Here is a 115,343-nt window from a genome sequence, read left to right on the forward strand (position 1 = left end):
GTTGGAATGTAGGTGCCTCGAAGCGAGGTGCATCCAAGCTGCGCGGCGCGCCGACAGAGCTGTTCCAGCATCGTCGTCTCCACGGTCCGGCCGATGACCCGGCAGCTCATGAGCCACGTGTCGATATCGAGGATATCTCCCTGTTGTCGCGCGATCATCACGCTGACCAGTCCATGGTCGGTGTAGCGATCACGCAACCGCAGCGCCAAATGGACATAACTCGAGTCCAGGACGAAGGCTTTCAGTTGCGCCATGCCGTGACGTCGAGTGGTGAGATTGAATTGGTTGGTTTTGCCGATGAGTTGGGCAATGCGCGGCAACTGTGATGCATCGAACGGCACCACGATGGCCTGCATCCGAAGGCTGCGGTAAAAATCTTCAATGGAACCGGCAGCCGCTTCCAACTCCATGATCTGCGCTCTGGCCCGATATTGGTCGGTCCGCTCCGTGTCTTCGGCGGTCAATGAGCTCGTCTCGAGCAGGAGATAGTCCGACAGAGTTCTGAGGTAATAGGAGGGGTCTTCCGGCAGCGGGATGACATCGACTTCGGGTAAGAACTTGCGCACAATCTCGCGCTCGACAGGGTTATCATCGACGAAGACCAACGCATCCAAACCGATTTGCAGCGTCTTGGCGATGGTGCGGATGTTGTCGGGCTTGGACTCCCAATTGGCAAGGAAGAGGGCGATGTCCTGCAGCTTCAGTCGCATCTCCGGATGTTTTTCGAAGGGTTGTATGGCATCGGCGTGGTTATTCTTCGAGCAGACCGTCAGGATCACGCCTTTGCGTTTGAGCTTCAGCAGATACTCCTGAAACGCCACAAACGCCTCGCCGTCCGGCCCTTGCCCTAACTTGATGCCCGCCAATCCGTCTTCCGCAATGACACCGCCCCATAACGTATTGTCCAAATCCAGCACCAGACATTTACGGCTGAGCCCGAGATCCGCAGCAATCACAGCCGCCGTATGTCTTCCGAGCAGAGGCAGGGCCTCCAGTGCGACTGCTTGTTTCGACATATTCCAATAGCGCGGATCGCACCATCGCTGCTTTCCAATGAGCGCCGAAAGACGCTCGCAATCTACCAGGGAGACGGCGTTCGCAGCCGCTTCACCCAGCCTCGTATTGACGGCCTGCGTCATCATGTATCGAGAGCCGGAAAGCCTGGTGGTCAGATGGCCTGTGGGGATCTCGCAGGGCAATGCAAAGTTATGTTGAACGATTCGGGCGCGGGAGTGTTCAGTCACCATCTGCCAGAGGCCGGTCCAGCGACTCACTTCTTTGCGAACGTCTTCTTCAGGGCGCTGGCTGTATTCAGGAAGATGGAGGTCACCCTCGTGAACCGCAAGGACGACGATATTCGGGTTAAACGCATAGAGCCCGCTCTTGTGGTCGAGAATGTCCTGCTGGTATTGCCCGTATCGGCTTTCATACAGGTCGATGTGGATGCCGAGTTTCCCCGCCGCAAGGCACAACATCGGGCACAGTTGGGTTGTGGTATAGCTCCCGAGGAGCGCGACTTTGACCGACCTGACCGCCGGTCGCCGGGCTTTCTGTGCATTGCGTTGAAACAATGCCCAGCCTGCTTGCCAGGACGTAAAGTCATCGCCTGCATCGACGATGGAAAGAGCCCATCGACAGGCCTCCGCATAGTTCGCCATCTGCTCGTAACATCGCGCAAGTTTGAGGCACAGCGCAGCCGATGGGGGAGCCGCCACGCCCTCCAGATAGGCCTCGATCGCCTGTTCGACCTGACCCTTCTTGCGGAAGGCGTCGCCACGTGTCTCAGGCGTGAGAGATGAAGCGGCGCATTGTGCCCGGGCAATATTCATGAGGGACGGCCTGTCATTTCTATAAGCAGTACACTCACCGGATAAGAGGCGTCTGTGGTTGAGTCGATCCCTGGACGGTGAATAGCGCTAGGTTCCTTCGGAGCCATTCTCCGGCCGTAGGTCGTTAGTTCTTGCGAGCTGCCTGATGAGCGGTCGGCAACTGTATGACCCGAGGCGCCTCGGCAAACACTCTTGCGCCGGCCGGAACATCCGACATCACCACCGCATTCGGGCCGATGACCGCATCGTCGCCGATTTTGACTCCGGCAAAGATCACCGCGCCGGGGCCCACTTCCACTCGTTGTCCAAGTTTCGGACCCTTGTGCAACGTCTTTTGCCCGCCATATCCCGCCCCGATTGTGGCGCCGTGGCGAATCAGGCAGTCATCTCCAATCTCTGATTTCCAATGAAAGACGATCCCATGTTGGTGGACAAGCCAGAGTCTCCGGCCGATTGTGACCGTCAATGGAATTTCAATCCCGTAATGATTGCGCACATAGCGATACAGCACACGGTACACGGCGAGCAGGCCGGACTTGACAACGCCGCTGCGCCGGTTCGCGAGCCAGGTGCCGAGGCGATGCACGGCGATCGCTCGAAAGCCAGGCATCGTCCAGTCGCGGCTGTTCACGGTCCAGTCTTCAATGACCTGGTTTCGTAGTTCCTGTATGCCTCGATAGAGCCTGACGAGTGTCCCCAGCATCGGCACCTCGGTCACGTGTATGAGGATGGATCGAACGCTCATGTGGTGCTGTCTTGTCGCTGAGTCTTCGCAGGTGAGGAGTCCAACGAGATCTGAGCAACCGGCGAAGTGGCTGGGGCTCCAACCGCATGAGCCATGATCGGTGGGGCTTCGCGAGTTGTGGAGAATTTCCTGAGCAGGGCGCTAGGCGTCATGATCCGGTAGCTGTGCTAGCGAGTGGGCGCGGGCGGAGTCGCTCGGCATAGTTCCATTCGGCAAGAGCCTGGCTTCAGGCCTAATACTCCGTGTTGAAGACATGGACGTATCTTAGCATATGTCCAGTATTACTGGACAAGATAAAATCCGCGGTGCGGGCAAGGAATGTGATGTTTTTTGGTGTGCGATTGTTTTGCGGTCGGTTTCTGTGCCCGCTGTGAGCTTTGTGTCAGATTCAGTCGTCGTTCTTTTATGCCTGGTTGTCGATTGTGATGTGACAGTCAATCCTGGTCACAACGGCAGACCCGCACCTTAGTAGGCCTATTTCATGGCTTGTATGGTGGGGGGAGCCATGGTACTATCCCGCGTCTCCCGCTGGGGCCTGGTGAGAGATGCGTTGAAATAGTTCAGGCCTGACTCGATGTTGCCTTGCCCGGGAATCTAATCGAAAGCCAGACCCAAGTCGCCCCGTTGTCCAGCGTCTTCGGCCCGTCCTTTCCCTTTCTTTCCTTCGTTCAAGACAATGTCACTACCCAAGAGGAGGACCCACATGGGTTCTAAAATTTATGTTGGCGGGTTGCCCTATTCGGCAACCGAACAGCAGTTAAGCGATTTGTTCGCGGTGCACGGGGCGGTTGAATCGGCCCGTATCATCACGGACAAGTTTACCGGCCAATCGAGAGGTTTCGGATTCGTCGAAATGGCCTCTTCAGACGAGGCGCAGAAGGCGATTTCGGCTCTCAATGGGACGGACATGGGTGGCCGGACATTGACGGTCAATGAAGCGCGTCCTCAGGAGCCCCGATCTGGCGGTGGCCCTGGGCGGAGCGGCGGCGGGGGATTCAACGATCGCGGGGGCAAGCGCGATCGCTGGTAACGCCTAATTTCGTATCAGCTTGTGGGGCAGTCATCTTTGTGGTGGCTGCCCCTTTTTTGTGCCTGGAGGCAGATGGTGATGCGGTGGCTGCTCAGTGCGGGGGATGACCGCTCGGAAGGGGTGCATCGAGGAGTCGAAGGACCAGGTCGTCGAAATAGGTCACCGCATCGGCTTTCGTCCAGAGCCCAATCCGTCCGTTGGAAAACGTCTGGTCGCACACGCGAAAGAGCACGGCATCGTCATAGATGGCTTTGAGCTCGCAGCCACGTTGTACGATGCGCAATTTGTGCCACCCGTTTGCGGGGAGCGGGCGGTCGAGCTGCTTGACGATTTGCTGGACCCCCTTCACGACGCGATAGAGCCTGACCTTCTGTTCAACCAAGCTGGCCCTCAGGAGGTAGTAATTGCGGTCATCCGTGGCATGCCATACAAGTCCGCCGCCGAAATCGGCTTTTCCTGCCACGGCCAAATAGGAGACCTCGACATCAATGTTGCCGCTGTCGGTCCCCTCCATGAGCAGCAGCTTGTGCGCCTGATCTGTTCCTTTCGGTTGCAGTTGAGCGAGTACTTGGGAGGGGCTCTTCGCGCGGTCGGTGATGAGAATTTTCCACTCGCCGGCCGGGCGGCCGTCGAAGAGCGTGCCGATCACGAACGAACTGGGGAGCGTTCCCGGAGCGATGGAGTCAAAATCCCATTGCCTGGTGTGGGATGTCTCCGGATCTTCCTGCTCTGCCGGAAAGGATTGGCCGGGCCACAGAGGTATCCCGCACAGGACGGCCAGGATCCAGCCTCTCACGTGCGTGAATCTGCCGATGGTGGGCCCAGTGAAATGGTTGTGCATCAAAGTTTCCCGTCAGGACGGAAGCGTTGAGGACTGTACACCAAATGAGGTGGGATCGGCGAGAGGAGAGTGAGACCATTCAGTCGGATCGGCGATGACTCCCGGATTCGGATTCCGGCCTCGCTGGACCGGCCAGCGAGGCGCCGGTTACGGCATCTCCAGTTCACGGAGTTTGGCTTCGGCCTGTTCCAGCCACCGACGATTGGCGGGCGTATCGAGTTCAAGGCGAAGGTACTGTCTCAATTCCTGAGCCGCTTCCATCCGCTGTCCCATGCCTGCCAGGGCATTGCCGAGGTTGAGACGGATCTTCGCATCGTTGGGCCTCAGGTGCAGCGCGGTGCGGAACTCGCTGACGGCCGCTTCCGGCTGGCGTTTTTCCATCAGTCCCAGCCCTAAATTAAAGTGCGCGTTCACGTCGTTCGGTTGAAGGCTCGCAGCGGTGCGATACTCGGCGATGGCTCCATCGAGATCACCCATGGCTTTGAGCGTCACGCCGAGATTGTTGTGCGCGTTCACATCGCTGGGGTTATGGCGCAAGACCGTTCGAAACTCCGCAATGGCGCCTTCTAAGTTTCCCATTTCCTTGAGCGCGACTCCCAGATCATTGTGGGTTTTGGGGTCGTCGGGTTTGAGGCGCAGGGCTTCTTTGAATTCAACCATCGCTGCGTCGTTCCGCCCGACATCGAGCAGGGTATTAGCCAGGTTAAGGTGGGCGGCGAAGTAGTTGGGCTGGAGTCGGAGCGCATGTTTGAATTCATCGATGGCTTGCCCCAGGTCGCCCTTGAAGACAAAGGCCACGCCGAGATCGTTGTGGCGCATCGCTTCCGCGTCTGTGTCTACCGGTTGCGTGATTTTATCGGTAGTCGAAAGAATCTGTTCTTCTGCCAGCCCCGGCTTGTCGTCCATCCCGGGTTTGGAGACCGGCTTGTCGAGGGGCGCAGCCGACGTATACGTCGGGAAGAACGTCGTGAGCCCGAGTACCCACAGTATGAGGGCAGGAGAAACCCGGCGTGCCGGGGAATGGCCGCGGACACCGTCTTGCATGAAAGGCTCCTTCCGAGAAGTCGTACGAAGAATCTGACGAGAGCGCGCGACCGGTGCCTGGTCCGCAACTCTATTGAAGGATTCGGATTGCATTCCGTCAAATAGCCCTATCCGCGCGAAAAATTCAAGTTGAAAGTCCCTGCTGTGGTGACGATGCGAGTGTGAGGCAGCCGGCAATGCGATTGCTGACTGCGCCGGAGGAAGGACTAACACTGGCCGTGTGGATTACTTAATGCGTGGCGGAGCCGGCCGGGATCGCAGAGAGATTGTTGCCGGGCGTCTGCCATCCGCCGCCGAGGGCTTTGTAGAGGCCGACCATGTCGGTGAGGCGGGCGCGCTCGGTCTGCGCAAGCTGTGTTTCTGCGGCCAGCATCGTTCGTTGGGCATCGAGGACGTCAAGGTAGTTCACCAACCCCTTGCGATAGCGTACCTCCGCCAGCCCTACGGCCGCGGTGGCCGCCGTCGCCTGTTCACGCTGTCGTGCAAGTTGTTCCGTGCGTGAGTGTATCGACACCAGGAGGTCCGCTACTTCGCGGAAGGCGAGCAGGATCGTCTGTTGGTAACCTTCCAACATTTGTTGATATCGGGATTCGGCCGCCTCCAGTCTCGCGACGTTGGTCCCACCCAGGAAAATGGGGAGGGTGACCGATGGGCCGATACTGAAATTCGCGCTGTTTCCTGTGAACCAGTTCGCGAACTCGGCGCTTTGTAATCCTCCCTGGCCTGTGATGGACAACGTGGGGAAGAAATAGGCCCGCGCCTGACCGATCCGGGCGTTGGCGGCCACGAGCGACGCCTCAGCCTGAAGGATGTCGGGTCGCCGCTCCAACAATTGCGACGGGAGGCCGACGGGAATTTCCGGCTGTACGATGACCTTCCGCAAGGATGTCGGCGCCAAGACTACGCTGCCCGGCGCCGATCCCGTCAACACTTCCAAGCGGTGTAATTCGACGGCGCGTAGACGAGTCAGATCCGGGATCTGCCCCGCGCTTTCCGCGACGAGAACTTCCGTTCGTTTTACGTCCAGGTCGGAGGCCAGGCCCACTGATGCCCGCTTGGTAATGATGTCGAGCGAATCCCGTCTGAGGGTCAGGGCGCGTTGGGCGATTTCAATTTGCTCATCCAGTTCACGGATTCGAAAGTAGGACTGTCCCACATCCCCAATCAGGGTCAGCGCAATCGCGCGGGCGTCCTGCTCGATCGCCTGCGCGTCTGCCGAGGCGGCTTCCATCCCGCGACGGATGCGACCCCAGACATCCAGTTCCCATCGGAGATCCGCCGCCCCGTTCCAGAGATCGAAACTGCTTCCGGGCTTGGCAAAGACCTGCGGCCCCGGTTGTTGGCCGGTGGCTAAGCCCAATCCTGCTAGGGTGTTTTTTGACACCACGATATTGCTGTAGCTGCCCTGCACATTCAGTTGTGGATAGAGGCCGGCGCCGGCGGTGGTAACAGACGCCCGTCCTTCGAGCACGCGTGACACGGCGCGGCGGACGTCGTGGTTTTGTGCGAGCGCGCGTTCCACGAACTGGGTCAACTCCTGGTTGTGGAAGGCCTGCCACCAGTCCGCTTCCGGCATCGTATCGGTCGCTCCGGCAGCCAATGGGCCGGAAGCCATGCGTGTCCAGTCGGCCGGTGTTTCGACCGGTGGACGATGGTAATTCGAGCCCTGTAGGCACCCGCTGGCGGACAGCGACAACATAACGAGGACGGTGGAAATGGCGAGTTGTCGGCGGGACGTGACTCGTTTCATTTGCTCGGTTCCTCAGCGGAACGTGCGCTGCCCGGTGCTGGTGCCGGTGGTCCGTCCGGTGCGCGTTCGATGAACACATCGACCTGCTGTCCGGCATAGATCGGAAACGCCGGCCGTTCGAAGCGGTAGATGATCTGGAGGACCCGCGTATCGACCCGTTCGCTGTTGTCTCCGGTCAGGGATTTTTTGGGGACAATATAAGGCTCGATGCGCACGAATGTCAGCGGAATGGCCTGGGCAGTATTGCCCTTCAGGTAGGCGATCCCGGGTCGGTTGGGAGCCACCAATGGAGCATTGACCTCATCGACCTCTGCGCGGACTTGCAGTTGCTGCATGTCGCCCAGGAGCATGAGCGGCTCGGTCGCACCGGTGGTCAGGGCGAATTCACCGGCCCGGACATTGACCTGCAAAATCGTCGCAGCCCGCGGCGCACGGACTATCAGGCGGTCCAGGAGCATCTGTGTTTCGTCGCGCTGGGCGATGACTTGTTTGAGGGTGGCCTCGTAGCGGCTCAGCGCGCGTTTTGCCATTTCCGAGGCGTACCAGGTACGCTTCACGTCGTCTTCGCTGACCGCCCGGCTGTCCCGAACCGATTTCAGTCGCTTGAGCTGCGTGTCGAGATCGCCGATGCGATATTTCTGCTCTTCGACTTGGGCCTCCGCCGGTGGAATCGCGGCCTGGCGAGCCACCAGTTGCGCGCGAAGGTCTCGATCGTCCAATTGAAGCAAGGGATCGCCCTCACGAACCCGGTCACCGACCGCCACGAACACGTTCGTCACCAGTCCCGCCATCGGCGGCCCGATACGGACGTTTTCGTTGGCCGCTTCGATAATGCCGGTCGCGGCGACGGTCGTTTCATAGGGAGACCGGGGTGGCTCTACTATCGGCGTCGGCATAGGCTGGTTCTTGCCGGCGGTCAGGACGACCCAGGCAGCCAGCATCGCGCCTGCGACAGCGAGCCAGACACTAAAGCGATTGAGAATGGTCATGCGGTTGCCTCTCTCTGAATCGGGTGAATGCCGACAATGCGGCCGTCGGTCAATTCCGCCATGCGATCGCCGAACTGAAAAATCCGGCTGTCATGGGTGACGACGATGACGCAGCGATCGGGGGCACGCCCCACATCCCGAATCAATTCCATGATCTTCTGCCCATTGGGCCCGTCCAGCGCGGCGGTGGGTTCGTCGCACACCAGCAGTTGCGGCTCATTGACCAACGCCCGGGCAATGGCGACGCGCTGCTGCTGGCCGCCGGAGAGGTTGCGCGGCAGAAACTCGGTCCGGTCGCCGAGCCCGACACGTTCAAGCATCAGCCGCCCTCGTGAGATCGCCTCCTTCTTCCGAGTGCCTTGGATCAAGAGCGGAATGGCGACATTCTCCGCCGCCGTCAAGGCAGGCAGGAGATTGAATTGTTGGTAGATAAATCCCATGGTTTGCCCACGAAAACGGGTGCGCGTGCCTGGCGACATGTTGGTCAGTGAGGCTCCCAACACATCGAGCTCACCGGCATCGATATCCAGGATTCCGGCGATGGCCGACAGCAGCGTGGTCTTTCCTCCCCCCGATTCTCCGACGAGGAGCAGCAGCTCGCCGAAATACACGTCGAGGTCGATGCCCTTGAGCACCGTGACGGTGGTCTCGCCGGACCCGAACGACTTGACGAGTCCTCGGACCTGCACGGCGATGGCTTGCTCGGCTCCGTTGCCTTCCATTGTGCGGCCCTGTGACTGTGACAAACCATCCATGGCGGTCATCGAAACACAATTGCCGGTTCAAGCCGGGCCAGTTTGATGATGCTGATCAGCGCCGATAACGTGCAGATCATGAGCAGGGCAACAAAGACCAACAGGAGCAGCGGCCAGGTTTCCAGGAACGGGAGCTGACCCTCTTGTGCCGTCAGGAGACCGAAGACGGTGGCGAGTCCGATGCCGATCCCATACCCTGTGATCCCCACGGTAAACGCTTGCAGGAGAATCATGCGGGCCAGAGTCGCGGTGGAAGCGCCCATGGCTTTGAGCGCGCCGAACTGCCGCAGGTTTTCGACGGTAAAGAGGTAAAATGTTTGCCCTGCGATGGCCATCCCGACCACGAAGCCCAACAGAATCGTGGTGCCGAAATTGATTCCGATGCCGGTGTTCTTCAGGACCCAGCCGATCGTTTTCCATCCGAATGCATCGGCGGTGAAGGCGCCCAGTCCCGTGTGGTCGCGAATACGTTGGATCACCTCGTCCACCGGCGCGCTGTCTTTGGCCTTCGCGAGGACGTAGGAGAGGGTGCGCCGTTCTCGCGGGACATATCGCAAGGCCCGCTCGTAGGTGGTGTAGACGACAGGAATGTTGGTGAAGGTTTTTTGTGTCTTGGCAATGGCGACGACGCGGGCCAGCTTGTCGTTGAGTTCGAAGACCGTGCCGACCGTGATGACTGTTGGCCCACCCATGCGTTCGACGGCCCATTGATCGAGGGCCACGGCGTCAGGTTGCCGGAGGTCTTCGAATCGTCCCTCCAGCACTTCCGCCGGGCGGCCGATCAAGGTGGCAGCGTCCAGTCCGGTCAAGGTGATTTGGTGATACTCGCCGTTCGCAAGCCTGGCCCGTAAGAGCCCCTTATACAAGGGAACGGCCCATTCCACACCGGGGATGCTACGGACGCGATCGACCGTGGTGTCGGCAATCGGTTTGACTTCATCGACCTGCGCAATGCCGGGATCCGTGACCCAGATCGGCACGTTGAGATTACTGATACTCGATTGGGACCAGATCATGAGCCCCCAAAAAATCGAGCCTTGCTGGACGATCAACATGACCGCAAAGGTGAGACCGCACAGCAGCATGAGGTATTTCGCCCGATCGCCGAAGAGCATCCTGAGGGCGACGTAATTCATTCGTGCTCTTCCTGAGCCGGGCCGGTCGGGGCATAGGCCACCACGCGCGGCAATTGCGGAAGGCTCACTTGATCATGTCGATGAAAAAAATAGGTGCAGATCCTGGCGATGGGACAGCCATGGTGCAGGGCGACGGTCCAGAAACGCCGCACATGTTGGCCGTTCGGTTGTTGGTCTTCGTCCATGAGCCGTAAGGGGCCGGGAAAGGCATCGGTAAAAGTAATGCCTTTAGCGGCGAATCGCTCCGCAAGTCCTTCGGTCAGAAAGTCTAGAATTTCCCCGCACCAGGAGAACCGGCGCCCGTCTTTGCTTGCCTCGCCGGACGGGAGCAATTCGGCCTGTCGCGCGGCGACATAGGCCTCGATCTCATGGCTGACGGTGTCTGGTGTCAGTCTGGAACCGACGTTCTTCATGTAGGAATACCAGAGCAGGGGTGATGCCAGCGCGGAATGCGGAGTCACTTTTGCGAGCAAGTTACTAAAAGATAAGGAGAATAGAGAGTAATCGAGAAACGTGACCGGAGTAGATGATTGGGGCGAAGTGCCGAGAGTTGGGCAAGGCTTAGAGTGGCATGCCCACATGCGGGCACTCACGAGGCCTGTCGAGGCGGGCGGCTGATGTCCAGCTTTTTCATGCGGTGTTGGAGGGTGGACCGTTTCAGTCCCAATTTCTCCGCCGCTCCTTGCTTGCCCGCCAGGATCCAATTGGTTCGAGAGAGTGTCGCAACGATGTGCGCACGTTCAGCTTCTGCGAGCGTCCGCGGCTCGGGAGAGGGTGCTTCTCCGCGGCCCAATCCATCAAGTTCATCGACCGTGATCGCCGAGCCTTGGCTCACGATGACGGCACGCTCGATCACATGTTCCAATTCCCGGACATTCCCGGGCCAGTCATAGCCGGACAGGGCGTTCAGGGCCGCACTGTTGATTCGCGTGACCGGCTTTCTGTGGCGCTGGCTGTATTTCTTCACAAAGTGGCGGGCCAGTAGCGGGATGTCCTCGCGGCGTTCGCGCAAGGTCGGAAGGCGCAGCGGGAAAACGTTGAGGCGATAGAAGAGATCGGCGCGAAATGAGCCTCGTTTGATGGCCTGATCCAGATCGACGTTGGTGGCGGCAAGCACGCGTACATCGACTCGAATGGTGTGGCTTCCACCGACCCGGTCGAATTCCTGGGCCTCCAGCACGCGCAGGAGTTTCATTTGTAGGTCGATCGGAAGTTCTCCCACTTCGTCGAGGAAAATCGTGCCCCCGTGCGCCAATTCAAAGCGGCCCAATTTACGGACGGTTGCGTTGGTGAAGGCGCCCCGTTCGTGACCAAAGAGTTCGGATTCGATGAGCGTGGGCGGGAGCGCGGCGCAGTTTACGGTAATCAACGCCTTGTGTTGGCGCGGCGAGAGTCGATGAATGGCTTGAGCCACCAGTTCCTTGCCTGTCCCGGTTTCCCCGGTGATGAGAACGGTGGAATCGGTCGGCGCGACTTGCTCAATGGCCTTCAGCGATTTCTGCAGCGCGGCGCTGTTGCCGATCAGGCTTGTCAGGTCGAGAGAGGCACCCATCTCCTCACGCAGATAGACATTTTCCTGTTCCAGCTGATCCTTGAGCTGACGGATCTGGTCGTAGGCCGAGAGATTGGCGATCGCGTGCGACAAGTGAAAGCCGATCTGTTCGGCCAGCGCCAGGTCGCGTTCGGAGAAGGCGTTCCGCCGTCTGCTTCCGATCGCCAGAAAGCCGTACGGCGCTCCCCGGACGAGCAGCGGGCAGAGCATGGCAGAGAACACGCCGAGTGACTCGAAATACGTATGTTCCGCAAATCGTTCCTGGTTGTATCCGGTGAGCAGCAGGGGCTTTCCGGTGGCCAGGATTTCGGCCGGCGCCATCCGCTCGAAGGGAAATTGTTTCAGCGCCTCCTGATCGACGGCGACGCCTTCACAGGACAGGATCTCGAACCAGGGGCCGTGGGGGGCGCCGATGAACCTCACGAGGCCGGTCGTGTCGTGAGGGATGACCTCACGGAGAATGGGCTGTATCGAGCTCAGGAGATTATCCAGGGTCATGGTGCCCAGTACGACCTGGCTGTTGATGGCGACCAGGGTGTCGCGTTCTTCGGCCGCCAGGACCGCAGTCAGGACCGGCGCGATATGAAGGCCGAGCATGTCGAGAAACACCCGGTCCTCTTCAGAAAAGAGACCGGGTCGTCCAGGCGAGACGGCGACCATCACGGCCAAGGTTTTGGCGGTTGCGCAGGGCCGGGATTCAGCCGGTATCCTGATCGGGGACACCAGGACCGAGGTGGCTTGGCAGGTTGTGGGGTCGATGGCCTGCGCCTCGGCCCAGGGCGAGGCACTCAAGTCGTGTGTGAAGATGGCCTGCCCGGCCAGCACGGCTGCTTCTTTGATGGTGCCGGCGGCGGGCAACTGATCGATCGGATAGGCGGGCGACCCCGGTGTGCGGAGGCTTTCCGAGACGGGCGAGAAGGCCGCCGTGCTTTCACTATACAGGTAGAGGCCGATGATTTCGCAGCCCAGGAGGGGCGCGAGTTCCTGCTGGAGACGTTCATCGAACTGCCGAAGCGTTTTTGCTTGGAGCAGGGCACTCAGAATACGAAATCGATCTCGTCTGTCTGTGCCGGTGCCCATATGTGGGCACTCTACCATTTCTCGAACATTGAGGGAAAGGCGGCGCGGAGCAGGTTGAAGTGTTTCGTCTAGGGCCCTCCTTCGGTGTTTCTCGCTTTGAGCGCCGCGAGACGCGTTTTGTCGAGGGTGATGTAGATGGTTTTCTCTTGGGTGACGGTCACCGCGCCCGGTGCCTGGCCCTTGGCTTTCTTGACCCATTTGCGTCGAGTGTACATGACATCACCCTTCCCGCTTTTCTTTAGATCGCTGTACAGCAGGGCGAGTGTGGCTGCGTCCCGTATCGTCTCAGGCGGCGGATCAGTGCCCTTCTCCAGGCGCACAACGACATGCGAGCCCGGCGTGCCGCGCGCATGTAGCCAGAGGTCCTCGCTCTTGGCGAGGCCGAACGTGAGTTCGTCATTTTCGCGGGCGTTGCGCCCGACAAAGATCGGATGGCCGTCCGATGAGATGAAGCGTCGAAACGGTCCCCGGCGTTCCTCGTCGGCACCGCGCTTCCGGACCTGCCGAGACGGTGTTCCGGTCGTGGTTCGGTGTTCACCACTCGGCGCCCGCCAGGTTCCATTTTTGATGGTCTCTAATTCGGCCTGGAGTTGCTGGACGTCCGCGTCGATGGCCGCCACGCGCGGCGCAATTTCGCGCTGGGCAGAGACGAATTTTCGATATTTAGCGAAGTACGCATCCATGTTGGCCTGTGGCCCCTTGGTCGGATCGAGCGGAATCGACAATTCGGGTAGGCGCTCATCGTAATAGTCCACGACCGAGACGGCGGTCATGCCTTTCTTCAGTAAGCCGAGATTGGCTTTCAACAGTTCGCCGTATCGTGCGTAGGGCTCGTATCGTCCGGCCTGTTCGAGGTCACGGCGGAGCCCTTCCATCCGACGCAGCAGCTTTTTGAGGGCTTTTCGTAGTGCCGATTCGCGCTGTCGGACCTGGGCGAGGTGCGACAGCTCTGCTTCGCGCTCCCGATAGAGAATTTCCAGTCTGGATGAGAGCGGGAATGGATCAGCCTCCGTCGGAGGCTGAGGTTCCATCGCGGGAGTCGCTGTTTCTGAGGGCGATGATCGTAAGGGTACCGAGGCCGGTGCCTGGTAGACCTGGCCCACACGGTCTCTATTGTGACGAAGCGTCGCCAGCACACGTGTCTCTCCATCCAGAAATAACAGGTCTGTGTTTCGACCGAACAGTTCCGCGATCAAGGTCACCGGCCCATCCCGGCTTGTCAGGTCCAGCCGAACGATCCGATCGCCGGGGATGTGTGTGATGCCGTCGATACGCGCGCCTTGTATGCGTGCCCGCAGGAGTTGGCAGAACGAGGGCGGGGTCGGCGGGTTGGGAAGGCTCTCGCGCACGAGGTGTATCCGTGCCGTTCCGTCGCGTAAGGAACAGAGCAATCGGCGAGTGTGGCCGGGCACACGAATCTCCAGCAACAGGCCGTCAGGAAGCGGTTGGGAGATCTTCTGAATCCAGCCGTCGGCCAGGGCCGGCGCCAGTTCCTGAACAATGGAACCAATTTCTGTCGCGCTGAGCGCCATTTTCGGTACGTGACTCCCGGTCCGCAGGGATAGATCTAAACCCTGATTCAGCAAGGGTAGATAGGTTTTTCAGCGGAGTTAGTCGATTCTACCCATTTTTGTCCCATGAGACCAATTCGGTCACAGCCGAGTCAATTTGTCGCGAGAGGATCGGTTTTGGTGTGATCGCATCTTGCGGCCAGGTGAAGAAATGGCCCGGTGCGATCAGTGGCATCCACATTGCTTCTTTTCAGGCCTGAGGGTTGTTGAGTTGTTCACATGGGCACGAGATCTGTCCGGACAGGACGGGAGATCTCACCGGCTGTCCGAAGGGAGGCGACTCATGACGTGCACGCGCTGTGAAGGTTTGATGGTGACGGACGATTTGATCGATCTGCAGGAGAGTTATCACCCTATGCGGTTGAGCGGGTACCGGTGCTTGAGCTGCGGCAATGTGGTCGATACGCTGATCCAGCGTCATCGGATGGTGCAGAATTCTCATCTCCATCCTGTTCCGGTCTCGGCTCCCGAGAAGCCGTTCCTCTTTGATCTGATCAAGCTGACGGCGTAGGCCTTCCCCCGCGAAGCCGGCGCCGGTTTCGCGGGGTTGTTCCGCCGACAGAGCCGCCTCAGAGGTGGCTCCGGTTGGTTGGACAGCCTAGGCCATTCTTTAAGTGGCGCCTGGCGGGTCGCTGATTACGCGGCCGTGAGCCGTGTCGTCAGATTGTCATAGTACACCTGGTCAGGCGTCTGGCCGTCAAGCGCCTGATGCGGCCTGGTCTGATTGTAGAACGTCAGATAGCGCTCCACGCCCCTGGTGGGCCGCACTGACGGTGTCGTACGCGTGCACATAGACCTCCTCGTATTTGAGACTTTTCCAGAGTCGTTCCACGAACACGTTATCCCGCCAACAGCCTTTCCGTCCATGCTGATCTGAATGCCGTGGTGCGTGAGCAACCCCGTGAACTCTTGGCTCGTAAATTGGCACCCTTGATCGGTATTGAAGATGTCCGGCGTGCCATCGTGGGCCAGGGCGTCCCGGACGGCCTCCAGACAGAAATCGGTCGTGAGCGTGTTGGAGAGGCGCCAGGCCAACACCCGGCGACTCGCCCAGTCGAGGACCGCAAACAAATACACAAAGCCTCGCGCCAGCGGGATATAGGTAATATCGGCGGCCCAGACATGATTGGGGCGCGAGATCTTCAGGTCGCGCAGGAGATAGGGGTAGACCTGATGGGCCGGATGCCGGCAGCTGAGATGCGGCTTCCGATACAGGGCCTCAATACCCATGCGGCGCATCAGGGTCGCCACATGCCGCCGCCCGATGGTCTGGCCCTCTTGCCGCAAGAGATCACGCAGCATGCGGGCGCCGGCAAACGGATGGGCCAGATGTAGCTCGTCGATCCGCCGCATCAGCGCGAGCGCCGTCTCTGATACGGGCGTCGGGTGGTAATAGGCGGTCGAGCGGGCCAGTTTCAGCAGCTGGCATTGCCGCCGGACAGGCAGTTGATGGGTGCGATCAATCATGGCTTTGCGCTCCGCAAGCCCGCCTTGGTGAGCGCCCCGGCTAAAAAATCATTCTCCAGGGCCAGTTGGCCAATCTTGGCGTGGAGGGTCTTGAGATCCGGGGGGTCTGCCGGCGGCTTGGTTCCACCAAACACATCGGCCGCGCCCGCCAGCAATTGCTGCTTCCAGTCCGTGATCTGCGTGGGGTGGACCTGAAAGTGCTCCGCCAATTCGGCCAGCGTCTTGTCGCCTTTGACCGCCGCCAACGCCACTTGCGCCTTAAACGTCGCCCCGTGATTCCGTCGTGTTCTCTTCATCGCCTCGCTCCTCTGGTTCGCCACCACCTGGTGGCTTCGGCGAAGCCAGGCTACCACTTACCACACTGTCCGAATTTCCGGAGCCCCCTCTCTCGACGAATCGTCCTCCGCCAGGCTTGTCCGCTCTCTCGACCGTTCTGTCCCGCTGCTCCCATCGCTTTATCGCAGGTGACTTCATTTCCGCAGTCGGTTGCCACCCCGCTGGCTTGTCAGTCGGCGGGCACTCGCGTAGAGTGCCCGCGCGACACCCTATGTGATCCAGAAAGGCTGCAGCTGATGACGTTATTAGATGCGCGGGTACTCGAACAGCTGATATCGGAATTCCGGCGCTCGATGCGAGGGTTGCTCAAGGAAGTATGCCAGGATTTTGAACGGAATTATGCCGACGCTGCCTGCACGTTCGGGTTGCCGATCGATTGGTTTCGTACGTTGGGACAGTCGTTCACCTCGGAGGATTACAGCAATGGGAAGGTGGTCGGGTGGATCGAGTCGCTGAACGACTTGCTGTATTTCGTCGACATCCTGGTGCAGGTGCGGCAGGAGCGATCTCGCGGAGAGATTGCCGCGCAGCTCCGCGCGGAGTTTAGGGAAAAGTTCTACGAGCACGGGTATGCCGATGAGATTTTCCCTAACGGCAAGCCTGAGTCTCGCCTGCTTCTTTCCCGACTGACCGCCTTTTGCCAGCGATTGGCGCGGGAAATCACGCAAGAGTCTGTCTGCCTTGCTCCCCAGCTGGCTTGTGCGTGGGTAGCCGGGCAGGGTAAGGACGCGTGGCTGGTGCCCTGTGATTTGAATGCGAATGTGGAACGTGTCGAATTGCCCTGGGTCTGTGCGGTCGGCACGGCGGGCTTGTCCTATGTGGCTCCAGCCCCGGTTCGATCGGCGCTCAAACGGGCAGGAGGGCAGGGGGAATTTCTGATCAAGCCGTCCGGGATCGATCTGCTGGTCGGCGATCAAGATTATGCCCTGGTTGCATACGGCAAGAAGGCGCGGTGGCATTGGCGGCGTCTCGAGCCCCTGTGCCTCAGGGAGAGCCAATATGGCGCGCTTGTACTCGGGCCGACACTGGTCTATGGAAAGGACAAGACGCCGGTGGCGGTGCGGCCGACGAGGCCGGAGATTGCCGCACGCATGCGACGGGCACTGTCTGTTATTGCGTCGGCCTGGCCGGAGGGGGATCGGCTGCTGGCGTTATTGACCTCGCGTGTCGTACCGCTCAAAGCCTCCGGTGTGGTGAGCTTCAGCTACCGGCATCGTCCCGGGCTGTCTGCCATCAATTGTTTTGACCGTGACCGGCTCGATTTGATCGACGATCTGATCCATGAGAACAGCCACCATCACCTCAATTTGCTGCTGCGCAAAGACGCGATGTATCAACACGATCACAACCAGGAGATTTTTTATTCGCCCTGGCGGCGCAGTCTGCGGCCGCTGAGAGGGATTCTTCACGCGACCTTCACGTTCACCATGGGGGCGATGCTGTTCGAGAGGCTGTCTACGTGGGCATCCGGTCGGGCGGGGACTGCACGATGGAAAAGGGCTGGCCTCAGCCCGCGCGATCTTGAGCGGGCCCGCTATCGCTGTCTCGAAGAAATCGATTCGGTGCGGTACTCGTTGAAGGATCTCGATCTTGCGGGCGGCCATTTCAAATGGCTGACTCGCGGAGGCAAACAAGTGGTGAAGCAATTGGCCGATGCGCTGGCGCACATCGAACAACAGATGCTGACCCATGAAAAAGATGTGAGCCGGTCGTCGTTCGGTCCCGCCTTGCGCCGCCATCGAGCCGAGTTGGCCCGTGCGCGAGAGTTGTTTAGCCTGGTCTAAGCACTGTCATGTTGCCTGCCCGGCAGTGACTGCTAACGCCACGGCATTTCGTGTGGAGAATCATTTCTCTGGGTCCGGTAGCACGATGCGAATTTCCGCCGCCGCGTGATGCACGTGATTCGAGCAGATTGTCCCGTCATACTTCCAATCGTCGTATCCAGCAAGATACGATGAGTATCCAAGAAGATACGGTAGGCGGAGTCTTGGACTGAATGTCCTGGCCGCATGTCTCCTGTAGACCTTGCCAGGAGAGCGAGCCTTTCTCGCAGCGCCCGCCATCTTTGCAACGAAGGGTCGTTGATTTAATCGGTGGCGAGTGCCTCAGTTCGGATTCTGCCAGGTGTCTGCCTCTCGACGCACTTCAGAAATGTCTCCCAAGTTTCGCGAGGGCTCCTGCTGGACAACAGGTCTGGCATGTACTAACATTGTTCATACGTGAGGTGCGCCATGATTAAGACATTGAAAAGGCACGGAAATAGTATGGCCCTTGTCATCGAAAAGCCGATGATGGAAGCGCTCGGGATCACGGAGGAGACACCGCTTCAGGTGACGGTAAACGGGAATGCGTTGGTTGTCACCCCTGCGAACGTGGGCGTCGGTCCTGAGCGGATGAAAGCCATTACGAAAGAATTGCGCAAGCGATACGGGCCGATGCTGAAGCGGCTGGCGGATTAGTCTGTGAAAGAATTCATCTTTCTCGGTGTGGAGGATGTATTGCTGCTCCATACAGACACCATCGACATCGACGGCGGTTCACAGGGTGTCAGGGAACATGGCCTTCTGGATGCGGCCGTCGCGATGCCTCGCCAGCAATTCGACGGTGAGTATCTTCATGAAGATATCGCCGCGATGGCCGCGGCATATCTCTTCCACCTCGCCCAAAATCATCCCTTCGTAGACGGGAATAAACGGGCAGCAGTGATGGCCGCGCTATCTTTCCTCTACGTCAACGGCATTGAGAATTTGCCCGCTCCTCAAACGCTGGAAATCACGACGCGACAGGTTGCAGCAGGGGAGTTGAGCAAGGACGCCTTGACGCAGTGGCTACGAGCTCAGACAGGCAAGCGAAAGTAATCCCCTCGCCCGGTCGAGGAATTCTGCACCGTCCGCATGAATGGTGGACAGCGCGATTGGGTACAACATGAAGACGTTACCATTAGGGATCTACTGTTACTGCCCCCTCATTTACAAGTTGCTGGATGGTAATACTGTCACTCTCGCCTGCCTCAATTTCTAAAGAGAAGATCTCGTTGATACGTGAAATATAAAAATCATTCGTCCCATCAAAACCTGTAGAGTTTATTCCGAAGACTCTTCCCGAAGGGCCAGCCACCGGCCCACCGCTAGCTCCATGATGAATGACCATATCCGTGCGATAGCAGGGACCCGGGAGCATCACTCTGTCCCGTCCGTTCGATAGGTACTCAACGATTCGTCCTTCATAGAAGTCAGGATTAAAGGAGAGAATTTGTCCGCTCTCCGTTGCTTCAATGATCGTACTCGGATATGCGAAGGTAGCTATGACATCACCAGGTATATGTGGCCTTATTGTCAGACGCGTCCGGACGTCCACTAGTTCTTCTCCAGTTTCCTCATTAAGGGATGGGCAGGACAGGCCTATCGCTACATCCGCAGTATCGTGACAGTCAATCTGGAGAACGGGACGAATGTGCCATTGGTTTGGCGGGATGAGCTGCCAAGTAAAGATCGGACGGCCAGAGTCATGGGCTGATAATAATACATGCTTAGCAGTTGCAAATACTCCAGAGCTTGTTATGAAGAAGCCGGTTCCGATGTGCCGATACGTGTGACCTTCAATCAACTCAAGTAGTGGGATTATGGCTGCACCTCCTACAAGAGGAGTTCCCGTTTCATCTTCAAATCCATAGAGGTTTGGAGGAGCAGAGCCCGGGAGTGGTGGATGTTCTGGAGGAATGGGGGTTTGATTCGGCATGATAGCTCTGGTGCCGATGATATACCTTTAACAGACAGGCTGTTCAAAAAGGTCAACCAGCGAGGCCGTAGGCGAGAAGAAACCGGAGGCGTAGCCTCTGGCTAGGTTGAGGATTGATTCGAGCCGAGAACGCCGCCGGGGACCTTTTTCAGCAGCCTGCCTAGGGTTCGACGGTGACGTCCACATACGCCGGTACACTATCGGCACCCTTTTTATCCGTCACGCGCAGCTTGAAGCGAAAGGTGCGGGTTTCGGAGACATAGGGCGCGGTAAACGACGGTTCTGCCATGTTGACATCGAGCATTGCGACTTTGCTGCCGCGCACCTGGCTCCAAGCATAAAATAGGGCTTCGCCCTCAGGGTCGCGACTCTGCAATCCGTTCAAGCGCACCTTCGCGCCGGCCTTGACCGTTTTGGCGGCGCCGGCATCGGCAATCGGGGGTTCGTTTGCCTCGGGGTTGACCTCCACGCGTACGTCGAGCGTCGCTTGTTTGCCGCGATTGGTGACGGTGAGCGAGGTCTTGCCGTTGCCGACAATCTGCAGCAGGCCGTCCGGCAAGACTTTAAGAATATGGTCGTCGCCGGAGCTGTACTTCGTGCCGGTACTGGGCGATGAGAGGGGGCGCATCACCCCGTCGGCGAATTCGCCCACGACGGGGAGTTCGAAGATCTTGCCGAGGGAGTCGACGTGCCCGTAGGCGGAGGATTGTCCGGTACGACCAAGCTGCAGCGGTTTCTCTGTCTCAAAGTCGATGGACAGCAGGTCAACTGCAGGCTGGACGGTGACAAAGACTTCGTCAAACACGGTCTTGCGGCCAAGCCGGCCTTGTGAAATATCGGCGATGGCCAGGAGTCGCATGCGGCCGATGGCGTCTGGCGGGACAGGCAAGGCGCCACCATAAGGGGGTACGCGGTCGACGGTGGAGGTCAACGCGGGCAGGGCCACGACAGGCGCCCCGGTGATGCTGTCTTTCTGCCAATACTTCTCTGTGGCCATGCTTCCTTGGGAGGCCTTCCCTGCCCGGTCTTCTCCCTGTTCTACCAGGGCCTCGGTCTGCTCCGGATACCAGTAATAGCGGACTTCGACGAGGCCTGCCTCCCTCCCTGCTTCAACCTCGACAGGAACTGCCTGGCCGGAGGTCAAGACTGCACCGTCCGCCGGAGCGACAATCTTAAATGCCAATGCCGGCCCCACGGGCACGCATAGCAAAAGAGTGAGCGCAAGTAGGCACGCTCCGGTGTTCCGCCTGTTCACTGAGCCTCGGGATGGTGTTTGTCGCATGCTCACCTCGTGAGGTGGTAGGGCACGTCGGTTAGGATGACGCGATCCTTAAACAGGAGGGCGCCCTTCAGCATGAAGGCTCGTTGATTGTGCAGAATATTTTGCCACCAACGAGCGGGGAGAATTTCCGGGATCACCACCGTGACCCAACATTCCTGATCTTTCTGCAGCACCTGTTCGAGATAGTCGAGTAAGGAGCTCAGTACCGACCGGTAAGGAGAGGGCAGCACCGTGAGCGGGACGCCGCACCCCCACTGAGCCCACTGAATCTCCACCCGAGCGGTCTCCTCCGGATCGACATCGACGAGAACCGCACGAATGTCTCCGGAGCGGCTTCGCGCATAGTCTACGGCGCGAATGACGGCCCGGTTGACCCCGCCGATCGGGAGCACGACAATGTTGCGCCGGGGCATGGGTGGGCGGTGTCCCCGGGACAGGGCGACTTGTTCCGAGACGGCCTTGTAGTGGGAGCGGATCGCGCGAAAAAACGTAATGAGCAGCGGGATGAGTACGATGACGATCCACGCGCCATGGGCGAACTTGGTGCTGGCGATAATCAACGTGGCAATGGCGGTTGTGACGGCGCCGATGCCGTTGACCAGCAGTTTTTTCTCCCAATGCGGCCCTTTCTTGACGAGCCAGCGTTTCACCATCCCGGCCTGGGAGATCGTGAAGGATAGAAACACACCCACGGCATAGAGGGGGATCAACGCATGGGTGTCGCCGTTGAACAGGACGATCAGCAGGCAGGAGAAGACGCCGAGAATGATGACGCCATTCGAGAAGACGAGCCGGTCGCCCATCATGGACATTTGATGCGGCATGTAGCTGTCTCGGGCCAGGATCGATGCCAGGCGTGGGAATCCGTTGAAGCTGCTATTGGCGGCCAGAATCAAAATGACCATGGTCGATGCCTGTACAAGGAAGTAGAGCGGGCCTGTTCCGAATGTGGCGCGTGCGATTTGCGAGACCACAGTCTCATCGCCTTTGGGTACGATTCCGAAGTAGTAGGCCATGGCGCTGATGCCGATGAACATGGTCCCGAGAATCGCCGCCATGCCGATCATGGTAAATGCGGCGTTCTTCGGTTCAGGCTTCTTGAACGCGGAGACCCCGTTCGAGATCACCTCGACGCCGGTGAGCGCGGTACAGCCGGAAGAAAAGGCGCGAAGCAGGAGAAACAGCGTCAAAGGCTCTGTGGGCGCCATGCTGGGGAGCGGCTCGACACGTGCCGCATGGCCGAACAGAATCTGGAGGGCGCCGACGCCGAGCATGGCCGCGATGGTTGCGATGAAGATATAGGTCGGCACGGCGAAGAACTGCCCCGACTCGCGGACACCTCGCAAGTTGACGACGGTCACCAGAAGGATTGCGGCGACGCAGAGAGCTTCACGATGGGGAAGGAGCGCCGGAACGGCTGAGATGAGCGCGGCCATTCCGGCCGCTACGCTGACGGCGACGGTCAACACATAGTCGATCATTAAGGCCGCGGCCGCGACCAGTCCCGGCCATTCGCCGAGGTTCGACTTGCCCACGATGTAGGCGCCGCCACCCTCCGGATATTCAAAAATAATCTGCCGATAGGACATGGTCAGGATAATCAGCAGACCGATGATGGAGAGGCTGAGCGGGATGGAATAGCCGACCATGGCTGCGCCGGCCAGCGTCAGGACGAGCAGAATTTCCTCTGTGGCATAGGCCACCGAGGACAAGGCATCGGAGGAAAAGACGGCTAGGGCGAGTCGCTTAGAAAGGCGTTCGTGAGCGGCTTCCTTCGTCTTGAGTGGCAGGCCGACAAGCCAGCGTTTCAAGATCATGGGTCATTATGCCCCAAGTTGCGGAAGAGAGACAATGGACTGGGAAATGTTGTTGGCGGTGGTAAGCGGTAACCTCAGAGTTCGCCCCGGGGGAGAACGTGTATTGAAGTCGATCAAGTGAGCGCACGACCGCTTGGCAGCATATGCTGTACGAGCAGGTGAGGGGGTTGACAGAGACGGATCAGTTCAGTAATCTCCGGCACTTGTTCTCTAAAGGAGTGCCCTGCGTGCGTGATGTCGCAGGATTACAGCCAGAATGCGTATCTCCAGTGTTGAGGATGTCATGTTCTGATCGTAAGCGCTCATAACTTTTCATCTGTTTCTTTCCAAACTCTATCCAAGGAGGCCGGTCCATGGATTGTCATTGGTTCACTCGTGTCACATCGCGCGCCCTCAGCGTCATCGCTGGTGGTGCGCTTGTGTGTCTCCCGCTAGCCGCATCGGCTGAAACGCAGCCGCATGTGGACCATGCGGCGCCGCAACAAACAGCGATGTCCCATCAACTCCCGTCTTGGGCGGAGAAGTTGAAGGGGCAGACGATCGTCGAAGATGCGATGGCTGGAAAGCCGGAGCGTTCTGCGATGGTTGAGCAGCAGCACCAACGGATTATGGAGCATTTGACCCATGACCCGCAGGCGCAGCAGGTCAACACGGGTATGTTCAATACCCAGACCATGATGCACCAATATGGGGCAGGCGGTCAGGACCTCCTGTTGATGTCCGACCCACGAGTGGAGCCAGTGGCATTGTCGGGAGGCGGGAAGTGCCCGGCCTCGGCGCCGGTCAAGCAATACAACGTGTCGGCGATCAACATCGAGATCACGCTGAACCAGTGGCTCGATTTTTATCCCGGCTACATGTACACGCTGGACGAAAATCTCGACAAGGTTCGGGCGGAAGAAACGAAGAATCGGGAAGCCCGCGACAAGGAAGGTTTTGATCCAGGCGCGGTGATTCCCGGTGTGCAGGCCCAGTGGATTCAGCCGCTGACGATTCGCGGCAACCAGGGGGATTGCGTCAAGATCAAGTTGAGCAACAAGTTGGAAGGTGGCGAAGACGTCAGCCTTCACATCCATGGCTCCAGCATGGTGGTGAGCGCCACTGGTGCCGCAGCCGCCACCACGAACTCCGACAGCATCGTCCAGAAGGAGAAGAGCGGCGAGTTCGAGTGGTACATTCACCCGAGTACGCAGGAAGGTGTCCGGCAGTTCCATACATTCGCGAATGACCGTGAATTGACCGTCATGGGTCTCTTCGGATCCTTCGTTGTCGAGCCGCGCGGATCCGAGTACCTGGAAGCTTTGGGGTCCGGAGATGCGACTCCCGCCTCCAGCGGCTGGCAGGTCATGATCAAGAACGGGACCGGTCCGGACTTCCGCGAATTCGTCCTGTACTACCACGAGGTCGGCGACGAAGCCTTCCGCCCCGTCAATAAGAAAGGCGACTTTCTTCCTCAGCGCGACCCGCTGACCGACGCCTATCGCCCGGGCGGTCGTGCGATCAACTATCGCAGCGAGCCGTTCGGAATCAACAACATGCACGTGCAGCACGAATACTTCGGATTCGAAGACGAGTCGATGGGGTACAGCTCGTACACCTTCGGCGATCCGTCTCCCACGATCCCGCGCTCGTACATGGGCGACCCGGCGAAGTTCCGCCTGGTCCATGGCGGATCGGAAGTGTTCCATAGCCACCATCCGCATGGCGGCACTATCCGATGGCCGCGGAGTCCGCGCGCCATTGATGACATGAATCTGTGGACGACCGCTGGAAACGGACCGGTCAAGTATCCGGTGATCCGTGCCAAGACGGATCGTGTCGACGTCGAAGTCATCGGGCCGTCGGAAGCGTTGGACCTCGAGACGGAGTGCGGCTCCGGCCTGTGCCAGCAGTTGGCCGGCGATTTCCTGTTCCATTGCCACGTGGCGCACCATTATGTGGCGGGCATGTGGGGATACTGGCGGGTCTACAACACCCTTCAACAGGGCGACATGCGTAATGACGTCATGCCGGATCTGCTTGAGTTGCCCGATCGGAAAGGTCGCATCAAGGGGCCGATCACGTCGGACAAGTTAGTTGGTCAGACCGTGGATTGGTTCGGCAAGTCCTTCAAGATCGTCGAGAAGGGCAAGAGCGATTGGAAGTCCAATCCGGCCACCGTCACGATCAAGGACTGGGTCGAGATGCAGCTCCCGACGATGGGCAAGCCGGGACACAAGAACGATGAAAAGGGACAGACCGTGTCCTACGATGCCACGGTGTTGGATTGGGCCTGGGAAGGCACCCGTGCATTGAGCGAACCGGAAAGCGCGATCGACAATCCGAAGTATAAGTCGACCCATCCGGGCAAGCGGCACCCGATCACATTCGAGCCGTTGACCGGTAAAGTCGCCTGGCCTCACCTCACCCCGCATTTCGGGAGACGCGTCATGTTCTCCCCGAACCACGTGGGTGCGCCCTGGTTGGAGATGATCCGCCGGGATGCCAACGGCGAGGAAAGCGTCGATCAGGCCCTGCCTGGTGAAAACGGTAACTGGAGTCTCTGCCCGGAGAATGCGGGCCGGAAACACTACAACGTGCACTTCATCAAGCTCCCGATCACCATCGCCAAGAAAATCGGCAAGGAGCCGCCGGTCATCGATCCGAACGGCTTGATCTATGTCTTGCACGAAGAAGAGGCGGAGATTCGGAAGAACGATGACCTGAAGTATCCGTTGGTCGTCCGCGGCAACATTTACGATTGCGTGGACTGGACCCTGACCAGCGAGTGGGACGACGATGACTACACCAACTTCCAGTCGTCGAAGATCAACACCCACTGGCATTTCCTGCAGTTCGACAACCAGGCGTCCGACGGCGTGATCACCGGATTCTCCTATGAGCAATCCGTGCGTCCGTTCACGATGCTGGAGAAGAAGAATGCGAAGGGGCTTCCCGCCCCGATGAACACTGTCGTGACCGCTGCCGCTAAGAAGGGCGCGAACACGATCACGGTGAAGAATGCCAAGCAGTTCCATGTCGGCACGCTCCTTCTCGTCGGTGCCGACAATGTGAAGGGGAATGAAATTTCCCGCATCAAGGCTATCAATGGCAATACGATCACGTTGGCCAAAGGGCTGAAGAACGATCACCCGGCCAATGACATCGTCACGGTCGAGTTCGTGCGTCAGCGGTTCTGGGTCGATGCGGACGTGGGGACCGTGTTCTGGCACGATCACGCGTTTGGTGCGACCACCTGGCCGCACGGCGGCTTCGGCACCTTCATCGCCGAACCGGTTGGATCGACGTATCATGATCCAAAGACTGGAAAGTTGATCCGCAGCGGACCGATCGCGGACATTCACACGAACGAGCCCGTTGGTCATGGCGTGAACAACAGCTTCCGTGAATTGATGGTCCAAGTGCACGACACCGTGCCGCACACCGTCAACATCGTGACGGCGGGCAATCCTCCCGGGCAGCCGATTGAAGTAGCGCTTGAGGCAGGAAAGACCGTCTCGTTCATGATGCCCGAGAAGATCTATATGACGCCGATGCCGTTCTTGAACGGTGGTACGCATACCACCGGCAGCGGCTTGAATTTCAGGGCGGCGCCGGTTGCGCAGCGGTTGGCGACCAACCCTGATTCGTCACAGATTTTCAGCAGCCTGGTCCACGGTGATCCGTACACGCCGACCTTGCGTGCCTATGTCGGTGACACGATGGTCTTCCGTCTGTTGCACACCCTCATGAACGAGTCGATGGTCTGGACCCTGTCCGGCCACACGTTCTGGACCGAGCGGTATGCGTCGGATGCCAATCGGAAGAATTCCATCCATATCGGTATCGCCGAGCGGTATGACCTGGTGGTTCCTGAGGCGGGTGGATCACGACATCAAGCCGGCGATTACATTCACTTCAACGGTCGGTCCTCGAAGTTCTCCGAGGGTGGCTGGGGCATCATCCGGGTGTTGGATAAGGAGCAGGCTGATTTGAAGAAGTTGCCCGCGGGCTTCTCGATCAAAGGGGAGATTCCGAAGCCTCTGCCGGTCTGTCCTGCCGATGCTCCCGTGAAGCAGTTCAACGTCGTCGCGATGGACTACGCCGGCATGAAGTTCAATGCCAAGGCGCCGGAATCCATCGAAGTGGACTTTGAGCGGCGGATCCTCATGACCAACGCTGAAGCGAAAATCTATGCGTTGGAAGAAGACACCGCGAAAGTGGCCGGCGGGGCACACCCGATGCCGCTGACGCTGCGTGTGAACAGCGGTGATTGCGTCAAGGTGCATTTGAAGAACAAGATGAAGGACAGCAAGGCCTCCTTCTCTGCGATCGGCCTGGCCTTCGATCCGAAGGATTCCATGGGCGCGAACGTAGGGAACAATCCGGGTGACCAGACGGTTGCACCGGGAGCCGAGCGTGAGTACACGTACTACGCCGATCCGTTCAACGGCGAGACGACCTCGTTGGTGTGGGATTGGGGCAATGTGATGACCAATCCGCGGAACGGGTTGTTCGGTGCCGTCGTGGTCGGGCCAAAGGGATCGAAATATCGTGATCCCAAGACCGGTGCGGATTTGTCCAATAAGAATGCCTGGGCGGCCGATGTCATCATCGATCGCTCGGTGCCGGGCAATGAAATGCGGGCGAATTATCGTGACGTGGCTTTGTTCTTCCAGGATGAAGACAACATCATCGGTACGAGCTTTATGCCCTACGTTCAGAACGTGGCGGGTTTGACCGGCGTCAACTACCGGTCGGAACCGTACAAGTTCCGTGAAGAGCAGGGCTGCTCGCTCGGCAAGGTATTCCAACCTTGTAAGGCGGACAAGCCGGAAGATCCGGCGACCCCGCTCATCGAAGCGCATGCCGGCGATCCGGTGCGTATTCATGTGTTGGGTGTCAGCAACGAGCAGAACGGCATGTTCAGCGTTGAGAAGCACGAATGGCCGATCGAGCCGTTTATGCGGGGCGCTGACCTGATCAGTGTCGTGGAGTTCTCCGGCTCCGAGACGATCGACGCGTTCCTCCCCTCGGCGGGTGGAATGTATCGTTTGCCCGGGGATTATGTGTACAGCAACCAGCGCTTGCCGTACTCGCAGTCCGGACAGTGGGGCTATGTGCGGGTATTGCCGTCCGGTGATACGCGACTGCTGCCATTGGCTGGCGCGAGCGCCGGCACCAAGAGTGCCGAGGTTGAGCAGCCGGTTGCGCACGCGATTCCTGTCGCGGCCAAGTAGACTGATCGCATCTCTCAAGAGATGAGGTGAGGAGGGGGGAGCCTGAAAGGGCTCCCCCCTTTTGTTGTCCGCCGGGGATTGTGTATGATGAGCGGATACGTCTGACTTTCTGTCGATACTGCTTGCATCGATATCATATTTATTACTGAAGGGATGACATGCGATTAGTCGGCCTTGCCCTGCTCTGCGCTGTCAGTGTCTGCTGGTCTCCATCGTGGGCGTACGAGGAGATCGCGGTCACGGATGGCGGTACCATAAAAGGGACAGTCACCATGACCGGAGGAAAACCAACCCCGAAGGGATATAACCTGATCACATTTCCCGATCCGGTCTATTGCGGTCGCATATCGACCGGAACGGGGTGGCGAATTCTTGATGAGTTTTCAATGGCTTCCAGGCAAGGTCTGAAGGATGTCGTCGTCGTCTTGACTGATGTGACGAAGGGGAAACCGTTCAAGTTTGAACCGTTGACCATCGAGGCGCGTGATTGCCGGTTCCTTCCTTTTGTCACGGTTGTGAAAGATGGTTCTGAAGTGGCTGTTATGAACATGGATCCGGTCATGCACGACATCCAGGCCTATGAGACCTCGCAACTCGGTCCTCGGGTCCTGTTCAACACGCCTTTGCCGATGAATCCCCACCATAAACGTTTTGTGAGCGCGGAAAGTCACGAACATCTGGCGGGCGAGCCGGTTACGGAAGTGATTCATATGACTAAGGGGCGAAGGATTTTTCTGATGCAGTGCGGGTTCCATGCCTACATGGAGAGCTGGGGATTCGCCGTCGATAACCCCTACTTCGCGCTGACGGGTGATGATGGCACCTTCAGTTTGACGGATGTCCCGCCTGGCGACTATACGCTGATGGTCTGGCATCCCGGGGTCGGTACGATGTTGCAAAGGAAAGTGACTGTGACGGAAAAGGGACTATCGAACGTCGATTTTGACTTCAAGGCTCCGCAAGGACGGCGAAGCGTGCATGAAATCGAGCAGAATCCGCATTATGGCCCTGAGTCACTTGGAAAGGTCGTAGATATTCGTCCGACATTGCAGCGCCAGGTTCCCTAAGGTCTGTTCGAAGAGGAAAGAGGGAGATCATGAGATTGACTCGTTCCAGCCTGCTCTGTTGTCTTGCGCTCGTCGTCTGGTTGTGCCAGGTCGTGCCCTCCGTCTCTGCCTATGACATTGTCGACGTTCAGCATGGCGGGTCACTTGAAGGACGAGTGACCCTGTCGGGCGCCGTTCCGGACCCGAAAGCGTTCAATCTCATTACGTTCCCAGACCCGACCTATTGTGGGCGGATTTCGAACGGGAAGGGGTGGCGTCTCCTGCGCGACTTCATCGTGAACGCCGAGAGCGGTTTGAAAAATGCCGTAGTGCTGCTCGAAGGGGTCGAGTCGGGGAAGCCATTTGATCTCTCGGTGCCCCTGATCGAGGCGCGGGATTGCATGTTCGGCCCCTGGATGACGATCGTGCGCAATGGCCATGCGGTGGAAGTGGTGAATATGGATCCGGTGATGCACGACATTCAGGGCTATGAAACCTCCCCCGAGGCCGGGGCACGAGTGTTGTTCAATACGCCCTTGATTCTAAATCAACAGCATCAACGGGGAAATATGCATGCGATTCATAACCATGCACCGGGAAAGTCTCTGGTAGGACCGGTCTATCTGAACAAGGGACGGCGAACGTTTTACATGCAGTGCGGCTTTCACGCCTACATGGAAAGCTGGGCGATGGCCGTGAACAACCCCTATTACGCGGTGACGGATGACCAAGGCGCGTTCAGGATCGAGAATGTCCCGCCGGGGACGTACCAGATGGTGGTCTGGCATCCGCAGGCAGGGCCTGGGGTGACGCGGACGATTACGGTCGGTCCTGACGGGGCTACGGTGGAACAAGTGGCGCTTCCTGCTCCCAGGGGAACTCGGACTGCCTACAGGGTCATGGACAATCCTCGTTTCGGGCTGGAGTCCCTTGGTCATCCCGTGGAGATTGAGCCGTTGGTGGAGCATCAGCACTAAGCGCAGGTGGGGGGGCCTCCCACGGTGGTGCGTGGGAGCCGGATTCTCAGGGGTTCTCTGTTTGTCCGGTTTCGGGTATGCCTCTGCGGCGGACGGTCCATCTGCCATCGGTCCGACAGAGTTTTCTGCCTCGCTGGTGAAGCGAGTTGAAGGGCGTCGTTTCGAGGCTCAGGTTTTTGCAAAAGGCGATCGTATCCGACTGGAGTACAAGTACGCGGTCAAGACCGAGCTTGGCTATTCCAGTATAGAAATCATCCGATTGGATAAGCACGAGTCGTGGTTTTTGCTGGCTCAGCGCCGGCAAATTCTTCCGGTTCCCATCAAGCCCGAAGAAATCCTGCCGATTCAGCCCAGCCTTCCGGGGGAAAAGAGCCGGACGTTGGTGGGCGACGCTACGACCATCGGCCGTGCGTCCAAGCTCTACGAGGTGCGAGTGGACTATAACGGCCGGAATGAACGGTTTTACGAATGGGTGGATGTTGAGACCGGCGTGGTCTTGAAATTGGTGAGCCAGGATCGGGACTGGTCCATCGAGTATTCGCGAATCCGTCTCTCCCCTCAGCCGGACTACTATTTTGAGGAACCGACGGGATATCGACGCTGGGCTCCGGCATCCGCGACACAAGAAAGAGGATAGGCCTCGTGGTAGGACCAGGAAGGGATTTCATGGCATTGCATAATGAGTCGCGTTCGCTTCTGACAATGAGTGGATGGATGGCGGTGGCGATGGCGACCGGGGTGCTCTTGTGCCTCTGGCCGTCGGCCGCGTCCGCGCGTTCGTTGAAGGAGGCGCAGGCCGCGTTCGACAAGAAGCAGTATCAGGAAGCCCTGGATCTCGTCGAACAAGTGACCAAAGAGCAGGGGCCTCAACCGGAGGCCAGGCGGCTCAAGATTCATTCATTGATTCTTCTAGCAAAGCCCAAGGACGCATTAGTCGAGTACGAGCATCTCGAGCGGGACTTGAAGCAGGACGACCGGGCGCTGCTGAAAGAAGTGGCGTTGGGGTTTGTGTATGTGCTCCTGAAAGACATGCGAGAGCAGATGCGTGGCGCGGCCTACACGGCGCTGAAAGATGTGGATTCCCCGGAGATGATTCCCGCGCTGGAGGATGGACTAAGTGACGGATCCGGACTGGTGCGCGCCTTGGCGGCAGAAGCTCTGGGGAAGCTGGAGGCGGGGCGGCGTTCGCCGCGCTTGCGTAATGCCTTGGAAGATCAGGCCGGGCTGGTCAAGGCAACTGTCCTGAAGGTGTTGGGGAAGAGCGGTGACCGCTCGGTGATCCCGCTCCTTGAGAAAGCTTTGAAGGACGAGCAGCCGGCGGTGCGGCTTGCGGCGGCGGGAGCGTTGTACCATACGGGGCAGACGGCGATGTGGGACACGATACTGAAGGCCGCCTCCGCCCCGAATCCGGAAGAGCGCGCCACAGCGCTGCGGATGGTGGGGGAGCTAAAGGACGCGCGCGGGCTGTCGGTTCTGCTGGAGGCGATCACCAATACGCAGCCATCTGTGCGCGGGGCCGCCGCTTCAGCCTTGGGGGACCTTGGGAAGGTGCAGGGGATCCCCGCGTTGGAGCATGCGCTGGAGGATAAAATTCCAGCCGTGAAAACGTCGGCGGCGATCAGCCTGGGCGAATTAGGCGTGAAAGATTCACTGGTTGCCCTGAGGAAGGCGCTGGCTGATCAGAACCCGGTGGTCAAGGCGGCGGTTGTGTCGGCGCTGTTACGGGTCGAGGAACCGTTTGAATCCGTTGGAGAGGAACTGTACGAATTGGCGCAAAATCATGATCCCGGAACCCGCTCCGCAGCCGGTAAGGCAGCAGGGAGGGCGCATGGCGCCAATATGAAAGCTGCGATTGAGTTTCTTTCCGGCATGCTGAAAGATCCCATTCCGCGCCCTCGGATCGCTGCGGCCCGGGCGCTCGGGCAGATCGGAGGGGTGGACCTGTTGCCGATACTGAAGCTGGCCCTACATGACGAAGACGATGCGGTTCGGGCTACCGTGGGTGGGTCGATTGCGCGCATTCTCAATCATGCGAAGCCATCACCTAATCGCGCGAAATCGTAGGAGGCTTTGGCGGCTGGATTTCAAGTTGACAGTGTGAGTATGATTCCAGTATAGAGAAATGTTCAGAGGCCTAAGCGTAGTCGACGTGGAGCCACGTCAAGTTAATACGACTGTCTTATACAAGGGGTAAGGGTCACCAGCCCTTGTGATTGAGTGGTGACGGAGTAGGTGTCCAGTTTCGGTTAATTGTTCATTACTAAGGAGGCAGTGACATGAAGAAGGGTGCGATGAAAGTAGTATTCGGCGTTGCGGCCGCAGCGTTTTTGGCTGCGCCCCTCGCCTCGTTTGCCGGAGGCACGATTGCAGGGAAAGTGACTTATGCCGGGAAAGCCGAGCAGAAGGAGTTCTCCTTCTCCAAGTTCCCGAACCCGAAGTTTTGTCCGAAGAACCCGAACAAGAGCCTCATGGATGGCGACAAGCGTTTCCTCAAGACCATTGAAGTTGCCAAGGATGGTGGTCTGAAGGGTGCGGTCGTTTCCGTGGTCGATATCGAGGATCAGGCGTTCCAGGATGGATTCAAGGGCACGGACGTGACGGCGGAATTCTGCGAATTCTTGCCCTTCAGCGGCGTGGTTGTGAACAACAAGAACTTCCGTGCGGAGAATAAGGATGCCGACCCCGATGATCCCAAGTCGACCTTGGGTGTGTTGCACAACCCGCATAGCTTTGTGGTGAAGGGCTCCAGCTCTGCCACCGGCTTCAACATCGGTTTGGCGAAGAAGGGCGATAAGTTAGAGAAGCCCGTGGTATTCCGCGGTGGCGCGGAAAAGCAGGGCTATTATCGTTTGCAGTGTGACCAGCATGAGTTCATGCAGTCCTTCTTCCTCCCTGTCTGGAATCCGTACCATGCAGTGGTGAAGGATGACGGATCGTTCGAACTCCCTGGCGTGCCGGCCGGTAAGCACAAAGTGGTGGTTTGGCATCCCTTTGTCGGCAAGGGCAAGCTGAACGAGTTTGAAGTCGAAGTTGCAGAGGGTGGAACGGCTAACTTGAAGGCTGAAATCAAGTAGTCTCGTTTTTAACGGCGGGATAGCTCGCTGACTGAGGGGCAGTGGTTCACATCGGACCACTGCCTCTTTTGTTTGTGTCGCACCATGGGCGATCTTCCTCTTCATCACATCATGTGTTCCGGCCTCTGAGTCCATCGATTTCATCAGCATCATCCAGCCGGCCAATCCGCGTCGTTATTGGTTTTCAGGGGTTGTTCCCTGCCCGCCACTCGCCTTGCGTTTCCCTTTCTGAACTGGGTAAGATGCCAAATTTCAACACCACATTATCTGAGTGGGTGATCTGTGCCTCGTGAATTGTCTCTCGCCGAAGTGTTCCAGTTAGGGTACTACTGGGAAACAAAAATTCTTTTGACAGCCGTGAAGTTAGACGTCTTTTCGGTGCTGGATGGACGCGGCCGTACCGCCTCTGAAGCGGCCGAGAAACTCGGCGCCGATGTGCGGGCGCTGGAGTTACTTCTGAATGCGCTGGTGGCGATCAGGCTTTTGTCGAAGACCGGCGATCTCTATGCCAATACGCCGGTAGCCACGACGCATCTCGTCAAGCACGGGCCGCAATATATCGGGCACTTGCTGCTGTTGCATGATGCCGAATGGGGCAATTGGGGCAAGCTGGAGGAGGCCGTGAAAACAGGCCGATCGCCGGTTACGCAACATGTCTTCGAGACGGATCCCGCGCTTGGCGCCAATGTGTTGTCCGTCTTGCACCGGATCGGGCAACAAAGTGGCCCAGATTTGGCGAAACGCCTTGCGCTTGGCCAGGCACGGACGATGCTCGATCTCGGGGGCGGGGCCGGAACCAACGCCATTGCATTTTGTCAGGTGTACCCGCAACTTTCGGCGGCGGTCTTCGATCTGCAAACGACGCTCCCATTGACCGAACGGACCGTGAAGGACGCGGGGCTTGAAGGCAGGATTTCCCTGAAGGCCGGTGACTTCAACCGCGATTCGTTGGGTGGCCCCTATGACGTGGTGTTGATGTCCGATATCCTTCACTATCAGGATCTGGCAACCAATGCCGCGCTGGTGAAGAAAATCTATAGCCATCTGAATCCCGGTGGACGCTTGATCATCAAAGACCGGTTCTTGGATGCCTCGGGTACGAGCCCTGCCTGGACGGCGGCGTTTGCCGTCCATATTCTCGTCAATACTGAACAAGGCGCCTGCTACCGCACCGCAGAAGCCATGCAGTGGATGCACGATGGGGGATATGTCTCGGTTGAGGAAATCGAGCGGACGGCGGTGGTGCAAGGTGTTCGGCCAAGTGTCGGGTAAGATGTACCATGTTTGAATTTTTGCGTCAGCCGGGATTCTTCGGCACCCATGCGACGATGGGGGCCGATCTCAGTCAGTTGATGGCCACGCTGTTCACCGGCCTCTTCATCATCGGATGGTTGCAGGCCAAGCAGCATCGTGGACATCACCATCACTGGCTCATGTTGGGCGGGATGGTGACCATGGTCGGATTCTTCACCGCCTACTATCTGTTTCGGCAGTTGGGGGTGTTGGCGTTCGAAGGAAAAGAAGGGTTCGGGGGTTCCCAGGCCCTATACGACTACGTGTTCATCCCTGTGCTGACAATACATATCATTCTGGTGATCATCGGGTTGGTCATGGCCGTGTACATGATTGTGCTGGGGTTCCGTTCGCAGCAATTTCTGAGCGGCGCACGGGTGCTGAGTGCCGCTCGGCTGCTGACATCGTGGAAAAAGGTGAGCCTGATATTTGCGGCGCTCCTGGCGGTGGTGATGCTGTTATTCGGAACACGCGTCATGTCTGCCGGGTTTTCCATGCGAAAGCTGGAGGTCTATATCGGGTTTCTCACCCTGGTCGCGATCGTGTTTGCAGTGGAGATGGGCATTCAACGGATCTGGCCTGATGGCGGGCAGCGGCACCGCGCCCTCGGCCGTTTCACCATGATCGTCTACTGTATCCTCTTTCTGACCGGAACCTTTACCTATGCCATGTTGTACATCCTCTATCCCGGGAAAATCGGGTAGGAACGTCGAGCGGAGATGAAGAGCTGAGGGCCGATATGCTTGTGTGCGGGTGCGGCGGATGGATGCATACCGAGGGTGTTGAGGAGCGCATCTCCCGTGAGGGCGATCCCACGTGGTTTGTCCGTTCGGAGTGTCGGCCCTGCCAGTGGGTAGTGGGGGTCGATGTGCCGGTGGGACAGGTCGATGGGTTGGTCGATCGTCTGATGTGGACTGATGATGCCCGGCATCGGCTGGATCGTGTTCCTCCCTATGCCGTTCCAGTCCTGCGTGAACTGGTGGAAGGGTTTGCCCGGACCAGACGGCAGCGAGTGATTACCTACGAATTGATCGATCAGGCGAAAACGGGCGATATGGTCTCATGGGACCCGGATGCAGAGCAGCGCCTCGCCAATGTGCCGGCGCCGGTTCGGGCCATGGCGCGCGTTGAGTTGGAACGAACGGCGGTGGATCGTGGTGAACGCTCTGTGACCGTCGCGCTGATGGAAGAAGTGAAGGCGCGATATTTCGGCATGGCGGCTCAGCGCGATGACGCGTAAATGCTAAGGCGGCTCTTGCGCGGAGCCCACGGCGTCGCTCCCGCGCCCCACATCATTGTGCTTGGCGACTGACAACATGTTGCACCGATTGGCACTGCGAGTCCTTCCAAGTTTGACGCTGGCCGTCACCGAAGATTCGGTTCGAACAAGAAAGCGCCTGGTCATGTTTGTCCCGGGGCTGGTGGCGTTTGCGGTGTACCGGGCGGCGAAGCATGGCATGTCGCTGGCAGAGCCGGTGACGCTGCTGCTCTTGAGTGGCCTGGTGTCGCTGGTGACGGCGATCTGTGCCTATCGCGTCGGTCGAGGGGTGCCGTTTGCGCAACTAGTGAGCGCGGATGGAGCCAGACGTATCGGATGGATTCTTGCCTGGATCGGTTTTGTGTATGGAGTGCAGTTGTCGCTGCTCGTGCTGGCGCTACTCTGGCTCGTTGGATATGACTATGCCAAGCATCCCGATGGCCCGGCCATGATGGCGATGATTATTCCCAGTACGGCGGTCGCGCGCGATGCATTTGAGATCGGGTATGTGCGATGGCTTGAAGCCAGCGGGCGGCCGTTCGTCACGTTTCCTGATGGCGCGGGGCTTCGTGCCCTGCTGGCGCGAGTGACGCCGGCCCTGGCGGGGTGGGTGGCGGCAGGGGTTGCCGGTTGTGTGAGTCTCTCGCTGCTTCTGGCGGCGCTCGTTAGCGGTGACATGGCCGTGTTGGCGCAAGGCGCTGTCGTGACGATGGCGGCGGGAACGGTCGGTCTCTTGGCATTTTTCGCCGGGCAAGGAAATGGGGCAGCCTGGACGGCCGGATTGTCCTCGACCCGCTGGAATGAATTGGTGAAGTTTTGGTGGTGGCCCGGGCTGGCCTTCGCCTCGACCTACTATCTGGTGTTGGTCGGCGGTTGTCTGTATGTGTTGAAACAGCCGATGAGTTCACCCGGACTCTTCGCTGGCGTCGCCGGCCTCGTCGGTGGCGTGATGGCGCTGTACTGCTATTACCTGGGACATCGGCGGGATATCGAAAATCGTCAGCCTGGAGGAGTGCCCAGCGCCTTGTTGCGCTGCCCATTCGTCATGGGCATTCTCGGCAAGTCCCGCGAAGCCATTGCTGGTACGGCATTGAGTGGATCTGCGGCTGTCTTTGACAAGAACAGCCAGAGAGCGTCGTCATGATTAAACGCCTTCCGCTTCCGTCCGTGATCCTGTTGTTGCTGTCCGGGTTGCTGGTGGCCGCGAGTGTTCTGCTGCTGAGTCCGCCATCGCTGGTGGCCGCCGACCCCTCCGCAGATGTGTATTTCCATACGCCCGGAGTTCCGGACGGTCCTTCGGCGCCGACGGCGAATGAGAACCACTATCCGCAAGTCGGGTCACTCGATAGCCGGTTGTTGATGTGGTTTATCATCCAGCAGCATACCTACTTCGGTGGTTTTGTCCTGGCCCTACCGATCTTTTGCGTCCTCTTGGAATTTCTGGGGTTGGTCGCGAGGAATCCCGCGATGGCCGTGCGTTATGACGGGTTGGCGCAAGATCTGTTGAAGGTGGCGCTGCTCGCGCTTTCCGTGACCGCAGCGGTGGGGAGCGTGATGCTGACGATGTTCATCACGCTGTACCCCAGCTTCATGCAATACATGGGAGGCACCTTCAAGGTCATGATGCCTCTCTATGCGCTGGTGTTTGTCGGGACGACGTTTCTCACGATCGCGTACTACTACAGTTGGGATCGGATGGCAGCGCCGGGGTCGAAGTGGGTCCACCTGTCGATCGGCGTGCTTGCGGTGGTGTTCGGCACGTCGCTGCTGTTATTAGCCAATGCCTGGTCCGCCTTCATGATGGCGCCGTCCGGCGTCGACGGGCAGGGACGGTATTTGGGGAATCCCTGGCATTTACTTCGCTCGGCACTCTGGAATCCCCTGAACTTGCATCGATTCCTCGCGGACATCATGTCGGGTGGCGCGGTCGTCCTGGCCTATGCCTGTTATCGGTTCTTTTCCGGCAAGAGTCAGGAGGAGCGGGCTTATTACGATTGGGTCGGCTATGTGTTCTTGTTTGTGACGGTCTGCGCCTTGTTGCCGATGCCGTTCGCCGGTTATTGGTTGATGCGTTCCGTCTATGCGTACAGTCAAAGCATGGGCGTCACGATGATGGGCGGGTTGCTGACCTGGCTCTTCGTGGTGCAGGCGCTGTTGATCGGCGCCCTCTTTCTTGGCGTGAATTACTATCTCTGGCAGAGCATGGGACGGATTCGCGGCGGTGAGCGTTATCAGCCCTACTATCAATATCTCCTGCTCGCGCTGACGGGTTGTCTGTTTATCTGGTTGACGCCTCACACCATTTTGATGACCGGGACGGAAGTCAAAGCCATGGGCGGGGCGCAGCATCCGGTCATCGGAAACTACGGCGTCATGTCGTCGAAGAACGGCGCGGTCAACGTGATGATCTGCATCACCGCCTTGAGTTACATCTTTTATCGACGCGCAAATCGGACGATGACGATCTCATGGGCCAAAGCGGGAAATGTCATCCTGGGGGCCCTGTTCGGTTTCGGAACGGCGCACATCATCGGCTTATCGGTCTATGGATTTTATCTTCCCGCCAGTCTCCGCGTCGGGTTGTCCGGCCCGCAGGCCGTCACCACGTTGCTCGTGGTCACGCTGGGTTTGCTGCTGAACCGACGTATGTTGCGTGGTGCAACAATCCACGGTCCTGTACAGTGGGGCCAGATTTCGGTTCGCGGAATGGTTGGCTTGTTCGGGTTGGCGGCGGCGTTTACCTGGGTGATGGGGTTGATGGGGTATATCCGCTCTTCGGGCCGGTTGGCTTGGCACGTCAACGAGTTGATGCCGGATACGTCCCCCTGGGCGTTTACGCCATCGCTTGGATTCGCCGCAAAAATGGTCACGATCAACATGGCCCTGTTTTGGGGGGCGGTATTCTTCCTATTTTGGGTCTGTCAGCGCGGGCAGCAGCCGGTGATGCATGAAGATGTGAGCGCGGAGAAGGAGGCAGGCTTTCTGCCGTCTCCGTCTCATGAGGGATAAGGACGGTGATGAGGGAATGTGAGATGGCTATGAAGATGTTTGTCGCGGCAATAGGGCTGTTGGGTGTGGTGGGATTGTGCAGTGTGATGGGAGTTGGCGCTCCGGCCTATGCAAACGAAGCCGGAGTGTTGGTGCTGGAAGATTTTCAGTCGGCAGATCAGGACGGATTTCCGATCGATTGGCAGCATGAGAATCAGCGTAGTCAGGCCAAGGGGCGCGATGCCTACAAGATCCAATCGCAAGACGGGAAAAAATTTCTCGCGGCCAAGGATGCAGGACAGCGTGTGAAGAAACGCAAGATCGACTGGGACCCGAAGGTCTATCCGGTGCTGACCTGGCGCTGGCGTCTCCATAAGGCTCCCAGCGGTTCGGAGCCGATTGCGGCACTCTATGCTTCGCTGGATACGGATCTCATGTTTATTCCGGTGTTTACGAAATACATCTGGAGCGCCGGAAAGCCGGAAGGGACGTTCGTTGAGGGCGGGATGTTTAGCGGATCAGAATTGGTGGTGCAGAGCGGAGTGCTTCCGGTCGGGGAGTGGGTGGAAGAGCGGGTCAACGTGTACGAAGATTTTAAGCGTATTCATAAGCACGAGCCGGCTGAGAAGGCCTGGGGTATTTCGTTGTTTGCGGGGCCCGGTGTGGAAATCGATTTTGGGACAGTTACGGTGAGTTCGGGCAAGTGAGTGTTGGGGGAACTCCCTTTCGTAGAAGGTCATCATGGCAGGGATGAATCCACCATCGACCAGGGTGTTGCTTGAAGTGGCATTTGGTGCGGTGGTGATGGGCACGGTCGGTGCGTTGATCGGAGCAATTCTTGGCGGCTCGTCCATTCCATTGGCTTCGGGATTGGGATTGGCGTTGGGCGCGGTGGTTGGGTTTCTCGGCGGGCGCCGCTTCCTGGTCAGTATCCTGGTCGGTACGGTACTCGGTGGCCTGTTGGCGTGGTTTATTGCCGGAATTGAGAAGGTCTCGTTCGGGGCAGGGGCCGGCGCGGCGATGGGGGGATTTCTCGGCGTGCAGATTTCGATGTTGTTGGATGTGCGGGCAGCGAGAAAGGCTGCGGCACTGGAAGCGAGTAGTGACGAGGCTTCGGCTGACTCGGCGGTTATTAAATCCTGAGGTGCGAGTAACGAGATGGAAAATAGGGGTGTGCTGATCGGGTCGATCATCTTTGTGTTCGGGTCGTTTATTTTGATGATTGGCGGGCTGGTCTACGAATCCTATAAGGCGAAGCAGTTGCGCCAGCAGGTGCTTTCGATCACCACGGAGGTCAAGCCGGTCGCCGTGGCCGCCGCGCAGGACTTCTCGATGTATAAGACGCTTGTCGGCGATGACGGCCGTGACATGGTGCAGGTTTCTGAAGGGCCGTTTGTGATGGGTAGCCGTGACAACGATAGTGATCCGGATGAAAAGCCTGAGCACCAGGTATATCTGAAAGCATATTTTCTGGATAGGCACGAGGTCACGCAGGATGCCTATGATCGCTTTGCCAGGATGACGAAGCGAATCAAGCGAAAGATCGAAGTGTTCGAAGAGGATCCTGTCAAATTGCTGAAACCTGAATATCCGATGATTGCTGTGACGTGGGACGATGCAGAGGCCTATTGCAAATGGGCCGGCAAGCGGTTGCCGACGGAAGCGGAGTGGGAGAAGGCCGCTCGCGGAGAAGGGAAGCGTCGCTATGCCTGGGGTGATGAGTTTGTGGTGGGATACGCGAACATCGATGGAAATGAGGACGGATTTCGTTATCTGGCTCCCCCGGGGTCGTTCGAGTCGGGACGCAGTCCCTACGGAATCTACGATATGACGGGTAACGTCGGTGAGTGGGTCGCGGATTTTTACGACGAAAATTCGTATCGGGGCTCTCCGTATCGTGACCCGAAGGGGCCTGACCAGGGCGAGCAGCGTGTTATCCGTGGCGGTTCCTGGCGGGAAACCAAGCGAAATGTGCGTTCGTCAAAGCGATTTCAGGCAAAACCGTGGCGACATGACATAACGGTCGGCTTTCGCTGCGCGAAAGACATCGAGGCCGATGTGGTCGTTAAGTAGTCTGTATCGGCATGCTCGAAACGCGATTCAAAGTGATTTTTCTTCTGGTGGTGCTGTTTGCCGCCAGCTTGCCCGTCATTGCGATTCTTCGAGGGACGGTATCCACTCCGTTTGAAGCTGAGCCTCGGCCGGCCGAACAGGATCAGGGAGCCTCCAATCCTGAGCTGGCCTCCGCTGAGGAACCTCTTGAAGAAGAGCTCGTTGTGATTCCTGCGGGGCCGTTTATCTTCGGGACCAACCGGGGCGGGTTTGATGAGCAGCCTGAGCGGACGATTTATCTCGACCAGTTTCTGATTGATCGCTACGAGGTGACTAACGCGCAATATGCTGCGTTTGTGAAGGCAACGGGGCATCGAAAGTCCGGACCTCCCTCACGGTATGCGAAAAATACGCTGCGTATGCGAGGTGTGAATCAGCCTGCGGTCTATGTCTCCTGGGAGGACGCGAAAGCCTATTGCGAGTGGCGTGGAAGGCGGTTGCCTTCTGAGGCGGAGTGGGAGAAGGCCATGCGCGGGCCCGATGGTCGCCTGTGGCCATGGGGAAACGTTGAAGTGCCGAACGCGGCGAATTGGGCTCGCGTGGACGATGGGTTTGAGGTGGCGGCGCCGGTGGGGCGGGTGAAGAGTGACGCCAGTCCCTATGGGGTTATGGATGGTGCGGGCAATGTTATGGAATGGGTGAACGATTGGTACCTTGAGGGGGCCTATGCTGCGGCTTCAGAGCGCAATCCGGAAAGTCCTGAATACGGAACCTATAAGGTGTTGCGCGGGGCTGCCTATACCAGTTCGGGGTCTGATTTACGCATTACCGCGCGCAGCAAGATGATGCTGGATTTTCGGGATGAAACAATCGGCTTTCGTTGCGCTCAATCAAGTGCAGAGAATGGCCGGTCGTCTGGAGGCGTGGGGCCGGAGAAAATCATAGGAAATCGAAGTAGTAGAGGATCAGAAACACGGCCAAAATGATATTGACAACCATTCCAGCCAAAACTATAATGTCGAACACTTTTGAATTTTTAGCCATAAAAATCCCTTTAAAAATCATGTGCGTGAGGGATTTTGATTAACACAGCGTAGTTGGTGTGTCAATTCAAAATACGTACTTAAACCGTTGGGAGAATCAAGATGGAAGCTGCTCAGGATGACGTCCAAGTTAAGATCGGAAAAATGATTTTCTACATCACCCTGGCAGTGAGTCTTTGGTTTTTTTACTGGTTCGGCGGGATTCAGTGCCCTTGCTGATCCGGTATTCTGGCCTGGGAAATTGTTTATCAAGTTGAGGGGGGTTTGAGATGGGCCAAACAATTGTGTATGTCGTCGTATCCGTTTTGATCTGCGTCTCGTTTTTTGCAGCGGTTGATCATTTTCTGATGGACGCGCAGGGTTTGGACTTTTGGTATCTCCTTCGAAAGTAATCATTCGGAGGGTAGGGCTTTGAAGTTGTTGTTCACATACGCGATGTATCAAGGAGGTAACCCATGGGCTCTGTAACCCGCACGAAGTTGATGTCGATCATGGCGCTAGGCGCAATGATCGGCCTCCTCCTCTTGCCTATTCTGGTTGCGATCCCTGCCCTTGCTAGCGACGGTGGCGCTCCTGCTGCCGGCGTGAAGAAAGAGGGTGGTGACGCAAAGGTTGAGAAGGGTAAGGACGTTTATTACAAGACGGAAGGTATTGTCTCGGGCCCACCGGCTCCTAAGACAACGGACAGCGAGAAGGACTATCCTCGATACAATTTCGAGAGTCGCGTCCTGCTCTGGTTTGCCAACCAGCAGCACCTTTACTATGGTAGCTTCGTCTTGGCTGTTCCTATTTTCTGTATGGTCATCGAATTTATGGGGGTCGTGACCAAAGATAAGGCGATGGCTAAGCGGTATGATCAGCTGGCGTACGACTTTATTAAGATCAGTCTGACGGCCTACTCTCTGACGGCCATCTTGGGCGGAATTCTGATCTTTACCTTCCTGACTCTCTATCCAGCCTTCTTCCAGTATCTCTCGGGTATCTTTAGGCCGGTCATGCATATTTATGCATTGATGTTCGTGGCCGAAAGCGGAACTCTCTACATTTACTATTATGGCTGGGACAAGATGAAGGAGGGGTTCCTGAAATGGATTCACCTCAGCATGTCCGTCGTCCTGAACGTCATCGGTACGATCTTGATGTTCCTGGCGAATTCATGGATCGGCTTCATGATGTCTCCTGCCGGCGTTGACGAGCAGGGCCGGTATCTCGGTAATATCTGGCACGTGATCCACACCGCGTTGTGGAACCCGCTCAATCTCCATCGCATTCTCGGTAACATGGCCTTCGGTGGTGGTGTCGTGGCGGCCTATGCGGCCTATCGGTTCTTGTCGGCTAAGACCGATGAGGAGCGTGCTCACTACGATTGGATGGGTTACATCGCGATGGCTCTCGGTGTGGCGTTCCTGATTCCGTTGCCATTCGCGGGTTATTGGTTGATGCGTGAGGTCTATGCCTATCGGCAGCAGATGGGTATCACCTTGATGGGCGGATTGTTGGCTTGGTTGTTCATCATTCAGGCAACCATGATCGGAATTCTGTTCTTGAGCACCAACTACTATCTCTGGCAAGCGCTTGGCCGGATGCGTGGTGCGGAAAAATATCAGCGCTACATTAAGTATCTCGTGTTCCTGCTCACGTGCGGATACCTGGTCTTTATTACGCCGCATACCATCGTTATGACTCCCGCCGAGTTGAAGGCGATGGGTGGCCAGCAGCATCCAGTGCTGGGTAACTATGGCGTGATGTCGGCCAAAAACGGCGGCATCAATGTCATTATCACGACAACCGTGTTGAGCTTCGTGTGGTATATGCGAGGCAATAAGGTTTCGACGGTGTCGTGGTCGAAGTTCGGCAATATCTTCATGGGCTGTTTCTTCTTCTTTGCGTACCTCAACATCATTATGTTGGCTGTGTACGGCTACTATATTCCGGCGAACGTACGCGTCGGCTTGTCCGTTCCGCAGGTGGCTACTACGCTGTCGTGCCTGTTCTTCATGTTCGCGCTTAACAGCGTCATGATGAAGGGTGCCAAACAGATGGGACCGATTGAGTGGGGTAAGATTTCTGCCCGGTCTCAATACGCGCTCATCATGTTGGCCACGGCTTTCACGTGGATGATGGGTCTGATGGGATACATCCGATCCTCTGTCCGCCTGTTCTGGCACGTCAATGAAATTATGCGTGACAATTCACCTTGGGCCTACACCCATACGGTGGGCTTCGCTGCGAACATGATTTCGGCCAACGTGCTGTTCTTCTGGATTTCAATTATGTTCGTGTTTTGGTTAGGGGCCCTTGGTGCTAAGAAGGCACCGGCCGAGGCGAAGGCAGCTGTGCCTGGCAGGGCGGCAGCACCAGCAGTTGGTCACTAATCAAAGCGCAAGAAATGAATCAATGAGGGAGGGTGTCTGGCTATCGCGTAGCCAGAGCCTTCCCCTCCTGCAGGAGGTTTGAGCTGTGATTGAACTCATTAAAGCGGCCGTAGCGATGGGCTGGCCTGCATTAGGGATTCTTGTGGCCCTAATGTTTTATTTTAAGGCCTCCATTTCGGATCCTGTTGCCAATAAGCGTGCGGTATTCAAGACATTCATCGGCACTATTGGCGCCATGCTTCTTTTTATGGCTATCGCCAATTACAAGATGAATTTCTTCGAAGAGTCCAGGCTTTTGCCCGTGTCTTTGGTTCTGATTACGTCTATGACGTTCATGATGGCGCTCTATTTCACGAATATCAGCGCCTTGCTGAAAATCGGCGGATTCATGTTCTTCATCGCCGCCGCTCTCTCAGGATATGGGAACTGGTTGCCCCAGGTTGAGGGTGGATTTCCGCCCATCGAAGAAAAGAAAGACTTCAGCAACATGCCCCAGACGGAGCTTGCTGACGAGGGCGAGAAGATTATTTTCGGTGGAGTCGGTCAGAATAAGGTTCAGGGCGCAATTGGTAAGGGCCAGTGTCCGCTCTGCCATGCTTTCCACAAGGGTATGTTGGGCGAGCGTGCACCAAACTTAGATGGACTCCCAGAGCGTGCAGGGACACAGATCGAAGATCCTCGCTATCATAAGGGGAACGCTGCTGCTCGCGATTCCGATCAAAAGGAAGCATTTCCTGGGTCAGGAACGGCCGAGAATGGGCAGGAGTATATTGCTGAGTCGCATGCGTGTCCAAGCTGTTTCGTGGTTGCTGGTTATGGCGTGAAGGGAACCAATGACAAGGTTAGCCCGATGCCGTCTATCCATAAGCCACCGATCTCTTTGTCTTTGCCTGAGCTGGCCGCGGTAGACACCTGGTTATATATGAGGGAAGGGCGAGACGCCCCTGGTTTTGACGAGATTGTCAAATCCTATGAAAAGTTCATCCCGGAATCGGATCGTCCAAAACCACCAACAGAAGGTGATGCAAAGCCTGGCGCCAGCGCCTTGATGGCGGACGGAACCGAACCAGTCGATCAGATTTTTGCAAAGGGACAATGTGTCGCGTGCCATACGATTCCTGGAATCGCTGGAGCGACCGGCACGATTGGTCCGAAGTTGGTCGAGGGAACGAATGCTCCACTGCGCATTAAAGACAAGGATTACAAGGGGAAGGCGAAAAGCGTTCCTGACTACATCATGGAATCCATTGTCGAGCCTAGTGCTTACGTTGTGAAGGGATTCCCCGACAACACCATGCCTAAGGTGTTCGGGCAAAAGCTTAGCGCCGGCGCCCTCAAGAAACTTGTAGATTACCTCTCGCAGGTACAGGAAGGGAAAGAGCCACCCAAGGCCTCCTAACTGCGATGGGTATCTGGTTGCTACTGCGGAAGAAAGGGAGATGAGGACATGAAAGCATTAATGTCGGTCGTGGCATTGATCGGCGTCCTGGGGTTGCTCATGTTGATCGGAATGATCTTCGGAGTGGTGCCCTCGAACACCGTCAGGCTCGTTGAGGGCTACATGCCCATGCAGGTACTGAGTGAGCTGGCCATCTTCGTGGCTGGGTTCACCGGCCTGAGTTATCTAGCCAACTCAATGGGAATTGCCTTCCCCCGGTTTTGGCAGGGTGTGTTGTTTTGGGCTTTTATCCAAGCCTATCTCAAGTTCCGTATCTATCCACCGATTCCATTTAGCGTTCGTGCCATGTACGGAACCGTATCGTTCGTAGCCGTGTTCATGTGGGTGTCGGCCAACGAAGAGGATTGGAAGAAATTCCGTCAGCCGATTCTCAATGTTTTGGATGCCAACACTGGATTCCATAAGGCACTCAGGACGATGTATCTCATTCTCTTACCGATTCTTATCGGCGGATTCTCATTCATGACCATGAAGCCGAGTGTGGATGAGCCGATTGAGCTCCGGACGGTACATCCGGCACCTCCAGCTAGCACGAAGGTGCACGGCAAGACCTACACCCTGCAAACGTCACAGAATCCGTATCGGGTGAATCTCGAGGGCAAGTATGACCAGGCGTACAGCAATAAGCTGATCGTCGAACAGGGGATGGGACGACTGATGGCACCCAATGCCAACCCATGGGATGACAAGGCTGAAGGGTATCTGAAGTATGTTCGGGAAGGCGGCGAAATATTCTTCCAGAATTGTCACTTCTGTCACGGCGACAATTTGAACGGTCGCGGTCTCCATGCCTTTGCGTTCAATCCGATTCCCGCTAACTTCACAGACCCGGGAACGATTGCACAGTTACAGGAAACCTTCATTTTCTGGCGCGTAGCTAAGGGCGGAATTGGTTTGCCGAACGAAGGATTCCCGTGGGCCTCGGTTATGCCACCATGGGAACAGCACCTGACGACGGATGAAATTTGGAAGGTGATCCTGTTCGAGTATTGGCACACGGGATACTATCCTCGGACATGGGACTAATCCTGAATCTTACAAACAACCTGGGAGAACAGGTGGTGAGGTTAACAATGAGCAAACTTCGTATGAACGTAAAGGCGACGCCGATTTTCGGAGCAGCCTTAGGGGCCCTTATCCTCTCCGCGAGTGCGGTTGGGCTGGGCCATGCTGGAGATCTTCCGGAAGGCTTTTCAAAAGGGGAGTTGGCACCTGCTCCTCCCGCCGAGATGATCGAAGCTGGAAAGCGTGTCTATTTCACCAAGTGTGTCTGGTGTCACGGCGTGGATGGTGCTGGTGATGGGCCAGGTGCCGATCGTCTGTGGCCACGACCGAGAAATTTCAACCAGGGCACATTCAAAATCCGTCACACAGCGAGCGGAGAGTTGCCCCTGTTCAATTACAACGAGAAGACTCCTGATTCTGGGAAGAATGACCTGCTCGATACGGTTACGCATGGTCTCCCCGGTTCCGCCATGCCACCGTGGGAAGGTATCTTGACCGAGGAGCAGCGGCTTCAGGTTTTGTCGTTTGTCACGACTCAGTTGGTCAAGGATCGAAAGTTTACTGACAAGCAGTCTGAGACACAGACGATTCTTCAACTTGGAACCATCAAACCTGCTGAGCCGACTGAAGAGAGCATTAAGAAGGGCGCCCAGCTGATTGTCGATAAGAAATGTATTGAGTGCCATGGTGTGGAAGGGCGTGGGGATGGAAATGCTTTCAATTTGAAAGATGACTGGGGCTTTTCAATTCAACCGGCCGATTGGCACAAGTGTTGGAACTTCCGTGGGAGTCGCCAAGATCCTTATAATGTGCGGAATATTTTCCGTACCTTCTCCACGGGTGTAAACGGGACGCCAATGCCGTCATTCGCGGATAGCACGTCCGTTGAAGACCGTTGGAGCATTGCGAACTTCGTAAACTCGTTGTGTGAGCGCGATGCCGAGGGTAAGCCTCTTGGCATTGATCCTTTGACCGACAAGCCGAAGATCAACTTCGTTGTTCCTTCTGCTCCAGTCGAGGGTGAAATTTCGAACGATCCCGAGAATGAGATGTGGAAGAAGCAGGGCCGTCGTTATGTTGCGATGGGCGGTCAGATCACCCACAAGCCTCGTAACTTCGTCAATCGTATCGATGATATCTGGGTCAAGTCGTTGTACAACGAGAAAAACGTGGTGTATCTGATCCAGTGGGATGACCGGACGAAGAGTGTCGCCGAGGGGAAACTTCCTTGGGCGCCTACTCAAGTCAATGTTGAGAACTTTGGTGTGAAGGAGCAAGCGCCTAAGACCGGAGAAGAAGGGTCAATTGCTGCTGCTCAGAACAATTATGCCGTCTATAACGATGGCATCGCGTTCCAATTCCCGATCAAGTGGCAAGAGATTCCTGCCCCGTTCAAGCCACGATATTTGTGGGGGGATGCGAAGTTCAACGCCGACATTCTGAAGTGGGAGGCGGATGGTTCTCTCCGGTCCTTTAAGGGGACTGGTTGGGATCAGGACTTTGAAGAACGTGATGACTTCGAAGAAAAAGTTAAGTTGTTGAAGTCAGAGTGGAAGAACGGACAGTGGACTGTCATGATCTCCCGTCCGCTGAAGGGCGACAAGGATGATTATGATGAGTACACGCGGTTCGACATCGGTAAGTACATTCCGATGGTCTTCTTTGCCTGGGACGGACACAACGGAGATGCGGGACGGAAGATGGCCGTATCGGCCTTCTATTACACGATCTTGCAGCCTCCGATTCCACAGGAAGTGTATATTTACCCAGCGGTTATCGCAGTTGGCGTGGTGTTTTTGGAAGGCTGGATGCTGACCCGCCGAGCCAACAAGAAGAAGGGTAAGGTCCTCTAAGTCGATACTCGAGCTAGAGGTGGTGTCGCGAGGGGGTGGGGAAACTCACCCCCTCGTTTTTTATGTGACTAGGATTTGGGGACTACATTGGGATGAGCGAGCGCACCCTAGTCGATGTCACCGGGGTCCTCATTGCCGGTGGAAAGAGCCTGCGCATGGGGCGGGACAAACGCTTCCTGAAGGTGAACGGAGAGAGTGTCTTTGACCGGACGCTCTCTCTATTAATGGATACTTTCGTTGAGACGGTGGTTGTCCTCGCTGAACCAATCGAGTCACTGGAGGTTCGTGGCTGTCGAGTTGTCTATGATGTTATCCCGAACGCAGGTAGTTTGGGTGGTCTGTATACCGGGCTGTTAGCGGCCTCACAGCCGAGGATATTTGCCGTGGCCTGTGATATGCCATTTCTTCATGCCGAGGTGATTCGTTACATGGTCTCCTGTGATGAAACGGCCGATGTCGTTGTCGCGGAACTCGAGGGACAGTTCCAACCAATGCACGCAGTGTATTCCAAACGGTGCGCCGAATTTCTCAAGGCGATGGCTGAACGTCAAAACTTGAAGATCCAGACACTGTATCGAAGTGAAGCATTACGAGTTGCGGTGTTAGGAGCGAATGCCCTGTCATCTCTTGGGGTTGGTCTTCGTTCATTTCAGAATATCAATACGCCCGAAGATTTAGCACTCGCCAACGCACCGATATCTGACAAACCGTGACGAGCCAGGTTCCACAGGGCGGCAGCAAGCGTGGGGTGCTAGTCATTCACCCTGGGGCCCTAGGTGATGTGCTCTTGTCCCGCCCTGCTTTATGCGCAGTCCGGCACCAGTTTCCTCACCATGAGATTGCGTTTTTGGCCGGACAGTCCGTGGGAGCGCTCTTGTGTGGAGCTGGGGAAGTTGATCGAGTTTTCCCTCTTGAATCGTCATATTTGAGTGGACTATGGGCTGGGCCGGACAGCCTTTGTTCAGAATTTAGGGCATGGCTTGGCAATTGCGATATTGCAGTCGGATGGCTTCCGGACGCAGAAGGGGCCCTCTCGGCTACACTTCGGGCCTCGGGTGTTCAGTATGTCTGCCTGCAATCTGCTGCATCTACCGATCTGTGTGCCGAACACCAAGCGTCGCGGTATCTTGATGCCATTCAACTGAGCGGGACTAGTCAGCTAGTCGGTACTCCACTCGTTCTCTCTCCGGCTATTCGCGAACGCAGCAGGCTCGTTCTTCAGGCACTTATTCAAGAGAATCGGCACACGGTGGTGGTGATTCACCCGGGGAGCGGGAGCCCCCATAAGTGTTTAGATGCACGGCTTCTCGTGCCCGTGATTGAGTGGTTGTTCCAGGCCGACATGGCTCCCCTATTGCTGGAAGGCCCGTCTGATCGTGAGGCTGTGGAGCGCGTCCTCGCGACTATAAAGGTCGACGTGCCGGTCATCCGTGGGCTGGCTTTGTCCACAATGGCAGGGGTGCTGTCGCATGCGAAACTCTATGTGGGACACGATTCTGGCGTGACGCACCTCGCCGCTGCCTTGTCGGTTCCTACGATTGCTTGTTTTGGTCCTACTGATTCACGTCGTTGGGCTCCGCTTGGTCGCGCCGTGTCGATTGTATCTGGAGCGCCCTGTACCTGCCGGACTTGGAGTGCCGTGGCAGAGTGCCGTGAGCGCGTGTGTCTTCAGATCGCTCCGGAGCGCATCATTGAGGTCTGCCGACTGTTATTGTCAGAGCGACGGACGGTTCCTGCCACCTAACTCGCGATCTTGTCTCTCATGTCATGGTGTGTTAGATTCCCAGTTTGATTTTCGCTGTTTCCACGCAGACTTAGAGGGGTTTTTGTGACTCAGAGTGTGGTGCAAGACAAGGTTAGTCAGGCGTTGGTCGGGGCGCTTCGATCGGCGCAGCAACGAGGGGTGCTCAAGCTGGAGCAGATGCCGATGGTCAACCTCGAAGCCCCGAAGCGGCCCGAGTGGGGTGATGTGTCGTGCACCGTCGCCATGTCTTTATCTGCATCGGAGCGCCGCCCTCCGTTTGAAATCGCCCAAATTATTATCGATCACATCGAGCAGCGGGATGCATTGTTCAGTCGTGCGGAAATCGCACGACCGGGCTTTTTGAATCTGACGGTCAAGCGAGAGCTCTGGATGGATGTTCTGCGCGAGATTGAAGCGCAGGGCGAGCGGTATGGCCACAGCCAAGTGGGGCAGGGACGGCGAGTGCTCGTGGAGTATGTCAGCGCCAATCCGACCGGGCCGTTGCATGTCGGGCATGGCCGCGGTGCTGCTGTGGGGCAAGCGCTAGTCCGTCTCTTATGCGCTACCGGACATGATGTCGTCAGTGAGTACTACATTAACGATGCTGGCCGGCAGATGAAGTTGCTAGGCCTGTCGGTTCTGGCGCGGTACCGGGAGGCTTGTGGGCAGACGGTGTCCTTTCCTGAAGACGGGTATCATGGCGGGTACATTCGCACAGTCGCCGAGCATGTGAAGGCGGAACAGGGCGCGGCGCTGCTCTCCCTTCCCGCTGCTGATGCGGAACAACGGAGTAGGGAGTTCGCGTATCGTGAATTACTGGCACTCATTCGTCAGGATCTGGAGATGTTCGGGATCGCCTTTGAGTCCTGGTTAAGTGAAGCCTCGTTGTTGTCGTCCGGCGCCGTGGAGCAGGTACTGAGCGAGCTGAGAGCCAGGGACCTCTTGTTCGATCAGGAGGGCGCGCAATGGTTTCGATCGTCGGCGTTCGGTGATGAAAAGGATCGGGTGGTCCGCAAGCAGGAGGGGGACTATACCTATCTGGCGTCCGACATCGCCTACCATCGAGATAAGTTGCGACGGGGCTTTGATCTCCTGGTCGATGTGTGGGGCGCCGACCATCATGGGTATATTCCGAGGATGCAGGCGGTCGTGCAGGCCTATGGCCACCCGAAGGAGCGACTGAGGGTCGTGCTGGTGCAGATGGTGAATCTCCTTCGTGGAGGCCAGAAGGTCGAGATGTCCAAGCGGTCCGGAGAGTTCATCACGCTGCGTGAGGTGATGGACGAGGTCGGGGCGGATGCCGCCAAATTTTTCTTTCTCATGCGCGATTCCAGTACGCATCTGGATTTCGATTTGGAATTAGCCAAGCAGCAATCGCAAGAGAACCCGGTCTACTACGTGCAATATGTGCATGCGCGGATTGCCAGTCTCCGGCGTGTGGCGGCTTCGCGGGGCATTGCTTGTCCCCTTCCGAGTCAGGCCGATCTCAATGTATTGGAAGATCCTGATGAACTCGCGCTCATTCGGAAACTGTCGGCGTTCCCGGTGGTGTTGCAGGCGAGTGCCGTGGAGTTAGAGCCGCATCGAATGGCCTACTATCTTCGTGAGTTGGCCGGCATGGTGCACCCCTTTTATAACAAGCACCGGATTTTACCTCCGGCACCAGACAGCGAGGCAGCAGCCGCCTTATCCACTGAGCAGTCCGGCTCCTCAGGCCGGGCAACTGAGGTGATGACGCCGGGCCTGACGGGTGCCCGGCTGGCACTGATGTGGGCCGTGCAGCAGGTGGTCCGAAACGGGTTGAACGTGTTGGGCGTGTCAGCCCCAGAGCAGATGTAGGACTGCCGATCCCATGTTAACCTTCCGCATCACCCATGAAGAATCCGGCGGACGCGCGCGCGTCGGCGTGTTGACCACCGCCCGCAGTGAGATCGCGACACCGGCGTTTATGCCGGTCGGCTCGCTGGGCAATGTGCGCAGTGTCGATGGAGAGGAATTGCTCAAGATGGGGTATGGACTCATCTTGAATAACGCCTATCACCTGTACCTTCGTCCCGGACATAAAGTGGTGGAGGAGTTGGGCGGGGTGCATGGGTTTACGGCATGGCCCGGCGCTATTCTCACCGATAGCGGTGGGTTCCAGGTCTTTAGTTTGGCAAAGTTTTGCAAGATTTCCGATGAAGGCGTGATGTTTCAATCCCATATCGATGGGTCGTCGCGGTTTATCAGTCCGGAAACCTCCATTGAAATTCAGGAAGCCTTAGGCGCGGACATCATTATGGCGTTCGATCATGTCGTGGCATTGCCGTCCTCCCTGGATCAGGTTCGTGATGCCTCCAAGCGGACGTCGCTGTGGGCGCGACGGTGCGTCAGTGCCAAACGGCGGACGGATCAATCGTTGTTCGGGATCGTTCAGGGCGGCCTGGATGCCGGCTTGCGGGTGGAGTCGGCGCGTGATCTGGTCTCGGTGGGGTTTGACGGATATGCCGTCGGTGGGTTGTCGGTGGGCGAAGACAAAGCCGACATGTATGGCATGTTGGATGTCACGGTGCCCGAGTTGCCGTCGGCCAAGCCTCGTTATTTGATGGGCGTGGGCATGCCCGAGGATCTGGTTGAAGGGGTGGCGCGCGGGATCGATATGTTCGATTGCGTCGTGCCGTCGCGTCACGGCCGCACAGGCTGGTTGTTTACCTCGTTCGGGCGTGTGGTGATCAAGCAGGCTCGGTATGCGCGTGATGAGCAGCCTATCGATCCGGCTTGCCGGTGTCCGGTGTGCACGCGGTACACCAGGGCGTACTTGCACCACTTGTTCGGCGTAAAAGAAATGTTGGGCGCCCGGCTGAATACGATTCACAACTTATGGTTTTTCGCGAAGTTGATGGAGGAGATCCGGAGCGCCGTGCGAGGCGGAACCTTTCAGGAGTTTCGCCGTGAGTTTCATCGGACGTATGTTGTAGATCGGCCGGCAGATGATGGTCGATCGGACATTCAGAGTACGAACGGTTCTTAACGGCGGCACAGGCGGGGGACATTATGTGGGATTCGGTGGCATGGGCGCAGGGAACATCAGGGAGCACAGGCGCAGGAGGGGGTCTCCTCTCGCTGGTTCCGTTCGTCCTCATTTTCGTCATTTTCTATTTCATGCTGATTCTGCCGCAGCAAAAACGCAGGAAGCAGGCGGACACTATGCTGGCTGCTCTTAAGAAGGGCGACAAGGTGGTCACGGCCTCCGGAATCTGGGGGACCATTACCAATTTGGGGAAAGACACGGTGACGCTCCAGATCGCGGACACGACTAAAATCAAAATTCAGAAAGAGCATATCGCTCGGCTGCGCGGTGAAGAAGAAGACTGACGCACGCGACGGAGACGGGAAGGATTGGCGCACGTATGAAAAAAGTCGGCGGACGGTTGTTAGCCCTAGTGACGATGGTGGTCGCCTCGATCATCTTTTTCTTGCCCTCATACCAACCTCTGTACAAGGAACTGCCGCGGTGGGTGCGTGAGGTCCTGCCGGACAAGGGCATCACCCTGGGGTTGGATTTGCAGGGCGGCATTCACCTGGTGTTGGAGGTGGAGGAAGATCGGGCCGTCGAGATTGCCGTCGAGCGGACGGCGGCGGGGCTCCAGGATCTGTTAGTGGAAAAGAAAATCCCGGCGGAGTCGGTGAAACGTACCGGTTCGTCGCAGATCACCATCGGATTTCACAATGCCGAATTGAAGGCGCAGGTCCAGAAGCTGTTGGACGATTTCCCGACCTATGTGGAGGTGGAGTCGGCCGGGTCTGCAAACAAGGTCGTCTGGGAGTTGCGGGATGCGGAGATCAAGCGCATCAAGGACTCCGCCATCAATCAGGCGTTGGAGACAATCCGGAATCGCATCGACCAGTTCGGTGTGGCAGAGCCGTTGATTCAGCGACAGGGGCTCAAGCAGGTGGTCGTCCAGTTACCCGGTATCAAAGACGCCAAGCTTGCCAAGGACCTCATCAAACAGACCGCGCTGCTCGAGTTCAAATTGTTGGACGATGAGAATCAGCTCAAGCTGGATTTGCCCGGCCGAATTCAGAAGGGCAAGGAGCGCGAGGACGCCTTCCTGAAGCAGGTCGAGGGGAAAGTGCCGGAAGGCGACCAGATTCTGTTCGAGCGGATCGTCGAAAAGGACAGCGGGCAGGAATGGTTGGCGCCCTATCTGGTGAAAAAGCGGGTGATGCTGGCCGGCGACGTGTTGAGCGATGCGCGGGTCTCCATCGGCCAGTTCAATGAACCCTACGTGTCCGTGACGTTCGATGCGAAGGGCGCGCGGGAGTTCGACCGTATCACGGGCGAGAACGTGAAGAAGCGCATGGCGATCGTGCTCGACAATACCATCTATTCAGCACCGGTCATTCAGGAACGCATCAGCGGGGGGCGGGCTCAGATCACCGGGACGTTTTCGATGGAAGAAGCGAACAACCTGTCGATCGTGTTGCGCGCCGGGGCGTTGCCTGCACCGCTTAAGATCATCCAGGACCTGACCGTCGGTCCGTCTCTCGGGCAGGATTCCATCGAAAAAGGTGTGAAGGCTACCCTCTTTGCGGGCCTCCTTGTGATCGTGTTCATGGCCCTGTATTACCGCCTATCCGGCGTGATCGCAAACTTTGCGCTCTTGCTGAACCTGATCTGTCTGATCGGGGCTCTCGCGGGGCTGAACGCCACGCTGACCCTGCCGGGCATTGCCGGTATCATTCTGACCATCGGTATGGGTGTGGACTCGAACGTGTTGATTTTCGAGCGCATCCGCGAAGAACTTCGGCAGGGGAAGGCTGTTCGGGTGGCGATCGATGCGGGATACGACAAGGCGTTGCTGACGATTGTGGACTCGCACGTGACGACGTTGATCACCGGGTTCGCCCTGTTTCTCTTCGGTACCGGGCCGATCAAAGGCTTTGCCGTGACGCTCTGCCTCGGTATCGCGATCAACCTCTTTACGGCGCTGGTCGGGACCAAAGTGGTGTTCGACCTGTTCAATCAGCGCAGGAAAATTGAGCAGCTCAGTATCTAGGAAGGAGCCGGCATGTTCGAGATTTTGGGGAAGACGAATATCGATTTCATGGGGAAGCGGTCTATCACGTTTGCGATCTCCGGCATCCTTGCGTTTCTGGGTCTCATCGCGGTGCTTCAAATCGCGCGCGGCGCGGCGAATCTGGGAATCGACTTCGCCGGCGGGACGGCGGTGCAGTTGAAGTTCGAGCAAGCGATGAAGATCGACGAGGCGAGACGTGCTCTGGAAAATAACGGTCTGGGGTCGGCGGAGTTGCAGGAGTTCACTCAAGACAACAAGTTGCTCATCCGTGTGAAGGCGTCGACGACGATCGAGGAGAAGGTCGCCGAACGGGTCATGGCAGTGTTCAGCAAAGAATTCCCCGCCAACAAGTTTGTGGTGGATTCCAGCATGGAAATCGGTCCGACGATCGGGAAGAAACTCCAGGAAGATGCGATGATCGCGGTCCTCATTTCGTTCGTCGGAATCGTACTCTACATTGCGGTCCGGTTTGAGTTGCGATTCGGTGTGGCGGCCGCGTTGGCGACATTCCATGATGTGCTGGCTGTGCTGGGTGTCTTTTATCTGCTGGATAAAGAGATCACGCTGCTGGTGATTACGGCGTTGCTGACCTTGGCAGGGTATTCGTTGACGGATACCGTCGTCGTCTTCGATCGTATCCGTGAGAATTTGCGGACGCGTCGGCGTGAGGATGAAGCAACGATCATCAACCAGGCTATCAATCAGGTCCTAAGCCGCACCATCGTCACCAGTTTGACCGTGGTCATCGTGCTCATTCCGCTGGTGCTCGCAGGCGCCGAAGTGTTGCACGATTTCTCCCTGGCATTACTCGGGGGCGTGATGTTCGGAACCTATTCATCGGTCTTCGTGGCGAGCCCGTTGTTGCTGCTGTGGCCCGGCAGTGCCGGGGGGCTCATGAAGCGTCGCTAAGCTCGGGTCGTCCGAGCCTGGGCTGAGGCCTGTCTATTATCGTAAGAGGGCCGTTTGTCGGGGTAAGCCGCACCCATGCTGTTCTGGAGCCGGTCTCACAGTCTCCAGCGAAAGATCATCACGGCCATCGTGATGGTCGGCCTCCTGCCGTTGTGCCTCTCACTCGTCCTCACCTACATCGAAGAACGCCGAGCGCTTCGGGAAACGATCGGGGCCAACTTTAAAGAGGTGGCGGTCGAGGCTGCCCGGCGAATTGAGATGCAGGTGACGCGCGGCGTCAACGAGGCGCAGCAACTCGCCGCCACACCCTTCCTGCGCACCTCGGTGACCGAATCCAATCGCACCTACCTGGACAAGGACGAAAAAACCGTCCAGTCTATGATCAAAGCCTGGCAACAACGGTGGCGTCAACGGGACAAGCAGAGCGAGTTTCCGCTGTTCATCAACCGGATTGTGACCAACTATTTGATTCGATGGCACGATATCCGCAAGGCCGACTACGTGGGAATTTTTGTGACGGACAACCGCGGCGCCCTGGTGGTGAGTTCGATCCCGCAGGTCGAGTATTACCATGGCAAGGCGGCGTGGTGGCAGGCGGTCATGAAGCGCGGAACGGGCAAGGTGTTTGTCAGCGATATCTTCTTCGACCCTGCCTTCGGCACCCACGTGGTCAATGTGTCGGCCCCGATCATCGACGATGAACAACATGTGACGATCGGTGCGGTCACGGTCCTGTTACGGCGGGATACCCTGTTTCATTCCGTGTCGGAAGCCACAGTGGGGCACACTGGGCATGCCATGTTGTTCAATTCGGACGGTGTTCCATTGATCTGTCCGGTTCTGGCGCCGGAAGAACATGCGGTGAAGCCTGAGCTGGTGAGCGCCATCAGCGCGAGTCCTGCGGGATGGACCACGCTGGCCAATGATTCGCACGGGGGACAGAATTCGATCGTGGGGTTTGCGCCGGTTCGACTGGGGACTGAATTGACGCCGGATAGCCTGGGTGGCAAGCGCTGGGTGACATTTGTACGGCAGGACCCGGCCGAGTCCTATGCGCCGCTCTCGCGGCTCGTCGTGCAAGTGACGGTATATGGGCTGGGGGTGTTCGGTGTCCTGTTACTCACGGGCCTGACCGTCGCGCGACGCATCGCCCGTCCGATCGGACTGTTGCATGAAGGAGTGCAGCGGATCGGAAGCGGACGGTTGGATCAGCAGCTGGATCTCAAGACCGGCGATGAAATCGAACAACTGGCCGACGCCTTCAATAAGATGGCGGCGAACCTGCGCATCTCGTTCGAACAGATCGAGCAGCGGATGGAAGATGTCCGCCGGCTGGAGGCGCGGTATCGCGATCTCATCGAACATTCCCCGGAGATGATCTATCAGTTGAACAAGGCCGGCCAGTTTGTGCATGTCAATAAGACCGGTCTGGACAAGCTCGGCTATTCCCTGGAGGAGATGCTTCAGATGCGCCTTTGGGATCTCGTTCCCAAGGGCCGTGAGGCGGAGGTGTTGGCCTATCTGGAGCGGTTGGTCTCGCAGGGGCGCAGCACGATAGAGACCGTGTTTGTGGCCGGGGACGGCCACCCGATCGACGTGGAAATTCATGCGACGGCTCTATTCGAAAGCGGTGGCGGTCTGGTTCACTCGCGCGCGTTTGTCCGCGATGTCACGGAGCGGCGGCTGTTGGAGGCGCAAATCCATCAGTACACGACCAGACTGGAACAGGCGGTCAACGAGCGCACCCGGCAACTGGTGGCCTCGCAAGAACGGTATAAGGCATTGTTCGACCTGGTGGCGGATTCGGTGTTTATGGTGGGGGAGGACGGCGTGATTGTGGCCGTCAACAAACGGGAAGAGCAGGCGCTGGGCTACTCGGAGCAACAGGTCGTCGGAAGCAGTATTCTCAACGTGGTCGAACCGGTTCACCATGACGAGATGCGGGTGTTGTTGGAAAAGATCCGCGCGGGCGAGCGCCAGGTGCCGACCCAGGAAATCACCGTGCGCGATGCCACCGGCAGGGAAACGCCGGTGGAGATGGACCTGATTCTGGTGCGCGGCAGCGACCATACCTGGGTCATGGTCCAGTTGCGCGACATCACCGACCGGAAACGTCTTGAGCGGCAGATGCATACCTACCAGCAGGAGCTGGAAGCGAAGGTCAGCGAGCGAACCCGCGAGATCGAAGAAACCAAGCAGTATCTTGAGAACCTCCTGGAGAACGCCAATGACGTCATTTACACGCTCGATAGCGAGCAGTGTTTCACGTATGTGAACAGCAAGGTGCTGGCGTGGGGTTATGCCAAGGAAGATCTGTTGGGGCGGCCGTATCTGGGGTTACTGTCGAAACGGCATCGTGGGCGCCGGTTGAAATCGACGCTGGATATCGGTGTAAAACAGGTCTATGAGGTCGAAGTGTTGACGAAGGCCGGCGAGCCGCGTTCCGTGATGGTCAGCGTCTCCCCGCTTCATGGCGTGGAGGGGGAGATCCTAGGCGTGCTGGGAATTGCCCGCGATATGACGGACACGAAGAAGCTGGAGCAACAAATCAGAAACTCCGAGAAGCTGGCGTCGGTAGGAAAACTGGCTGCGGGTGTTGCGCACGAGATCAACAACCCACTCGGGGGCATTCTTAATTGTCTGTACAATATGCGGAAGGGAACCCTGTCGCCGTCCAGGCAGGAGGAGTACCTGGCGTCGATGGAGGATGGACTGCGGCGGGTGCAACGAATCGTCCGGCAACTGCTCGATTTCTCGCAGCAACACAATCCGGAACTCGCACTGGCTGATATCAATCAAGTTGTCAATCGGGTATTGCTGTTGACGGACCACCTGTTTGTCCCCCACCGTGTGCAGCTGGAGACGGCGCTGTCGCCCGACATCCCGGAGTTGATGATCGATCGGCATATGATGGAGCAGGTGTTGATGAATCTTGTGTTGAACGCCATTCAAGCGATGCGGACCGGTGGAGTCCTGACCATCCGTACGTCGATGGACGAGGCCCACTGCCTGGTTCGGATTCAGGATTCAGGCTGCGGCATTTCCTCCTCGGTGTTGCCGCGGATTTTCGATCCCTTCTTCACCACGAAGAATGAAGGAGAGGGCACCGGGCTTGGCCTGTCCGTCAGCCTGGGTATTGTGGAGCGGCATGGAGGAAGGATTTTTGTCGAGAGCGAAGTCGGCAAAGGGACCACCTTTACCGTCTCTATTCCGCTTGCGACGGAACGGCACGCCATCGGGAGGTTTTCGTGAAGGGCCTCAAAGTACTAATCGTTGATGATGAGCCGTTGATGCGGTTGTCCATGCTGGATGCTTTGGAGGGCATCGGCTGTGAGGTCATGGCGGCCGCCACTGGAACAGAAGGGCTGACGATCCTGGGCACGCGTCAGTTTGATATCGTGATTACCGACCTGCGCCTTCCCGGCGCCGACGGACTGACGATTTTGAAGGCCTGCAAGGAGCGGAGCCCGACGACGGAAGTGATCCTGATTACGGCCCATGGGTCGGTGGATACGGCGGTCGGTGCGATCAAGCTGGGTGCATACGACTACATCACCAAGCCGTTTCAAATGGACGAGCTGCTGCTGATTGTCGAGCGTGTCGGGAAAATTCTTGGATTGCGACGGGAAAATCTTGAATTGAAAGAGGTGCTGGAAGACCGGTTTAGTTTCGGCGGGATCCTCGGGTGCAATCATCAGATGCGGGCCCTGCTGGAGAAGATCAAGTTAGTGGCCGCAACCGATTCGCCGGTGTCGATTGTCGGGGAGCGCGGGACGGGTAAGGAGTTGGTAGCCCATGCCATTCATTTGAATAGTCCCCGGCGCGATCAGCCCCTGATCAAGGTCTGTTGCGCGGACCTTCCCGAGGCGCTCCTGGAGGCAGAGTTATTCGGGCATGAAAAGGGCGCGTTTCCCGGGGCGCTGCGCCAACGACGTGGACGGTTCGAATTGGCGCACAAGGGAACCCTGCTTATTGATGATATCGATGCGGTCTCTCCAAATGTGCAGGCAAGGGTGTGGCGCGTGCTTCAGAATCGGCGATTCGAGCGTGTCGGCGGGCGCGAACACATCGAGGTGGACGTCCGGATCGTGTGTGCGTCCAAGGATGATCTGAAGGGGATGGCTTACCAGGGACGGTTCCACAAAGAACTCTCCGATCAGCTCACGGCCGTGCAGATCGTTGTGCCGCCATTGCGCGAGCGGCGGGAAGATGTGCTGGTGATCGCCGAGTATATGCTGGAGGCGAGGTCGGCGGCTCTGGGCAAATCTCTCGACGGGTTTGCGCAGCCGAGTCGTGATCTGCTCCTGCACTATTCGTTTCCCGGCAATGTCGGTGAACTGGAGCAGATGGTGGACCGAGCCGCCGCCTTGGGGCGGGACGGGGAATCGTTACAGCCGTGGGACCTGTGTGGCTTCCAGACCTGTCCCTATCTCGGCGGGTCACCTCAAGCAGGTTGCGGTTTTTGTTCGGAAGGACTGACGGCGATGGGTGAGAAGCCGGAGTCCACGGCTCCTGCCACGCTCGCGACGGCACGGGAGGCATTCGAGCGGGACTATATTGCCGCAGTTTTGAAACAGGTAGACGGCAGCCGGACGAATGCCGCCACGATCCTGGGAGTATCCCGAAAAGCCTTGTGGGACAAATGTAAGCGGTACGGTCTCTCCTCCGCCAAGGGTGAGGCGGAGGAGAAGGATGAGTAGGTTACTCGGCGGGCTCCACGCCACCTTCCCAGAGCTTCACCGTGCGATCCCAGGAGGCGCTGGCCAGGCGTAGTCCGTCCGGCGAGAGGGCGATACCGCGTACCGCTCCGCCATGGGTCTTGTCGGTCCGGAAATTTCGGCCTGTGGCGATGTCCCAGAAGCGGATCGTGTTGTCATCCCCTGCACTGATGAGCACTTTTCCGTCTGGCGAGACCACTAACGACCGAACCCATCCATTATGCCCGCGCACGACGCGCAGTTCGTTCATCGTCGGCATCTCGAAAAAGCGGATTGTGTTGTCACGGCTGCCGGTGATCAGCATTTTGGCATCCGGCGTAAAGACCATCGCGCCGATCCAGTACTCCATCGGCTTCTGAAATCCTCCGTCGTCTTCGATGAAAAAGCCGCGGGTCTCCGTTGAGTCTTCGGCTGATTCTTCCCAATGGCCGTTATGGAGGATTTTTTCCTCTCCGCTCGGGAGCACCTCCCAGATTCTGATTTTGCCGATGTCGGACCCGCTGGCAAGGTGCACGCCATCCGGGGAAAATGCCACACAGACCGACCAGTGGTGATCGTATTGGTCTTTTCCCAGCAGGGTCATGAGGTCGGTGCCGGTCGTGACTTCCCAGATCTTGATGTCTTTATTGTGACTGCCGCGGGCCAGCATGAGGCCGTCAGGAGACAACGACAGGCTGCAGACATTGTGATCGTAGCGGGTAAATAAGAGTTTGGTCGGCTCGCCGGTTTTCGGGTTCCACAGGCGGATGGTTCGATCTTCGCTGCCTGAGGCCAGTGTGCGGCCGTCCGGCGTGAACACCAGGGCGCGAATGTCGGCGGTGTGGCCCCTCAGCGAACGCAGGAGTCGTCCAGTTTCAATGTCCCAGACGCGGACGTATCGATCGACGCCGCCACTGACAATCGTTTGGCCATCGGGAGCGTAGGCGACGGACCAGACGCCGTGGGAGTGTCCCCGAAACGTCTTGAGTTCCCGAAGCCCTGCTTTCCAATATTCTAAATGGTCGACGGGAGGGGGGGGCTGTGCGGTTCCGCTCTGGCTGCTTGGTTGTCCGGTTGAAGGCGCGGTCAGGGGGGCGGTCGTTTGATTGCTCATAAAAGTTTGTGCCTCGTCGCTGTGCTGAGCGGGGGCCATCGAGCCCCGGCCGGAACCCTCAACGGTTTGCAAAAATCGCTAAGGGGTTTGTATAATCGGCGGTCGTTTCGATGATCGTAAGAGAACGACTGGGAGCAAGTCAAGCACAGTACCCGTGCGGGTTTCATCCCTTCACCGAACCAGAACATGTGAGGTCTTATGGCAACCGGAGTAGAAGTTTCCAAGCCGTCGATGGAGATCCGTTTTCAGCCGGCCTTACTGCAGGAAGTCATCGACTCCTTTATTGAAAAGACGGAGCGGGAAGGAGATCCGACCTACTACAAAGAGTTTCATGAACTGGCCGACCCGATCTATGAAAAGTTCACGCTGGACGATCGCGAGGCCGAGTTCAAGAAGCTGTATCAGTATTTATTCGGTATCTGGGGGTTCTCCGATATCATCCGCGACGCGTTCAATGAATTCCCTGAGCTGAAGCAGCGAGTCGGAATCGTCCTGGTCAAGGGGGTGCTCAAGGAGGATCAGGAAGGGGTGGATGTCCTGCGCAAATGGGGCTCCGTCGAGCACGACCTGGCGAAGCAATTCGAGGAGAAGGGACTGAAGGGAGTCGGTATCAAGTTGATTCCGCGGCGGTTCTACGATCCGGCGTTGACGCGGTACTGTCGTCACGAACTCCTGCATATCCATGACATGCTCGACCCGGCGTTCGGGTACGATCCGGATACGCGAGTCGGACAGAATCCCGGCGAAGAAACGCTCATCCTGCACCGCTATCGTATTCTTTGGAATATCAGCGTCGATAGCCGCTTGATCGCTTCCGGGAAGGAGCCGATGCTCCAGAAGGAAGATCGTTTCAAGGAATTCCGGTCGTGGTATCGAAAGATTCCCCCGGCTCAGTTGAAATCCGTATTTGAGGGGTTGTGGCAGACGAGCTATTTTACCCATTCCGAATTGGTGGAAATGGCCACTGACACCCTGCGCATCCTGGATCGCGCGGTGGATGTCGAGGGCGGAGAAATTCCGGAGACCACCAATAAGGTGATGCTCATGCCGGGGTTTCCTTGTCCGCTCTGCCGGTTCCCGACGTACACCTGGGTGGAAGATATGGAAACCAAGCTGGAAAAATATATCTTGGACTTCATCCGCGAGAACCATCCAGGCTGGGATGTCGAGTACGGGGCCTGTGATCGTTGTGTAGAAGTGTACAAGTTACGGGCCGACGGTGTGATGTAAGCGAGGTGCATCGTGGCCGCTGATCCTAAATACGGGCGTCGTGATTTCCTGAAAGACTCCGTCGTGTCGGTGGCGAAGGCGGCGCGGGAATTTGCCGCTCATAAGGACGCGCCCCGCGAGCAACCGGCCGCGCCTGTGCGAACAGACTGGCTGCGTCCCCCGGGTGCTGTCGATGAGGCCATGTTTCTTGAACGGTGCACACGCTGTAGCGATTGCATTGAAGTATGCCCGCCGGGAGCGATCGTGAGCGATGTGGCGAACGGTACGCCGGTTATTTTTTCGAATCAGGTCGCATGCGAATTGTGCGACGATTTTCCCTGTATTGCCGCCTGTGCGACCGAGGCGCTGCTGCCGGTTGCCGATTGTTTTGACGTGCGGATGGGTGTGGCAGCGGTGTCGCACCGTGTGTGTACGGCGGGCCAGGGTTGTCATGCCTGTGTGTCAAAATGCCCTGTTGAGGCCCTCTCGATGGATTTTCATGCGCTTCATCTGGTGGTGGCTCCAGAGCGGTGTGTCGGATGTGGTATGTGTGAGCAGATTTGCAAGACGGTCAATGATCGTATTGCGATCAAGGTGACACCGGCAAGAAACCTGTCTGCCGGTGCGCTGGGCTACTGAATAAAGTGTGTGTTTACTCGTTCCGGAATGCGAAATGATCAGGCAGAGTAGTGAAACGTCGGCACTTGCGGCAAGGGCAAAGGAGAGAGAGTTCATGCTTGACATCCCTCCCTCCTTTACCTATCATACGCCTCCTGTGCCGCAGGACTCAGATGTTGCGTAGTGTGCGAAAAAAATGCGCAACATGTTGAGGTGAGGAGCAAGATACGTATGACATCGAAACAGGTCGTGCAGCCCACCTCCCCGTCCTCTACCGCAATCGCTCCCCCGCAGGCGGTCGCTATAAAAGATTCGCCCGCTGTCGAACGCGCGCTCAACCGCAGCAAAATATATCTCTTGTTTTCATGGAGTTTGTTGTATCCTGAGGACGAGGAGTTCCTGGATTATCTCCAGTGTGGTGAATTCGTTGAAGATGGACGAGCCGCATTGGACGGATTGCGTCTCGCGCTCGATGGCATCGGCGGTGATCGGGCCAGCCAGAAAATCGCCCTGATGAAAAAACAGTTCGACCAGATCGAGAAACTGGTTTCGGCTGAGTGTGTCAATTGGCAGATCGGCGATCTTCAGACAGAGCATCGGCGGGTCTTCACCAATGTGATCACGCTGGATTGTCCGCCCTACGAAACACTGTTCGGTAACGATCACGTTTTTGCGCAGTCCCATGTGATGGGCGACATTGCAGGCTTCTACAAAGCCTTCGGCGTCGAGCTCTCAAAGGATGTGCACGAGCGTCTCGATCACCTGAGTGTCGAGCTCGAGTTCATGCATTTTCTGACCTACAAAGAATCCTATTCACGCTGCCACGATGGTATCGACAAGACCGAGATCGTGGTCGATGCGCAAAAGAAATTTATCAAGAATCATATCGGCCGATGGGTGCCGTTGTTCTGCAGAATGTTGGCGAAGAAGTCGGATACGGGCTTATTCAAGCTTATTGCCGACTGTATGTCGGAGTGGATGGATTTTGAGGTCGCCTTCCTCGGAGTGACCGTGCAACCGTACTCTGAGGCGGACTATAGACCAGCTACCTTCAATGCTCCGGAAGGTCAAACCTACGAGTGCGGGGCGCAGGACAAGGGGAATGAGCTCAGCATGTTGCTGAGTGAGGTCGGCGCTGAGTCCTTCATGGACCAACAGACGAAAGAGAAGGGCGGCGAGAAGAGCGAAGGCCCAGTCGGGACTGCGTAGGAGTTCTCGGTTTTCGGGCAGTGCAGTATTCGGTTTTCGGCAGACGTTATACGTTCCCAGTTCTTTTTCTTATTAATCTTTCAGAGGAGGGCATACGCAATGAGACTGGTGCAGACACGCAATAAGCGTTTGGTGTTTGGCATTCTGTTCTCTGCGCTGATCGTCGGCATTATGTTGACGATTGGGCAGGTGCCTCTCGCGGTCAGCCAACCGGTGACCATTCCCGTGAAGGCGATCAAGGGGGTAATCCCGATGGATGGTGCAAACCCCATCTGGGAAGGAGTGCCAGGTGTCATCATCCCATTGAGCGGCCAGACCATCACGACCCCGATGCACCCGAATATTTCGGTGAAGTCGGTGTTTGTGAAGGCGGTCAGCAATGGGAAGGATTTGGGGTTGCGCCTTGATTGGAGCGACCAGACCAAGAACGACACGGCAATCGGTCCGCAGGATTTCCGGGACCAGGCCGCCGTCATGTTCCCGGTCAACACCGCGGGAGCCCCGCCATTCCAGTGCATGGGCCAGTCAGGCGGGACGGTCAACATCTGGCGTTGGAACGCGGAGTGGCAGAAGGATCTCGGCAAGGATAGCGCTGGGATGTGGGACGTGGATGACCAATACCCTGGCATCTTCTGGGATTACTATTTCGAAGAGCCGGCTGGTGGAGTGACCTATCCGGATCGTATTGGCCGGAGCCTTGGCCCATTCAATTCCGGCATTTGGTCCGGTAACATCATGTCCGACCCGACCCTGCGCGTCAGCTCCGTCGAGGATTTGAATGCCAACGGGTTCAGCACCTTGACCACCCAGGCCCATCAGGATGTGATCGGCAATGGTGTGTGGGAGCCGTCCGGGTCCCTCAAGGGCGGTGGATACACCGGCCCGACCTGGCGTGTAGTCGTGAAGCGTTCGCTGGAGACCAGCGATGCCAACGACACCCAGTTCAAGGCAGGCGCTTCGGTGCCAATCGCCTTCGCAATCTGGGATGGTTCCAACATTGAACGAAACGGTATGAAAGCGCTCTCCACTTGGTTCACGCTGAAGTTGCCGTGAGCCTAGTGGCCTGAAGTGGCCAATCCTACTCCTGTGCCGGGTAGGAATCGTGTGGTGATTCGTAACAGGAAGGCCCCGAGTCGTTGCCAGAAATGGCAAAGTGATTCGGGGCCTTCGTGCGTTTTGACGGAGAGTGCCTCAACTTCGGAGAGGCCTGAAATTTCTTGGCGTGCACAGGGTGGAGGGTTGCATTCGGACTGGAGCGGAGTGTATATACCGATACGGTGCAACTCTTCTGAAAATACTGATTTTTCTGCTTAATATAAAGATAATCCTATGAAAGTTTCACTCCTGTTTCCTCCTACGTGGCACCCATCCCAACCGTACCTCAGCCTTCCATCACTCACCGGATTCCTCACCCAAGCCGGAGTCAAAAACGTCTCTCAACGTGACCTCGGCATTGAGTTGTTGGACAAGGTTTTGACGCAATCCTTTGCGCATGGGCTCTACCAGCAGTTGGTGGACAAACAGCAAGGTCTGGAGCGAGAGCGAACCGGTGAGAGGGGGCCCGGGAGCGCAGAGCAACTTGCTCGCGTGATTGAGTCGCTTGACCGGTTTCCCTATTTGTTTGAGCGAATCGAACTGGCAAAAGAGACGCTGCGAGGTGAAGGGTTCTACGATATTGAGGCCTATCGCAATAGTCTCTTTCTGATCGATAAATGGCTTGAGGTTCTCTCCTCGCTATACTTTCCGACGCGAATGACAGTGGTCGATAACCAATTCGGCGACTATTCGATCTACTCCTCAAAAGATCTGATCAAGGCCATTCGTGACGAAGGGCAGAATCCCTATATTAGTCTCTTCCGCGAGCACGTGTTGCCTTCGCTCCTCACTGATCGTCCGGATCTGGTCGGTGTCTCGATTACAGCGACCTCGCAAATTATTCCAGGCCTCACGCTCTGTCGCCTGATCAAGGAGCATGCTCCGGAGCTACACGTGACGGTCGGAGGAAGTATCTTCACCCGGTTGGTTGATAATCTGCGCCGCTGTCCGTGGCTCTTCGATCTCGTCGATGATTTCGTCGTGTTTGAAGGTGAAACAGCCTTGCTGGAGTTGGTGAATCAGATGGATGGCAAGCGGGATTTCAGTAAGGTCCCGAATCTGATTTATCGTCAGAACGGTAAGATTACGGTCAATCAGCCCTTTTACTCTGAGAATATCAACCAGCTCACAGCGCCGAACTACGATGGCTTTCCGCTGGATCTGTATTTGTCCCCCGAGCCTGTCCTGCCGGTACAATTTTCACGAGGCTGCTACTACAAAGATTGCGCGTTCTGCGCCCTCACGCTGGATCACCAGAATTTCCGGCAGCGTGATCCGGGGAAGACGGTGGACGATTTGGTCTGGTTGAAAGAGCGCTATGGAGCGCAGTCCTTTTTCTTCACCGACGAATGTTTCGCCCTCTCTCCCACCAAGCGTTTGTGCCAGCAGATGATCGATCGGCAAGTGAATGTGAAGTGGACCTGCGAGTTGCGTTTCGAGAAGAACCTCACGCGTGAATTGCTTGGCCAGATGAGGGACGCCGGCTGTTTGAAAATTGTGTTCGGCCTGGAGTCGTTCAATCAGCGAGTCATGGACTTTATGAAAAAAGGGATCAAGCAGGAGTCCGTGCGCCGGATCGTCGATGACTGCGTCGATCTTGGGATTGCCGTGCACTGCTACGTGATCGTCGGGTTCCCCACGGAAAAGGAAGAGGAAGCCCTCGATACGATGAACTTCGTGGTGGGGAATAAGAAGCTCCACGAGTCCTACGGGTTCTCCTGTCAGCCCTGCTTGTTCGACCTGGAAAAAGAGGCGCCGATCATGAGTGATCCGGGCAGTTACGGCATCCGTCGGATCATGCGGCCGGCGACCGAAGACCTGAGCCTGGGCTTCTTTTACGAAGTGCAGGAGGGCATGACCCCTGCTCAGGCCGAGCAACTCTATCAACAGGTTTACGAAAAAATCAGCGAAGTCGTGTGCGAATTGCCGTTTAACTATTCTATGGCCGACGGGCTGCTCTATATCGCTCGGGCCAAGTCGCAAGCGTTGCAGGTACCACAGCCGACCGGCTCTTAGCGTTCGTGCGGTCATCAGGGCAGGCTCCTGCCGCGTTGACCGGTTGTGGTCAGAGGATTATCATCAACGTTTTGCACAGGGGGCTGGAGATGTCTGCTGTAGCCACCGCCGTTGAACGGTCAACCGGGCGGGTCGAAGATCAGGGACTGTTGTTCGAATACACCATCAAGCTGGTGTTGTTCGTCGGATTTTTCGAACTCGTCCTCTATCGCCTGGTATCCCGACTCGGCATGCATATCAGCAAGATTGCGGCCCAGCATGAGTGGGTCGGAACGATCTTCCAGTTGCTGACGTCTGTCGGCTTCGCCTTGCTGAATGTCGTCGCGATTTTTGTATTTCTGGCCCTGGTGGTTCTGCTGGTGAACAGGGCTCGCGCCAAGGGCATCACGGGGTTTAATGTCGTCACTATTCCCAGCGTGGCCCTCCTGTTGATCCTCACGGTGTCCTTTCTGATTGTCCCGCCGGCCATGCTGGGCTCCATCGCCTACAATGTCGTGACCCTCATTGCACTCACCGCGCTGATGCTGGAGTATCTCTCCCAGCAGCAGGAGTGGTCGAAGCGAGTGATGGGCGCGGTCTATTACTTCGGCATTTCCGGATGGCTCTATTATCAAATTTTCTCCACCGCCTATGGGTGGATGGGGGTGATTGCCGCACCGCCATTTGTGTATGAAGCCAATCGTCTCGGCGAAGCGCTGATGGTGCTTGCCAGCATCCTGGTGTTCTGGGCCTATGGGCGCGGGGTGTCGTTCCGTACCAGGAATCGACAGCAGCGCCGGCGCGCGATCTGGTTCAGCGCCGTCTCGGCGGTGGTGTTCTTTGGCTTACTGTTTATGGATTATTTCCTGGGGCTCTACAACCCGGTGTTGGCCCATTCCATCCGGAAAGCCGGGGAGGGGATCAGCTGGATCTTTCAGATGGGCATGGGGTATACCTTTTACCTGCCCTTTGCCTTTTATGTCGCGGGGCTGCTCTGTTGGTCGTACACCGTAATCAGGCTCGTGACGATGGGGCGTCTTGCGGGATACGGCCTGGCGTTGATGTTTATTGCGGGCTATGCATTGCTCTTTTCCAGTTTGACCCTGATGGTGGTGCTCGGGGTGATGCTGATGACGCTTGATCGTCCCAAAGGTGCGGTGACGGAACAGGCGGCGGTGACCAGGCCACCCCTCGTCGGCACGCAGGAATCTCTCGTTGGTGGACAAATTTAATCTTATGAGTCACCCAGATTAGGATACGTTGTTATGGATGAACAGACACAGGCAAGCGGAGCAGAGCAGGGGAGTGCGGCGGTGGATCCCGGCGATCAACCGTTGAGCCCCGACGAAGAAATTGCGGAGATTGAAAAGTTGCTCGGTGCCGAGCCCGATGATTTTCAGGCACGGTGCAGGCTTGGGGAACTGTATTTTAGCAAAGGCCGGCTCGACGACGCACTCACCGAAGTGAAAAAATCGATCGAGATGGCGGAGGGGCTCCGGACCGAGATGAACCGGTCGCTCGCGATGTACTACTCCAACCTCGGGACCATCTATGCCACCAAGGGTATGATCGACGAGGCTGAAGCGGAATTCAAGCGCGCGCTCGATGTGCATGCCTACGATGTGCTTGCCCTGTTCAATCTGGGCCGCGTGCAGGCGGACAAACGAAAGTACATGGAGTCGAAGAATTACTACGAGCGGCTTGTCGAGATCACGCCGGATGATCCGATGGCATGGTACAATCTCGCCGGTGTGTACGTGGAACTCGACAATCCACAGGTCTCCGATTACAACACGATGGACATGGCAATCCAGTGTTATCTTCGTGTTCTGGAGTTGGATCCGAAGCATCTGGAGGCGAGCTTCAAACTGATGGAAATCGCCCTCAATCATCGGAAGACGGATTTGGCGATCAAGGTCATGGAGAGCGCGGTGGAGCACAGCCCGGACGAGCCCCTCGCCTACTACAACTTGATCAGCGTCTACGACAAGTGCAAGATGTTCGAGCAGGCCGAACAGGCTCGCCAGCGCTTGAAAGAACGATTCGCGAAGAAAGCCAAAGAGGGAGCCGCATCCTGAACATGTGAGCAAAGGAGACACACCATGTTTGGCAGTCTTGGTTTTACAGAGTTGATCCTGATCCTGTTTATTGTGCTGATTATTTTCGGGGCAGGGAAGTTGCCGCAGCTTGGCGAGGGGATCGGCAAAGCGATCAAGGGCTTCAAGAAATCCGTTCATGAGGCGGATGCGATCGAGGCTGAAGCCCAGGCGCAAGCGCAGGCTCAACAGGCCGAACCGGTTCAGGCTCAGGCTATTCAGGCCCCGCCGCCGGTGGCAATGTCCACGCCTGTCGTTGAGCAGCCGGTCGCCGCAGCGCCCCCGGCCGCGCGCGCGTAGCATCCTTCGACACAATGGGCCCAGCACAGAACGGATTGACACAGTTATGGAAACGGACGTTCAATTAGCGGTCGGATACATTGAAACCTTTGCCGGAAACGGGAAGGCGCGAAGCACGGGGGACGGCAAGCGCGCTGTGAAAGCAGGCATTCCGCTGCCGCACCACGTCGCGCTGGATCGGGACGAGCGCTGGCTGTATTTCGCCGAATCAGGCAGCGACCGGGTTCGTCGCGTCAATCTTGCGGAGGGTACCGTCCATAATTTTGCCGGGATCGGTGAGACCTGCTACAGCGGCGACGAAGGGCCTTGCGGAGAAGCCGGACTGTATCTGCCGCTGGACGTCGCCTGTGACTCTCGTAACGATCTTTATGTTTGTGATTCCGGCAGTAACCGGATTCGAAAAATCGATCGTGAAACCGGAATTATCACCACGGTCGTGGGCACCGGTGAACATGGGTTTAATGGTGATGGCCCGGCGTTGGAAGTGAATTTGACCTGGCCCGCGGCGATCGCCTTCGACGCGGACGATGTGATGTATATCGCCGACACGCAGGCGCACCGGATTCGTCGGTACGACTCGCGAACCGGCCTGGTGGAAACCATCGCGGGAAGCTGGACCGCGGAAGACGAAGCCCGGGAGCAGCCATTGGTGGCGCGCAACCTGGTGGTGTTGTCCGGCGATGCGATCGGCATCGACTTCAGTGACGACAACGGGTGGCTGATGCCGGTCTGTTCGGATGGGCTCAGTTTGTCGATGTACCTCGATGACGGACATCCGGCCATGGAGGCGCGGCTGTACGATATCGTCGGTATCGCCGTCGACAATGCCGGTGATGTGTATGTTGTCGACAAAGGCAGTAATCGAGTGCGCAAGATCGATCATAAGACCGGGCTGATTTCCACCCTCGCCGGTGTGTGCCGGTATGGATACGATGGAGACGGGAAGCCGGCGGCGAAGTCGATGTTGCACGCGCCGGAAGCCATTGTCTTCGATCAACACAATCATGCCTATATCTCTGACACCGGCAACCATCGGGTACGGAAGGTGGATGCGGACACGGGCTTCATCAGCACGGTGGCCGGTAACGGTGACAGCGGGTACGATGATAAGAACATGGGTGGCTGTGGCGCGGCGCGGTTTGTCGCCAAAGATGCCGCCGGCGCGCTTAAGCATGGTGATGGTCTGCTCGCCGTCGAGGCCGTGGTCAATTCTCCGGTGGGGCTGACGCTCGACACGCAGGGGTACTTGTATATCTGTGAGCGGGGTGAAAATAAGATTCGTCGCGCCAAGCTGTGGTAATTTGGGGAACGGATTCAGCGTCCCGCGCACATAGCGGGTGCGGGAGTTTTTACGGTTAGCGGATTGCGTCGGGACATGAGGCGAATGACATCGGTTCACACATCCCGCACTCGGTTACTGACACTTCTCTCCAGCCTGTTCGTTCTCGCCCTCATTCTGGGCGGTCTCGGTATCCCCATCGTCAGTTCAGAAGGCATGATCATCCGTGCACAGGCCCTCTCGGGAGACATCCCGACCGCGCCCGAAGATCCCCTCTGGCAAAAAATTTCGCCCATGACCTTGCCATTGAGCGGCCAGGTGATCACCCGGCCGGTGTGGCCGGAGCCGACGGCCCATGCGTTGGCAGTCCGCGCCGTGCACAACGGAACCGACATCGCCTTCTTATTGGAATGGCAGGACAATACGAAAAACGATCGCTTGACGCCTGGCACCTTCCGTGACGGTGTTGCGCTGGGATTGCCGCTCGGCGATGCGCCGGCATTTTTCTGTATGGGTCAGCTCGATCATTACATCAATATTTGGCATTGGAAAGCCGATTGGCAGAGCGACATCGACCGGCGTGCTTCCAGGACCACGGAAAAAGACAAGGCGGCCAGTGGTGAACCCCGGCGCTTTGAGGTCATTCCTCGGCGGGCGTCCTCGGTGGAAGATTTGATCGGCGGCGGGTTCAGCACCCTGACCACCAAGGAGAAGCAGGGGCGCGTGCAGGGAAAAGCGACCTGGAAAGACGGCACGTGGCGAGTCGTGATGCGTCGGCCGCTGTCGAGTGAAGAGCAGGAGAATGAAGCGAAGCTGATTCCGGGTCGTATTCAGGCCGTGTCTTTTGCCGTGTGGAACGGCGAGAACAAAGAGCGTAACGGACAGAAAGCCATTGCCCCCTGGTTTCAACTCGCGCTGGATCCGACCACAAAGACGTAATTCTTCCTGGTAGGATATGACTGTCGGCAGGACGTGCCGGTTCCGGTTCAACCTGTGCGGATGAGGCGAACCCGTTGGAGGGAATGTCCAAGAAGAATCGAACGATTTTCACCAGAGCCCTTTCTCTCGGAAGGGCTCTTTGTGTGTGTGGGGCCTTGTTCACCGTGATGGGATGGGGCTTCCAGGCCGATGCGGGTACCGGTATGAACGGCGAGATGACGGCGGAGGAAGCCGTGCAACTCGGGGAAGAGTTCGGGATCGCGGTCGGTGAAGTGGATGAAGAGGTACAGAAAGAACTCAAGTTACAGCGGCCCGAAGGCGTGGCGGTCTTTGAAGTGATCGGCAATTCGAGAGCGGACTACGCGGGGATCAAGGTGCGGTCGGTGATCAAGGAGATCGACAAGAAGGAAGTCCGCAACCTGATCGATTTCGGGAAGGCCGTCAAGGCGGCGATGAAAGAGTGCAATTTTACCGTCGGGACCTATGAGCCGGCAGATCCGGGCGATCCGGTCGGCTGGGGCGTGAATTTTCATTTTGTCGGGTGCAAGCGGGACTAAACCCGAACCGGTCATGAGCGTAGCGTGAACGACAAGGGACGATCCATTCAAAAGTTGGCGATGGGTGGGGTGCTGCTGTTCATGGCACTGCTCAACATCACCTTTCATGAACGGGCGATCGCGCAGAAGACCGATGGCCAGGTACCGGCTGATTGGGTGGCGGAGATCGAAAAGATTTTCATCCGGTCGGAAGATTGCAAGCAGTGCCACGATCGTCATTACGAAGAATGGAAGGGCATGCGCGAGCAAACTCCGGACCTGAAATCGTTCGGGCGGGTCGATGCCGCCTTGTTGCATGGTACCTCGTTCGAATCGCCGGTGTTCCGGACGGTGCTGGGGGTATGGATGCAGACCAATCCGACGATGCAGGAGCGACAACGTTGTTTGTCGTGTCATGCCCCGGCCGTGACGGTCTTCCCGCAGCATGTCGAGAAGATCAGCGCGCAAATCCTGTCAGGCAAGCCGCAGGTCGAGGGAATCGGCTGTGCGTCCTGTCATCTCATCAACGCCGTCGAAACGACGCCGCTGCCCCCTCCAACCTACAAGGTGCAGCCGGGCGAGATGCTCTACGGTCCCTATGCCGATCCGGAAGAGAACTTGGTACATCCGGCGACACAGTTGCCGCTGTTTCGTGGCGCGAATTTCTGCACGTCCTGCCATTTCGACAAGGTGAAGGATGTCACGCAGAAGGATTTACCCGGCGAGATTCTGCAAGGGACCATCTGCCAGGATTGCCATATGGAGCCCTCCACGGGAAGCTCCACGTCGAAACGCGGCGCCATGACCCGCGCGATCGGCCGCCATTGGTTTCGAGGGGTTGTCATTCCAGGGACGTTGCTGAAGAACCGCAACCTGCAGGCGGAATGGATGCCGCGTATCGAGATAGACGCCACGAAATCCGGAGCGGGAGTGGAAGGCACTGTGCTGGTGAAAGTCGGCAGTCTGCCGCATAGTTTCCCCGACGGCGATCCGGTGTTGAAGCAGTTCTTCCTTGCGATCACGATCAAGGATGCGCAAGGGAATGTGTTGGGTGAAGACACAAAACGATTCGGTCTTCCGTACGACAAGATTCTGCGCGGCCCGATTCCGGACCCGTTCATCAAGGGCGGCAATACGCGCCGTGTCCCGTTCTCTCAAACGCTGAAGGATGGCGCCGCGCCGGCGACGATTGAGGTCGTGCTCAGTTATGCATTGATCCCGGAACCGGAAGCGGAGCTCAAGGCGAAGTATCTGGCGACTCTGGCGAACGATCAGGAGCGGGCGACCGCTAAAAAGGTCATTGAGGAATACATTCAGCCTCGTATGCTGACCTATCGGTCCAAATCACTCTAAGCTCCCCTGCAGCGGGCCGTGCACCACAGGCAGCGAGGATTGAGTACTGTGCGAAGGAAACGCCGACGGTGAAGAATCGACGAGGATTGCTGCAGGGAGTCGTGATCGGCCTGGTGTTGCTGGCGGTGGCCATCACCAGCTACGGCGTGCAGCAGGGATTAGCCCAAGATGCCAAGGCCCAGGCCACGATCGAAAAGGCTTTTCCCAGCTCAAGCAAGTGTAAGCGATGTCATGAGCGTGTGTTTGAAGAGTGGGAGACGTCGCCGCTTTCGCGTTCGATACATACGCCGACCTTCCGGGCGGCGCTCGATGCCTACCTGACCTCCTCTGCCGGGAAAGACAAAGCCCTGTGCTTTCGCTGTCATGCCCCGCATGTGCGCGAGTTTGCCGATCAGGCTCAATTGTTCGTGACTCAGGCCCAATCCGGTGAGCCATCATTGGATGGTGTGGCCTGCGTGCAATGTCATCTCATCAAGCAGGTCGATCGGACGAAACAACCGCCTGAGCCGAAGTACGATCTCGGCAGCAAGACCATGTATGGCCCATACAAAGATTTCGCGCAGAACCTTGCGCATCAATCCATGGAATTGGGGCTCTTCCACAAGTCTGACCTCTGCTTGAATTGCCACCAGGTGGTGCCCGCTGCGGCGGACCTCGGCAAGAGTAACGACTTGTTGGGGAATTGGGACCAGAGCAAAGCCGTGAAGTCGGGCAAGGAATGCCAGACCTGTCATATGCCTGAGCAGGTAGGGGAATCCGCCAATGGAGAAGCCAAGCGGAAGGTGGCGAATCATACGTTCCCGGGCCGCATCGGTCAGCTCAGGCAGGAAGCGGCCAAACTGGAAGTCTCGACCAAAGTAGAAGGGGAGAAAACTACCGTGACGGTAGCGGTGCAAAGCCTGGTCCCGCACAACCTGCCGACCACCCACCCCGGTTGGGCGAGCGTCGTCTTGGAATTGGATATCAAGGGCAAGAACCTGAAGACCGTGTTCAACGACAAACGCGTCTACGGCCGGACCTACGCCGACGCCAAAGGCCAGAAGACGGTGTTCGATTTTGAGGCCATCAAGGTGCTTGAAGAAACGGTCCTCAAGCCGGAAGAAAAGCGCGTGGAAACGTTTACCTTCACGACACCGAAGGACACCAAGACCTTCGACGTCGAGGCCATGCTCAGTTACGCTCCTGTGACCGGGCCATCTGCCTTTTTGCAGCGCATTGAGGCGGAATCCTCCAAGGGGGCGCAGGATCCTGTGTTTCAATCCATCCCCATTGCGAAGTTCAGCGAGAACATTCCGGTCGCCAGGTAGCGTTGCCCGTTATTCGTGAAGCGTATCTCGTCCAAGACCACGTGTCTTACGGTCACACGAGAGCCGAACGACGCGTCACGAAGTGCGGATTACTCGGAGATGATGCTGGAACCGGGGGACTTCATCTTGAAGATCTGAATGGCGCTGTAGATACCCTTGGCCGGGTGGTTGAGGATGAGTCGTGAGTTGGTGATGTGCGTATCGATCAATTCGTACTGTCCGCCGCTGTAGTACACATCGCAGTCGTCGATCTCGCAATTCTTATACACGTGATTGTCCAGCGCCAGCTTGGTTTTACTGAACTTTTGCTGATCGATTAAGATATATTCCGGCGCCAGTCCCATCGAGTACTCCTCCATCCGCGCGCACTATAACAAAGTCGCTGTCCTTCCGCAAACGGTGAGCTGCGAGGCTTCGGGCGAGGTGTCGTGCCTCCAACCCTTCACGCCGGCCATCTTTCGCCTTGATCCGATTCCGACCTCGCTATAGAATGGCGCCACTTTCCCGCTCGTTCGCACCGTGTCTGTTGTCGGGCATGCAGTATTTCTTCCTGCTGCATTCTCAGCTCGCGATAGGTTTAGTCCACGGAGATTCTGTGACATTCGTCGACCGTTGTACGTGACTGGTTCATGTTCGCGACGGGGTATTCTCGTAGACACTTGAGCTGGATTCTCAGTTTCACCATTCTGTTAACAGGAGGAGAACACTGTGAGCGACTCAGCAATTGTGACCTTTGCTCTGATTGCGGCGATTGCCGGTATTGCCTATGGCCTCTATCTTGCTATGTGGGTGTTCAAGCTCAACGCGGGTAATGCGAAGATGCAGGAAATTGCGAAAGCGATTCAGGAGGGCGCCGGCGCCTATATGAATCGCCAGTACAAGACGGTGGGCATGGTGGCGGCGGTGCTGTTCGTAGTGCTCTGGGGGGCGGGCGCCGTATCGGATAAGTTCGGAATGCTGACGGCCATCGGATTTTTAATCGGCGCCGGGGCCTCGGCACTCGCTGGTTATGTGGGTATGATCATCGCGGTCCGGGCGAACGTGCGGACGGCGCAAGCCGCACACAACGGCATGAATGCGGCGTTGACCGTCGCGTTCCGCGGCGGCGCGGTGACGGGGCTGTTGCTGATCGGGCTCGGCCTCTTGGCGATCACCAGTTTCTACACACTGGCCTCGCAGATGGCCGGGCAGGAAAAGGCGATTCATGCCTTGCTCAGCCTCGGTTTCGGAGGCAGCCTGATTTCGGTGTTTGCGCGCGTCGGCGGTGGCATCTACACCAAAGCGGCCGACGTGGGCGCGGACCTGGTCGGCAAAGTGGAAGCAGGCATTCCTGAAGATGATCCTCGCAATCCGGCAGTCATCGCCGACAACGTGGGCGACAACGTCGGCGATTGCGCAGGCATGGCGGCGGACCTTTTCGAAACCTACGCGGTGACGACTGTGGCCGCGATGGTTCTCGCGTTCACAATGTTCAAGGGCGTCAGCGCGCCGATTCTGTATCCGCTCGCGTTGGGCGGTGTGACGATTTTCGCGACCATCATCGGCATTTTGTTTGTGAAGGTGAGCCCGGGCGGCGAGATCATGCCGGCCCTGTACAAGGGGTTGTTTGTGGCCGGCGGGATTGCGGCCGTGGCGTTCTACCCGATCACCTCGAAGATCATGGAGGGCGTCGGTGGGGTGAGCGGTATCAGTTATTACCTGGCGGCGTTGATGGGGCTGGCGGTAACGCTCGCATTGGTGTTCATCACCGATTATTACACGTCCAAGGACTATGCGCCGGTGAAGGATATCGCCAAGGCCAGCGAAACGGGTCATGCGACCAACATCATTGCCGGTCTGGCGGTGGGCATGCAGTCAACGTCCGCCCCGGTGATCGTCATTGGCGCGGCGATTCTCGGCAGTTATTGGATTTGCGGCGGCGCGGCGGCGGGTGGGCTCTATGGCGTCGCTGTGGCTGCGGTGTCGATGCTCTCGATGGCGGGGATCGTGGTGGCGATCGATGCGTTCGGCCCGATTACGGACAATGCCGGTGGGATCGCTGAAATGGCCCATCTGGGGAAAGAAGTGCGCGACATCACGGATCCGCTCGACGCGGTTGGGAATACGACAAAGGCGGTCACCAAGGGTTATGCGATCGGCTCTGCCGCACTCGCGGCGGTGGTCTTGTTTGCGGAGTTCGCCCGTGAGGTGGCCAAGGGGAGCCAAGCCAGCACCTTCGATCTCTCCAATCCCTTGGTACTGGTCGGGCTCTTTCTCGGGGGAATGTTGCCGTTCATTTTCGGCGCGTTGTGTATGAAGGCGGTCGGCCAGGCGGCCGGGCTGGTTGTGGAAGAGGTTCGGCGTCAGTTCCGGACGATCAAAGGCATTATGGAAGGTACCGGAAAGCCGGAGTACGGCACCTGCGTGGATATCGTGACGCAGGCGGCGATTCAGAAGATGATGATTCCGGGGTTGATTCCCGTCGTGGCCCCGATTCTGGTGGGCGTCATCCTTGGACCACAAGCGCTTGGCGGAGTGCTGGTGGGGAGCATCGTGACGGGTCTCTTTGTGGCCATCTCCATGACGAGCGGCGGCGGCGCCTGGGACAATGCCAAGAAGTACATCGAAGAGCAGGGCCTGAAGGGGACCGATACGCATAAGGCGGCGGTGACCGGGGACACGGTCGGCGACCCGTACAAGGATACGGCCGGGCCGGCGATCAATCCGATGATCAAAGTCATCAACATCGTGGCGCTGCTGATCGTCTCGCTCATTGTGAAATAGCTGCGGGTGTGAGGTGGGGTTGGTCGCTCGTGAGGCGTTCCAGGCGTTATGCGAGCGACTCCGTACACAATGTGCTCCTTGGCTTGACGCGTTCGACGACCCTAGAGTAAGGTGACAAGGAGTGGGTAGTTCGAACAGGTTCTGATTGACTGGAGGTGCTCCGATGGAGAAACAGGAGAGGAGACCGGAATCCAGGAAAGACTCTCATCAGAAGGAAGAGGTCAAGCCGAATCCAAAAGTCGTCGAGTCCGGGAAAAAGATGAAAGAAGACATCGACAAGTTGGTCGATGAAATCGACGACGTGCTCGAAAAAAATGCCGAAGAGTTCGTGAAGAACTATGTGCAAAAGGGAGGGGAGTAGTCCCCTCCCTTTTTGTTATCCGCTCCCGGTCCTTCCCTCCTTTTTGTGCCACGACGCTTCGTCCGTTCATCAGAGGGCTGATCGTGACCCGACGCTGCGCCTCGTTCTATCCGGCGCGAGAACCCGTTTGACAAAAAAATGGTGAGTCGATACCATTCCCCTTACTTCTCAGTAACTTCTGAATATTTCAGGCAAAGACAGAGGATTCATGCAGGAAAAACTGTGGGTGTTTCGACCGTCTGATATCGCCTTGCAGAATAATTTGTCGCGGCAGCTCTCGATCTCGCCGGTGACGGCCTCGGTGCTCCTTGCGCGCGGTGTCACGACTTCCGATGAAGCGACCCGTTGGATGTCCGGCGTGCAGGGCGGGCTGCACGATCCATTTTTGCTCCCTGATATGGAACCGGCTGTCGAGCGGTTACATCAGGCCCTCGCTCGCCAGGAGCGGGTCTGTTTTTACGGCGATTACGATGTCGATGGGGTCTCGGCGACGAGTCTCTATCTGTCGTTCTATCAAGGTCTCGGCGGGAATGCCTGTGGCTACATTCCGCATAGGGTTCGCGAAGGCTACGGGTTGAACGAGGGGGCGGTTCGTCGCTTAGCGGAAGAGGGGATTTCGCTGCTTGTCACCTCCGACTGCGGGACGACCTCGCATCATGAGATTGCGGTCGCCAGGGAACTCGGCATGGATGTGATCGTCACGGATCATCATCAAACGGATGCCACGATGCCTGCCGCCCTTGCCGTGCTCAATCCGCACCGGCGCGATGCGATCTATCCGTTTAAAGGGCTCTGCTCGGCGGGGTTGGCGTATAAGGTGGTGTCGGCTTACCAGCAACGGTATGGATCCGGCGACGTGGAGCCTGACTCCTGCTTGGATCTGGTCGCGTTGGCAACGGTGGCCGACATCGTGCCGCTTCAGGACGAGAATCGGATTCTGGTGCGGGAAGGCCTGACCCACATCACGCGCGGAGCCCGCGCTGGAATTCGCGCGCTCAAGCAGGTAGCCGGTATCGCGAAGGCCTGTACGAGCGAGACGATCGGTTTCCGCCTCGGCCCCCGGTTGAATGCCGCAGGACGGCTGGATCATGCCATGCTCTGTGTACGGCTGTTGACGACGGAGTCCGATCAGGAAGCCATGCAGATTGCCGAACAGTTGGAGCAGTTGAACCGGCAGCGGCAACAGATCGAGGAAGGCATTACCGGCGAGGCGGCGACCTATCTGCAGCAGGATGAGCCGGCCGCGGCGATCGTCTTAGGCTCGCGTGACTGGCATCTGGGTGTTGTGGGGATTGTTGCCGCTCGCTTGGTGGACCGGTTCCATCGTCCGAGCATCGTGATGGCGATCGATGGGCAGGGCATAGGGAAGGGCTCGGCCAGGACGGTGGAGGGGTTCGATCTGTATCAGGGATTGTCCGAGTGTAAGGATCTGTTGGAGGCCTATGGCGGTCACCCGAGTGCCGCTGGACTGACGCTCAAGGAACCGCGGTTGGAGGAATTCCGCCGGCGGTTCTGTGAGGTGGTGGCTCAGTGGGCCGGGAGTGCTCGCACGGTGCCGACCCTGCACGTCGATGCCGAGGTGAAGCTGACGGATGTCAATTTTGACCTGATCCAGGAACTGGAATCCCTGCATCCCTTCGGGGCCGGCAATCCCGAACCCACCTTGGCTGTTCGCGGCCTGGATGTGGTGGACGCACGAGTCGTCGGCGAGAAGCATCTGAAGTTGCGTGTTCGGCAAGGGCGGTCATTTATCTTCGATAGCATCGGCTTTCGCATGGGCTCGTTTGAAGAGCTGGGGCTCAGGGCCGGTCGACCGGTGGACTTGGCTTTCAGCCCCGAGCGCAATCATTGGAACGGCTACGATCGAGTGCAGTTGCGTATCAAGGCCCTTCGCATGAGCGGTGAGGTGTCGTAACTATGCCGCACGAGACGGTGACAGAGCTGAGTCAGCTGATCGATCGGGTGAAGAGCTACAACGTCGAGGCGGACCTCGATCTTGTGCGCCGGGCTTATGATTTTTCGGCCAAGGCGCACGAAGGACAGATGCGCCGATCCGGTGAGCCCTATTTTCGGCATCCTCTGGCGGTCGCGGGCCTGCTGACCCACTTAAAGACGGATGTCACGGCCATCGTCGCAGGCCTGCTGCACGACACGCTGGAAGATACGCTGGCTACGCCGCTTGAGTTGGAACAGCGATTCGGGAAGGACGTGGTGCATCTGGTCGACGGCGTGACCAAGATCGGCAAGATTACCTTTCGGAACTACGAGGAAAAGCAGGCGGAAAATTTCCGCAAGATGGTCTTGTCGATGGCGGACGATATCCGCGTCGTCCTCATCAAGCTGGCGGATCGGCTCCACAACATGCGGACTCTGGAATATCTGAGCGAGGGGAAGCGGCAACAAATCGCCCAGGAGACGCTGGAGATTTATGCTCCGTTGGCCAATCGGCTGGGGATCGGTTGGATTAAGAACGAGCTGGAAGACCTCTGTCTGAAACATCTCAAGCCGGATGTCTACGAGTCGTTGCGCGTTCGGGTGGCGAAGCGGGACGAAGACCGGCAGCAGTACATCATTGAAGTCATCGACCTGGTGAAGAAGGCCATGGCCGAGGCCGGTTTGCAGGGTGAAGTCTCCGGCCGCCCCAAACACCTGTACGGCATCTACCAGAAGATGGAGAAGCAATCGATCTCATTCGAAGAGGTGTACGATCTCGCCGCGCTGCGCATCATTACCGACATCAAGATGAACTGTTATGCGCTCCTCGGTGTCATCCATTCACTGTGGCGCCCGTTGCCGGGCCGCTTCAAGGACTACATCGCGATTCCGAAATCCAACATGTATCAGTCGTTGCACACCACCGTCGTCGGTCCCCAAGGCGAACATGTCGAGTTTCAGATTCGGACGGAGGAGATGCATCGCGTTTCTGAACAGGGCATCGCCGCACACTGGAAATACAAAGAGCACGGGCGGATCGACGAGAAAGACGGAAAGGTTTTCAGTTGGCTACGCCAGTTTGTGGAATGGAATCAGGATTTGCCGGACAATCGTCAGTTCATGGATTCGGTGAAGCTGGATCTTTTTCACGATGTCGTCTACGTCTTTACCCCCCAGGGCATGGTGAAGGAATTGCCCAAAGGCTCCACTCCGGTGGATTTTGCCTATTCCGTCCACACCGAAATCGGCGACCACTGTGTGGGGGCGAAGGTCAACGGCAAGATCGTTCCGCTGAAACACATGATGGAAAGCGGAGATATGGTGGAGATCCTGACCGCCGCCAATCAAACGCCTCACCGGGATTGGTTGAAATTCGTCCGCACGTCGCGCGCGAAAACCAAGATCAAACATTGGATCAAGGCCGAAGAGCAATCCCGTAGCATCGAGATTGGCAAGCGGTTGTTGGAAGCCGAGTTCCGCCGGCATGGCCTGGCGCCCGCCCAGATGATGCGGTCGGAACAGCTCCTGGCCGTGGCCAAACAGGTCGGGTATGAAACGCCGGAGGAACTGGCCGCAGCCGTCGGCTTCGGCCATGTGCCGACCTCGCAGGTGATGAGCAAAATCAATCCGCCCGTCGCGACGGAAGGACAGACGGTCGCCCCTGAGGTTCCGCCGCCGCCGAAACCGGTCACCGGACGGACCGATGACACGGGTGTGCAGGTCAAAGGCGCGCGGGACCTGTTGATGCAACTTTCCCGTTGTTGCAATCCTGTGCCGGGCGACCGCATCTTGGGGTATATCACCAGGGGACGTGGACTCACGATTCATACCGTGGATTGTCCCAATTTGGAAGCGTTGGACTATGACAAGAACCGGCTGGTCGAAGTCGAGTGGGACCATTCCACGCCCAGTACACACTCGGTCAAGGTCTCGGTCATCGCCGTGGACAAGACCGGAGTGCTGGCGCATGTCTCGACGGCCATCTCCGAATGTCAGGCCAATATCAGTCGGGCTGAAATTACGACCCGCGAGGATCGGAAGGCGATGCTGGATTTCATCATCGAGGTCTTGGACACCGCACATCTGGCTCGGGTGCTCAAGGCGATTGAAAGGGTGGATGGCATCATCACCGTGCGACGTGTTCGCTCCTGGCAAGAGCGTTCCTAGCCCGAGAGGTGTTCGTGTGTTCTCCTCCCCGCATCAGGTGAGATCCGCATGAGCCTCGGTCTACTGGTCGGCACGGTGATGGCGATGCTTGCCGTCATGGCCGGGGTGTTGATGGGCCTGACCTATCTGTTGGCTCGACGCGGCAGGTCGGCGCCGCCGCTCCCGTTCTATGCCGGCGGTGTGGCACTGGTGCTCGTCACCGCCGCGTTGGTCGGCCGCAGCGAACTCGTGAGTCACAGTCCGCACTTTGTCCGGTCGGGACTCGATGTCGCGGCCTGGCTGGGCGCCTCTTTTTTTCTCTTCACGATTCTTGATGCCCTGATCATCGGCGAATGGCTGATCGAACGAGGGCAGCGCTATATCCCCGATATTGTCCGGCAGCTGCTCATCGGCGCGGAAGTGGTGGCTGCCGGAGTGTTGATCCTCTGGCTGGTCATGGGGATCAACCTCGTGGCCCTGGTGGCGTTGCCGACCGTTGCGGCGGCGATGGTCGGTGTCGCGTTGAAAGATACGCTGACGCGCTTCTTTTCCGGAATTGAGCTGGGAAAGATTGTGAAGGTGGGGGAGTGGATTACGGTGGTTGATCGTGAAGGGATGGTGACCCACATCGGCATGGAGCATGTGACGCTGCTGACTCGCGCTCAGGATCTCGTCTCGCTGCCTAACGATCTGGTGATCCAGAGCGGGGTGACGAATTTCAGCAGGCCCACCACGACGCATTTCTGTAACGTGTATGTCGATGCCGCCTATCGCACTCCGCCTGAGCAGGTCTGTGCGACGTTGCTTGAGGCGGCTGTGGCGGTGCCGGGGGTATTGCAGGATCCGAAGGCGACCGCTCTGGTCACGGCATTTAACGAATCGGCGATTCAGTATCGAATCAAATTTCCGATCAGTGATTTCGCACAGCGGGATATGATCGAGAGCCGGATGCGGACGTACATTTGGCATGCCTTTGCGCGCAATGGAATCGAGATTCCCTTTCCACAACGTGTGCTGCATCAGACGGTCGAACCGGAGGTCGTTGCGAACGGGCAGGCGGTCGGGCGCATGGTTGCCCAACTCGCGGCGGTCGACTTTTTGGGTACGCTGGATGCCAAGCAGCTCGAAGCGTTAGCGAAAGAAGCGCGATGGGAGTCCTACTTACCTGGCGAACGGGTTGTTCGTCAGGGGGAGCCCGGAGAGGTCCTCTACGTCATCGCTTCCGGAAAAGCTGATGTGCGGTTGGAACAGGGGGGGCTCAGTTCGACGGTGACAACGCTTGAAGCGGGGAAGTTTTTCGGCGAAATGTCTCTGTTAACTGGGGAGCCGCGTTCGGCCACGGTATCGGCCGCGACGGAATTGTTGGTCATTGCCGTCGGGAAGCAGTCGTTGCTGCAGGTTGTTCAGGAGGATCGCCGACTGATCGAGCGCATCGGTGAAGTGGTGGCCCGTAGACAGGCGGCGACTGCGGCAGCGAAAACGCAACTGTCTCGTGAGGCAGCGGCCCTTTCGGCAGTCACACACGCACGTTCCCTCGTCGAGCGCATTCAGAACTTTTTCTGGGGTGCGCGCAAGGCGCAGTGATCAGGTTGAAGGCTGGTCAGGGCTGTTTGAAGCTCAGTTTCATACCGCGTTGAAGCTGCAGTGCCGCCGCACGGCCCCCGCCGAGTTCCAAGACGTACAGCGCACCTTCATCCGAGTGGTACTGTGGACAGCCGTCGTCCTGTCTGGTGCAGATGGGGACGTTTCGTTCGATATGGACGATCGTTTTCTTTGCGTCCATCCAGATGATATCGAGTGGGATCTTGGTATTTTTCATCCAGAATGTCCAGGGCTGGGCGTCGCCGAAGATAAAGAGCATGCCGCGGTCATCCGCGAGATGCTCTCGAAACATCAAACCCTGGGCACGTTTCAATGCCGTATCGGCTAATTCCGCCTGGATCAGTGTACCGGTTGGCGTTTTGACCGTAATGAGCGTATCGGCCTGCGGATCGGCGGCCAAGCTGAAGCAGGTCATACTCAGCATGGTGATACCTGTAAGGCACCACATCGCAAGTCTCAGTAGTGCCGGACAGTGTGTATTATCAAGGCGATCTGTTGTGTCGAGCGTCACGGCTGCATCCTAGCGGGCTCCTCGCGGGCCGTCAAGATACTGAACGTGTCCGGGGGCTGAGTGTGCGACGCTGTGTTGCAATTTCGTCGGCGCCTATGCCATCCTCGGCCTATTATTTGACTTGGATGGAGGCTGTTCATGAAAGAAACGCGACGTGTGGTGTACATGCGAGGCGTGTTTGTCTGTCCGAAGTGCCGCCAATCATATGTGCAGGAAAAGTGGATTGAGGAGTTCAGAATTCGCTGCCACAAGTGCGACTATCGCGGAACGTTGACCCAAGTGTCCGTCGAAGAGCACATGGACGAAGAAACCGTTCGCCGGTAAGCGCTACGGTTCTGTTGGGCGAGTTTTCCGGAGATCCAGTCCCCAATCCTCGATTCGAAAATGCGACTAGTTCATGCCAGGCCGCTCATGGCCTGGCCCAGCCGATGTCAGGGTTGTTTTCTTCTCCAGTGAGAGGTGCGTCATGATTCAGCTGGGGCGAGTGCTGCTTCTGTGCGTCAGCAGTCTTCTGGCCTGGCCGATCATTGGCCGAGCGGCTGATAGCCCGCTGGCGATCAATGTGCTGGTGGCGTATCACTCTCTTTCCGGGCACACCGAGCGAATGGCCGAGGCGGTTGCAGAGGGCGCTCGATCGGGGCCCCAGACGCATGTTGTCCTGAAGCGTGCGGGGAAAGTGACGGCTGAGGAATTATTCGCCGCCGATGCCATTGTGCTCGGGTCTCCTGTCTATTGGTCCAACATGGCCGGTGAGGTGAAGACGTTTATTGACGACTGGCAATTCAAGTTCGGCGTGTTCCCGGAATTCAAATTGAAGAACAAGGTAGGGGCTGCATTTGCAACCGGCGGCCAGATTTCCAGCGGGAAAGAGCTGACGATGCTCTCAATCCTTGCGGCGATGCTGGGGAATCAGATGATTGTCGTCAGCGGTGGTGGTGCGTTTGGCGCTTCTGCGACAACAGAAGGCGACAGTCCTGGCATTGATGCGCAAGAGCTGACTGGAGCCCGCGAGTTGGGTCGGCGGGTGGCTGACGTTGCCGGTGCGGTCAAGAGGGGATTCGAGTCACAGGGAAAATAATGCCGGTTCGAGCGGGCGGTGATTGCTTCCGAATCGGGATTCTAGGACCGCACCGGATTTTGACAGGTAGTCTCCATCTGGCTCTTCGCCAGCGACACAAGTTCGTGGATATTCTTCGCGCAACGGCCGCAGCATCCGTTATCGCGCAAGCCGAATTCAGCAACGATTTGCCTGGTGGTCAGGAAGCCCTGACGACCGGCCGCCCGCACATCTGATTCCGTTAAGCCCTTACATAAGCAGACATACATGAGTGGCATCTCCCACTGATGATCGGTTGTCCTTGCGGGCGTCTGACGCGTTCAATTTCTCGATACTGATAACTGTTCTCAACTATGGTGAGTATAGCGGTCAAATGGGGACCTGTCAACATCTGTACAGATACCCTCCATGATGGGGATGAGCTGCGTGTTTCCTATGGCCCGACCAGATATTGGGAAACGCAATGTATCCAAGGCTTCGCCGTGACGATGAAACCTGGTACTGGAGGAGGAATCGGGCCGTTTCTTGGGGGGTACTAAGCAGAAGGGGGTTCTCGTGGGGTATGCAGCTTAGCCGTTGTGATCGTCTGCGCTTCGGCGCTCTTTGTTCTGCTGGGTAAGAGAAGTGCCTGAATAGGAGCAGTCGCCGGCTCTGTGAATGTCTGCCTCTTGCCTGAAAGTACGAAGGCAGGAAGTTCTTTCGAACTTCCTGCCTTCGTTGTGCTGCGGTCCTTCACTGACGAGAGAAGTTGCCCTCTCTCGTCAGTGTGAGTCTTACAGCCAGTTCACGCGCTCGGCCGGCCGAATGTAGATCGGCTCTTCGACCTGAATACGCGCCACTTCCTTGCCCGACTTGTTGAAGCCCAACACGGTATCGTTGTACATGTCGAACCGCTTCCCGTGGATCTGGGTTTCAAACACTTTCGGACCCGGAATGACATCGTACCGGAAGACGATCTGCTGGCTGGCTCTCCAGAGCTGGAGGACGGCCAACAGTTCGCGGCTGGGCACGAGGTACTTCTCGATGGCGTTATCCACGCCCGGGCCGAACATCTGCCGCGCGTAGCCTCGTGGGCTATGCCGTGGCGGAATGTAGTAGCCGTTGGGCTCGGTGCCCCACTGCGGATACAGCGGGAGCGCCACCTGCTCCACACGAATCGTGTAGTACAGGGGATGCCAGCGGTCTTCCGCCCACAGGCCGTCTTCCCCGATGCGCATCAACGACTGCATGCGGATTTTGCCCACGCAGGCCGCCATACAACGCGTTTCCATCGGTTCGCCGCCCGTCAGCGGGTCTTTGCCTTCGATGCGCGGATAACACGCGATACACTTTTCCGAGACGCGCGTCGTGCCCCGATACATCGGCTTCTTGAACGGGCACTGTTCCACGCACTTCTTGTACCCGCGGCACCGGTTCTGGTCGATCAACACGATGCCGTCTTCCGGCCGCTTGTAGATCGCCTTGCGCGGGCAGGCTGCCAGGCAGCCCGGATAGGTGCAGTGGTTGCAGATCCGCTGCAGATAGAAGAAATACGTCTCATGCTCCGGCAAGCTGCTGCCGGAGAGACGCCACGGTTCGTCGCGCGTAAAGCCCGACTTGTCGATGTTCTCGACCAGGGCCCGCATCGAGGTCGCCGTGTCTTCATAGATGTTCACGAACCGCCATTCCTGGTCCGTGGGGATGTACCCGATCGCCGCCTGCCCGACTTTGGCGCCGGCGTCGAAAATGGTCATTCCCTCGAACACTCCGTACGGCGCATGGTGCTTGCGTCCCACGCGGACGTTCCACACCTGGCCGCCCGGGTTCACCTGCTCGATGAGCTGGGTGATCTTCACGTCGTAGAACTGCGGATACCCGCCGTACGGCTTGGTTTCCACGTTGTTCCACCACATGTACTCCTGCCCCTTCGAGAAGAGCCAGGTCGACTTGTCGGCCATCGAACAGGTCTGACAAGCCAAACAGCGATTGATGTTGAACACAAAGGCAAACTGCCACTTCGGATGCCGTTCCTCGTAGGGATACAGCATCTTCCGTCCCAGTTGCCAGTTATAGACTTCTGGCATTGTGAATCCTCCTTCTGAACATGATCATGTAGTTAATGGTTCGCATTCGTTTCAAGCACCGAGGACGAAGTGCCGAGAGGCGTGCCTCTCAGACTATGTACCTCTGTCCTAGACCTTGATCTTGATATGTTCACCCTTAAGCCACTTGATCATGAACTCGTTTTCCTGACCTGGCGTGAACCCGGTCCGGACTGGTTCCCACGGACCACGCGCTCCGATACCGCCGTCTTCCGCCTTGGTGATGCGGATCAAGCATTCCTTCGGAACGGTGTTGATGCCATGGTGATCGATGGCATAGCCCCACTTGAACTTCCAGGCAATCGTGTGCTTGCCGGGGAGTGAGTCGGTCTGGTGCATCGGCATCAACCAGCTTCTGGTAAACGACTGTTGAGCGCCGTACCGGAAGTTGGACTGATAGCCGGTGTCCACCGCAATGGCGCGTCCGTCTGGCCGCGTCTCGTGACCTTTCACCGACTTCGCCGTGGCCACATACGGGGCATGCTTTGCCATCGTGACGTGGTACGGATACGCCGGGTTGTACTTGGCACGAATCATCAAACGGGACACCTTGTAGAACGGATCCGACGGCTTCCAGCCACGATAGGGCCGGTCCACCGGGTTACCGTCGACAAAGACGTAGTCGCCGTCGTTGATGCCGCGGTCTTTCGCCGCTTGCGGGTTGATGTGCAACTGGTGTTCTCCGACACCCGGTGTCCGTTTGTCCATGCGGTACGGATCGCCGAAGTTCGACTCATAAATCTGCACCCAGTCGTTCACCGACCATTGGCTATGCACCCGGTGCCGGGTCTTGGGCGTGACGCAGTAGAACTGGTAGCCCTTTTCCCACAACGGGTTCGGATGCCGCTTGATTTCCGCCCACGGCAGCTTGATGTTTCGCACGTGCTTGTCATCATGGTGCTGCGCGGTGATCGGAATACCGTAGTCATCCGGCCGAATGAACGGATTGTTCGAGAAAATCGCATTCGGCAGATACGGGGTACACTCCGGGCCTTCCCGGTGTGAAATGAAGTTTTCCCCGTATTCGATGGCTTCCGGCTCAATACGGTAGGTCTCGATACGACCCGACCGCGTCCACTGGGGCTTGGACTCGTTGGTCTCTTCCCAGAGCGGGTGGCGCGGATAGGTACGACCCATGACCATCCAGCCCTTTTCCGACTTCAACATGACGTCAGCGCTGTATCCGTAGCAGGTGGCGCTGGCATCCAGCATCCGCTGCGGATAGACATCGACACGGTTCATGTACACGAAGTGGAACACGCCGCGGAACCGCGCATCTCCGGTCATTTCAGCCAACTTGGCTGCGACGCCGGCGAAGGTGTCCGCATCGTTACGGGTGTCGTACAGCGGACGGATACCACCCTTCCAGATCTGAATCCACGGATTGGAGACCGTGCCAGTCATTTCCGGATAGGTGAACTCCATCCAGGAGTTACAAGCAAACGCCACGTCGGCATGGTTGACGTCCGAGGTCATCTCGATGTCTTGCGTGACGATCATCTCGATGTTCGGATCGACGTTTTTCACCATGTCATAGTGGTGCTTGGCGTTGTTGAGAATGTTCACGTTGGTCACCCAGCGGACTTTGCTGGGGCTCGGCATGTGGGTCTTGCCGGTGAACACTTTGCGTCCGTACTTCGGCGTGTTGACGATCAAGGCCGTATCACCATGGTTCCAGTAACCGACTTCTTCACCATAGTAGTAGGAACGGGTCTTGATCTCTTTGCCGTGCGCATTCGGATCCAGGGTCAGGTTGAAGGGATCTTCACCGGTGTGCACCGCGAGTCCCGCGCCGGACCAAGGAACGGCGTTCCAGATACCGGCCTTGTAGTTACCGGACCAGGTATGGCAGCCCGTCCCGAACTTTCCGATGTTACCGGTGATCGTCATAATGAACGCAGCCGCCCGGCCCATTTCCGTCATGTGGAAATAGTGACAGACGCCTTCGCCGTTATGCATCGCAGCCGGCTTGATCGTGCCTGAATCACGCGCCCAACGGACGATGAGGTCCTTCGGGGCACGGGTGATCTGGTGCGTGGTGTCCAGATCGTAGTCCTGCAAGTGGACCTGATACATCTGGTAGATCGACATCACGTCGATCTCGCGGCCGTTGAGCAGCTTGACTCTGAAGGTTCCGGTCAAGGCCGGATCAATGCCGCTCTCCTTGAAGTGGAAGCCGACCTGTTCCCGGTGCAGGGGAACAGCCTTCCCCTTCGCCAGGTCCCAGACCATCATACCGCCGAGCCGTTCCACCTGCTCGGGCTTCAAGGATTGGATGCGTCCCGAATAGCTCTTCGAGAAATCCGGGAACTTGTAATCCGCAATCACATCGCGCGGATCGAGATACTGGAGCGTATCCGTCCGTACGAGCAACGGCAGGTCGGTAAATTCCTTGATGTAATCGATATCCTGCAAATTCTCATCGAAAATGATCTTTGCAGCGCCGAGGAAGTTCGCGCCATCGGTCTCCGGCCGCAGAGGAATCCAGTAGTCTGCGCGGTAGGCCGTCGGGTTGTATTCCGGCGTAATGACAACGATTCGCGCGCCGCGCTCGATCGACTCGAGCTTCCAGTGCGCTTCCGGCATCTTGTTCTCGACGAAGTTCTTACCCCAGCTGGTGTTCAGCTTGGAGAAGCGCATGTCGGAGAGGTCGACGTCGCAATTCTGAGTCCCGTTCCAGAACGGATGGGACGGATCCTGGTCTCCGTGCCAGGTGTAGTTGGAATAGTACTTTCCGCCCTGCGCCTTATCCGCATCGACTTTGCGAATCCAGGAGTCCAGCAACGGAAGACATCCGCCGTTGAAGCGGGTGTTCATCATCTTACCGACGATGCCGAGCACCGGCATACCGGCGCGATGCTTGAACGTCCGCACGCCCGCACCCTTCATCATTTCGATCATTTCCGGAGCATAGCCCTGCTCGCGGAGACGACGGGCACCGGCTTCACCGCTGTAGCGCGTCGCGATGAGCACGGCGGCTTTGGCGACATAGGTGAAGGCCGTATCCCAGGAGACCCGGTTGAGGTCGTCCAGGAAGCGGCTGTCAAACTTGTACTTGCGCTTCACATCGGGCGTCAGCTCGGGGGAGCCGTCGTCCATCCACTGCTTCCAACCCTTCCGCATCAACGGACCCTTCAGACGATAGGGGCCGTACACGCGACGGTGGAAGGTGAAGCCTTTCAAGCACATGCGCGGGTTGTGCGCGAACGTTCCGCGGTTGCCGTATAGGTCTTCATAGGTTTGGTGGTCATAGTTCTGCTCAACGCGCATGACGACGCCGTTCCGGACGAAGGCCCGGACGCGACAGCCGTGGGTGTCGTTCGGTGAGCAGCACCAGGTAAAGGATGAGTCGTACCGGTACTGGTCGTGATACACACGCTCCCAGGACCGATCCGGGTACTCACCCAGCGGGTTCCCAACCTCGATGACCGGCTGCAGCGCGGTCAACGCGAGGACTTTATCCGCCACGGCCACGGCCGCGACGGTTCCCGCCGAGATTTTGAGAAACTGTCTCCGTGAAACGGAAACCTGCATAATAGCTACCTCCTTGTGAGGCACATGAGTCCCTCATGCACCTGTTCGTACAACCTCACTACACTCACGTGGATGCAATCTTGTCTGGAGTACCTCCTTTCCGTGTGTCGAATTGGAAACATTCGCCCCTCGCAATTCGAAATTGTCGAGCGGACATTCGCTCGCGATGTAGGAGTATTACAATTCACGTGCCGACGATGGCCAAAAATGTGGCTCCGTTTCGTCTTGGTAATGAGGCATTGAAATTAATAAAATCAATATGTTGAGATTCATCTTGGGATGGGGAAGAGAAGGGCAATGGATGACGAAAACTCAGGGGTCAGTAACTGCTGACTACTATGGGGGATGTACGGACTAAGATATTGAAATATAAAGATTTATCTGTGTCTGTAAACACGGACGCGCAGGTTTATTGTTGGTTTATTCAATGAAAACAATTGCTTATATTGTTTTCGCGTGGGCGGGTGTCATGCTTTGCTGACACCGCTATTTTTCGTCTTTTGTATAGCGGCGCATGATCTCATGGAAGTAGGAACGTGGCAGTCCGGCGTCCTGGGCGGCATGGGTGACGTTCCCCTGATGGATCGTCAGTTTGGTCGAGATGTACCGTTGGTTGAAGGCTTCCAGTACCTGTTCCTTGGCTTTTGCATACGGCAGGTGAAGATAGTCTTCTTCGGGGGCCTCGCGCTGTCGCTCGTCTGGCACGGCGAGCATGCCGGCTACATCCGCGATACCGATGCGGTCGCCCTTGGCGAGCATGACCGCCCGTTCCATCACGTTTCGTAATTCCCGGACATTCCCCGGCCATGGGTAAGCGACGAGCTCTGTGACGGCGGAGGGATGGAGATCCTCCACGCGTTTCGTAAACTCCTTGGCATAGCGTGCAATGAAGTGTCGGGCGAGCACGGGGATATCTTCCGTCCGTTCACGGAGAGGCGGGACGCGGATCACCATGACATTGAGGCGAAAGAACAGGTCTTTCCGGAACTCGTTCCGCTTTACCTTCTCAGCCAGGTCCTGATTGGTCGCGGCGATAAAGCGGACGTTCACCTTCCGCTGCTGGGTGCTGCCGACCGCCCGCACTTCCCCGGCTTCCAGCACACGCAGGAGTTTCGCCTGCAGATTGGCGGGGAGGTCGCCGATTTCGTCGAGAAAGACGGTGCCGTGGCTGCCTGACTCGATCAAGCCGGTTCGGTCCGCCACTGCGCCGGTGAATGCGCCGCGGACATGGCCGAACAACTCACTCTCCACGGTGCCTTCCGAGAAGGTGGTGCAGTCGACAACCTGGAACGGGCCATCGCTATCGAGACTGCGCTCGTGAATCGCCTTGGCGATCAATTCCTTACCCGTGCCGGTTTCCCCGATGATCAGTGTGGTGGAGGGGACCCGGGCGATGGCTTCGATCATGGCCATCACGTTTCTGATCGGGGAGCTCACACCCACCAGGTTCTTGAAGGGAATGCGTGGCGCGGCAGGCTCGTCCGGTGAGGCCTGCAGGAGGATTTCCGACATGCGCATGGCCCGATGAATGCGCGCCGACAGATCCATCGTGTCGTAGGGCTTCACGATGTAGTCGAATGCTCCATGGCGCATCGCGTCAATGACCGTCTCGATCGCATGGACCCAGCTGACGATGATGACGGGGATACGCCGGTTCAGGTCCTGTACCCGCCGCAGGAGTTCGATTCCGCTCATGCCCGGCAGCCGCACGTCGGCAATGATCAGATCGATCGGTTGCTGTTGCAGCCGCTCCAGCGCGCCCTCGGCCGTGGCGTTGATGACCAGCGTGACCTGCTCATCCTCATGGCGGGGCAGTTCATGCTCGACCGTGCGCAAGAACATGTCCACGTCGCCCGCGTCGTCCTCGACCAGCAGGATCGTGAAGACTTTGTGCTTGGTGCCTGACATGCGTGTCTTTCTCGGAAACTCCTACAGTCCGCTCACAGCAATGGTTTTTTGATCTGGTGCGGTTCAGACTGGCCCGGGGTCGGCCATGAGTGCGTTGCGTGAATTGCTGTCCTCTGGCCCGTATCTTAGGAGGCGAAGGCGAGGCAAATCAACTCCGTGGCCCACTCCAAGCAGGGCCGTATCCCGACGCTATTTCTCAAAAATCAGCATGAGGTAGGCCAGGAACAGGAGCAGGTGGACGGCTCCGAGCAGGACATTGGTGCGTCTGACGGCAAAGGTCAGCATGCTGACCACGAAGGTCAGGACCAGGAGGATGGTATCGACTGTGTCGATCCCGAGAATGATGGTGGATTCAGTAAAGAAGCCGATAGCGAGGACGGCAGGAATGGTGAGGCTGATACTCGCGAGCACCGATCCAAGGAGAATATTGACGGAGCGCTGCAATTGATTGGCCAGAGCGGCCCGGACCGCGCCAAGAGATTCGGGAGCCAGCACCAACCCGGCCACCAGCACACCGCCTAACGCGTGGGGGGCCTTCCATAGGCGAAGTGTGTAATCGATCGGTGTCGCCACATGTTCCGAGAGAATGACGAGCGGGAGCAGGTAGGCCACCAGGAGGAGTGTATGGCGCCAGACAGGTGTCTTCGGGGCCTGTTCAGTCTGATGGAGCAAGGCCATTTTTCGCTTGCTCTGGCTCCGGGGTGCCACGAAGTAGTCGCGGTGGCGCAGATTTTGAATCGCGAGAAACACACCATACAACCCCAAGGACATCACGATGAGAAAGGTGGATTGATGGGGGGAAAATGTCGGACCGGGTGAGGAAATCGTATAACTCGGCAGCACGAGCCCCAACACCGCCAGCGGGACAATGACCGCGAGGAACGCGTTCGCCCCTTGTAGGTTGTAGGTCTGTTCGTGATACCGCAGGCCGCCGAGCAGGAGCGAGAGGCCGACCATGCCGTTCAGTACGATCATGACCACCGCAAACATGGCGTCACGCGCCAGCGACGCATTCCCGTTGCCCGTATACATAAAGGCCGTGATCATCATCACTTCGATCCCGGTGACCGACAAGGTCAGAATCACGGTTCCCATCGGTTCGCCGAGCCGCTCTGCAAGGTGCTCCGCATGACGAAGAACGGCAAAGGCGGAGAGAATAATCACGAGCAGGAGCCAGCCGAGGATGGCGCTCAATCGAACGGGACTAGAGAGGTCGCTCAGCCACTCATGGCCATAGTGAAAGAACAGGGCGGCAGTTCCGACAGGCAGGAGCAGGAGCCACTCTCCAAGCGTCCAGCCGGTCGGCTTCGGGGTGTTGCGATTCGGGAAGTGGAGTAACGGAGATTCGTGCTGAGTGGGTGTAGTGAGTGGCAACATGGTCTACGTGAATCCGCCAATGAACATCGCTGCCGCCTGGCTCAGGAAGTGCTTCTGAGTCCGATGATGCCGAGTACGATGCAGAGCAACGAGAGCACTTTGATGGCCGAGGCAGTTTCTGCAAAGAGGACCATGCCGAGGACAGCGGTGCCTGCCGCGCCGATACCGGTCCATACCGCATACCCGGTTCCCACGGGGATTGTTTTCAAGGCGTGCGCCAGGCAGCCGAAGCTCGCTGCCATGGCGACCAATGTTCCGACTGTGGGCCACGGCCGGGTAAATCCTTCGGTGTACTTCAACCCGATGGCCCAACAGATTTCAAAGAGTCCGGCGACACACAGTAAAGTCCACGCCATAGTTTCGGTTACATCGACCTTCGTGACGTATGACTTAGAGAGGGAGCATCAACGTCAACATGGAAACACTCCCAGGCTAGAGATGGTACACGATCATCTCTTCCGAGTAACCTCGGCATATCACTAGGGACATCGAGCGGGGCGACTGAATGGAATACGGGAGACGCATTCTCAGTAGATGGACAGTCGTCAGCGGGCGGGTTCCGTTTCGAGCGCTGCCGGTTTATCGGGACGATCAAGCCATTTGTACAGTACAGGCAAAACGACCAGGGTCAGGAGCGTGGAACTGACGAGCCCGCCGATGACGACCACGGCGAGGGGACGTTGGACTTCCGATCCGATCCCATGCGCGAACGCCAGCGGCATCAAACCGAGGAGGGCGACCAATGCAGTCATGAGAACAGGCCTGAGTCGAAGTGTGCAACCTTTGATGATCGCCTCGTCGCCCTGAAGGCCATCCGCACGCAACTTGTTGAAGTAGGAGACCAGCACAATTCCGTTGAGCACCGCCACGCCGAACAAATTGATGAACCCCACGGAAGCCGGCACACTCAAATATTCACCCGTCAGCCAGAGTGCCACGATCCCGCCGATCATCGCGAACGGCAGATTCATGATGATCAGCGCCGCATGGCGGACGGAATTAAACGAGGCAAACAAGAGGATGAAGATCAAGCCGATCGTGATCGGTAAGATGATTTTTAACCGTGCCATGGCTCGCTGCATGTTTTCAAACGAGCCTCCCCAGACAAAGTGATAGCCGGCCGGTAGATGGATCTGTTCCCCGATTTTGGCTTGCGCTTCTGCAACGACGCTTTCGATGTCTCGGCCGAGGGTGTTGAACCCGACATAGATCCGGCGCTGCAGGCCCTCGCGACTGATCAATGAGGGTCCTTCTTGCAGCTCGACCGTGGCGAGATCTCCGAGCGGAATCAGGGCACCGGAGGCCGTAGTCAGCAGGATGTTCTTAATCGTGTCGACGCTGTTTCGGTATTTTTCAGGATACCGCAAGGTCAGATCGAATCGTTTGTTTCCCTCATAGACGCGGGTTGCCGGTTCTTGCCCGATCGCCGTGGTAATAATTTCCTGAATATGGGCGACATTGATACCGTGGCGAGCGATCTTGCTGCGATCGATGTCGATGGTGAGGTAGGTCTGGCCGAAGAGTTGTTCGACCCGCACATCGCCCACGCCCCTGACCGATGCCATGATGGTTTGAATCTTTTCCGCCGTACTTCTCAGCACCGACAGATCGTCTCCGAGTATTTTTATGGTGGCTTCCGATCGGACGCCGGACAGCAGCTCATCCACGCGTTGTTGGATCGGTTGGCTCAGCAGATAATTGGCTCCGGGCACTTTTTCAATGCGTTTGCGGATGGCATTGTCCAAGGCCGATTTGGTCTTGGCGGTGGTCCATTCGTCCATAGGACGGAGACTCACGACCGGATCGCTGGCATTGGGTTCCTGAGGATCGTTTCCCATCTCCGAGCGGCCGATCTTGGACACCACCATGCGCACTTCGGGAAACTCCATCACGGCGCGTTGCATCTCTTTTTCAATCTCGATAGATCGATCCAGCGCGATGCTCGGATAACGAATGGTCTGGGGCGAAATCGCCCCCTCATTCAAGATGGGAATAAACTCTCCTCCGAGGAAGGGAAACAGGGACAGGCTGGCGCCCAGAAGCCCGAGTGCGATGGTCAGCACGGTGACGCGATGCCCCATCGCCCAGCGTAATGTCGGGAGATAGGCCCATTTGGCCCAGCGGAGCAGGAACGTGTCCTCTTCCGTTCCTCGCTTCAGTGCCATCGCGCAGAGAACAGGGGAAAGAGTCAGCGACAAGACCAAGGACACCAGTAACGCGATGATGATCGTATTGGCGAGCGGCTGAAACATTTTTCCTTCCATGCCCTGCAGCGTCAGAATCGGAAGGAAGACAAGGATAATGATCAGGATGCCGAAAATCACCGGTTGTCCGACTTCGGTGACGGCATGTAAAATGACCTCGGTTTTACTGAGGCGGTCGTCTCGCTGTTCGGCGAGGTGCCGATACACATTCTCTACCACCACGACTGAGCCATCGACCATCATGCCGATAGCGATAACCAGTCCGCCGAGTGACATGAGATTGGCCGTCAGTCCAACCTGGTCCATGATGATGAAGGTGACCAGCGGCGTCACGATCAGTGTGGCGGTCACGATGAGGGCGCTTCGTACGTTGCCAAGAAACAGAAAGAGAATGACGACCACGAGCACAATGCCCTCAAGCAGCGCTTTGTAGACGGTATCCAGCGCTGCCGTAATCAGTTCGATTCGGTCGTAAAATGGAATGATGCGCAATCCGTCAGGCAGCAGGCGTTTGTGATGAATCTCTGAGATTTTGTCCTTGATGGATTGCACCACGTCCCGGGCATTGCCGCCACGCAGCATGAGCACGATGCCGGTGATCACTTCATGTTTTCCATTCAGCACGGCGGCGCCGTGCCGGACGGCGTGCCCGATCCGGACCTCCGCCACATCCCGAACGTAGACGGGGGTACCACCCACCTGTTTGACGACGATGTGGTCGATGTCTTCGAGCGTCTTGATCAGCCCGACACCGCGAATCACATATTTTTCGTCGTCTTTCTCCAGGATGTTCCCGCCGGCATTCGCGTTGTTCTTCGCCACGGCATCGAACACATCGTGAAGCGCCAGACCGTATTTACGAAGCAGACCCGGCTCGACCATCACCTGGTACTGTTTGACGAACCCTCCCAGGGAATTCACATCCACCACATCGGGTAGCCCTTTGAGCAGCGGTCGAATGACCCAGTCCTCAATGGTCCGCCGCTCCATAAGGTCCGAATCGCTCATCACGAAGTCTTTGTCGTTGTCGTGCGGTCCCTCAAGAAAGAATTGGTAGACTTCCCCCAATCCGGTGGTGTTCGGAACCAATTGCGATGAGGAGCCAGGCGGCAGCAGCTCTTGGATTTCCAATATTCGTTCGAGCACGACCTGCCGGGCCAAATAAATATCGATATCGTCCTTGAAGACGACGGTGATCATCGACAGGCCGACCTTTGAAAACGAGCGAATATCCGTCAGCCCCGGCGCCCCCATGAGCTGGAGTTCCATGGGGAAGGTGACGAAACGTTCCACCTCCGCCGGAGACATGCCGGGCACTTTCGTGACGACCTGAACCAGCACGGTGGTGACGTCCGGGAAGGCGTCAATGGCGATGGTCCGGAAGGCATAGACGCCTCCGACGGTCAGGATGCATGCCATGACGACAACCAAGACACGTTGACGGAGAGCGAAAGCCAGAAGAGTAGACAGCATCGGGTTACATCTGTTCCCCGAGCAGTTCGGATTTTAGCACGAAGGCGCCGTTCGTCACGATGGATTCTCCCTCCAGCAGTCCGTCCAGCACCTTAATCTCACGGCCGTTCGAACTGCCTAATTTCACATCGCGCGCCTCGAATATGGCGGGCTCGCGTTCGACAAAGACGAATTGCCGGTCACGGTCGCGTTGAACAGCGGACTCGGGAATGAGAAGCGCGTTCGCCTCCGGTTCGGAATAGACGCGCACGGTGGCATACATGGCGGGTTTGAGCTTACGCTCGGGATTCGGCAATTCCAGCCGAAGACGCATCGTCCGGGTCGCGGGGTCGAGCACGTCTCCGACATAGGTGATGCGCCCTTGGAAGGCTTGTCCGGGATAGGCGGCCACATGGACCTCCACCGATTGACCTGTTCCTGTCTGATCGGGCCGGATGTAGGGGATATCTTTCTCGGGAATGACTGCCGTCACCCAGACATCCGTGAGGTCGGCAACCACGAACAGTTTTTCCGTGGTTTCCACGACCTCGCCTTTGGTTAAGTTACGAGCGATGATGCGGCCGTCGAAGGGAGCCACCACCGGAACGTGTGAGCGGATCGTGTGATTGCGATCTAAGTTGCGCAGGTCTTCATCCGTGAGACCCAGGATCAAGAGGCGGTCGCGGGCCTCTCGCAGCTCGGCCCGAAGGCTGAGCATTTCTCCTTCGCGTCGTTGCAACTCGGCCACGCCGATGACCTTTTCTTTCAAGAGCAATTCCGCCCGGCGGAAGGCGCGCTCGGCGACGTTGAGCTTGGCCGTAGCTTTCAGATAAGCCGATTGCGCCATACCCAGTTCGCTGCTATAGAGCAGAGCCAGCAGGGTCCCTCCCTTCACTTCTCTGCCGAGGTCGGCGTAGACGTCGATGACCCGCCCGCGGACGAGCGTGGTGATTTCGGCTAAGGCATGTTCATTCGGTTCGACGGTGCCGGGGAAGTCACGGATCGTGCGAAACTCTGAGCGTGTAACGGGTTGGACGATGATGCCCGCCGATTTAATTTCCTCGGTGGTCAACCGGACCAGGCTCTTGTCGACGGATGGGGGCGGGTTGGCCCCAGTCGCGTTGGGTGGAGGTCCATCGCATCCGGACAAGGCGAACCACGCAAGCGTGCCGGCCAGCATCGTCAGGGCCAATGGCCGGTCACGTTTCCGTCGGAATGATCTCGATCGAGTCGTAGGTTGTGGAGTATGTTGCATCAGATGGCGCCTCCCACGGCGCGTTCCAGGAGCGCGAGTGACATGGAGAGATCGAACTGGGCCTGGGCATAGTCTAACAAAATCTGACGCTGCACCCGTTGGGCGTCGAGTACTTCGATGAGGCTCGATGCCCCTTGCTGGAAGCTGAACTTCGCGATTCGTAGCGCTTCATCGGCTTGTTTCAAGAGCCCCTTTTCATAGACCTCGATCATATCCGCAGTCGTTTTCGCATCCTGGAAATGCTGGCTGACGTTCCGGATCAGTTCATTTCGCGCACGAAGAAATTCAGCTTCGCCTTTCCGTTTACTTCCGAAGGCCGAGATGATTTCGCCCTGTCGCCGATCCCACACGGGAGTGGGGAATGTGACGCCGCCGGTGAAGGCTTCCCGACCGATTTCCCGCCAGTAGCTGCCTCCGATCGTGATATTGGGGACACGGGCCTGTCGTTCGAATTCCAGGCTATGGTCGGCCTGTTCGACCGACTTGCGCAGGCGCACGATCGTCGGATGTTGGGTGAGTGCGCGTTCGGTCAGAATGTCGATGCCGAATCCCGGGCCCACACGGTGCAGTTGCCCGTCGATGGCGTATGTGGGACCGAGTGAACCGGCCGTGAGGGTGTCGAGCATCACCCGATTGACCCGCACTCGATTGGCCGCTCTGGTCAGTGACTGATTGGCTTTCAATACTTCCACTCCGGAGCGGATCGCTTCGAACTGCGGACTTTCCCCAAGGCGTACCCTGGTCCGTACCGCCTTATCGACATCCTCCACGGTGGCCAGATTCTGCTGTGCGAGGACCAGCGCGCGTTGCGCCAGGAGAAGGTCGTAAAAGGCGACCTTGACGTCGGCGACCAAATTGAGCTGGGTTTCCGCCAGTCCGGCTGAGGCGGCGGCGACGCCGGCCTCACTGGCACGCTGGCGGGCCGCGCGCTTTGATGGCCACTCGATCGGTTGTCCGACGCTCAGATTGAATTCCGTCACCCGCTCGCGCACCGACGGATCGAAGAGCCCGAGGTCGCGCATTCTGCCGACGCCGCTGTTGGCGCTGACCGAAGGGTTAAGGTAGGTGTACGCGGCGACCTGCTGTCCACGGTTCTGGTCGATGGTGCCCTCCGCGCTGGCAACCGTCGGATTACGCGTCAACGCGAAATCCAGCACTGCCTCCAGCGAATAGACCGGATCGGACGATCCCGGGGGCGGCGCGCTCGCCCGGTCGCCGGCACGGCTGGCAGCCGGACTCAAGAGCATGACGAATAGACACGCAAGGAGCCCGAAGGCGTCGATTCTCGCGTTGAGTCCGAGCGCCGGCTCCGGTCGTCCGTCCCATGGCGTGGATCGTTGAGGAAGGGAGACCGCGCTGAGTGGTGGCCCACATACCCGACGGTCTCCGGCCTTTGATTGCTGCTGCGGCGCCTGAATCGGTCCGCGTCGATCTGCGTAGTTCATCGTCGCACGTCCTCCCTCCGCAGAACTGCCCCCGTCACTAAACGGTGCGTCACAACTTCGCGATGTCCGTTGTCCTGCTTCAGACAACGTAGCACCTTCCCGGAGCGAAGTCGATCAAACGCGCAGGAGCGTGGGTCGCGAGGTACAGTGGGGAGAAGGCAGGAATGGATGCCAGGCCGGTGGTTCCAGCGAGCGTACAGACTGTGTGGTGTAGGAGGGGTCTCCCAATGACTTGCGATGAAGCGAGTCCAGCCCTGTGCGGTTCGATGGAGTCGGCCTGGCGAGCAGGTCGAATATCTGGTCCGATGCATCTGGTTGAGAACATTCCTCTGTAACCGATCCACTGTCGCTTTCGGATCAGCAATGGACGGGGTCTTCGTAATGACCGGCCGACAACGCGGTTGCGGCTCACCTGCGCGAAGCAGCACCCGGTCGTATCAGGTATGGATCTGTTATGCGTCGTAGAGATGTTCTTGTGTGAGTCGACGATACAAGGTGGCGCACTGGGGGCAATACCCTTCGGACAAGCTCGGGCCATGCGATGTCACATCGTGGTTGTCCATGAACGTCTGCAGGTCTGACCATACCGCACAGGAGCTTCCTTCGGTCCCGTTATCCCGCACTCGCCAGCAAACCTGGCATTGTGTGGCTGCGGAGTCCATCGCCCAGACCTCCTTCGACCGTACCGAGCCAGCATGACGGACAGGCATGGGGAACGGCGAAACATATGCACGCAGGGTAACGAACGTGAAGAGGAGAGACAACTAGGCGATATCCTAGGTCGGAGGTGAAATGTCCCGAGGCCGATTTTAGCGATGAATCCGAGCCGGCTGGAATCGAGGCTGACCTCAGTTGAGCGACGAGCCCGGATTATTCATGAATGCCGTCGCGAGGCGCTGGAGACCGACGCAGGCGTACGTGCAGTCCGTCGAGGAGGTCGAACGAGAACGGCCCCGCCGGGCGGGAGGATCGGCCGACGGAGCAGGTATTCATAAATAGTCCTGGTTAGGCCGATGTCAGCCCGTGCGCAAGCGCGTACTTCGTCAGTTCTGCGGTGGTGCGAAGGTTGAGATGAAAGATGATCTGGGCTTTGTGAAACTCGACGGTTTTCGGTGAGATATTCAGCAGCGAGGCGATTTCCTTGATGGTGCGTCCCTCGGCAATGAGCTGCAGCACTTCCCGCTGGCGCGGCGTCAGTTCCTGTCGTTGTGCAAACAGGCCGGCCTGCCCTGCGGAGAGGGTCGTGACCAGATCCTTGGTCAGCAGGGAGGTGACGAAATACTGTCCCTTCATGACGGAGTCGATGGCTTGCTCCAGTTCTCTGGCCGCGGATCGTTTGAGCAGGTAGGCTGATGCCCCGGCCTTGAAGGCCTCGCTCACATAGGCCGGGTCCGCATGCATGGTGACGAAGATGAGTTTCACGTCGGGCAGCAGCTTCTTTAATTGGCGCGCGGCATCGACTCCATTTAATAACGGCATGGAGATATCCAGCAGAATCAAGTCGGGGCGCAGCCGCGTGGCCGCGTCGAGGAGCGCGCGGCCGTCTTCGACCGCCCCCACGACCTCACAACGTTGTTCCACGATTCGCCGGAATCCTTCCAGTACCAGTGTATGGTCGTCGGCCAGCAACACTCGAGGGGGCGTGGTCATACGGGAACCTCCGCGTGCGGTACTTTGATGTAGAGGCGTGTGCCCTGGTGAGGGATCGAATCGATGGTGACGGTGCCGCGGACCAGACGGAGGCGCTCTGCCATGCTGATCAGGCCGAGACCGCGATGGCTGTTCGCCAGTTGCTGCGTGTCAAAACCGACTCCGTCATCCTGCACGGTGAGCGTGATGGCATCGGCCGTCGAGGCGAGGGAAACGATCACCTTATTCGCCCTCGCATGTTTCATCACATTCGCCAGACTCTCCTGGGCGATGCGGTAGAGACAGGTAGCAACGGTTTGCGGCACGGCCGGTAGCGGGGGCGACGCTTCGAATGAGGCCTGAAGGTTCGCGCGTGCCGCGCATTCATCGACCAGGCGCTGTAAGGCGACGGTCAGGCCCAGGTCGTCCAGGATGGACGGATGAAACTGATAGGCCAGATGGCGCACGTCGTCCGAGAGCTCAGTGAGTCGATCCTGGATCGAGCGCAGCTCTTTGCTGCAGTCGCTCGCCGAATGGGGGAGGTTGCTCTCCAGGGACTCGGCTTGGACGATCAGCATGGCCAGCCGCTGGTTGATGTCGTCATGGAGATCCCGGGAGATACGGCGGCGTTCCTCCTCCTGGGCGGTGAGCAGTCGGGCAGCCAGGTCCCGCAATTCCTGCCGGCTGGTGGCGAGATCGTGTTCGCTGGCGCGCAGGGACTCCTCCGTCTCGACGTGTTCAGAGATTTCACGCAACAGGGTGTGGTTCACGTCGGCCAATTCCCTGGTGCGGGCGGCGACGCGCGCTTCAAGTTCGTCCTTCGCCTGACGGAGTCGAATCTCCGCATGATGCCGTTGTCGCAGCAGCACGGCCGAGATCCAGACGACGACGAGACCGAGGGAGGCATTGGTGACTCCCACCCACAGCGGAATGCTGTTCAGGCGAGGGCCTCCCACGGCTCCCATAATGAGCAGCCCGGTGGCGCCTGCGGCGGTGAGCAGCGGAAGTTGCGGATTCGGAGAGAATGAGGCAAGCAACACAATTCCGGCGTAGAGTGCGCCGATGGCGACCCCGAGCGGCATGAACAGATCGAGCGCAAAGAGGCCGCAGGTCAATCCGACGATGCCTGGAAGAATCCAGCTCTTATGCTTGCCGGCCATCGCCTGCCTGATTCATGTGTCCATTATCCGTTCCCGAGTGACGCGGTTCAACCCCGGAATGCACTCCCTGCCGCCTGCATGCTCAGTCCTGTTCCATTTGCTTCTTGAGGCGCCGATCCAGGGCGAACCGCGTCAATCCAAGATGTTTGGCGGCCAGGGTTTTGTTGTGATCCGAGAGGCGCACGACCTCCTCGATCAGGGCCGACTCGATATCGGCCAGCGTCTGTTGTCCCAGCACCATCTCAATGCGAAGGGAGGGGTGCTCGCCTTGCGCCATGGCCACGGCGATGTGCGGGGCCTGCTCGCGCAATTCGCGCGGGAGGCAGCCGGCGGTCAAGGTTTTGTCGTGGCAGAGAATCATGGCGCGTTCGATGATGTTCTGGAGTTCGCGAATATTGCCCGGATAGCTGTATCGCTGCAGGAGTTCTTGCGCCTCGGGTTCGATGTCGAGGACCTCCTTGCCGAACTCTTTGCCGAATCGCAGCATGGCCTGCATGGAAAGCGGGAGAATATCCTCCGTGCGGACGCGCAGGGGCGGGAGTTCGAAGGTCACCACGTTCAGGCGAAAGAAGAGATCTTCCCGGAAGCTGCCGCGCGCCGTGTCCTTCTTGAGGTCGCGATTGGTGGCGGTCATCAAGCGGAAGTCTACGGAGAGGTCTTCCGTGCCGCCCACGCGCCTGAAGGTGCGTTCCTGCAGCACGCGGAGCAGCTTCGCTTGCATGGCCGGGTCCAGGTCGCCGATTTCGTCCAGAAACAACGTCCCGCCTTCGGCCTTCTCCAGCAACCCGCGTTTGCGCTGATGGGCGCCGGTGAAGGCGCCCCGCTCGTGTCCGAACAGCTCGCTTTCAAAGAGCTCCCTCGGAATGGCCGTGCAATTCACCGCGACGAAGGGGCCGGACGCGCGCGGGCTATTGCAATGGATGACCCGCGCGAGGAACTCCTTGCCGGTGCCCGTTTCGCCTTGGAGCAGCACGGTGGATTTGGCGTTCTCCGCTACATCCCGAACCTGGCCGAGCAGGAGCTGCATCGCCGGACTGCGCGCATCGATATTGGAGAGCGCGTACGCGCTGTTTTGGTCTTCAAGCGAAAATTCGACCCGGTGGCGCAGGGTGAGGAATTCGATCGCGCGATCGACGACAGGGTCGACACCGGAGAGGTCGACCGACTTGATCAGGAAATCGTAGGCGCCCAGCCGCATCGCTTCGACCGCATCTTCCACTGTGCCATAGGCCGTCAGCATGATGATCAGCGTCTGGGGCGCGATCGGGCGGAGCTGCCGGAGCGTTTCGACGCCTCCCATGCCGGGCATCTTCAAGTCCAGCAGGATGAGGTCCGGCGCATGTTGGGTGACGGCCCGGATCACATCCTCGCCTGATTCGAAGCCGGTCACGGTATGGTGGCGTCGCGAAAGGCGTTTGACGATGGCGGATCGAATGGCTGGTTCGTCATCCGTGACGTAAATCGTGGCCTGCATGCTGTTCCTCTTCCTGCATTCGTGGTGGCTGTTGTCGTAAGGGGGCCCAGACGCGCACGGTGGTGCCGCGTCCCACTTCACTGTCCAGGGCAATGTCTCCGCCGTGTGCCTCGAGAATGTTACGGCAGATGGCAAGTCCTAATCCTGTCCCCCGCGGTTTGCCGCTGGTGAAAAACGGTTCGAATACATGCGGGAGGTGGGTGGGGCTGATCCCGGTTCCCCGGTCTGCGACGGTGACTTCCAGTCCCGGTTCCACCCCTCGGGCCTGCTGAACCAGAGTGACGGTAATCGTCTTGCCGGAGGGGCTGGCTTCGATCGCGTTCTGCAGGACGTTGAGCAGCACTTGTTTCAGCTGATCGCGATCGGCCTGAATGGTGTAGGGGGAGTCCGGCGACGCGAGACGGATCGTCACCTGTTTGCGCGTGAGCGGCTCATCCAAGACCTTCATGACCTCTTGCACCAGCTGTGCCATGTCGAAAGCGAACGCCACGATCTCACGGGGGCGGGCATAGTCGATGATCTGGTTCACGATCCGATCGAGGCGTTTGGTCTCCTGCAGAATGACGGCCAGATCGGGGCGGCGCGCATCGGTTGGATCGGTGTCGTCGAGTAGGAGAGACGTGGTCGAGCCGATGCCGACGAGCGGGTTTCTGATTTCGTGCGCGATGCCTGCGGCCACTTGCCCGAGTGTGGCCAGTCGCTCGGCCCGCCGCAGTCGCGATTGCATGAGGTCGAGCGCGGTGATGTCCACGTTGAACCCCTGGTACATGACGACCTCTCCGGAATGATCGCGAATCGGGATGCGCCGGCTCAAGACTTTCCTGATAGTGCCGTCCGGATGGAGAAACCGGAAGACCGTTTCATAGGGCTGTCCCTCCGCCACCGCCTGCGCGAATTCCTCGATAACCCGCTCCCGGTCCTCCGGGTGGATCGCGCGCCGGACCGCATCGGGGTCCTTCTCTTCGCGCGGGTCGAGTCCCGCGAGGAGGCTGTTGTATCGATTGCTGAACACGAGGGTCATTCCGCGGGTGGTAAAGATGCCGAAGGGGGCATGGTCGACGATACTGCGATACTTGGCCTCGGAACCGGCCAGGTCCTGGTTGAGCTGTCGCAGGTTGGCTTCCGACAGTTGTAGCGCTGCAATGTGAGAATGGATGGCCGAACTCATGGCGTGCATGACACGCGACAGATTTCCGATCTCATCCGTTCTTGTCATGACCGGAACCTGCGGAATCGGATTGCTGTCCGACGCCACCACCGCCCTGGCCAGGCGCTCCAGCGGCGTCGTGATGGAGTGGGCGATGAGGTGCAAGGCTGCCACCATGCAGATCAGCGCGAAGAGGCCGCCGCCGAGAATGGTCATGAGCATGGTGTCGCGATCCTGGGCGAGTTTCGCGAGTTTGGTATTCAGTGCCGTCTGGGCGAGATGTTCGAAGCGCCCCATGTCCTGGCGAATCTTCAACATCAACGTTCGCCCTTTGCCCTCCTCGATGTAGAGCCGCGCCTCGTCGGGATGCTCCGCCTTCACGGCATCGATCAAGGTTTCCTTTTCATCGATGAACTGCCGGACGAGTTGTTGGACGGAGGTGATCAACGCGCGTTGATCGTCATAGGCGGAGACCTGCGCTTCCAGCGTCCTGCCGATGTTCAGCACATGGTCCTGAGCGGTTCGATAGGGAAACAAGTAATGCTCCTGGCTCGTGAGCACGAAACCGCGAAACCCTGTTTCGAGGTCCACGACGAGCCGAAGGTACTCCGAGGCCAATCGCTGGGAGTAGTAAATGTCATTGAGTTGACCTTCGTCGTCGGAGAACGTCGTGACGGTGCGGTAGGTCAAGACGCTGAGAAGCAGCACGGTGAGTGCAGGGATCACCGACGCAAGAAAGAGCTTGCGGGCAATGGGCAGATTGCTGAGCAGGTCACTCAAGGGCGGTCTTCATCTCCGACAACATCGTAGTCTGTGCGCTTGTCTCTGTGCAACTTTGCCGCCTGATCCGCCCTGTCGGGACCAGCGCCTGTCGGGAGAAATCTCTGTGCCTTCAGCGGGTGCCGGTCCCCGCTCCGCATGCGGTTCTTATCGCGGGATGCGAAATGAGCGGTTTCGCACCGTGCGCCTGTGCGATCTCGCCCGTATTCATGAAGTTCCTCAAGGGGCGGATGATCCGGATCCGGTCCAGGCAGCGACGAACGATCTTCCCCATTTGTCTCAGAGCGGTACGGAGGGGTGAAAAACGCTAAGGCACGCGCCTTGCTCAACGTGTGACAGAAGGATCTCCGTGACCGTGCCACGCATCGCGCGACGAGTGATGGCCGGCGAACCGAAGAAGGAGGCTGCGATGGACTATGTGAAGCCATACGGCGTGGTGGACAGTATGCTGGCCGGCGGCGCGCTGAAGTTGAGTTTGCCGCCGCGTCAGTTGGTGCTTCGCGGCATGCTGGCCGGCGCCTATCTCGGGATCGGGACCAGCATGGCGGTGACGGTGGCGGTCGAAACCGGATACTGGATTCTCGGCAGTCTGCTCTTTCCCTTCGGATTGGCGCTGGCGATTCTGCTTGGTGCCGAGATCATCACGGGCAGTTTTGCACTGTTGCCCTGCGCTGCCGTCGCCGGCCAGAAGAATGCCGGTCTGCGGCAGGTCTGTGCGAACTGGGGCTGGGTCTTCCTGGGCAATCTGCTGGGCAGTACCCTGTACGCCGGCCTGTTTGCCATCGCTCTGACCACCGCCGGAGATGCGCAAATCAATGCGGTCGGGACCAAACTCATTGCGATCGCCGAAGCGAAAACCAACTATTACGCGTCACATGGCACGGCCGGGCTCCTCGCGGCGTTCACCAAAGGGATGCTCTGTAACTGGATGGTAAGCCTGGCGGTGGTGGCGGCGTTCATGTCGACGTCATTCTCCGGGAAAATCCTCGCGATCTGGGGGCCGACCTTGTTGTTCTTTTCGCAAGGATTCGAGCATGCGGTCGTGAACATGTTTCTCATGCCCGTCGGCATGTTGCTGGGGGCCAATGTCAGTGTGTCGACCTGGTGGCTCTGGAATCAGATCCCGGTGACCGTAGGGAATCTGGTCGGGGGCATGCTGTTTACGGGATTGGCGATCTATGGGGCGCACCATACGAGTGCGCCGGCCGCGACCCCATCCGTTCCCGCAACGATGCCGGCTCAACCGGGGACTGCCCGGGCCGATCAGCCGGGCTATTCTCCTTCGTATTAAGTCATGGAGTGCGGCGATGGCGGTTGTCTATCTCAGGCGATTGCATGGATGGCGCTTCGTGCTGTTCAACGCCGTGCTCGGCCTGTCGCACATCGTCGTGTTGTTCAACGCCGGTTCCTACATTGCCCTGCTGCCGCATGTGTCGGGCGATCTGGGTGGCGTGTTACCGAGTTTTCTCACCTGGGCGCAAACCGACTTCATGGTCGGGTTGGCCCTGGGCTTTCCCCTTGCGCGATACCTCTCGGGACGTATCGGCGATTACCGCCTGCTGATCGGGGCCTTTATGGTGTACAGCGTGGCGTCGTATTTGTGCGGTGATAGCCAGACGCTCGCGCAATTCGTTCCCGCTCGCATTGTGCAAGGGATTGCCGGTGGCATCACGCTGCCGATCGCCCAGTCCATGCTGCTCAACGAGTATCCCAAGCGATTGAAGGCGGTCGCCTTGACCGTCTGGGGCCTGTTCAGCATTACGCCCTTCACCATCGGGATGCCGGTGGGGGGGTATATCGCGTACATGCTCGGGTGGCGTTTTCTGTTCTACCTGGATTTCGTGCTGACACTCGTGATTGTCGGCACGCTGGCCGCCCTGTTGTACGGGCGAGGCTTTCGTCGCCGGTACGCGCGCTTCGACCTGGTCGGGTTTGTGCTGCTGGCGGTGTTGCTCCTGGGGCTTCAGACGTTGCTCAACATGGGCAACGATTTCGATTGGCTGGATTCGCCGTTCCTCCAGGCCATCGCGGTGGTGCTGCTCGTGGCGTTTCCCTGTTTCGTCATCTGGGAACTCGGGGAGCGACATCCGACCCTGGATCTTCGATTGTTCATGCACCGCAATTTTGTGATCGGCGTCATCAGCCTGACGCTCGGGTTCTTCTCGATCCAAGGGCTGCTGTCGCTGTTGATCGTGCAGATCCAACTCATTCTCGGTTATTCGTCCAAGCTGGCCGGGCTGGCCCTGTTGCCGCTGGTCTTGCTGGGGGCGCCTGCCATTGCGGTCATGCATATTCTCTGCAAGTACATCGATGCCCGCTGGTTGATCTGTCTGAACAGTCTGGGCTTTGCCTGGACCTTCTACTGGCTCGGCCTTTACGACGATCCCCATAGTTATGAGGAGCTCTTCTGGCCGATGCTGGTGGAGGGCATTTTTCTGGGATCGTTTTTTACGCCTGTGACAGTGTTGACCCTGCACGGCCTGTCCGGTCCGCTCATCATGCGCGCGGCCGAGGTCGCGAATCTCTTACGCGTGGCGGCGGGTGCCTTCGGGATCACGTTTCAAGGCATCGTGCTGTTCAGGCGTATCCATTTTCATCAACTGCATCTGGCCGATCACTTCGGCGGGCGCCAGTCGATCTCTTTCGATCCGATGGGGCAGTTGACGGCCAAACTCAGCGCGGCAGGATTGTCGCAGGCTCAGATCCAGGCCAAGCTTGGACTGCTGATCCGGCAGGAAGCGGCGATTCTTGGCCTGAACGACGCGTTTCTCGTTGCGAGTGTCTTGTTTGTGGGATTGGGCATTCTCGTGTGGTTCGCTCATCCGACCCACTTACCGGTGGCGCCGGCTCCGGCCGATGAGTTGCGGGAGATGCGCGCTGAGGAAATGATGGAGGAGGTGCCATGATTTTGCCTGTCACAATGAGGCGCCGATTGAAGATCGTCCTCGGGATCGGCTGCGCGCTTTTCTTCGGCGGTTGTGCCTGGATCCCGAAAGGGGATCAACCGGCGCAATATCTCGAGGCGCCTGAAATGACGGAGACGCTGGCGGAGGTCACGTCCCGGCTTCAGAATTGGCCGGAGGATCGCTGGTGGGAACAGTTCGGCAATCCGGAACTGAACGGGTTGATCGAGCAGTCGCTCAACGATAACCCCGGGTTAAAACATGCGGCGGCGCGGCTGCGGCAGGCCACTTCTCTCGTGAAGGTCGAAGGCGCCCGGCTCTTGCCGTTTCTCGAAGCGGACGCGTCGTTGACCTACGAGCGCATTTCACAACATGGCGTGTTTGCGGCCCTGAATCCGGAAGTAGCGGGCATCAAGATCATGTACGGGATTATCAATCCGTTGAGCTTCCGGTATGAGTTCGATTTTTGGGGAAAGAACCGGGCCATGCTGGAAGCCGCTCTGGGCCATGCTGCGGCCGAAGAAGCGGAAACGGCCGAAGTTCGGCTACGGCTGACCACCGGCATTGCCCGCGCCTATTTCCGCGGTCAGGCGCTTCAACAGCAGCTTACTATCGTCAAGACCATTGTCGGCATCCGCCGCGAGCTTAAGACGTTGGCGGAGACTCGGTTCCGGCTCGGGCTTGATAACGACCAGCCGGTCAAAATCGCGGTGGCCGACTATGAAGCCGCGTTCAAGCGCCAGGCGGCGATCCGCGATCAGTTGGATGTGCAGCGCCATTTACTGGCGCGATTAGTCGGCAAGGGGCCTGATGAGGGGGCCCATCTGTTCGCCAAGCCGAAAGTGATCGTTCCCAGTCAGATTGCGGCACCGGATCATCTGTCCCTGGGATTACTCGTCCATCGTCCCGATCTGGCGGCCGCCCTCTATCGCGCCCACGCCGCTTCGCGTTTGGTCAGGGTGGCGACGACGCAGTTCTATCCCACCATCGATCTGACGGGATTCGTGGGATTCAATGCACTGACATTGGCGAAGGGTACGGATAAGCTGGCCAATTTTCTTTTCAGCGGTCAAAGCTTCACCTATGGCTTGGCGCCAGGATTGCGCATGCCCTGGTTTGAAGGCGGCCGGCTCCGCGGTGAATTGGGTGCGCAACGGGCGGAATACGATGCGGCGGTGGAGCTCTACAACGACACCCTGCTGGAAGCGATGCGGGAAGTCGCCGACAGTTTGAGTGCCTGGCAAACCACGAACGAAATCATGGCCTCGCACAAACGGCTGGTGGCCTCGTTGGGTGATGACTGGCGTTTGGCGAAGGTGCGACTCGTGAATGGGCTCGATGATGATCGGGAGGTATTGAGACATCGTTATCCTGTCCTGGAGCAGGAGTATGCGCTCAGGGCGCTGGAGAGCGACCAACTGGTGGCGGCAGTCGATCTGATCGAATCCTTGGGCGGCGGGTATCACAATCCGGACATTGAAAAACGACCGAAACAGAATCCGAGCTAAATCCATGACAACCACAACTGCAGATATGTCTCAGCATCCGCAATCCGCTGGTGGCTCGCCGCCGGCCGGACCCTACCGCATCCATCCGAAGGCCATTCGTGCGCGACGGAATCGACGGCTACTAGTTGTGGCCGGTCTGGTCCTGGTCGCTACCGTCGCGTATCTGGTGCACTGGTATACGCACGACCGGTTTTGGGTACGAACAGATAACGCCTACGTCACAGGGAATCTAGTGCCGGTGGCGGCGCAGGCGTCCGGCATCGTGACGCAGGTGCTCGCCGAGGAAACGCAGTTCGTCAATCGGGGGGACTTGATGATCAAGTTGGATGAGCATCAAGCCTACGCTGCACTGGGGAGGGCCCGTGGCCGGTTGGGCGAGGAAGTCCGTCGTATCGCGTCGTTGTTTATCAATCGGAAGCAACTTGCGGAAAAACTGCGCTCGCGCCGGGCCCGGCTGGAGTTGGCCGAGCACGACATGGATCGGTATCAACGGGCCGCTCCGAGCGGCGCGATCTCCAAACAGATCCTGCAAAATACCGCGGACAAAATTGCGAGTTTGGACGCAGAGGTGCGGGAGACCCAGGCCGAGCTGGATTCTCTGGATGCGCAGATCGGGGGCACGACCGTCATGGCCCATCCGGCAGTAGATCTCGCCAAGCATCAGCTGATCGAAGCGCACCTGGAGTATACGCGCCAACAGATCCGGGCTCCCATTTCCGGATATGTTGCCAAGCGCAAAGCCCAGGTGGGAGATCGTGTTCAGCCCGGGGCGCTTCTCATGACCATCGTTCCGCTGGATCATCTGTGGGTCGAAGCGAATTTGCGTGAAACGGAACTGCAGCATGTCCGTCCCGGCCAGCCGGCCCTGGTGAACGTGAGCCTCTACGGATCGAAGCAAACGTTCCATGGCACGGTCGAGGGTCTGGTGCCGGGGAGCGGCAGCGCGTTCGCCCTGTTGCCTCCGGACAATTCGACCGGAAACTTCATTCACATCGTCGAGCGCGTCCCGGTGCGTATCGCCTTGCCCGCAGACGAACTGCGGGAACATCCGATTCGGCCGGGCCTGTCGACCGTGACCAGTATCAATATCACCGAGTCCGGGCAATCCGTGTGGACCTCCTTGGCGACCCCCTCCACGGCCGAATACGAGACCGATGTCTACGCGGACGAATTGCCTATGGCGGAGTCCCTGGCAAAAGAAGTGATCGCGACGAATTTGGTGGTCGGCGATCGTGGAGAGTCGATCGATTCCCTTCTCGACGAGGAGGAGGAGATTCAGCGGATAGTGCCACGAAAAGGCGATGCGCGCACGTCGCCTGAAGGACGGGTTCCGGTGGAGCGCGACCGGATGCGTACGCACCGTGATCCGGTGCCGAGTTCATTCATTCCGCGAAGAAGTCCCGATTTGGGCGCGACGACGGATCCTCTCACCCCCTCAATCGGTCCAGGCTCCGGGTCCTTGGGGCCCGAGGCAGGGCGCAGTCCCTCGCGACTCAGGTCAGGTTTTGAGATGGGTGAGGGCAGGCAGGTCTTGGGCACAGGACGTCATTAGTTTCCCTATCGGAACACCGGGAAGACAAGCCTTACCGAACCACGTGATCCGCTAGGTGGCCGCCGGCGCTACATTAAAGTTTGATGAAGATTCGACGAGCGACTGGAATCAGAAATGGGCCCAGCCTATGATGCCCATAGCGCACAAGCCACCACCGACCATCGAGGCCTGCTTGCAGTTCAGTGCTGTGCGTGCATGCGCCTTTCCTGACGACGTGTCGCTCCAGCGCACAGTGTCAGTGAGCCGTTCATAGAGGGTCTATGTTACGGGAAAAAGAAACGCGCCGTGCATAACGCGGCGCTCAACTATCGCACCCTGTTGTCCGTCACCAATGTGCTGAATTCTCAGCGCAACCGGCAGAGCCTGTTTCGCGCTGTCACGGATCAGTTGGCGAAAGTCGTCCGGTGGGAGCGAGCTGGAATCACGGTGTACGATTTGAAGTCGGATGCTTTTCGCTTTTATGCGGTGGAAACGAATCTGCCCAAGGTGGTGCTCAGAAGCGACGCGATGATCCCTCGCGCGCACAGCGCGGTGGGGTGGGTCTACGATCATCATCAGGTACACGTGCGGCCTCACCTTCAGCGAGAGCGACTGTTTATCGAGGATGAGAGTTATCTCCAGGAAGGACTTGGTCGCATGATCAACCTTCCTATGGTCGTCCAGGAAGCGTGTCTCGGTACTCTGAACATCGGCAGCGTCGAGGCGGGACATCCGGATCCGGCCGATGTGGATTTTCTCCAGCAGGTGGCCACGCAGATCGGCTTCGCCATCGCTCACGTCAACGCCTACGAAGAAATCAACCGTTTGAAAGAACAGTTGGCGCGGGAAAACGTGTACTTGGCGGAGGAGCTGAAGGCTAATCAGGATTTTGGCATCGTCGTAGGGCGAAGCCAGGCATTTGAGCAGGTGCTGACGCTCGCTCGGCAGGCGGCTCCGACGGGCGCCACGGTGATGGTGACAGGGGAGACCGGAACCGGCAAGGAGGTCCTGGCGCGCGCCATCCACGAGCGGAGCTTGCGGCGTGATCGGGCCTTTGTGCGGTTGAATTGTGCGGCGCTGCCATCGGGATTGATCGAAAGCGAGCTGTTCGGCCACGAGCGGGGCGCCTTTACGGGTGCCGAACATCAGCGGGTCGGCCGGTTCGAGCTTGCCGATGGCGGCACATTGTTTCTAGATGAGGTCGGCGAGATGCCGCTTGAGGCGCAGGCGAAGCTCTTGCGGGTACTCCAGGACGGTCTGGTCGATCGAGTCGGCGGTGCGAATGCCATTCCGGTGGATGTCCGGGTGATTGCCGCCACGAACGCCGATTTACACCGGGCGATTCAACAGGGGCGTTTCCGCAGCGATTTGTACTACCGCTTGAACGTGTTTCCCATCCATATGCCTCCGCTCAGAGAACGCCCGGAGGACATCCCTATCCTTGCCCGACATTTCCTGCGGGTTCATTCCCAGCGGCTGAAGCGACACTGTGAAGACTTCGATGGGCCGTCGATGGA

90 protein-coding genes (2 of these 90 running past the window's edge) are annotated in these 115,343 nt (G+C 58.0%); 58 read left to right on the forward strand and 32 right to left on the reverse strand.

Features of this window, described 5'->3' with window-relative positions:
• Together NSND_RS18500 and NSND_RS18505 are read right to left on the reverse strand one after the other, a co-directional pair.
• Window positions 1-1,829, reverse strand: the 5' portion of a protein-coding gene (locus NSND_RS18500; protein WP_080880391.1) for an HAD-IIIC family phosphatase. 169 nt of this gene lie to the left of the window's left edge; only the first 1,829 of its 1,998 coding nucleotides appear in the window; the start codon lies at window positions 1,827-1,829; its stop codon lies off the left edge, out of view.
• A 124-nt stretch (window positions 1,830-1,953) separates the two neighbouring features.
• Window positions 1,954-2,574: a serine O-acetyltransferase gene (locus NSND_RS18505; RefSeq protein WP_235000304.1), complete on the reverse strand. Its 621-nt coding sequence runs from the start codon at window positions 2,572-2,574 to the stop codon at window positions 1,954-1,956.
• A gap of 703 nt (window positions 2,575-3,277) precedes the next feature.
• On the opposite strand from NSND_RS18505, the gene NSND_RS18510 reads away from it, so the two are divergent.
• Entirely contained in the window at window positions 3,278-3,604 is a 327-nt protein-coding gene (locus tag NSND_RS18510; protein WP_013249835.1) for an RNA recognition motif domain-containing protein, read from the forward strand.
• Between the two features lie 91 nt (window positions 3,605-3,695).
• On the opposite strand, the gene NSND_RS18515 is transcribed toward NSND_RS18510, so the two are convergent.
• From NSND_RS18515 to NSND_RS18555, 9 genes are all read right to left on the reverse strand, one after another.
• Complete coding sequence (locus NSND_RS18515; RefSeq protein ID WP_143833623.1) at window positions 3,696-4,400, reverse strand: hypothetical protein; 705 nt, start codon at window positions 4,398-4,400, stop codon at window positions 3,696-3,698.
• A gap of 192 nt (window positions 4,401-4,592) precedes the next feature.
• Window positions 4,593-5,489, reverse strand: coding sequence for a tetratricopeptide repeat protein (locus NSND_RS18520; RefSeq protein ID WP_159450873.1), 897 nt, complete (start codon window positions 5,487-5,489; stop codon window positions 4,593-4,595).
• A gap of 229 nt (window positions 5,490-5,718) precedes the next feature.
• Window positions 5,719-7,239 carry an efflux transporter outer membrane subunit gene (locus tag NSND_RS18525; protein ID WP_080880395.1) on the reverse strand — a complete coding sequence of 507 codons (1,521 nt, stop codon included), beginning with the start codon at window positions 7,237-7,239 and terminating at the stop codon, window positions 5,719-5,721.
• Window positions 7,236-8,228 carry an efflux RND transporter periplasmic adaptor subunit gene (locus tag NSND_RS18530; protein WP_080880396.1) on the reverse strand — a complete coding sequence of 331 codons (993 nt, stop codon included), beginning with the start codon at window positions 8,226-8,228 and terminating at the stop codon, window positions 7,236-7,238. Before NSND_RS18530 ends, NSND_RS18525 begins: the two co-directional genes overlap by 4 nt.
• On the reverse strand, window positions 8,225-8,992 hold the full coding sequence (locus NSND_RS18535) for an ABC transporter ATP-binding protein (RefSeq protein ID WP_080880397.1): 768 nt from the start codon (window positions 8,990-8,992) through the stop codon (window positions 8,225-8,227). The genes NSND_RS18530 and NSND_RS18535 overlap by 4 nt, the downstream gene beginning before the upstream one ends.
• Window positions 8,989-10,119: an ABC transporter permease gene (locus NSND_RS18540; RefSeq protein ID WP_080880398.1), complete on the reverse strand. Its 1,131-nt coding sequence runs from the start codon at window positions 10,117-10,119 to the stop codon at window positions 8,989-8,991. The genes NSND_RS18535 and NSND_RS18540 overlap by 4 nt, the downstream gene beginning before the upstream one ends.
• Window positions 10,116-10,532 (reverse strand): DUF6022 family protein, encoded by a 417-nt coding sequence (locus tag NSND_RS18545; RefSeq protein WP_080880399.1) that lies wholly within the window; start codon window positions 10,530-10,532, stop codon window positions 10,116-10,118. Before NSND_RS18545 ends, NSND_RS18540 begins: the two co-directional genes overlap by 4 nt.
• A 176-nt stretch (window positions 10,533-10,708) precedes the next feature.
• Window positions 10,709-12,751 carry a sigma-54-dependent Fis family transcriptional regulator gene (locus tag NSND_RS18550; protein WP_159450874.1) on the reverse strand — a complete coding sequence of 681 codons (2,043 nt, stop codon included), beginning with the start codon at window positions 12,749-12,751 and terminating at the stop codon, window positions 10,709-10,711.
• Between the two features lie 68 nt (window positions 12,752-12,819).
• On the reverse strand, window positions 12,820-14,283 hold the full coding sequence (locus tag NSND_RS18555) for an Rqc2 family fibronectin-binding protein (RefSeq protein WP_080880401.1): 1,464 nt from the start codon (window positions 14,281-14,283) through the stop codon (window positions 12,820-12,822).
• Window positions 14,284-14,605: 322 nt separating this feature from the next.
• Between NSND_RS18555 and NSND_RS18560 the strand changes: the two genes are divergently transcribed.
• A complete protein-coding gene (locus NSND_RS18560) occupies window positions 14,606-14,833 on the forward strand; it encodes a hypothetical protein (protein WP_080880402.1) in 228 nt (75 codons plus the stop codon).
• Window positions 14,834-14,958: 125 nt separating this feature from the next.
• Here the strand turns inward: NSND_RS18560 and NSND_RS18565 are convergent, their stop codons facing one another.
• The gene (locus NSND_RS18565; protein ID WP_235000306.1) at window positions 14,959-15,789 is read right to left on the reverse strand and encodes an IS3 family transposase; all 831 of its coding nucleotides are present in this window, start codon (window positions 15,787-15,789) and stop codon (window positions 14,959-14,961) included.
• A complete protein-coding gene (locus NSND_RS21750) occupies window positions 15,786-16,085 on the reverse strand; it encodes a helix-turn-helix domain-containing protein (RefSeq protein ID WP_235000307.1) in 300 nt (99 codons plus the stop codon). Before NSND_RS21750 ends, NSND_RS18565 begins: the two co-directional genes overlap by 4 nt.
• A 276-nt stretch (window positions 16,086-16,361) precedes the next feature.
• Between NSND_RS21750 and NSND_RS18570 the strand changes: the two genes are divergently transcribed.
• The 3 genes from NSND_RS18570 to NSND_RS18580 all read left to right on the forward strand — a co-directional run bounded on the left by NSND_RS18570 (window position 16,362) and on the right by NSND_RS18580 (window position 18,983).
• Entirely contained in the window at window positions 16,362-17,909 is a 1,548-nt protein-coding gene (locus NSND_RS18570) for an aKG-HExxH-type peptide beta-hydroxylase (RefSeq protein ID WP_080880403.1), read from the forward strand.
• Window positions 17,910-18,389: 480 nt separating this feature from the next.
• Window positions 18,390-18,584 carry a hypothetical protein gene (locus tag NSND_RS18575; protein WP_080880404.1) on the forward strand — a complete coding sequence of 65 codons (195 nt, stop codon included), beginning with the start codon at window positions 18,390-18,392 and terminating at the stop codon, window positions 18,582-18,584.
• 3 nt (window positions 18,585-18,587) lie between these two features.
• On the forward strand, window positions 18,588-18,983 hold the full coding sequence (locus tag NSND_RS18580; RefSeq protein WP_080880405.1) for a type II toxin-antitoxin system death-on-curing family toxin: 396 nt from the start codon (window positions 18,588-18,590) through the stop codon (window positions 18,981-18,983).
• 82 nt (window positions 18,984-19,065) lie between these two features.
• Here the strand turns inward: NSND_RS18580 and NSND_RS18585 are convergent, their stop codons facing one another.
• From NSND_RS18585 to NSND_RS18595, 3 genes are all read right to left on the reverse strand, one after another.
• Window positions 19,066-19,863, reverse strand: coding sequence for a S1 family peptidase (locus NSND_RS18585; protein ID WP_080880406.1), 798 nt, complete (start codon window positions 19,861-19,863; stop codon window positions 19,066-19,068).
• 160 nt (window positions 19,864-20,023) lie between these two features.
• On the reverse strand, window positions 20,024-21,007 hold the full coding sequence (locus NSND_RS18590; RefSeq protein WP_143833624.1) for a PKD domain-containing protein: 984 nt from the start codon (window positions 21,005-21,007) through the stop codon (window positions 20,024-20,026).
• Between the two features lie 140 nt (window positions 21,008-21,147).
• A complete protein-coding gene (locus tag NSND_RS18595; protein ID WP_080880408.1) occupies window positions 21,148-22,962 on the reverse strand; it encodes an APC family permease in 1,815 nt (604 codons plus the stop codon).
• A 353-nt stretch (window positions 22,963-23,315) separates the two neighbouring features.
• Between NSND_RS18595 and NSND_RS18600 the strand changes: the two genes are divergently transcribed.
• The 28 genes from NSND_RS18600 (at window position 23,316) to NSND_RS18735 (ending at window position 61,017) form a co-directional block, all read left to right on the forward strand.
• Complete coding sequence (locus NSND_RS18600; protein WP_080880409.1) at window positions 23,316-28,181, forward strand: multicopper oxidase domain-containing protein; 4,866 nt, start codon at window positions 23,316-23,318, stop codon at window positions 28,179-28,181.
• Window positions 28,182-28,453: 272 nt separating this feature from the next.
• Window positions 28,454-29,248, forward strand: coding sequence for a carboxypeptidase-like regulatory domain-containing protein (locus NSND_RS18605; protein WP_235000308.1), 795 nt, complete (start codon window positions 28,454-28,456; stop codon window positions 29,246-29,248).
• Between the two features lie 29 nt (window positions 29,249-29,277).
• Window positions 29,278-30,204 (forward strand): carboxypeptidase regulatory-like domain-containing protein, encoded by a 927-nt coding sequence (locus NSND_RS18610; protein ID WP_080880411.1) that lies wholly within the window; start codon window positions 29,278-29,280, stop codon window positions 30,202-30,204.
• Window positions 30,205-30,235: 31 nt separating this feature from the next.
• Entirely contained in the window at window positions 30,236-30,841 is a 606-nt protein-coding gene (locus NSND_RS18615; protein WP_080880412.1) for a hypothetical protein, read from the forward strand.
• A gap of 29 nt (window positions 30,842-30,870) precedes the next feature.
• On the forward strand, window positions 30,871-32,268 hold the full coding sequence (locus tag NSND_RS18620; RefSeq protein WP_080880413.1) for a HEAT repeat domain-containing protein: 1,398 nt from the start codon (window positions 30,871-30,873) through the stop codon (window positions 32,266-32,268).
• Between the two features lie 212 nt (window positions 32,269-32,480).
• Complete coding sequence (locus tag NSND_RS18625) at window positions 32,481-33,278, forward strand: carboxypeptidase-like regulatory domain-containing protein (RefSeq protein WP_080880414.1); 798 nt, start codon at window positions 32,481-32,483, stop codon at window positions 33,276-33,278.
• 282 nt (window positions 33,279-33,560) lie between these two features.
• Window positions 33,561-34,550, forward strand: coding sequence for a methyltransferase (locus NSND_RS18630; RefSeq protein WP_080880415.1), 990 nt, complete (start codon window positions 33,561-33,563; stop codon window positions 34,548-34,550).
• An 8-nt stretch (window positions 34,551-34,558) separates the two neighbouring features.
• The gene (locus tag NSND_RS18635; RefSeq protein ID WP_080880416.1) at window positions 34,559-35,275 is read left to right on the forward strand and encodes a DUF420 domain-containing protein; all 717 of its coding nucleotides are present in this window, start codon (window positions 34,559-34,561) and stop codon (window positions 35,273-35,275) included.
• 62 nt (window positions 35,276-35,337) lie between these two features.
• Window positions 35,338-35,811 carry a PCP reductase family protein gene (locus tag NSND_RS18640; protein ID WP_159450875.1) on the forward strand — a complete coding sequence of 158 codons (474 nt, stop codon included), beginning with the start codon at window positions 35,338-35,340 and terminating at the stop codon, window positions 35,809-35,811.
• Window positions 35,812-35,887: 76 nt separating this feature from the next.
• The gene (locus NSND_RS18645) at window positions 35,888-36,973 is read left to right on the forward strand and encodes a hypothetical protein (RefSeq protein WP_080880418.1); all 1,086 of its coding nucleotides are present in this window, start codon (window positions 35,888-35,890) and stop codon (window positions 36,971-36,973) included.
• Complete coding sequence (locus tag NSND_RS18650) at window positions 36,970-38,838, forward strand: cytochrome ubiquinol oxidase subunit I (protein ID WP_080880419.1); 1,869 nt, start codon at window positions 36,970-36,972, stop codon at window positions 38,836-38,838. The genes NSND_RS18645 and NSND_RS18650 overlap by 4 nt, the downstream gene beginning before the upstream one ends.
• A gap of 23 nt (window positions 38,839-38,861) precedes the next feature.
• The gene (locus NSND_RS18655) at window positions 38,862-39,524 is read left to right on the forward strand and encodes a DUF3047 domain-containing protein (RefSeq protein WP_159450876.1); all 663 of its coding nucleotides are present in this window, start codon (window positions 38,862-38,864) and stop codon (window positions 39,522-39,524) included.
• Window positions 39,525-39,558: 34 nt separating this feature from the next.
• Window positions 39,559-39,960 carry a hypothetical protein gene (locus tag NSND_RS18660; protein WP_080880421.1) on the forward strand — a complete coding sequence of 134 codons (402 nt, stop codon included), beginning with the start codon at window positions 39,559-39,561 and terminating at the stop codon, window positions 39,958-39,960.
• Window positions 39,961-39,975: 15 nt separating this feature from the next.
• Window positions 39,976-40,890 (forward strand): formylglycine-generating enzyme family protein, encoded by a 915-nt coding sequence (locus tag NSND_RS18665; RefSeq protein WP_080880422.1) that lies wholly within the window; start codon window positions 39,976-39,978, stop codon window positions 40,888-40,890.
• A gap of 11 nt (window positions 40,891-40,901) precedes the next feature.
• Window positions 40,902-41,855 carry a formylglycine-generating enzyme family protein gene (locus NSND_RS18670; RefSeq protein WP_080880423.1) on the forward strand — a complete coding sequence of 318 codons (954 nt, stop codon included), beginning with the start codon at window positions 40,902-40,904 and terminating at the stop codon, window positions 41,853-41,855.
• A gap of 512 nt (window positions 41,856-42,367) precedes the next feature.
• On the forward strand, window positions 42,368-44,287 hold the full coding sequence (locus NSND_RS18675; protein ID WP_080880424.1) for a cytochrome ubiquinol oxidase subunit I: 1,920 nt from the start codon (window positions 42,368-42,370) through the stop codon (window positions 44,285-44,287).
• 85 nt (window positions 44,288-44,372) lie between these two features.
• A complete protein-coding gene (locus NSND_RS18680) occupies window positions 44,373-45,686 on the forward strand; it encodes a cytochrome c family protein (RefSeq protein ID WP_080880425.1) in 1,314 nt (437 codons plus the stop codon).
• 48 nt (window positions 45,687-45,734) lie between these two features.
• On the forward strand, window positions 45,735-46,772 hold the full coding sequence (locus NSND_RS18685; RefSeq protein ID WP_080880426.1) for a c-type cytochrome: 1,038 nt from the start codon (window positions 45,735-45,737) through the stop codon (window positions 46,770-46,772).
• Between the two features lie 62 nt (window positions 46,773-46,834).
• A complete protein-coding gene (locus NSND_RS18690; RefSeq protein WP_235000309.1) occupies window positions 46,835-48,604 on the forward strand; it encodes a c-type cytochrome in 1,770 nt (589 codons plus the stop codon).
• 92 nt (window positions 48,605-48,696) lie between these two features.
• Window positions 48,697-49,317: a molybdenum cofactor guanylyltransferase gene (locus NSND_RS18695; protein ID WP_080880427.1), complete on the forward strand. Its 621-nt coding sequence runs from the start codon at window positions 48,697-48,699 to the stop codon at window positions 49,315-49,317.
• A gap of 149 nt (window positions 49,318-49,466) precedes the next feature.
• A complete protein-coding gene (locus NSND_RS22235; RefSeq protein WP_369974252.1) occupies window positions 49,467-50,348 on the forward strand; it encodes a glycosyltransferase family 9 protein in 882 nt (293 codons plus the stop codon).
• A gap of 84 nt (window positions 50,349-50,432) precedes the next feature.
• Window positions 50,433-52,187: an arginine--tRNA ligase gene (gene argS / locus NSND_RS18705; protein ID WP_080880429.1), complete on the forward strand. Its 1,755-nt coding sequence runs from the start codon at window positions 50,433-50,435 to the stop codon at window positions 52,185-52,187.
• 13 nt (window positions 52,188-52,200) lie between these two features.
• Window positions 52,201-53,358, forward strand: a complete 1,158-nt coding sequence (tgt, locus tag NSND_RS18710; protein WP_080880430.1) for a tRNA guanosine(34) transglycosylase Tgt — start codon at window positions 52,201-52,203, stop codon at window positions 53,356-53,358.
• A gap of 23 nt (window positions 53,359-53,381) precedes the next feature.
• A complete protein-coding gene (gene yajC, locus NSND_RS18715; protein WP_080880431.1) occupies window positions 53,382-53,702 on the forward strand; it encodes a preprotein translocase subunit YajC in 321 nt (106 codons plus the stop codon).
• A 35-nt stretch (window positions 53,703-53,737) separates the two neighbouring features.
• Window positions 53,738-55,387 carry a protein translocase subunit SecD gene (gene secD / locus NSND_RS18720; protein ID WP_080880432.1) on the forward strand — a complete coding sequence of 550 codons (1,650 nt, stop codon included), beginning with the start codon at window positions 53,738-53,740 and terminating at the stop codon, window positions 55,385-55,387.
• Window positions 55,388-55,399: 12 nt separating this feature from the next.
• Entirely contained in the window at window positions 55,400-56,317 is a 918-nt protein-coding gene (gene secF, locus NSND_RS18725; RefSeq protein ID WP_080880433.1) for a protein translocase subunit SecF, read from the forward strand.
• A 75-nt stretch (window positions 56,318-56,392) separates the two neighbouring features.
• Window positions 56,393-59,569 carry a PAS domain S-box protein gene (locus NSND_RS18730; RefSeq protein WP_080880434.1) on the forward strand — a complete coding sequence of 1,059 codons (3,177 nt, stop codon included), beginning with the start codon at window positions 56,393-56,395 and terminating at the stop codon, window positions 59,567-59,569.
• Window positions 59,566-61,017 (forward strand): sigma-54-dependent transcriptional regulator, encoded by a 1,452-nt coding sequence (locus tag NSND_RS18735; RefSeq protein WP_080880435.1) that lies wholly within the window; start codon window positions 59,566-59,568, stop codon window positions 61,015-61,017. Before NSND_RS18730 ends, NSND_RS18735 begins: the two co-directional genes overlap by 4 nt.
• 1 nt (window position 61,018) lies before the next feature.
• On the opposite strand, the gene NSND_RS18740 is transcribed toward NSND_RS18735, so the two are convergent.
• Entirely contained in the window at window positions 61,019-62,128 is a 1,110-nt protein-coding gene (locus NSND_RS18740; protein ID WP_159450878.1) for a WD40 repeat domain-containing protein, read from the reverse strand.
• A 198-nt stretch (window positions 62,129-62,326) separates the two neighbouring features.
• On the opposite strand from NSND_RS18740, the gene NSND_RS18745 reads away from it, so the two are divergent.
• From NSND_RS18745 to NSND_RS18805, 13 genes are all read left to right on the forward strand, one after another.
• Window positions 62,327-63,358, forward strand: a complete 1,032-nt coding sequence (locus NSND_RS18745) for a hypothetical protein (protein ID WP_080880437.1) — start codon at window positions 62,327-62,329, stop codon at window positions 63,356-63,358.
• Between the two features lie 12 nt (window positions 63,359-63,370).
• The gene (locus NSND_RS18750; RefSeq protein ID WP_080880438.1) at window positions 63,371-63,976 is read left to right on the forward strand and encodes a 4Fe-4S dicluster domain-containing protein; all 606 of its coding nucleotides are present in this window, start codon (window positions 63,371-63,373) and stop codon (window positions 63,974-63,976) included.
• A gap of 210 nt (window positions 63,977-64,186) precedes the next feature.
• Window positions 64,187-65,164 carry a TorD/DmsD family molecular chaperone gene (locus NSND_RS18755; RefSeq protein ID WP_080880439.1) on the forward strand — a complete coding sequence of 326 codons (978 nt, stop codon included), beginning with the start codon at window positions 64,187-64,189 and terminating at the stop codon, window positions 65,162-65,164.
• A gap of 99 nt (window positions 65,165-65,263) precedes the next feature.
• Complete coding sequence (locus NSND_RS18760) at window positions 65,264-66,217, forward strand: ethylbenzene dehydrogenase-related protein (RefSeq protein WP_080880440.1); 954 nt, start codon at window positions 65,264-65,266, stop codon at window positions 66,215-66,217.
• A gap of 276 nt (window positions 66,218-66,493) precedes the next feature.
• Window positions 66,494-68,275 carry a B12-binding domain-containing radical SAM protein gene (locus NSND_RS18765; RefSeq protein ID WP_080880441.1) on the forward strand — a complete coding sequence of 594 codons (1,782 nt, stop codon included), beginning with the start codon at window positions 66,494-66,496 and terminating at the stop codon, window positions 68,273-68,275.
• Between the two features lie 89 nt (window positions 68,276-68,364).
• On the forward strand, window positions 68,365-69,486 hold the full coding sequence (locus NSND_RS18770) for a hypothetical protein (protein ID WP_080880442.1): 1,122 nt from the start codon (window positions 68,365-68,367) through the stop codon (window positions 69,484-69,486).
• A 33-nt stretch (window positions 69,487-69,519) separates the two neighbouring features.
• On the forward strand, window positions 69,520-70,332 hold the full coding sequence (locus NSND_RS18775; protein ID WP_080880443.1) for a tetratricopeptide repeat protein: 813 nt from the start codon (window positions 69,520-69,522) through the stop codon (window positions 70,330-70,332).
• Between the two features lie 24 nt (window positions 70,333-70,356).
• Window positions 70,357-70,650 carry a twin-arginine translocase TatA/TatE family subunit gene (tatA, locus tag NSND_RS21870; RefSeq protein WP_080880444.1) on the forward strand — a complete coding sequence of 98 codons (294 nt, stop codon included), beginning with the start codon at window positions 70,357-70,359 and terminating at the stop codon, window positions 70,648-70,650.
• 46 nt (window positions 70,651-70,696) lie between these two features.
• Window positions 70,697-71,950 carry an NHL domain-containing protein gene (locus tag NSND_RS18785; RefSeq protein ID WP_080880445.1) on the forward strand — a complete coding sequence of 418 codons (1,254 nt, stop codon included), beginning with the start codon at window positions 70,697-70,699 and terminating at the stop codon, window positions 71,948-71,950.
• Window positions 71,951-72,034: 84 nt separating this feature from the next.
• Entirely contained in the window at window positions 72,035-72,868 is an 834-nt protein-coding gene (locus NSND_RS18790; RefSeq protein ID WP_159450879.1) for an ethylbenzene dehydrogenase-related protein, read from the forward strand.
• An 83-nt stretch (window positions 72,869-72,951) separates the two neighbouring features.
• Window positions 72,952-73,425: a PDZ domain-containing protein gene (locus NSND_RS18795; protein WP_080880447.1), complete on the forward strand. Its 474-nt coding sequence runs from the start codon at window positions 72,952-72,954 to the stop codon at window positions 73,423-73,425.
• A gap of 24 nt (window positions 73,426-73,449) precedes the next feature.
• Complete coding sequence (locus NSND_RS18800) at window positions 73,450-74,757, forward strand: multiheme c-type cytochrome (protein WP_080880448.1); 1,308 nt, start codon at window positions 73,450-73,452, stop codon at window positions 74,755-74,757.
• Between the two features lie 68 nt (window positions 74,758-74,825).
• Entirely contained in the window at window positions 74,826-76,064 is a 1,239-nt protein-coding gene (locus tag NSND_RS18805; RefSeq protein ID WP_159450880.1) for a multiheme c-type cytochrome, read from the forward strand.
• Between the two features lie 89 nt (window positions 76,065-76,153).
• Here the strand turns inward: NSND_RS18805 and NSND_RS18810 are convergent, their stop codons facing one another.
• On the reverse strand, window positions 76,154-76,408 hold the full coding sequence (locus NSND_RS18810; protein ID WP_080880450.1) for a hypothetical protein: 255 nt from the start codon (window positions 76,406-76,408) through the stop codon (window positions 76,154-76,156).
• A gap of 364 nt (window positions 76,409-76,772) precedes the next feature.
• On the opposite strand from NSND_RS18810, the gene NSND_RS18815 reads away from it, so the two are divergent.
• The 5 genes from NSND_RS18815 (at window position 76,773) to NSND_RS18835 (ending at window position 84,852) form a co-directional block, all read left to right on the forward strand.
• On the forward strand, window positions 76,773-78,827 hold the full coding sequence (locus NSND_RS18815; RefSeq protein ID WP_080880451.1) for a sodium-translocating pyrophosphatase: 2,055 nt from the start codon (window positions 76,773-76,775) through the stop codon (window positions 78,825-78,827).
• Between the two features lie 163 nt (window positions 78,828-78,990).
• Entirely contained in the window at window positions 78,991-79,188 is a 198-nt protein-coding gene (locus NSND_RS18820) for a ubiquitin-like protein Pup (RefSeq protein WP_080880452.1), read from the forward strand.
• Between the two features lie 208 nt (window positions 79,189-79,396).
• Window positions 79,397-81,103, forward strand: coding sequence for a single-stranded-DNA-specific exonuclease RecJ (gene recJ, locus NSND_RS18825; RefSeq protein WP_080880453.1), 1,707 nt, complete (start codon window positions 79,397-79,399; stop codon window positions 81,101-81,103).
• Between the two features lie 2 nt (window positions 81,104-81,105).
• Entirely contained in the window at window positions 81,106-83,289 is a 2,184-nt protein-coding gene (locus tag NSND_RS18830) for a RelA/SpoT family protein (RefSeq protein WP_080880454.1), read from the forward strand.
• A 48-nt stretch (window positions 83,290-83,337) separates the two neighbouring features.
• Window positions 83,338-84,852, forward strand: coding sequence for a mechanosensitive ion channel family protein (locus NSND_RS18835; RefSeq protein WP_080880455.1), 1,515 nt, complete (start codon window positions 83,338-83,340; stop codon window positions 84,850-84,852).
• Between the two features lie 16 nt (window positions 84,853-84,868).
• Here NSND_RS18835 and NSND_RS18840 read toward each other — a convergent pair whose 3' ends face one another.
• Complete coding sequence (locus tag NSND_RS18840; protein WP_080880456.1) at window positions 84,869-85,318, reverse strand: DUF192 domain-containing protein; 450 nt, start codon at window positions 85,316-85,318, stop codon at window positions 84,869-84,871.
• A gap of 201 nt (window positions 85,319-85,519) precedes the next feature.
• Between NSND_RS18840 and NSND_RS18845 the strand changes: the two genes are divergently transcribed.
• Window positions 85,520-85,705: a hypothetical protein gene (locus NSND_RS18845; RefSeq protein WP_080880457.1), complete on the forward strand. Its 186-nt coding sequence runs from the start codon at window positions 85,520-85,522 to the stop codon at window positions 85,703-85,705.
• A 142-nt stretch (window positions 85,706-85,847) separates the two neighbouring features.
• Window positions 85,848-86,459: a flavodoxin family protein gene (locus NSND_RS18850; RefSeq protein ID WP_159450881.1), complete on the forward strand. Its 612-nt coding sequence runs from the start codon at window positions 85,848-85,850 to the stop codon at window positions 86,457-86,459.
• Between the two features lie 41 nt (window positions 86,460-86,500).
• Here the strand turns inward: NSND_RS18850 and NSND_RS22240 are convergent, their stop codons facing one another.
• The 13 genes from NSND_RS22240 to NSND_RS18915 form a co-directional block, all read right to left on the reverse strand.
• Complete coding sequence (locus tag NSND_RS22240; RefSeq protein ID WP_080880459.1) at window positions 86,501-86,716, reverse strand: (2Fe-2S)-binding protein; 216 nt, start codon at window positions 86,714-86,716, stop codon at window positions 86,501-86,503.
• A 495-nt stretch (window positions 86,717-87,211) separates the two neighbouring features.
• Window positions 87,212-88,501, reverse strand: coding sequence for a 4Fe-4S dicluster domain-containing protein (locus NSND_RS18860; RefSeq protein WP_080880460.1), 1,290 nt, complete (start codon window positions 88,499-88,501; stop codon window positions 87,212-87,214).
• A 108-nt stretch (window positions 88,502-88,609) separates the two neighbouring features.
• On the reverse strand, window positions 88,610-92,053 hold the full coding sequence (locus NSND_RS18865) for a molybdopterin-dependent oxidoreductase (protein ID WP_080880461.1): 3,444 nt from the start codon (window positions 92,051-92,053) through the stop codon (window positions 88,610-88,612).
• A gap of 486 nt (window positions 92,054-92,539) precedes the next feature.
• Entirely contained in the window at window positions 92,540-93,961 is a 1,422-nt protein-coding gene (locus NSND_RS18870; protein ID WP_080880462.1) for a sigma-54-dependent transcriptional regulator, read from the reverse strand.
• 189 nt (window positions 93,962-94,150) lie between these two features.
• Window positions 94,151-95,338: a calcium:cation antiporter gene (locus NSND_RS18875; protein ID WP_080880463.1), complete on the reverse strand. Its 1,188-nt coding sequence runs from the start codon at window positions 95,336-95,338 to the stop codon at window positions 94,151-94,153.
• 41 nt (window positions 95,339-95,379) lie between these two features.
• Window positions 95,380-95,694: a quaternary ammonium compound efflux SMR transporter SugE gene (sugE, locus tag NSND_RS18880; protein ID WP_080880464.1), complete on the reverse strand. Its 315-nt coding sequence runs from the start codon at window positions 95,692-95,694 to the stop codon at window positions 95,380-95,382.
• A gap of 189 nt (window positions 95,695-95,883) precedes the next feature.
• A complete protein-coding gene (locus NSND_RS18885) occupies window positions 95,884-99,015 on the reverse strand; it encodes an efflux RND transporter permease subunit (protein WP_080880465.1) in 3,132 nt (1,043 codons plus the stop codon).
• Between the two features lie 4 nt (window positions 99,016-99,019).
• Window positions 99,020-100,186 carry an efflux RND transporter periplasmic adaptor subunit gene (locus NSND_RS18890; protein WP_235000312.1) on the reverse strand — a complete coding sequence of 389 codons (1,167 nt, stop codon included), beginning with the start codon at window positions 100,184-100,186 and terminating at the stop codon, window positions 99,020-99,022.
• A 62-nt stretch (window positions 100,187-100,248) separates the two neighbouring features.
• Window positions 100,249-101,694, reverse strand: coding sequence for a TolC family protein (locus NSND_RS18895; RefSeq protein WP_080880467.1), 1,446 nt, complete (start codon window positions 101,692-101,694; stop codon window positions 100,249-100,251).
• A gap of 1,005 nt (window positions 101,695-102,699) precedes the next feature.
• Complete coding sequence (locus NSND_RS18900) at window positions 102,700-103,344, reverse strand: response regulator (RefSeq protein ID WP_080880468.1); 645 nt, start codon at window positions 103,342-103,344, stop codon at window positions 102,700-102,702.
• Window positions 103,341-104,483 (reverse strand): sensor histidine kinase, encoded by a 1,143-nt coding sequence (locus tag NSND_RS18905; RefSeq protein WP_080880469.1) that lies wholly within the window; start codon window positions 104,481-104,483, stop codon window positions 103,341-103,343. The genes NSND_RS18900 and NSND_RS18905 overlap by 4 nt, the downstream gene beginning before the upstream one ends.
• 82 nt (window positions 104,484-104,565) lie before the next feature.
• The gene (locus tag NSND_RS18910) at window positions 104,566-105,957 is read right to left on the reverse strand and encodes a sigma-54-dependent transcriptional regulator (protein WP_080880470.1); all 1,392 of its coding nucleotides are present in this window, start codon (window positions 105,955-105,957) and stop codon (window positions 104,566-104,568) included.
• A complete protein-coding gene (locus NSND_RS18915; protein ID WP_080880471.1) occupies window positions 105,929-107,884 on the reverse strand; it encodes an ATP-binding protein in 1,956 nt (651 codons plus the stop codon). Before NSND_RS18915 ends, NSND_RS18910 begins: the two co-directional genes overlap by 29 nt.
• Window positions 107,885-108,233: 349 nt before the next feature.
• On the opposite strand from NSND_RS18915, the gene NSND_RS18920 reads away from it, so the two are divergent.
• The 5 genes from NSND_RS18920 to NSND_RS18940 all read left to right on the forward strand — a co-directional run.
• Window positions 108,234-109,175, forward strand: coding sequence for a formate/nitrite transporter family protein (locus tag NSND_RS18920; protein WP_235000313.1), 942 nt, complete (start codon window positions 108,234-108,236; stop codon window positions 109,173-109,175).
• A gap of 16 nt (window positions 109,176-109,191) precedes the next feature.
• Entirely contained in the window at window positions 109,192-110,790 is a 1,599-nt protein-coding gene (locus NSND_RS18925) for a DHA2 family efflux MFS transporter permease subunit (protein ID WP_080880472.1), read from the forward strand.
• Window positions 110,787-112,295 carry an efflux transporter outer membrane subunit gene (locus NSND_RS18930; protein WP_080880473.1) on the forward strand — a complete coding sequence of 503 codons (1,509 nt, stop codon included), beginning with the start codon at window positions 110,787-110,789 and terminating at the stop codon, window positions 112,293-112,295. The genes NSND_RS18925 and NSND_RS18930 overlap by 4 nt, the downstream gene beginning before the upstream one ends.
• A 4-nt stretch (window positions 112,296-112,299) precedes the next feature.
• Window positions 112,300-113,847 (forward strand): HlyD/EmrA/EmrK family protein, encoded by a 1,548-nt coding sequence (locus tag NSND_RS18935; protein WP_200810561.1) that lies wholly within the window; start codon window positions 112,300-112,302, stop codon window positions 113,845-113,847.
• Window positions 113,848-114,132: 285 nt separating this feature from the next.
• A protein-coding gene (locus tag NSND_RS18940) for a sigma-54-dependent Fis family transcriptional regulator (RefSeq protein ID WP_080880475.1) crosses the window boundary here: on the forward strand, window positions 114,133-115,343 show its 5' portion. 310 nt of this gene lie beyond the right edge of the window; the window shows 1,211 of its 1,521 coding nt (coding positions 1-1,211); its start codon is at window positions 114,133-114,135; the stop codon falls past the right edge of the window.

Source organism: Nitrospira sp. ND1 (assembly GCF_900170025.1).
Taxonomy (GTDB): Bacteria; Nitrospirota; Nitrospiria; order Nitrospirales; family Nitrospiraceae; genus Nitrospira_A.

What these genes read in the sequence shown, in the direction of transcription:
- NSND_RS18505 (WP_235000304.1), bottom strand. Translation starts at nt 2,574, where the DNA reads ATGAGCGTTCGATCCATCCTCATACACGTGACCGAGGTGCCGATGCTG.
- NSND_RS18510 (WP_013249835.1), top strand. Translation starts at nt 3,278, where the DNA reads ATGGGTTCTAAAATTTATGTTGGCGGGTTGCCCTATTCGGCAACCGAA.
- NSND_RS18520 (WP_159450873.1), bottom strand. Translation starts at nt 5,489, where the DNA reads ATGCAAGACGGTGTCCGCGGCCATTCCCCGGCACGCCGGGTTTCTCCT.
- NSND_RS18525 (WP_080880395.1), bottom strand. Translation starts at nt 7,239, where the DNA reads ATGAAACGAGTCACGTCCCGCCGACAACTCGCCATTTCCACCGTCCTC.
- NSND_RS18530 (WP_080880396.1), bottom strand. Translation starts at nt 8,228, where the DNA reads ATGACCATTCTCAATCGCTTTAGTGTCTGGCTCGCTGTCGCAGGCGCG.
- NSND_RS18535 (WP_080880397.1), bottom strand. Translation starts at nt 8,992, where the DNA reads ATGACCGCCATGGATGGTTTGTCACAGTCACAGGGCCGCACAATGGAA.
- NSND_RS18540 (WP_080880398.1), bottom strand. Translation starts at nt 10,119, where the DNA reads ATGAATTACGTCGCCCTCAGGATGCTCTTCGGCGATCGGGCGAAATAC.
- NSND_RS18545 (WP_080880399.1), bottom strand. Translation starts at nt 10,532, where the DNA reads ATGAAGAACGTCGGTTCCAGACTGACACCAGACACCGTCAGCCATGAG.
- NSND_RS18550 (WP_159450874.1), bottom strand. Translation starts at nt 12,751, where the DNA reads ATGGGCACCGGCACAGACAGACGAGATCGATTTCGTATTCTGAGTGCC.
- NSND_RS18555 (WP_080880401.1), bottom strand. Translation starts at nt 14,283, where the DNA reads ATGGCGCTCAGCGCGACAGAAATTGGTTCCATTGTTCAGGAACTGGCG.
- NSND_RS18560 (WP_080880402.1), top strand. Translation starts at nt 14,606, where the DNA reads ATGACGTGCACGCGCTGTGAAGGTTTGATGGTGACGGACGATTTGATC.
- NSND_RS18565 (WP_235000306.1), bottom strand. Translation starts at nt 15,789, where the DNA reads ATGATTGATCGCACCCATCAACTGCCTGTCCGGCGGCAATGCCAGCTG.
- NSND_RS21750 (WP_235000307.1), bottom strand. Translation starts at nt 16,085, where the DNA reads ATGAAGAGAACACGACGGAATCACGGGGCGACGTTTAAGGCGCAAGTG.
- NSND_RS18570 (WP_080880403.1), top strand. Translation starts at nt 16,362, where the DNA reads ATGACGTTATTAGATGCGCGGGTACTCGAACAGCTGATATCGGAATTC.
- NSND_RS18575 (WP_080880404.1), top strand. Translation starts at nt 18,390, where the DNA reads ATGGCCCTTGTCATCGAAAAGCCGATGATGGAAGCGCTCGGGATCACG.
- NSND_RS18585 (WP_080880406.1), bottom strand. Translation starts at nt 19,863, where the DNA reads ATGCCGAATCAAACCCCCATTCCTCCAGAACATCCACCACTCCCGGGC.
- NSND_RS18595 (WP_080880408.1), bottom strand. Translation starts at nt 22,962, where the DNA reads ATGATCTTGAAACGCTGGCTTGTCGGCCTGCCACTCAAGACGAAGGAA.
- NSND_RS18600 (WP_080880409.1), top strand. Translation starts at nt 23,316, where the DNA reads ATGGATTGTCATTGGTTCACTCGTGTCACATCGCGCGCCCTCAGCGTC.
- NSND_RS18605 (WP_235000308.1), top strand. Translation starts at nt 28,454, where the DNA reads ATGACCGGAGGAAAACCAACCCCGAAGGGATATAACCTGATCACATTT.
- NSND_RS18610 (WP_080880411.1), top strand. Translation starts at nt 29,278, where the DNA reads ATGAGATTGACTCGTTCCAGCCTGCTCTGTTGTCTTGCGCTCGTCGTC.
- NSND_RS18620 (WP_080880413.1), top strand. Translation starts at nt 30,871, where the DNA reads ATGGCATTGCATAATGAGTCGCGTTCGCTTCTGACAATGAGTGGATGG.
- NSND_RS18625 (WP_080880414.1), top strand. Translation starts at nt 32,481, where the DNA reads ATGAAGAAGGGTGCGATGAAAGTAGTATTCGGCGTTGCGGCCGCAGCG.
- NSND_RS18635 (WP_080880416.1), top strand. Translation starts at nt 34,559, where the DNA reads ATGTTTGAATTTTTGCGTCAGCCGGGATTCTTCGGCACCCATGCGACG.
- NSND_RS18640 (WP_159450875.1), top strand. Translation starts at nt 35,338, where the DNA reads ATGCATACCGAGGGTGTTGAGGAGCGCATCTCCCGTGAGGGCGATCCC.
- NSND_RS18645 (WP_080880418.1), top strand. Translation starts at nt 35,888, where the DNA reads ATGTTGCACCGATTGGCACTGCGAGTCCTTCCAAGTTTGACGCTGGCC.
- NSND_RS18650 (WP_080880419.1), top strand. Translation starts at nt 36,970, where the DNA reads ATGATTAAACGCCTTCCGCTTCCGTCCGTGATCCTGTTGTTGCTGTCC.
- NSND_RS18655 (WP_159450876.1), top strand. Translation starts at nt 38,862, where the DNA reads ATGGCTATGAAGATGTTTGTCGCGGCAATAGGGCTGTTGGGTGTGGTG.
- NSND_RS18660 (WP_080880421.1), top strand. Translation starts at nt 39,559, where the DNA reads ATGGCAGGGATGAATCCACCATCGACCAGGGTGTTGCTTGAAGTGGCA.
- NSND_RS18665 (WP_080880422.1), top strand. Translation starts at nt 39,976, where the DNA reads ATGGAAAATAGGGGTGTGCTGATCGGGTCGATCATCTTTGTGTTCGGG.
- NSND_RS18670 (WP_080880423.1), top strand. Translation starts at nt 40,902, where the DNA reads ATGCTCGAAACGCGATTCAAAGTGATTTTTCTTCTGGTGGTGCTGTTT.
- NSND_RS18675 (WP_080880424.1), top strand. Translation starts at nt 42,368, where the DNA reads ATGGGCTCTGTAACCCGCACGAAGTTGATGTCGATCATGGCGCTAGGC.
- NSND_RS18685 (WP_080880426.1), top strand. Translation starts at nt 45,735, where the DNA reads ATGAAAGCATTAATGTCGGTCGTGGCATTGATCGGCGTCCTGGGGTTG.
- NSND_RS18690 (WP_235000309.1), top strand. Translation starts at nt 46,835, where the DNA reads ATGAACGTAAAGGCGACGCCGATTTTCGGAGCAGCCTTAGGGGCCCTT.
- NSND_RS18695 (WP_080880427.1), top strand. Translation starts at nt 48,697, where the DNA reads ATGAGCGAGCGCACCCTAGTCGATGTCACCGGGGTCCTCATTGCCGGT.
- tgt (WP_080880430.1), top strand. Translation starts at nt 52,201, where the DNA reads ATGTTAACCTTCCGCATCACCCATGAAGAATCCGGCGGACGCGCGCGC.
- yajC (WP_080880431.1), top strand. Translation starts at nt 53,382, where the DNA reads ATGTGGGATTCGGTGGCATGGGCGCAGGGAACATCAGGGAGCACAGGC.
- secD (WP_080880432.1), top strand. Translation starts at nt 53,738, where the DNA reads ATGAAAAAAGTCGGCGGACGGTTGTTAGCCCTAGTGACGATGGTGGTC.
- secF (WP_080880433.1), top strand. Translation starts at nt 55,400, where the DNA reads ATGTTCGAGATTTTGGGGAAGACGAATATCGATTTCATGGGGAAGCGG.
- NSND_RS18730 (WP_080880434.1), top strand. Translation starts at nt 56,393, where the DNA reads ATGCTGTTCTGGAGCCGGTCTCACAGTCTCCAGCGAAAGATCATCACG.
- NSND_RS18740 (WP_159450878.1), bottom strand. Translation starts at nt 62,128, where the DNA reads ATGAGCAATCAAACGACCGCCCCCCTGACCGCGCCTTCAACCGGACAA.
- NSND_RS18745 (WP_080880437.1), top strand. Translation starts at nt 62,327, where the DNA reads ATGGCAACCGGAGTAGAAGTTTCCAAGCCGTCGATGGAGATCCGTTTT.
- NSND_RS18755 (WP_080880439.1), top strand. Translation starts at nt 64,187, where the DNA reads ATGACATCGAAACAGGTCGTGCAGCCCACCTCCCCGTCCTCTACCGCA.
- NSND_RS18760 (WP_080880440.1), top strand. Translation starts at nt 65,264, where the DNA reads ATGAGACTGGTGCAGACACGCAATAAGCGTTTGGTGTTTGGCATTCTG.
- NSND_RS18765 (WP_080880441.1), top strand. Translation starts at nt 66,494, where the DNA reads ATGAAAGTTTCACTCCTGTTTCCTCCTACGTGGCACCCATCCCAACCG.
- NSND_RS18770 (WP_080880442.1), top strand. Translation starts at nt 68,365, where the DNA reads ATGTCTGCTGTAGCCACCGCCGTTGAACGGTCAACCGGGCGGGTCGAA.
- NSND_RS18775 (WP_080880443.1), top strand. Translation starts at nt 69,520, where the DNA reads ATGGATGAACAGACACAGGCAAGCGGAGCAGAGCAGGGGAGTGCGGCG.
- tatA (WP_080880444.1), top strand. Translation starts at nt 70,357, where the DNA reads ATGTTTGGCAGTCTTGGTTTTACAGAGTTGATCCTGATCCTGTTTATT.
- NSND_RS18785 (WP_080880445.1), top strand. Translation starts at nt 70,697, where the DNA reads ATGGAAACGGACGTTCAATTAGCGGTCGGATACATTGAAACCTTTGCC.
- NSND_RS18790 (WP_159450879.1), top strand. Translation starts at nt 72,035, where the DNA reads ATGACATCGGTTCACACATCCCGCACTCGGTTACTGACACTTCTCTCC.
- NSND_RS18795 (WP_080880447.1), top strand. Translation starts at nt 72,952, where the DNA reads ATGTCCAAGAAGAATCGAACGATTTTCACCAGAGCCCTTTCTCTCGGA.
- NSND_RS18810 (WP_080880450.1), bottom strand. Translation starts at nt 76,408, where the DNA reads ATGGGACTGGCGCCGGAATATATCTTAATCGATCAGCAAAAGTTCAGT.
- NSND_RS18820 (WP_080880452.1), top strand. Translation starts at nt 78,991, where the DNA reads ATGGAGAAACAGGAGAGGAGACCGGAATCCAGGAAAGACTCTCATCAG.
- recJ (WP_080880453.1), top strand. Translation starts at nt 79,397, where the DNA reads ATGCAGGAAAAACTGTGGGTGTTTCGACCGTCTGATATCGCCTTGCAG.
- NSND_RS18830 (WP_080880454.1), top strand. Translation starts at nt 81,106, where the DNA reads ATGCCGCACGAGACGGTGACAGAGCTGAGTCAGCTGATCGATCGGGTG.
- NSND_RS18835 (WP_080880455.1), top strand. Translation starts at nt 83,338, where the DNA reads ATGAGCCTCGGTCTACTGGTCGGCACGGTGATGGCGATGCTTGCCGTC.
- NSND_RS18840 (WP_080880456.1), bottom strand. Translation starts at nt 85,318, where the DNA reads ATGTGGTGCCTTACAGGTATCACCATGCTGAGTATGACCTGCTTCAGC.
- NSND_RS18845 (WP_080880457.1), top strand. Translation starts at nt 85,520, where the DNA reads ATGAAAGAAACGCGACGTGTGGTGTACATGCGAGGCGTGTTTGTCTGT.
- NSND_RS18850 (WP_159450881.1), top strand. Translation starts at nt 85,848, where the DNA reads ATGATTCAGCTGGGGCGAGTGCTGCTTCTGTGCGTCAGCAGTCTTCTG.
- NSND_RS22240 (WP_080880459.1), bottom strand. Translation starts at nt 86,716, where the DNA reads ATGCCACTCATGTATGTCTGCTTATGTAAGGGCTTAACGGAATCAGAT.
- NSND_RS18860 (WP_080880460.1), bottom strand. Translation starts at nt 88,501, where the DNA reads ATGCCAGAAGTCTATAACTGGCAACTGGGACGGAAGATGCTGTATCCC.
- NSND_RS18865 (WP_080880461.1), bottom strand. Translation starts at nt 92,053, where the DNA reads ATGCAGGTTTCCGTTTCACGGAGACAGTTTCTCAAAATCTCGGCGGGA.
- NSND_RS18870 (WP_080880462.1), bottom strand. Translation starts at nt 93,961, where the DNA reads ATGTCAGGCACCAAGCACAAAGTCTTCACGATCCTGCTGGTCGAGGAC.
- NSND_RS18875 (WP_080880463.1), bottom strand. Translation starts at nt 95,338, where the DNA reads ATGTTGCCACTCACTACACCCACTCAGCACGAATCTCCGTTACTCCAC.
- sugE (WP_080880464.1), bottom strand. Translation starts at nt 95,694, where the DNA reads ATGGCGTGGACTTTACTGTGTGTCGCCGGACTCTTTGAAATCTGTTGG.
- NSND_RS18885 (WP_080880465.1), bottom strand. Translation starts at nt 99,015, where the DNA reads ATGCTGTCTACTCTTCTGGCTTTCGCTCTCCGTCAACGTGTCTTGGTT.
- NSND_RS18895 (WP_080880467.1), bottom strand. Translation starts at nt 101,694, where the DNA reads ATGAACTACGCAGATCGACGCGGACCGATTCAGGCGCCGCAGCAGCAA.
- NSND_RS18900 (WP_080880468.1), bottom strand. Translation starts at nt 103,344, where the DNA reads ATGACCACGCCCCCTCGAGTGTTGCTGGCCGACGACCATACACTGGTA.
- NSND_RS18905 (WP_080880469.1), bottom strand. Translation starts at nt 104,483, where the DNA reads ATGGCCGGCAAGCATAAGAGCTGGATTCTTCCAGGCATCGTCGGATTG.
- NSND_RS18910 (WP_080880470.1), bottom strand. Translation starts at nt 105,957, where the DNA reads ATGCAGGCCACGATTTACGTCACGGATGACGAACCAGCCATTCGATCC.
- NSND_RS18925 (WP_080880472.1), top strand. Translation starts at nt 109,192, where the DNA reads ATGGCGGTTGTCTATCTCAGGCGATTGCATGGATGGCGCTTCGTGCTG.
- NSND_RS18930 (WP_080880473.1), top strand. Translation starts at nt 110,787, where the DNA reads ATGATTTTGCCTGTCACAATGAGGCGCCGATTGAAGATCGTCCTCGGG.
- NSND_RS18935 (WP_200810561.1), top strand. Translation starts at nt 112,300, where the DNA reads ATGACAACCACAACTGCAGATATGTCTCAGCATCCGCAATCCGCTGGT.